General features: G+C 44.6%; 117 protein-coding genes and 1 tRNA gene (2 of these 118 running past the window's edge). 73 read left to right on the top strand and 45 right to left on the bottom strand.

Going from position 1 to position 114734, the window contains the following annotated elements; all coding sequences use genetic code 11:
- The 3 genes from AZI87_RS12285 to AZI87_RS12275 all read left to right on the top strand — a co-directional run.
- On the top strand, nt 1-1104 hold the 3' portion of the coding sequence (locus AZI87_RS12285; protein WP_063207451.1) for a hypothetical protein. Its footprint begins 156 nt before the window's first position; only the last 1104 of its 1260 coding nucleotides appear in the window; its start codon lies off the left edge, out of view; its stop codon occupies nt 1102-1104.
- Between the two features lie 137 nt (nt 1105-1241).
- Nucleotides 1242-3746: a DNA mismatch repair protein MutS gene (gene mutS / locus AZI87_RS12280; protein WP_253696777.1), complete on the top strand. Its 2505-nt coding sequence runs from the start codon at nt 1242-1244 to the stop codon at nt 3744-3746.
- A 5-nt stretch (nt 3747-3751) separates the two neighbouring features.
- Nucleotides 3752-6064, top strand: a complete 2313-nt coding sequence (locus AZI87_RS12275; protein WP_063207445.1) for an HD domain-containing protein — start codon at nt 3752-3754, stop codon at nt 6062-6064.
- Here the strand turns inward: AZI87_RS12275 and AZI87_RS12270 are convergent.
- Nucleotides 6061-6258 (bottom strand): hypothetical protein, encoded by a 198-nt coding sequence (locus AZI87_RS12270; protein WP_063207442.1) that lies wholly within the window; start codon nt 6256-6258, stop codon nt 6061-6063. The two genes, AZI87_RS12275 and AZI87_RS12270, sit on opposite strands and share 4 nt — an antisense overlap.
- A 93-nt stretch (nt 6259-6351) precedes the next feature.
- Nucleotides 6352-6615: a hypothetical protein gene (locus AZI87_RS12265; RefSeq protein ID WP_063207439.1), complete on the bottom strand. Its 264-nt coding sequence runs from the start codon at nt 6613-6615 to the stop codon at nt 6352-6354.
- Nucleotides 6616-6830: 215 nt separating this feature from the next.
- Between AZI87_RS12265 and AZI87_RS12260 the strand changes: the two genes are divergently transcribed.
- The 5 genes from AZI87_RS12260 (at nt 6831) to AZI87_RS12240 (ending at nt 10314) form a co-directional block, all read left to right on the top strand.
- Entirely contained in the window at nt 6831-7301 is a 471-nt protein-coding gene (locus AZI87_RS12260) for a hypothetical protein (RefSeq protein WP_063207436.1), read from the top strand.
- A gap of 11 nt (nt 7302-7312) precedes the next feature.
- Complete coding sequence (locus AZI87_RS12255) at nt 7313-8116, top strand: phosphatase domain-containing protein (RefSeq protein ID WP_063207434.1); 804 nt, start codon at nt 7313-7315, stop codon at nt 8114-8116.
- Between the two features lie 3 nt (nt 8117-8119).
- Nucleotides 8120-8932 carry a hypothetical protein gene (locus tag AZI87_RS12250; protein WP_063207431.1) on the top strand — a complete coding sequence of 271 codons (813 nt, stop codon included), beginning with the start codon at nt 8120-8122 and terminating at the stop codon, nt 8930-8932.
- A 2-nt stretch (nt 8933-8934) separates the two neighbouring features.
- A complete protein-coding gene (locus AZI87_RS12245; RefSeq protein WP_063207428.1) occupies nt 8935-9369 on the top strand; it encodes a SufE family protein in 435 nt (144 codons plus the stop codon).
- A gap of 75 nt (nt 9370-9444) precedes the next feature.
- Complete coding sequence (locus tag AZI87_RS12240; RefSeq protein WP_063207425.1) at nt 9445-10314, top strand: trypsin-like serine peptidase; 870 nt, start codon at nt 9445-9447, stop codon at nt 10312-10314.
- A 63-nt stretch (nt 10315-10377) separates the two neighbouring features.
- On the opposite strand, the gene AZI87_RS12235 is transcribed toward AZI87_RS12240, so the two are convergent.
- The 3 genes from AZI87_RS12235 to AZI87_RS12225 form a co-directional block, all read right to left on the bottom strand.
- Nucleotides 10378-10734 (bottom strand): hypothetical protein, encoded by a 357-nt coding sequence (locus AZI87_RS12235; RefSeq protein ID WP_063207422.1) that lies wholly within the window; start codon nt 10732-10734, stop codon nt 10378-10380.
- A 159-nt stretch (nt 10735-10893) separates the two neighbouring features.
- Entirely contained in the window at nt 10894-11571 is a 678-nt protein-coding gene (locus AZI87_RS12230; RefSeq protein WP_063207419.1) for a response regulator transcription factor, read from the bottom strand.
- 140 nt (nt 11572-11711) lie between these two features.
- A tRNA-Val gene (locus tag AZI87_RS12225) sits at nt 11712-11787 on the bottom strand.
- Between the two features lie 111 nt (nt 11788-11898).
- Here AZI87_RS12225 and AZI87_RS12220 point away from each other — a divergent pair.
- Nucleotides 11899-12513: a glutathione S-transferase family protein gene (locus tag AZI87_RS12220; protein ID WP_063207416.1), complete on the top strand. Its 615-nt coding sequence runs from the start codon at nt 11899-11901 to the stop codon at nt 12511-12513.
- On the opposite strand, the gene ttcA is transcribed toward AZI87_RS12220, so the two are convergent.
- Both ttcA and AZI87_RS12210 read right to left on the bottom strand, forming a co-directional pair.
- The gene (ttcA, locus tag AZI87_RS12215) at nt 12443-13279 is read right to left on the bottom strand and encodes a tRNA 2-thiocytidine(32) synthetase TtcA (protein ID WP_063207413.1); all 837 of its coding nucleotides are present in this window, start codon (nt 13277-13279) and stop codon (nt 12443-12445) included. The genes AZI87_RS12220 and ttcA overlap by 71 nt on opposite strands.
- Entirely contained in the window at nt 13260-14318 is a 1059-nt protein-coding gene (locus tag AZI87_RS12210) for a mechanosensitive ion channel family protein (RefSeq protein ID WP_063207410.1), read from the bottom strand. The genes ttcA and AZI87_RS12210 overlap by 20 nt, the downstream gene beginning before the upstream one ends.
- 111 nt (nt 14319-14429) lie before the next feature.
- Here AZI87_RS12210 and AZI87_RS12205 point away from each other — a divergent pair, with 111 nt between their 5' ends.
- A complete protein-coding gene (locus AZI87_RS12205; protein ID WP_063207407.1) occupies nt 14430-15992 on the top strand; it encodes a hypothetical protein in 1563 nt (520 codons plus the stop codon).
- Nucleotides 15993-16097: 105 nt separating this feature from the next.
- Here AZI87_RS12205 and AZI87_RS12200 read toward each other — a convergent pair whose 3' ends face one another.
- On the bottom strand, nt 16098-16820 hold the full coding sequence (locus tag AZI87_RS12200; protein WP_155722561.1) for a DUF222 domain-containing protein: 723 nt from the start codon (nt 16818-16820) through the stop codon (nt 16098-16100).
- A gap of 371 nt (nt 16821-17191) precedes the next feature.
- Here AZI87_RS12200 and AZI87_RS12195 point away from each other — a divergent pair, with 371 nt between their 5' ends.
- The 4 genes from AZI87_RS12195 (at nt 17192) to AZI87_RS12180 (ending at nt 21308) form a co-directional block, all read left to right on the top strand.
- Nucleotides 17192-17899, top strand: coding sequence for a L,D-transpeptidase family protein (locus AZI87_RS12195; protein ID WP_063207402.1), 708 nt, complete (start codon nt 17192-17194; stop codon nt 17897-17899).
- 136 nt (nt 17900-18035) lie between these two features.
- A complete protein-coding gene (locus AZI87_RS12190; protein ID WP_063207399.1) occupies nt 18036-18779 on the top strand; it encodes a PilZ domain-containing protein in 744 nt (247 codons plus the stop codon).
- Between the two features lie 63 nt (nt 18780-18842).
- On the top strand, nt 18843-20648 hold the full coding sequence (locus tag AZI87_RS12185; protein ID WP_063207396.1) for a hypothetical protein: 1806 nt from the start codon (nt 18843-18845) through the stop codon (nt 20646-20648).
- Nucleotides 20649-20672: 24 nt separating this feature from the next.
- Nucleotides 20673-21308 (top strand): RDD family protein, encoded by a 636-nt coding sequence (locus AZI87_RS12180; protein ID WP_063207393.1) that lies wholly within the window; start codon nt 20673-20675, stop codon nt 21306-21308.
- On the opposite strand, the gene AZI87_RS12175 is transcribed toward AZI87_RS12180, so the two are convergent.
- A complete protein-coding gene (locus AZI87_RS12175) occupies nt 21285-22451 on the bottom strand; it encodes a class I SAM-dependent RNA methyltransferase (RefSeq protein WP_063207390.1) in 1167 nt (388 codons plus the stop codon). The genes AZI87_RS12180 and AZI87_RS12175 overlap by 24 nt on opposite strands.
- A 67-nt stretch (nt 22452-22518) precedes the next feature.
- On the opposite strand from AZI87_RS12175, the gene AZI87_RS12170 reads away from it, so the two are divergent.
- Complete coding sequence (locus AZI87_RS12170) at nt 22519-22953, top strand: hypothetical protein (protein ID WP_063207387.1); 435 nt, start codon at nt 22519-22521, stop codon at nt 22951-22953.
- On the opposite strand, the gene AZI87_RS12165 is transcribed toward AZI87_RS12170, so the two are convergent.
- Nucleotides 22950-23597 (bottom strand): hypothetical protein, encoded by a 648-nt coding sequence (locus AZI87_RS12165; protein WP_253696773.1) that lies wholly within the window; start codon nt 23595-23597, stop codon nt 22950-22952. The two genes, AZI87_RS12170 and AZI87_RS12165, sit on opposite strands and share 4 nt — an antisense overlap.
- 55 nt (nt 23598-23652) lie before the next feature.
- Here AZI87_RS12165 and AZI87_RS12160 point away from each other — a divergent pair, with 55 nt between their 5' ends.
- On the top strand, nt 23653-26571 hold the full coding sequence (locus tag AZI87_RS12160) for a M28 family peptidase (protein ID WP_063207382.1): 2919 nt from the start codon (nt 23653-23655) through the stop codon (nt 26569-26571).
- Between the two features lie 33 nt (nt 26572-26604).
- On the opposite strand, the gene AZI87_RS12155 is transcribed toward AZI87_RS12160, so the two are convergent.
- Complete coding sequence (locus AZI87_RS12155) at nt 26605-27300, bottom strand: hypothetical protein (RefSeq protein ID WP_063207379.1); 696 nt, start codon at nt 27298-27300, stop codon at nt 26605-26607.
- 163 nt (nt 27301-27463) lie between these two features.
- Here AZI87_RS12155 and AZI87_RS12150 point away from each other — a divergent pair, with 163 nt between their 5' ends.
- The 4 genes from AZI87_RS12150 (at nt 27464) to AZI87_RS12135 (ending at nt 29883) form a co-directional block, all read left to right on the top strand.
- Entirely contained in the window at nt 27464-27862 is a 399-nt protein-coding gene (locus AZI87_RS12150) for a hypothetical protein (protein WP_063207376.1), read from the top strand.
- 44 nt (nt 27863-27906) lie between these two features.
- Entirely contained in the window at nt 27907-28788 is an 882-nt protein-coding gene (locus tag AZI87_RS12145) for an alpha/beta fold hydrolase (RefSeq protein WP_063207373.1), read from the top strand.
- Between the two features lie 5 nt (nt 28789-28793).
- The gene (locus AZI87_RS12140) at nt 28794-29111 is read left to right on the top strand and encodes a KH domain-containing protein (protein WP_063207370.1); all 318 of its coding nucleotides are present in this window, start codon (nt 28794-28796) and stop codon (nt 29109-29111) included.
- Between the two features lie 142 nt (nt 29112-29253).
- Entirely contained in the window at nt 29254-29883 is a 630-nt protein-coding gene (locus tag AZI87_RS12135) for a GNAT family N-acetyltransferase (RefSeq protein ID WP_063207369.1), read from the top strand.
- Nucleotides 29884-29938: 55 nt separating this feature from the next.
- Here the strand turns inward: AZI87_RS12135 and AZI87_RS12130 are convergent, their stop codons facing one another.
- A complete protein-coding gene (locus tag AZI87_RS12130; RefSeq protein WP_155722560.1) occupies nt 29939-30607 on the bottom strand; it encodes a hypothetical protein in 669 nt (222 codons plus the stop codon).
- A 175-nt stretch (nt 30608-30782) separates the two neighbouring features.
- Nucleotides 30783-31136, bottom strand: a complete 354-nt coding sequence (locus AZI87_RS12125) for a hypothetical protein (RefSeq protein WP_063207363.1) — start codon at nt 31134-31136, stop codon at nt 30783-30785.
- A gap of 211 nt (nt 31137-31347) precedes the next feature.
- On the opposite strand from AZI87_RS12125, the gene AZI87_RS12120 reads away from it, so the two are divergent.
- Nucleotides 31348-31605 carry a hypothetical protein gene (locus AZI87_RS12120; protein ID WP_063207360.1) on the top strand — a complete coding sequence of 86 codons (258 nt, stop codon included), beginning with the start codon at nt 31348-31350 and terminating at the stop codon, nt 31603-31605.
- A gap of 40 nt (nt 31606-31645) precedes the next feature.
- Here AZI87_RS12120 and AZI87_RS12115 read toward each other — a convergent pair whose 3' ends face one another.
- A complete protein-coding gene (locus AZI87_RS12115) occupies nt 31646-32107 on the bottom strand; it encodes a hypothetical protein (RefSeq protein ID WP_063207357.1) in 462 nt (153 codons plus the stop codon).
- A gap of 120 nt (nt 32108-32227) precedes the next feature.
- Nucleotides 32228-32680 carry a hypothetical protein gene (locus tag AZI87_RS12110; protein ID WP_063207354.1) on the bottom strand — a complete coding sequence of 151 codons (453 nt, stop codon included), beginning with the start codon at nt 32678-32680 and terminating at the stop codon, nt 32228-32230.
- 208 nt (nt 32681-32888) lie between these two features.
- Between AZI87_RS12110 and AZI87_RS12105 the strand changes: the two genes are divergently transcribed.
- Nucleotides 32889-33239, top strand: a complete 351-nt coding sequence (locus AZI87_RS12105) for a glyoxalase superfamily protein (RefSeq protein WP_063207352.1) — start codon at nt 32889-32891, stop codon at nt 33237-33239.
- Between the two features lie 85 nt (nt 33240-33324).
- A complete protein-coding gene (locus tag AZI87_RS12100) occupies nt 33325-33618 on the top strand; it encodes a hypothetical protein (protein WP_063207349.1) in 294 nt (97 codons plus the stop codon).
- Between the two features lie 97 nt (nt 33619-33715).
- Here the strand turns inward: AZI87_RS12100 and AZI87_RS12095 are convergent, their stop codons facing one another.
- The 9 genes from AZI87_RS12095 to AZI87_RS12055 all read right to left on the bottom strand — a co-directional run bounded on the left by AZI87_RS12095 (nt 33716) and on the right by AZI87_RS12055 (nt 45520).
- Nucleotides 33716-35071 carry an MBL fold metallo-hydrolase gene (locus AZI87_RS12095; RefSeq protein WP_063207346.1) on the bottom strand — a complete coding sequence of 452 codons (1356 nt, stop codon included), beginning with the start codon at nt 35069-35071 and terminating at the stop codon, nt 33716-33718.
- A 59-nt stretch (nt 35072-35130) separates the two neighbouring features.
- Complete coding sequence (locus AZI87_RS12090; RefSeq protein WP_063207343.1) at nt 35131-36858, bottom strand: hypothetical protein; 1728 nt, start codon at nt 36856-36858, stop codon at nt 35131-35133.
- The gene (locus AZI87_RS12085) at nt 36837-39176 is read right to left on the bottom strand and encodes a hypothetical protein (RefSeq protein WP_063207340.1); all 2340 of its coding nucleotides are present in this window, start codon (nt 39174-39176) and stop codon (nt 36837-36839) included. The genes AZI87_RS12090 and AZI87_RS12085 overlap by 22 nt, the downstream gene beginning before the upstream one ends.
- Before the next feature lie 166 nt (nt 39177-39342).
- A complete protein-coding gene (locus AZI87_RS12080) occupies nt 39343-39741 on the bottom strand; it encodes a hypothetical protein (RefSeq protein WP_063207337.1) in 399 nt (132 codons plus the stop codon).
- Nucleotides 39742-39744: 3 nt separating this feature from the next.
- Nucleotides 39745-40899 carry an outer membrane protein assembly factor BamB family protein gene (locus AZI87_RS12075; RefSeq protein ID WP_063207334.1) on the bottom strand — a complete coding sequence of 385 codons (1155 nt, stop codon included), beginning with the start codon at nt 40897-40899 and terminating at the stop codon, nt 39745-39747.
- 12 nt (nt 40900-40911) lie between these two features.
- Nucleotides 40912-41718: a tetratricopeptide repeat protein gene (locus AZI87_RS12070; protein ID WP_063207331.1), complete on the bottom strand. Its 807-nt coding sequence runs from the start codon at nt 41716-41718 to the stop codon at nt 40912-40914.
- 211 nt (nt 41719-41929) lie between these two features.
- Nucleotides 41930-43060 (bottom strand): Glu/Leu/Phe/Val family dehydrogenase, encoded by a 1131-nt coding sequence (locus tag AZI87_RS12065; RefSeq protein WP_063207328.1) that lies wholly within the window; start codon nt 43058-43060, stop codon nt 41930-41932.
- Between the two features lie 127 nt (nt 43061-43187).
- Nucleotides 43188-44933: an arginine--tRNA ligase gene (gene argS / locus AZI87_RS12060; protein ID WP_063207325.1), complete on the bottom strand. Its 1746-nt coding sequence runs from the start codon at nt 44931-44933 to the stop codon at nt 43188-43190.
- A complete protein-coding gene (locus AZI87_RS12055; RefSeq protein WP_063207322.1) occupies nt 44930-45520 on the bottom strand; it encodes a hypothetical protein in 591 nt (196 codons plus the stop codon). Before AZI87_RS12055 ends, argS begins: the two co-directional genes overlap by 4 nt.
- Before the next feature lie 402 nt (nt 45521-45922).
- On the opposite strand from AZI87_RS12055, the gene AZI87_RS12050 reads away from it, so the two are divergent.
- From AZI87_RS12050 to AZI87_RS11990, 14 genes are all read left to right on the top strand, one after another.
- Nucleotides 45923-46141 (top strand): hypothetical protein, encoded by a 219-nt coding sequence (locus AZI87_RS12050; RefSeq protein ID WP_063207313.1) that lies wholly within the window; start codon nt 45923-45925, stop codon nt 46139-46141.
- A 104-nt stretch (nt 46142-46245) separates the two neighbouring features.
- A complete protein-coding gene (locus AZI87_RS12045) occupies nt 46246-46860 on the top strand; it encodes a hypothetical protein (RefSeq protein WP_063207310.1) in 615 nt (204 codons plus the stop codon).
- A gap of 256 nt (nt 46861-47116) precedes the next feature.
- Nucleotides 47117-47740 carry an AAA family ATPase gene (locus AZI87_RS12040; protein ID WP_063207307.1) on the top strand — a complete coding sequence of 208 codons (624 nt, stop codon included), beginning with the start codon at nt 47117-47119 and terminating at the stop codon, nt 47738-47740.
- A gap of 228 nt (nt 47741-47968) precedes the next feature.
- A complete protein-coding gene (locus tag AZI87_RS12035; RefSeq protein WP_063207304.1) occupies nt 47969-49060 on the top strand; it encodes a hypothetical protein in 1092 nt (363 codons plus the stop codon).
- A gap of 43 nt (nt 49061-49103) precedes the next feature.
- Complete coding sequence (locus tag AZI87_RS12030; RefSeq protein WP_063207302.1) at nt 49104-49433, top strand: GNAT family N-acetyltransferase; 330 nt, start codon at nt 49104-49106, stop codon at nt 49431-49433.
- Nucleotides 49433-50215, top strand: a complete 783-nt coding sequence (locus tag AZI87_RS12025; protein WP_063207299.1) for a hypothetical protein — start codon at nt 49433-49435, stop codon at nt 50213-50215. The genes AZI87_RS12030 and AZI87_RS12025 overlap by 1 nt, the downstream gene beginning before the upstream one ends.
- Nucleotides 50216-50217: 2 nt before the next feature.
- Nucleotides 50218-50463: a hypothetical protein gene (locus tag AZI87_RS12020; RefSeq protein ID WP_063207296.1), complete on the top strand. Its 246-nt coding sequence runs from the start codon at nt 50218-50220 to the stop codon at nt 50461-50463.
- Nucleotides 50463-51158: a hypothetical protein gene (locus AZI87_RS12015; protein WP_063207293.1), complete on the top strand. Its 696-nt coding sequence runs from the start codon at nt 50463-50465 to the stop codon at nt 51156-51158. The genes AZI87_RS12020 and AZI87_RS12015 overlap by 1 nt, the downstream gene beginning before the upstream one ends.
- A 1-nt stretch (nt 51159) precedes the next feature.
- Nucleotides 51160-51639 carry a tail fiber protein gene (locus AZI87_RS12010; RefSeq protein WP_063207290.1) on the top strand — a complete coding sequence of 160 codons (480 nt, stop codon included), beginning with the start codon at nt 51160-51162 and terminating at the stop codon, nt 51637-51639.
- Between the two features lie 132 nt (nt 51640-51771).
- Nucleotides 51772-52326 (top strand): hypothetical protein, encoded by a 555-nt coding sequence (locus AZI87_RS12005; protein ID WP_063207287.1) that lies wholly within the window; start codon nt 51772-51774, stop codon nt 52324-52326.
- Nucleotides 52323-52871: a transglycosylase SLT domain-containing protein gene (locus tag AZI87_RS12000; RefSeq protein WP_063207284.1), complete on the top strand. Its 549-nt coding sequence runs from the start codon at nt 52323-52325 to the stop codon at nt 52869-52871. The genes AZI87_RS12005 and AZI87_RS12000 overlap by 4 nt, the downstream gene beginning before the upstream one ends.
- Nucleotides 52868-53044 (top strand): hypothetical protein, encoded by a 177-nt coding sequence (locus AZI87_RS18140; RefSeq protein ID WP_155722559.1) that lies wholly within the window; start codon nt 52868-52870, stop codon nt 53042-53044. Before AZI87_RS12000 ends, AZI87_RS18140 begins: the two co-directional genes overlap by 4 nt.
- Nucleotides 53044-53259 carry a hypothetical protein gene (locus tag AZI87_RS11995; protein WP_063207281.1) on the top strand — a complete coding sequence of 72 codons (216 nt, stop codon included), beginning with the start codon at nt 53044-53046 and terminating at the stop codon, nt 53257-53259. The genes AZI87_RS18140 and AZI87_RS11995 overlap by 1 nt, the downstream gene beginning before the upstream one ends.
- Before the next feature lies 1 nt (nt 53260).
- On the top strand, nt 53261-53641 hold the full coding sequence (locus AZI87_RS11990; protein ID WP_063207278.1) for a hypothetical protein: 381 nt from the start codon (nt 53261-53263) through the stop codon (nt 53639-53641).
- Between the two features lie 215 nt (nt 53642-53856).
- Here AZI87_RS11990 and AZI87_RS11985 read toward each other — a convergent pair whose 3' ends face one another.
- Complete coding sequence (locus tag AZI87_RS11985; RefSeq protein WP_063207275.1) at nt 53857-54330, bottom strand: site-specific integrase; 474 nt, start codon at nt 54328-54330, stop codon at nt 53857-53859.
- A gap of 1036 nt (nt 54331-55366) precedes the next feature.
- On the opposite strand from AZI87_RS11985, the gene AZI87_RS11980 reads away from it, so the two are divergent.
- Nucleotides 55367-55903, top strand: a complete 537-nt coding sequence (locus AZI87_RS11980; protein WP_081112215.1) for a tyrosine-type recombinase/integrase — start codon at nt 55367-55369, stop codon at nt 55901-55903.
- A 154-nt stretch (nt 55904-56057) separates the two neighbouring features.
- Here the strand turns inward: AZI87_RS11980 and AZI87_RS11975 are convergent, their stop codons facing one another.
- Complete coding sequence (locus AZI87_RS11975; RefSeq protein ID WP_063207272.1) at nt 56058-56387, bottom strand: hypothetical protein; 330 nt, start codon at nt 56385-56387, stop codon at nt 56058-56060.
- A gap of 192 nt (nt 56388-56579) precedes the next feature.
- On the opposite strand from AZI87_RS11975, the gene AZI87_RS11970 reads away from it, so the two are divergent.
- From AZI87_RS11970 to AZI87_RS11955, 4 genes are read left to right on the top strand one after another with little or no spacing between them, the layout of a single operon-like run.
- Nucleotides 56580-57194 carry a 2OG-Fe(II) oxygenase family protein gene (locus tag AZI87_RS11970; RefSeq protein WP_063207269.1) on the top strand — a complete coding sequence of 205 codons (615 nt, stop codon included), beginning with the start codon at nt 56580-56582 and terminating at the stop codon, nt 57192-57194.
- Between the two features lie 2 nt (nt 57195-57196).
- The gene (locus AZI87_RS11965) at nt 57197-57946 is read left to right on the top strand and encodes an ABC transporter ATP-binding protein (RefSeq protein ID WP_063207266.1); all 750 of its coding nucleotides are present in this window, start codon (nt 57197-57199) and stop codon (nt 57944-57946) included.
- Nucleotides 57943-58698 carry an ABC transporter permease gene (locus tag AZI87_RS11960; protein WP_063207263.1) on the top strand — a complete coding sequence of 252 codons (756 nt, stop codon included), beginning with the start codon at nt 57943-57945 and terminating at the stop codon, nt 58696-58698. Before AZI87_RS11965 ends, AZI87_RS11960 begins: the two co-directional genes overlap by 4 nt.
- A gap of 11 nt (nt 58699-58709) precedes the next feature.
- Complete coding sequence (locus AZI87_RS11955) at nt 58710-59642, top strand: ABC transporter substrate-binding protein (RefSeq protein WP_063207260.1); 933 nt, start codon at nt 58710-58712, stop codon at nt 59640-59642.
- On the opposite strand, the gene AZI87_RS11950 is transcribed toward AZI87_RS11955, so the two are convergent.
- Nucleotides 59643-60188 carry a hypothetical protein gene (locus AZI87_RS11950; protein ID WP_063207258.1) on the bottom strand — a complete coding sequence of 182 codons (546 nt, stop codon included), beginning with the start codon at nt 60186-60188 and terminating at the stop codon, nt 59643-59645.
- A gap of 251 nt (nt 60189-60439) precedes the next feature.
- On the opposite strand from AZI87_RS11950, the gene AZI87_RS11945 reads away from it, so the two are divergent.
- The 10 genes from AZI87_RS11945 to AZI87_RS11900 all read left to right on the top strand — a co-directional run bounded on the left by AZI87_RS11945 (nt 60440) and on the right by AZI87_RS11900 (nt 68254).
- Nucleotides 60440-60994, top strand: a complete 555-nt coding sequence (locus AZI87_RS11945) for a DUF177 domain-containing protein (protein ID WP_063207255.1) — start codon at nt 60440-60442, stop codon at nt 60992-60994.
- Nucleotides 60995-61066: 72 nt separating this feature from the next.
- Nucleotides 61067-61252: a 50S ribosomal protein L32 gene (gene rpmF / locus AZI87_RS11940; protein ID WP_063207251.1), complete on the top strand. Its 186-nt coding sequence runs from the start codon at nt 61067-61069 to the stop codon at nt 61250-61252.
- A gap of 23 nt (nt 61253-61275) precedes the next feature.
- On the top strand, nt 61276-62271 hold the full coding sequence (locus AZI87_RS11935; RefSeq protein WP_063207248.1) for a beta-ketoacyl-ACP synthase III: 996 nt from the start codon (nt 61276-61278) through the stop codon (nt 62269-62271).
- Between the two features lie 2 nt (nt 62272-62273).
- Nucleotides 62274-63248 (top strand): ACP S-malonyltransferase, encoded by a 975-nt coding sequence (gene fabD / locus AZI87_RS11930; protein WP_063207245.1) that lies wholly within the window; start codon nt 62274-62276, stop codon nt 63246-63248.
- A gap of 55 nt (nt 63249-63303) precedes the next feature.
- A complete protein-coding gene (gene fabG / locus AZI87_RS11925; RefSeq protein ID WP_063207242.1) occupies nt 63304-64053 on the top strand; it encodes a 3-oxoacyl-[acyl-carrier-protein] reductase in 750 nt (249 codons plus the stop codon).
- Between the two features lie 128 nt (nt 64054-64181).
- Entirely contained in the window at nt 64182-64418 is a 237-nt protein-coding gene (gene acpP, locus AZI87_RS11920; protein ID WP_041871683.1) for an acyl carrier protein, read from the top strand.
- A gap of 6 nt (nt 64419-64424) precedes the next feature.
- Nucleotides 64425-65693, top strand: a complete 1269-nt coding sequence (gene fabF, locus AZI87_RS11915; RefSeq protein WP_063207239.1) for a beta-ketoacyl-ACP synthase II — start codon at nt 64425-64427, stop codon at nt 65691-65693.
- An 8-nt stretch (nt 65694-65701) separates the two neighbouring features.
- Nucleotides 65702-66172 carry an RpiB/LacA/LacB family sugar-phosphate isomerase gene (locus AZI87_RS11910; RefSeq protein WP_063207236.1) on the top strand — a complete coding sequence of 157 codons (471 nt, stop codon included), beginning with the start codon at nt 65702-65704 and terminating at the stop codon, nt 66170-66172.
- A gap of 177 nt (nt 66173-66349) precedes the next feature.
- The gene (gene glyA, locus AZI87_RS11905) at nt 66350-67597 is read left to right on the top strand and encodes a serine hydroxymethyltransferase (RefSeq protein WP_063207233.1); all 1248 of its coding nucleotides are present in this window, start codon (nt 66350-66352) and stop codon (nt 67595-67597) included.
- Between the two features lie 90 nt (nt 67598-67687).
- A complete protein-coding gene (locus tag AZI87_RS11900; protein ID WP_253696771.1) occupies nt 67688-68254 on the top strand; it encodes a M23 family metallopeptidase in 567 nt (188 codons plus the stop codon).
- 212 nt (nt 68255-68466) lie between these two features.
- Here the strand turns inward: AZI87_RS11900 and AZI87_RS11895 are convergent, their stop codons facing one another.
- The gene (locus tag AZI87_RS11895; RefSeq protein WP_081112214.1) at nt 68467-69444 is read right to left on the bottom strand and encodes a hypothetical protein; all 978 of its coding nucleotides are present in this window, start codon (nt 69442-69444) and stop codon (nt 68467-68469) included.
- Nucleotides 69445-69859: 415 nt separating this feature from the next.
- Between AZI87_RS11895 and AZI87_RS11890 the strand changes: the two genes are divergently transcribed.
- Nucleotides 69860-70159, top strand: a complete 300-nt coding sequence (locus AZI87_RS11890) for a hypothetical protein (protein WP_063207230.1) — start codon at nt 69860-69862, stop codon at nt 70157-70159.
- Between the two features lie 14 nt (nt 70160-70173).
- Here AZI87_RS11890 and AZI87_RS11885 read toward each other — a convergent pair whose 3' ends face one another.
- Nucleotides 70174-70827, bottom strand: coding sequence for a hypothetical protein (locus AZI87_RS11885; RefSeq protein ID WP_253696768.1), 654 nt, complete (start codon nt 70825-70827; stop codon nt 70174-70176).
- 179 nt (nt 70828-71006) lie between these two features.
- Here AZI87_RS11885 and AZI87_RS11880 point away from each other — a divergent pair, with 179 nt between their 5' ends.
- Entirely contained in the window at nt 71007-71642 is a 636-nt protein-coding gene (locus tag AZI87_RS11880) for a phosphatase PAP2-related protein (protein ID WP_063207227.1), read from the top strand.
- Here the strand turns inward: AZI87_RS11880 and AZI87_RS11875 are convergent.
- Nucleotides 71639-72391: an alpha/beta fold hydrolase gene (locus AZI87_RS11875; RefSeq protein WP_063207224.1), complete on the bottom strand. Its 753-nt coding sequence runs from the start codon at nt 72389-72391 to the stop codon at nt 71639-71641. The genes AZI87_RS11880 and AZI87_RS11875 overlap by 4 nt on opposite strands.
- Before the next feature lie 10 nt (nt 72392-72401).
- The gene (locus AZI87_RS11870) at nt 72402-76394 is read right to left on the bottom strand and encodes an alkaline phosphatase family protein (RefSeq protein WP_155722558.1); all 3993 of its coding nucleotides are present in this window, start codon (nt 76392-76394) and stop codon (nt 72402-72404) included.
- Nucleotides 76395-76586: 192 nt separating this feature from the next.
- On the opposite strand from AZI87_RS11870, the gene AZI87_RS11865 reads away from it, so the two are divergent.
- Nucleotides 76587-77807, top strand: coding sequence for an MFS transporter (locus AZI87_RS11865; protein ID WP_063207221.1), 1221 nt, complete (start codon nt 76587-76589; stop codon nt 77805-77807).
- A gap of 109 nt (nt 77808-77916) precedes the next feature.
- Here the strand turns inward: AZI87_RS11865 and AZI87_RS11860 are convergent, their stop codons facing one another.
- Nucleotides 77917-78504, bottom strand: a complete 588-nt coding sequence (locus AZI87_RS11860) for a YceI family protein (protein ID WP_063207218.1) — start codon at nt 78502-78504, stop codon at nt 77917-77919.
- Between the two features lie 831 nt (nt 78505-79335).
- On the opposite strand from AZI87_RS11860, the gene AZI87_RS11855 reads away from it, so the two are divergent.
- Nucleotides 79336-80469, top strand: a complete 1134-nt coding sequence (locus AZI87_RS11855) for a patatin-like phospholipase family protein (RefSeq protein WP_063207215.1) — start codon at nt 79336-79338, stop codon at nt 80467-80469.
- On the opposite strand, the gene AZI87_RS11850 is transcribed toward AZI87_RS11855, so the two are convergent.
- Both AZI87_RS11850 and AZI87_RS11845 read right to left on the bottom strand, forming a co-directional pair.
- Nucleotides 80470-82341 (bottom strand): potassium transporter Kup, encoded by a 1872-nt coding sequence (locus AZI87_RS11850; protein ID WP_216635264.1) that lies wholly within the window; start codon nt 82339-82341, stop codon nt 80470-80472.
- A 269-nt stretch (nt 82342-82610) separates the two neighbouring features.
- A complete protein-coding gene (locus AZI87_RS11845) occupies nt 82611-83192 on the bottom strand; it encodes an NADPH-dependent FMN reductase (RefSeq protein WP_063207213.1) in 582 nt (193 codons plus the stop codon).
- 74 nt (nt 83193-83266) lie between these two features.
- Here AZI87_RS11845 and AZI87_RS11840 point away from each other — a divergent pair, with 74 nt between their 5' ends.
- Together AZI87_RS11840 and AZI87_RS11835 are read left to right on the top strand one after the other, a co-directional pair.
- Nucleotides 83267-83962 carry a PilZ domain-containing protein gene (locus AZI87_RS11840; RefSeq protein WP_063207210.1) on the top strand — a complete coding sequence of 232 codons (696 nt, stop codon included), beginning with the start codon at nt 83267-83269 and terminating at the stop codon, nt 83960-83962.
- Between the two features lie 64 nt (nt 83963-84026).
- Nucleotides 84027-85334, top strand: a complete 1308-nt coding sequence (locus AZI87_RS11835; RefSeq protein WP_063207207.1) for a hypothetical protein — start codon at nt 84027-84029, stop codon at nt 85332-85334.
- Here AZI87_RS11835 and AZI87_RS11830 read toward each other — a convergent pair.
- Nucleotides 85331-86683, bottom strand: coding sequence for a hypothetical protein (locus AZI87_RS11830; RefSeq protein WP_253696765.1), 1353 nt, complete (start codon nt 86681-86683; stop codon nt 85331-85333). The two genes, AZI87_RS11835 and AZI87_RS11830, sit on opposite strands and share 4 nt — an antisense overlap.
- Nucleotides 86684-86942: 259 nt before the next feature.
- Here AZI87_RS11830 and AZI87_RS11825 point away from each other — a divergent pair, with 259 nt between their 5' ends.
- Complete coding sequence (locus AZI87_RS11825; protein WP_063207205.1) at nt 86943-89999, top strand: outer membrane lipoprotein-sorting protein; 3057 nt, start codon at nt 86943-86945, stop codon at nt 89997-89999.
- On the opposite strand, the gene AZI87_RS11820 is transcribed toward AZI87_RS11825, so the two are convergent.
- Nucleotides 89996-90499: a TetR/AcrR family transcriptional regulator gene (locus AZI87_RS11820; protein WP_063207202.1), complete on the bottom strand. Its 504-nt coding sequence runs from the start codon at nt 90497-90499 to the stop codon at nt 89996-89998. The genes AZI87_RS11825 and AZI87_RS11820 overlap by 4 nt on opposite strands.
- Before the next feature lie 144 nt (nt 90500-90643).
- On the opposite strand from AZI87_RS11820, the gene AZI87_RS11815 reads away from it, so the two are divergent.
- From AZI87_RS11815 to AZI87_RS11805, 3 genes are read left to right on the top strand one after another with little or no spacing between them, the layout of a single operon-like run.
- A complete protein-coding gene (locus AZI87_RS11815; protein WP_063207199.1) occupies nt 90644-92158 on the top strand; it encodes a GH3 family domain-containing protein in 1515 nt (504 codons plus the stop codon).
- Nucleotides 92155-92742, top strand: a complete 588-nt coding sequence (locus tag AZI87_RS11810) for a LysE family transporter (RefSeq protein ID WP_063207196.1) — start codon at nt 92155-92157, stop codon at nt 92740-92742. Before AZI87_RS11815 ends, AZI87_RS11810 begins: the two co-directional genes overlap by 4 nt.
- Nucleotides 92739-94718 carry a C45 family autoproteolytic acyltransferase/hydolase gene (locus AZI87_RS11805; RefSeq protein WP_063207193.1) on the top strand — a complete coding sequence of 660 codons (1980 nt, stop codon included), beginning with the start codon at nt 92739-92741 and terminating at the stop codon, nt 94716-94718. Before AZI87_RS11810 ends, AZI87_RS11805 begins: the two co-directional genes overlap by 4 nt.
- Nucleotides 94719-94763: 45 nt before the next feature.
- On the opposite strand, the gene AZI87_RS11800 is transcribed toward AZI87_RS11805, so the two are convergent.
- Nucleotides 94764-95468, bottom strand: a complete 705-nt coding sequence (locus AZI87_RS11800; protein ID WP_063207190.1) for a substrate-binding periplasmic protein — start codon at nt 95466-95468, stop codon at nt 94764-94766.
- A 68-nt stretch (nt 95469-95536) separates the two neighbouring features.
- Nucleotides 95537-96292: an MnmC family methyltransferase gene (locus AZI87_RS11795; protein ID WP_063207187.1), complete on the bottom strand. Its 756-nt coding sequence runs from the start codon at nt 96290-96292 to the stop codon at nt 95537-95539.
- A 34-nt stretch (nt 96293-96326) separates the two neighbouring features.
- Here AZI87_RS11795 and AZI87_RS11790 point away from each other — a divergent pair, with 34 nt between their 5' ends.
- The 4 genes from AZI87_RS11790 to AZI87_RS11775 all read left to right on the top strand — a co-directional run bounded on the left by AZI87_RS11790 (nt 96327) and on the right by AZI87_RS11775 (nt 102413).
- Nucleotides 96327-97334 carry a TIGR01212 family radical SAM protein gene (locus AZI87_RS11790; RefSeq protein WP_063207184.1) on the top strand — a complete coding sequence of 336 codons (1008 nt, stop codon included), beginning with the start codon at nt 96327-96329 and terminating at the stop codon, nt 97332-97334.
- A gap of 507 nt (nt 97335-97841) precedes the next feature.
- Entirely contained in the window at nt 97842-100262 is a 2421-nt protein-coding gene (locus tag AZI87_RS11785; protein ID WP_063207183.1) for a ribonucleoside-diphosphate reductase subunit alpha, read from the top strand.
- A 135-nt stretch (nt 100263-100397) separates the two neighbouring features.
- Complete coding sequence (locus AZI87_RS11780) at nt 100398-101396, top strand: ribonucleotide-diphosphate reductase subunit beta (protein ID WP_063207180.1); 999 nt, start codon at nt 100398-100400, stop codon at nt 101394-101396.
- Nucleotides 101397-101489: 93 nt separating this feature from the next.
- Nucleotides 101490-102413, top strand: a complete 924-nt coding sequence (locus tag AZI87_RS11775) for a hypothetical protein (protein ID WP_063207177.1) — start codon at nt 101490-101492, stop codon at nt 102411-102413.
- Here the strand turns inward: AZI87_RS11775 and AZI87_RS11770 are convergent.
- The 7 genes from AZI87_RS11770 to AZI87_RS11740 form a co-directional block, all read right to left on the bottom strand.
- The gene (locus AZI87_RS11770) at nt 102410-102880 is read right to left on the bottom strand and encodes a hypothetical protein (protein WP_063207175.1); all 471 of its coding nucleotides are present in this window, start codon (nt 102878-102880) and stop codon (nt 102410-102412) included. The two genes, AZI87_RS11775 and AZI87_RS11770, sit on opposite strands and share 4 nt — an antisense overlap.
- A gap of 63 nt (nt 102881-102943) precedes the next feature.
- Nucleotides 102944-103861, bottom strand: coding sequence for an HTTM domain-containing protein (locus AZI87_RS11765; RefSeq protein ID WP_063207172.1), 918 nt, complete (start codon nt 103859-103861; stop codon nt 102944-102946).
- A complete protein-coding gene (locus tag AZI87_RS11760) occupies nt 103858-104424 on the bottom strand; it encodes a hypothetical protein (protein ID WP_253696758.1) in 567 nt (188 codons plus the stop codon). The genes AZI87_RS11765 and AZI87_RS11760 overlap by 4 nt, the downstream gene beginning before the upstream one ends.
- Nucleotides 104390-105919, bottom strand: a complete 1530-nt coding sequence (gene scpB / locus AZI87_RS11755) for an SMC-Scp complex subunit ScpB (protein ID WP_253696755.1) — start codon at nt 105917-105919, stop codon at nt 104390-104392. The genes AZI87_RS11760 and scpB overlap by 35 nt, the downstream gene beginning before the upstream one ends.
- Before the next feature lie 2 nt (nt 105920-105921).
- Nucleotides 105922-106920 (bottom strand): segregation and condensation protein A, encoded by a 999-nt coding sequence (locus tag AZI87_RS11750; RefSeq protein WP_063207166.1) that lies wholly within the window; start codon nt 106918-106920, stop codon nt 105922-105924.
- A 15-nt stretch (nt 106921-106935) separates the two neighbouring features.
- Nucleotides 106936-107961, bottom strand: a complete 1026-nt coding sequence (gene trpS, locus AZI87_RS11745; protein WP_063207163.1) for a tryptophan--tRNA ligase — start codon at nt 107959-107961, stop codon at nt 106936-106938.
- Nucleotides 107958-108620: a site-2 protease family protein gene (locus AZI87_RS11740; RefSeq protein WP_063207160.1), complete on the bottom strand. Its 663-nt coding sequence runs from the start codon at nt 108618-108620 to the stop codon at nt 107958-107960. The genes trpS and AZI87_RS11740 overlap by 4 nt, the downstream gene beginning before the upstream one ends.
- 186 nt (nt 108621-108806) lie before the next feature.
- On the opposite strand from AZI87_RS11740, the gene AZI87_RS11735 reads away from it, so the two are divergent.
- The 7 genes from AZI87_RS11735 to AZI87_RS11705 form a co-directional block, all read left to right on the top strand.
- Nucleotides 108807-109973, top strand: a complete 1167-nt coding sequence (locus AZI87_RS11735; RefSeq protein ID WP_063207157.1) for an acyl-CoA dehydrogenase — start codon at nt 108807-108809, stop codon at nt 109971-109973.
- Nucleotides 109974-110047: 74 nt separating this feature from the next.
- Entirely contained in the window at nt 110048-111505 is a 1458-nt protein-coding gene (locus AZI87_RS11730) for a peptide ABC transporter substrate-binding protein (protein WP_063207154.1), read from the top strand.
- A 19-nt stretch (nt 111506-111524) separates the two neighbouring features.
- Nucleotides 111525-112727, top strand: coding sequence for an EAL domain-containing protein (locus AZI87_RS11725; RefSeq protein ID WP_063207151.1), 1203 nt, complete (start codon nt 111525-111527; stop codon nt 112725-112727).
- Nucleotides 112728-112870: 143 nt separating this feature from the next.
- Nucleotides 112871-113092 carry a hypothetical protein gene (locus AZI87_RS11720; protein WP_063207148.1) on the top strand — a complete coding sequence of 74 codons (222 nt, stop codon included), beginning with the start codon at nt 112871-112873 and terminating at the stop codon, nt 113090-113092.
- 218 nt (nt 113093-113310) lie between these two features.
- Entirely contained in the window at nt 113311-114057 is a 747-nt protein-coding gene (locus AZI87_RS11715; protein WP_063207145.1) for an SDR family NAD(P)-dependent oxidoreductase, read from the top strand.
- The gene (locus tag AZI87_RS11710) at nt 114054-114443 is read left to right on the top strand and encodes a 6-carboxytetrahydropterin synthase (protein ID WP_063207142.1); all 390 of its coding nucleotides are present in this window, start codon (nt 114054-114056) and stop codon (nt 114441-114443) included. Before AZI87_RS11715 ends, AZI87_RS11710 begins: the two co-directional genes overlap by 4 nt.
- Nucleotides 114440-114734: the 5' end (the start) of a pseudouridine synthase gene (locus AZI87_RS11705; protein ID WP_063207140.1), read on the top strand. Its footprint extends 440 nt past the window's final position; the window shows 295 of its 735 coding nt (coding positions 1-295); the start codon lies at nt 114440-114442; its stop codon lies off the right edge, out of view. Before AZI87_RS11710 ends, AZI87_RS11705 begins: the two co-directional genes overlap by 4 nt.

Raw genomic sequence — 114734 nt, 5'->3', positions numbered from 1 at the left:
GATTCCTTAATCGATGACGAAACTTCGGAAGAACAAAGCACGGGCGATATCTGTGAGGACCAGCTTTACGCGAAATTCGGCGCGGGTTACTACGTGTTTTTAAAGAACAACTGCGCAGGTTGCCACAATGGAGAGCACGAAGCGCCTGCTTTTGCCTCTAAAAATTCTTTATCGTCTTATCAGGTTTTCCGCGACAAAGGTTATCTAGCGGTTTCCGCAAATGCCATCAGTGCCAATCACAATCCTCCTTCAACGGGAGCTCATCACAACGGGACCATTAGTAGTTTAAAAGCGGATTGGGAAAATGCCGTAACGGCCTGGGCTCAGTGTAAGGGGAGTGATGTTGAAGATAAGTCTGTCGTGACTGGTAATAAGACCGACGCAAATATTGTAAATAAAAAATCAGAATCAACATATTGGTCCAAACTTTCTTGGAACATGAATACGGCTGGCGATATGCCAACTAATGCCGCGAAACTGCCTTTGACTATTTCAGTGGAAGTTCAAGTAGCGAAAGTCGGGGGCACTGAAGTTGGATACGCGATTAAAAATCCGACGATGGGTATTGCTTCCGGAAGTGCGAAATATCGAGTGAAAGGTTTGTTCTTTTACGTTAATAACGTCTTGAATGATGCGGCGACGGTCTATCGTGGGATTGATGCCGTTATATGCCCGAATGTATCCTTAAATCTCGCGCCGGTTGGAAATGCGCAGTTGATTGTTACGGCGTCTCGCAAAACCACGGATAAGTTTGCTTTGCAGTTTAGCTCCATCGAAAAAGTCGATGCCTCTGCAAAATGCGGCACGGGCTCCAACGTCACGGTGCCAGTGGATACGACTCCAGAGAAAGTCACTTTTGCCCAGTTGACTTCCACAGACGCAAACTTAGGTGTCTTCCGAAGTCAGTGTTTTTCCTGCCATCAAGGGGCCAGCAGTCAGGGTGGTTTGGACTTAAGCAGTTATTCTCAATCAAAATCGAAGGCCGCGAAGATTCTATTGCGTATTAACGACGCCAATGCCCCCATGCCACGAAGTGGATTGATGTCATCAAAAATGCGGGCCATCGTCGAAAAATGGGTGAATACGAACACTCCAGAGAAGTAGCTAACGCGCCGCACTCTTTATGAGTGCGGTTTTCGTTTTTAAAGCCCTATTTTCCCTCACAGATGCGATGCGTTTTTGAGTGAATTGCCGCCCCGCCTTCGTTAACTTTTTGGGCTATGTCAAATCTTACTCCGCTCATGAAACAGTTCTGGGACATCAAGTCCGTTCACCAAGATAAAATTCTTCTATTCCGCATGGGGGACTTCTTTGAGATGTTCTTCGATGATGCTGTGAAAGCGGCACCGGTCTTGGGAATCGCTCTTACGCAAAGAAATAAAAAATCGGCTGATGAAACTCCGATGTGTGGCGTACCTCATCATTCTATCGCAGGTCCGATAAATAAACTTTTAGCGGCCGGCTTCAAGGTTGCAATCTGTGATCAGCTAGAAGATCCCAAGATGGCAAAGGGTATTGTCAAAAGAGGTGTCACGCGAGTTCTGACTCCGGGCATGGTCTATGACTCTGATACTTTGGACGGAACAAAGCCTCATTATCTTGTGAGTTTAGATAATGAGTCTATCAGCTTCTTAGATACAACAACGGGCGAAGCATTTTTCTTTAGGTCGCAAAAAACGACAGAGCTTTTGCGTTTCTTACAAATTCTTCCCGTTGCTGAGATTGTGATTTCTAAAGACGACGAGGCCTTGCTGAAAGGTCTTGATGGCGTACTTATTAGCTTCCATGAAGATGTCGCAGAGGCTCTTCACGATTTATTAAAAAACAGCGCGCCTTTGTCGGCTGCCCGGCTGGTTTCTTATGTCACGCAGCTGTCAGGGGAAGAGTCTATCAAGACACTTTCACCGTTTGTAGAAAGGGATCTTGAGCATCGTCTTGAAATTTCTGGAACAGTTCTTCGTCACCTTGAGGTGTTTTCGACTTACAAAGGTGAAGGCCTGGGAAGTCTTTTTCATGCGATCAACCGCACGCAAACGTCTGCGGGAAGTCGTCTTCTTCGTCAGTGGTTGAGTTTTCCACTGCGTGATACAAAGGCCATTGAACAGCGTCTTACTTCGGTTGAGTTCTGGCGCAGCCATGTCCTTGAGTTAAAACGCGTTCGTCAAATCCTAGGGCAAATGGGCGATATCGAAAGACGTCTTGGAAAAATCTCTCAACCTCAATGCAATGGTCGTGATCTTTTGGCTTTGGCAGGAAGTGTTCATGCTGGTATCAGCGCGCTTGAAGTTCTAGTGCATGCTTCCGGGGGAACGGCGAACTTTGAACCTTTGCGCGATCTTGCTTACAAGATTGAGCGCACGTTGGTTGAAGATCCTCCTTTGGCAACAAAGCAAGGTTATTTGATTCGTCAGGGCGTTTCTGCAGAGCTTGATGAGTTGATTGAACTTTCGACTCATTCGCAAGCTTTGGTGGCACGCATGGAGGCTGAGGAAAAAGAGAAGACCGGTATTTCTAGTCTTAAAATCCGCTACAACAATGTTTTCGGTTATTATATTGAAATCACTAATACACACAAAGACAAGGCGCCAGCGCACTATCAAAGAAAACAAACTTTGACTAATGCGGAACGCTACTGCACCGACGAGCTTGTTGAATTAGAAAGAAAAGTTCTGAGTGCCAATACGAAGCGCGCAGATTTGGAATTTGAATTCTTCGAAGCCTTGAGAAAAGAGATTCTGGCTCAATGCCCCGCTTTACTGACGCTGGCTCATGAATGTAGTGAGGTCGACGTGGTTTCAGGCTTGGCATGGTTGAGTTTGGAAGAAAAATACGTACGTCCGCAATTCACGACAGATGGTTCTTTAAAATTGAGAGCCAGCCGTCACCCGGTGGTTGAGCAAACCGTGAAAAAGAACTTCGTTGCGAACGACATTGAACTTCGCCCTCACTCTTGCCTGTTATTAACGGGCCCGAATATGGCTGGTAAGTCGACGTTGATGAGACAAGTGGCTTTGATCGCTATTATGGCGCAAATGGGTTCTTTCGTCCCGGCAGATGAGGCTTCAATCCCGGTCTTTGATGCGATCTTCACACGTATTGGTGCGAGTGATCAGTTGTCGGAAGGTCTTTCAACATTCATGGTTGAAATGACGGAAACTTCCGCGATGCTAAAAAATGCGACGAAAGATTCTTTGGTGATCCTAGATGAAGTCGGTCGTGGTACGAGCACGTTTGATGGCATGTGCTTGGCGCAATCCATTCTTGAACATTTATTAAGTGAAACAAAAGCCCTTACTTTCTTTGCGACTCACTACCATGAGCTGACGTCGTTAGATCAAAGTTTTGGTCAGATCACAAACGCTCACATGACGGTGGCCGAACGAAACGGTGAAATCCGTTTCCTGCACACCTTGGTGAAAGGCCCGGCATTAAAATCTTACGGGGTGCAAGTGGCAGAATTAGCGGGACTTCCTGCCTCTGTGACAAAAAGGGCCAAAGGTCTTTTGCGTGATATTGAATCAAAACGTGTTCAAGCTTCCAGTCAGCTTTCACTTTTAGATCAATTGCATAGTGATGTTCCGGCGATGGATATAGATCCGATCACGACCTTCACTTTGCCAGAAGAAATCAAAAGTTTGATGGCAGAAGTGGAAAAATACCCGTTGATGCAGATGAGTCCGCTGGATGCGATGAACCAGATCGCGAAGTGGAAAGAAATCGTTGCTCGTAACGGACAGGAAGTGTAGCCACGATGGCAACAAGATCTTTTTTGTCTTCAACTCAGTGGGAGCAAGCGCAAGAGGTTTTAACACCACCACTTATGACACCTGACGGAGATGTTCGTCAGGTGTTTTGTTTTTCAGCCGAAAACTTTTCGGGTTGGTTGTCGGCGCGTCTGGAAGAGCTTTTTAAAAGCTCCCCGGAATGGGAAAAGTGTCATCCCATTATTTTAGGATCTTGGGCTCGAGGTGAATTAAGTCCGAAGTCGGATATCGATGTTCTGTTCTGTGGTGATGAAGAAAAGGTAAAACTCTTTGTCGATAAAGCCAACGAACAGGGTCTTAAACTTCGCTACCGTATGCCTCACAATCCTTCCGATTGGACTGAAAACGTCGAGGCCTTTGATATTCTCGCGTTATTAAAAGCTCGTCCCTGGACACCTGAAGGCGCACAAAAACTTTTTGAACAGCAAAAAAAGATCTGGTCAAAAAAGAACTATTATCGCCGCATTCTTTTAAAGGCTGTGAAAGAAGAACGGAAGAACCGCGCAAAGCGCTTTGATTCCATCACGAATTATCTTGAGCCCAATATTAAATTTGGACCCGGTGGACTTCGCGATCTTGAACAAGGTTTGCAGATTTACGAGCTCTTCGCCGAAAAGTTCACTCACCCTGGGCATGCGCTGAATGTTCTTCATTACTATCGCAATTATTTTTTAAATATTCGTCAGAAGCTGCACTTGGAAGGTCATGGCGATATTCTGTCCAACGCAGTACAGTTTGATCTTGCGAAATGGATGGGATTTAAAACGCATAAAGATTTTATGCGCGATTTACAGCGCGGTCTTTCGCGCGTGCATTTTTATTCAGACTGGATTGTGGAAGTTGCCGAGTCTTCAGAGAAAGAACTAAAAAAACTAGAGCAATTCGAGTTTAAAAAGTTCGAGGATCTTTCGCTTGCGTTACATAAGAACTCGAGCGTTTTAGTGCAGAAAAAAGTGCGTGAAAACCTGGACAGTCTTTTACCCGATGCCAAAGTGAAGTCCTTGGCGAAACGACGTGGGCAAGTTCTAGAATCTATTCTTGATATTAAAGCGACAGATGAGTTTTTGGTAAGTATTTTTCGCTCGCGTTTGATTGATAAGCTCGTGCCTGAAATCCGCCGCTTAGTGGGCTATGTTCAGCACGATCAGTATCATCGTTTTACGGCGGACTCGCACATCATGCAGGCGTGTCGCGAAGTAAAGCGTATCTATAAAAAATCCTCTCAGCTAGGACCATTAAAGTCTTTGCACCAAAAACTCACGAAAGAGGACTGGCGCATTCTTTCCTGGAGCTGTTTGTATCATGATTTAGCAAAGGGCCTTGAAAGTGGAGACCACCATTCGGATCTCGGCGTGACCATCGTGGAACGAGATTTTAAATCTTATGGTTTTTCAAAGTCTTTCACGGACGAAGTGAAGTGGATGGTGAAAAATCATCTGGAAATTTCTCAGGCCGCTTTTAGAAAAAATCCGAAAGATCCTAAAGTGTGGCAGGATTTGCGAGATAAGGGTGTGGAAGGCGCAAGACTTTATCGTCTGGCCTTATTCACGGCCATCGATATTCGTGCAACAAATCCAGAGGCCTGGAATGAGTGGAAAGCAAAACTGTTGCGCGATTTAGTCGTCAGCCTTGAATCTAAAAAAGCGCAAGACTATTTCGATTTCCAAACTCTGCGTTTACGCAAGAAGTTGCAACTTTCTTCAGAAGTGATCGAGGAATTGGGCCCTGTTTTATTAGACAGTCTGGCTATTAAAGATCTCGTCAACGATCTCAAAAAAGCAGAACACGCTGAAAGCTCTTTGGCGCCTTTGGTTTACAAAACGCGCAAAGGGGAAGTGTGGATACGCTTCCACGAGAAAAAAGACCGTAAAGGGCTTTTAAGCGATTATGTGGGGCAGTTGTATTCCCTGGGCTTGGGCATTCGCCATGCCTCGATTCACACACTTTCTAAAGTCGGCGTGTATGACTGGTTTCAAGTATCGACAACTCGAAACATTCAACAACTGACAAAGATTTTAGAAAACACACAAGTGCAGTCGAAAAATATTCCGGCCGTGAAGTTTGAGTCGATTCAACTTGTTAGTGCGGATGAAAAAGAATGGGTGATCAGCTTTAAAGGACCAGATCAGTCAGGGCTCTTGGCCTCAGCCGCGAAGTCTTTAAGTGAATTGGGTGTGAGCATTAAGAGTGCCCGCGTTCATACTTGGGGCCGTCAGGTCGATGATATTTTTACCGTGAAGTCTTTAGGAAGCGAGCCTCAAGAGCTGATCGCGAACTTGAGGCAGAAGTATCAGCTTTAGTTGCTGTTTTTCTTTTTAGTCGCACCGGTGATGCCGGTGTGATTACGCCAATTGTACTGTGGATCTGTTTTTGTACGATTGTGCCAAGCTTCCCATTTCTTTTTAGGAAGTTTGTGTGAAACATTTCCTTTTTCGTCGAAGATATCAGGATCTTTACCAAATAAAAAATCGCCGATGGCTTTTAGAACTCCCATGAAAACCGCTCCTTAGATAAGGCTCTAATATAAGCGAGGAGCGGCCAGAAGGGAAAGACGGAATCGAAGAACTTATGCTGCTTGTCAAAAGTCTTAAGAGCGTGGGTTTGCGCAAACGTCGATAATATCCAGTCCGCGTTCTTCAGCCACAGGGCCACGACCTTTATAGAAATTAAAGCATTGTTGAGCCGCTTGTTCATAAGCGTCCTCATAACTTGCGGCCGCGCGCTTGATCTCCAGCGACTGACCCGCCAGTTTGTACTTAAAGACATATTCTTTCGAAGGTGCTTCAGAGCTTTTCCAAGCAAACGAAGTGCAAGAGAAAGCCAAGATGGCGATAGTTAGAAGCGTTTTCATAAGTCCCTCCTGTTTAAGGATTTCCGTCTTGCCTTGTAGAAGAGCAAGCGATGGGCCACGGTATAGCATGGCGCCCCATGATGAGACGGTATAAGTGTTGAATATTACAATGGAATATAGTCTCATTTTGGGAGTTCCAGATAGGGCGTCTTCCAGGCCTGACAGTGACAGTCTGAGGAAGGCGAATGAATAAACTTTAGACAAGGAATGTGTCGATGAGAATTCTTCTATTTTTGATTTTGAGCTTTGGAGTTTCTAGTTCCTGGGCTGTGACCAGCGGTCGATATCTAGGCATGCAGATGATCATCAATATTGCTTCAAACAGCGTGGACGGAACTGTCGACGGCACCCCTCAAGAGCTTTACCTGGCCATGGATCGTCCTGAACAGGATTCGATGTTGGGACGTGGGAAATCCTTAGAAGCTCCCAAAAAAGTTCTGAATTTCATCTGCGCAAAAAAAGCGGAGAACAATTACCACTGCGCGATCTACATCCATAAATCCAACGTCGCGCGTATTGGTCCGGGTAAAGCCCACTTTGAAGTTCGCGGAGCTGAAGCGAAAGCCTTGTTTGAGCAGTTTCACTCTGAAAATGGACTTTTTGCTTTCAAAGATGAGGCGCAAACCTTCGCAATTCACGCAACACCGGAGCGCTTTGTGATGTGGTTTGATGAGCAAGGTATTTAAAAGGGATGGATATGAAAAACTTTATCGCGTTCTTAATATTCTTTGTTTCATTATCCTCTCAGGCTCAGACATTGTTCGTAAGCGACGTCGATGACACCATCAAGCTTGCGAATGTGAAGGATCTAAGTGAAGCCGCCCGCTACGCCTTTGATGATAAAAGTCGTTTCTTGGGAATGAATGCGCTTTATCACCACATCGTGAAAGAAAACTCAGACATCCGGGTGGTTTATCTTTCAAAAGCACCTGAATGGTTCATGGGTCGCACGCACCGCAATTTCCTCAAAAACGGAAATTACCCGGCGGGGACCTATATTGGAAAAACCGAATATGATAGCGATGTTCATAAAATCACGAACTTGCGCAAACTCATGGAAGAACACCGTCCGCGCAAGGTGATTCTTATTGGCGATAACGGCGAACAAGACGCCGATATTTACGCGCAACTGGCGCAAGAATACGCCAACCAGGGCATCGAGTTTCATCAGTTCATCCGTATCGTTTATAACCGCAATTCGTTCGTAGAATGGGGCGCAGCTCTGCATAATGGACAGACAGGCTTTGTAACTCCTTTAGAGATTTCTTTTGAGCTGGAAAAAGCTCACATCTTGAGTTATTCCGCTGTTGAAACTTTGGTAAAGACCCTGGTCCCTGATTTCGTCTATGCGAGCAGCTATGCGGCGGAAGGTGATGTGGCTTTTCCTTATTTCGTGAATTGCCAAACCTTCGTATGGAAGTGGGACGACAGTCTGCAAAGGTTTGATACAATGAAGCAGTTGAAGCTTAAATTGACCGACCGCTGTCGCCTGAAAATGTAAAGAATGTTATTGAAATACCAATTACCACGAGTCTACGAAAATCTCTTACCTCGAGAGATTCTGGAGTTTTCTCCTGAAGAAAATAAAGCGACCTGCGACTCGTGTGCGATGTCTCGTCCTCGCCATAAAGGCAAAGTTCATTATCGCGAGGATTTGAAGTGCTGCACCTTTCATCCGTTCCTCGCAAATTTCATGATCGGGGCTTTGTTGAAGGAAGAGTCTTCTACGGAAGCTCATCGCATCTTCCGCGATAAAATCGCTCGCCGTGAATACGCTCTTCCTATCGGGATGGTGGCCCCGGTAAAATATCAGGTTGAGTTTAATAACCGCACGGAAGGGGAGTTCGGTCAGCGCGAAGACTGGCTGTGCCCTTACTACAATAAAGAAAAACAAAACTGCAATGTGTGGCGCAATCGCGGTGTTGTTTGTACGACCTTCTTCTGCAAAAGCTCTTACGGAAAACCTGGAATTAAGTTCTGGGAAAAAATGAGCAACTATCTTTGGTACGTAGAGTTGGCGCTTTTAGAAGAAGCCTTGGTGATGTTGGATTTTTCGCCTCGTCAAATCATGGATCTTTTGGATTATCACAATCGCTACGATGGCACGGCCGCAGAAAAAAAATCCTGGGTGCTTCCTGAAGCCAAAGCCAAAGATTTGTGGAACGGGTATTACGACGATCAAGAAGGTTTCTATAAGAAATGCCACGATGTCGTGATGAATATGAACAAGAAGTCCTTTCACGAACTCATTGGTGAGCAAGGACAAATGCTGGAAGAAGATATTTTCACTCTCTTGCCGAATTTGAAAGTGGTTTAGTTATGAACATCCAAGAAAGACAACAAAAGATAATCCAAGATTTCTCCACGATGAATCAGTGGGAAGACCGCTATAAAAAAATCATCGAGATGGGGAAAGCTCTTCCTGAAATGCCCGAGAATTTAAAAACAGAGCAAAACGCTGTGAAAGGCTGCCAGTCGCAAGTCTGGCTCTCTGCAAATTTAAACGAGCAAGGTCAAATACAACTTCAAGGCGATAGCGATGCTTTGATCGTGAAGGGTTTGGTTGGACTTTTGTTGTATGTTTATTCTGGAGCGACTCCCAGCGAGATTTTATCGACACCTCCCGAGTTTTTGAAAGCTTTGGGCTTCGAAGGAAACCTTTCTCCTAGCCGCGCCAATGGTCTGCATTCCATGCTTAAGCAAATCAAACTTTATGCGACGGCATTTGATTATCTTCTGAAAACGAAAAAATAAAGTTTGTCTTTCATTCTCACTTTTCTCAGACTTTTATGAGAGGGATGTTCAGGAAGAACATTCAGAGGGGAAAAAGTGAAAAGGAATTCATTCGTAGCGACAATGACTGTCGCGCTTGCAGCAACGTTCTCAGTTGGATTTGTTAACATCACGCCCAAAGTTATTTATGGCGACGACAACCGTGTCGACGTCTATCAAGTAACCAGAGCCGACATTCGTGAAATTGCGGATTCCACAGTGGCTTTGATTCCAACACGCGATATTCAAAATCAAGGAAACGGTTTGGTAAAGATTTTGGCGTCAAGCTATGGCTCTAGTATGAATCTTTGCTCCGATGAGCCTTTCTTTGATCAACCTTCAGCAGCAAATTGCTCGGGTTCTTTAGTTGGTGAGGATTTGATTGCAACTGCTGGTCACTGCATCAGCTCTTCGGACTGCTCTCGGTATGCTTTCGTTTTTGGTTATAAAATGACGGACGCTAAAACAGCTCCAGAGACTTTGCCTGAAGGTGAAGTTTATGGTTGTAAGGAAATCGTGGCTCGTGAATACACGAGTGCTCAAGATTACGCTCTAGTGCGTTTGGATCGCCCTGTCCGTGGTCACCGCGTTTTGAGTTTGGCACAGTCAGCAGCACAGCCCGGTGACGCAATTTACGTCGTTGGTCATCCCTCAGGTCTTCCGACGAAAGTGGCTGACGGTGCGCAGGTGCGTGCTCAACAGGGAGCTTATTTCACTTCGAACTTAGATACTTACGGAGGAAATTCTGGATCTGCGGTTTTCAATGCAAGAACTCATGAAGTGGTGGGTATTCTTGTTCGTGGAGCCCAAGATTTCACGTATGACCGAGCTAAGCAATGTACTGTTTCAAATAGATGTACAGAAACGGGTTGCCGCGGTGAAGATGTTACGAACATCTCTTATATCGTGAATGCTTTAAAAAAATAATTAAGGCTAAAGATATTAAAAAATAAAAAAGGGAGCTTAAGATAGCTCCCTTTTTTATTTTAACTACTCAAGATGAATGGGAGAGCCAGATTGGTTTTGTTCAGCATCGGGAAGTTGCTGATCAGGATTGGGATTTTGTTGAATAGCTCCTTCTTCAGGTTGGCAGTTGGTGCTGTGATTTTCTAGATGGGCTAACTCATCTTTCTGTCCTTCATAACTGACTTGGGGGCACGGGACGAGGGAAGGATCTTGCTCTGTTGCCGTGGGCTGTCGATCTACGCGATCGGCAAGATCACGTTGAGTTTCGATCTTCATCGCATCTGTTGCGGATCCATTTAACGGAACCGTGGGATCTTCAGGGGCCCCTTGAACAAATTGTGGAAGGATAAGGAGAGCTGCCACGATGATAGCTTGTCTCATAACCACCTCCGTATTAACTGCTTTCAAAGTTATTTTAACATAGGTGATTGGGAGTAAATGCACTTCTGTGCTTTAACGTAAGGACGTTTTGCAGCGAAATTTTCGGAAAAATAATTTAAGGCTTGCTCCACGACAGAGTGAAACTGAGTATTTTCTTAATTATCCGTGTTTTTCGAAGCGGTAACCAGAACCATAAACGGATTTGATTTCCCACGGCGTGCCTTCAAGCTTTTTGCGAAGCTTTGACATATGAGTGTCGATGGCGCGATCGACCACACTTGTATTTCCACCCCAGACTTGGTCTAAAAGCTGCTGGCGGGTGATAACTTGATCTTTGTGCTTTGCTAGGTACAAAAGAATTTTGAACTCAATTGACGTTGTTTCAATGGGCTTTTTTTCACCTTTGATGTCGCAGGAAATTCTTTGCACCGTTAGGTCGAAATGCAAACTGTCGACCTTTAATATTGCGGTGTCATGATGTTTTGTTTTCTTGCGAAGCTTGGCCTCAATGCGAGCCCGCAGCTCGACGGGCTCAAAAGGCTTTGTGACATAGTCTTCAGCTCCTAGAGAAAAACCTACGACTTTATCTGTGACTTCATTCTGAGAAGTTAAGATCACTACCGGAATGTCTTGGAGTTGAGTGTGGTGATGCATGTAAAAATCAAAACCACTTCCATCTGGCAATTGGACGTCCAAGATGACAAGATCAAAAGGGGAGGTGATGTGCACCGTTGCTTCTTTCAGCGTATTCGCGCATGTCACGTCATGAGCCGAAAGAGTTTCCTTCACCACGATTTGATTCGTTAAATTATCTTCGATAAGCAGAATCTTAGCCATACTTGTGTTTTAAGGATGTCATGGGCTCGCAAGCAAAGCAAGACTTTGGCATAAACTAAAGAGTATTTAGTCTAGGAGATCTGAGCAAACGTTGCACTTTTGCAGAGCCAGCTCGGTTTGAAATTGAGAGGGGAAAAAAATGGTGCGAATAACTGGACTTGAACCAGTGACCTCTTCCATGTCAAGGAAGCGCGCTACCAACTACGCTATATCCGCACAAGAGCATTCAAGCTAACATTCGGACCTTCAGGCGGCAATCATGGATGCAGCTGGTCAGGGGTAACCTTTTATCACAACAGGCGTATGCTGAGTGTTTAGAGGTGAATCATGATTGAATTCTACACAGCCCAAACGCCCAATGGCCGCAAAGTGGCCTTGATGCTTGAGGAATTGGCAATTCCCTACAACCAACACAACATTGATCTTGGAAAGCAAGAGCAGAAGTCCGCAGAGTTTATTGCAAGAAACCCGAACGGAAAAATCCCCGTGATTATTGATACGGAGGGCTCTTATGGCCATAAAACGACTGTGTTTGAAAGCGGTGCTATTCTTTATTATCTCGCAGAAAAGCATCAAGCTTTCTTTGGACATAGCCTTGAAGAGAAAGCACAAGTCATGCAATGGCTGATGTTTCAAATGTCTGCCATCGGACCTATTTTTGGAAATTATCACTATGGAAAGCACACTCTAAAACCTGAAAATCCAGGCTTTATCGAACGTTTCGAAAAAGAGGCTCTTCGTCTTTTGGGAGTGATGGAAATTCAGTTAGAAAAAAATCACTATCTTGCCGGCGAGACATATACTATCGCCGACATTGCGACTTATCCTTGGTTGATTAATTTCATCAAGTCGAAACCAGAATGGTTTGAGTCTAAACCTTCAGTTCGTCGCTGGGCTCAAGTTGTGGGTGAGCGTCCTGCGGTGAAGAAGGTGATGCCTTAAGGTTTTTGAAGTCCCAAAGCTCTTGATCCATCAGTTGGCTTGGCTTGATATTGCCAAGCGCTGTTTGGATCGAGGCATAGACGTTTGGAATTTCTTTTTCCAAATCACGCACGAGTTTTTTAATACGCTGGCGTTTCAATCCATCCTGAGACCCACACAGATTGCAAGGAATGATCGGGAAGTTCCAAACCGCAGCCAATTCTTCAATGTCGCGCTCTGAAACATAAGTCAGAGGTCGAACCAGAATATTTCTTTCGTCGTCCGATTTCAATTTTGCGGGCATTGCTGCCATAGTGCCGACATAAAACAGGTTCAACAACGCTGTGTGAACTACGTCATCGCGGTGATGTCCTAAGGCGAGTTTTGTGAAGCCTTGAGCATGAGCATAATCATACAAAATCGCACGACGAAGACGGGAGCATAAAGAACAATAAGTGGCTCCTTGAACCTTTTCTTTAACAATTGAATAGGTGTCTTTTTCAACAACGTGAAGCTTCACGCCAATACTTTCGACCCAGGCCTTAAAAGCCGTCGCATCAAAACCCGGTTGCTTTTGATCTAGGATCGCGGCTTCAACTTGAAATTTTCTTTCCGAACGACGTTGGATCTCAGTCAATAAAGCCAAAAGAACACTTGAGTCCTTGCCGCCAGAAACGCAAACCATCACCTTGTCGCCATCTTCAATCATATTGAAGTCATTCAAGGCTTGAGTGATTTGTTTGCGAATTTTAATGGCTAAGGGATGCTCAAAGTTTACCGTGCTCATGGTTCAGGGTTCTATCTGAAAACTCGATCACTTGTCGAGCTAATTTCAAGTTCGCCGCTCTGAGGGCTTCAATTCCACGGATGAGAACCTTATCCCCAACATTGAATTGAGAACCGTAATTATCCAGGAAGTAGATAATTTTAATTTGAATCCAGTTTTCATTAGATTCATTCACATACGCCCAAGGCGCTGGAATGCCGCGAATTTCACCAATACCGGCCACGGTGCGCTCCAAAACCTGTTTTGCCAGCTCCACGTTTTCTCCGTAAGCCAAGCGGAAGACTTGGCTGCGGACGATCGGTGTTTCCGGTGGAGAGAAGTTCGAGATCGTGGCATTTGCCATAAAACGGTTCGGTAGCGTGATGAGTTCATCGGAAAAACCCACAAGAGTTGTGGAGCGCCACGTGATCTCTCGCACCTGACCTGTTGTCTTTTGGATCCCGCTGACGATTTCTAACCAGTCACCAATTTCAAAGTTTCTATCAAGCTGTAAAGAAATCCCGGCGAAAAGATTTCCTAGGGTGTCTTGCAAAGCCAAACCCAGAATGACCGAGGCCGCGGCGGAAGTCGCCAGCAAAGGACCGACTTGCAAACCGAAGACGTGAGTCACTCCCCAGAACAAAAGGACGATAGAAAGAATCAAAGAGAAAATATTCACCAGAAGCAAAGGCACGCCATGCTTCATAGAGCCTAAGAAAAGATATTGGAGAACAATCAGTCGGCTGGTTTTAACAAAGACCACGTTCCCCCAAAGGAAGGTGACGATGGCGATGTAGGGGGTGACTTTAGCTATAGTTCCAATTTGTGGTTCTGAAGTTTGCAAAAAGATGAAAACCAAAAATAAAAAACTCAAAACAATGTAATGACGAACCAAAGTTCTGAAGTGATTACGAATGCTGCGATGTCTTTCTTCAGAGGCCTCTTTCAAGAAGAACTTATAAAACACCCAGGTGATGGCGATTAAGCAGCCCAAAAGAATGAAGGGCTCAAGTTCAAGAAGTCCGTAAAGTGCCTGAATTTTGATAAACTTTTCTGCCATAATTGCGGGGTCCCTCGTAAGTCTGATTATAGTGGCTATTTTTTAGTCTAGTCGAGTCTAAAATTTGTGAGGAAGGTAATCTGTGTCGTAACCGCTGCCGATAAGTAAGGCATGAGAAAACACAGTTTATACTTCGCCTTAGGGATGATGATGACAGCCTGCGCACCACAGGGATTTGATGCGGTTCAAAACATCGCGTCGGACACTGTGCAGGACATCGCTTGTAAAGATCAACAGCTTGAAACAAAACTCTGGGATGGACTCAAAACTTATTTGATTGAGCAAAAGTCCATTCCGACGGCCGACGTCATGAAGCAGGCCTTTCATGATCAGGTCGAAAAGCTTTCTGAACAGAATCCTCAATTGACTTCTGCGGAAGTGAAGCGTTTGAACGCCGATCTGGATGCTTTGGTGGATTCGTTGCTCAGTGAAGCCCCGGAAGGAGAAAGAGTTGAGACTCCAGAACAACTTTTGATGCTTCTTTCGGCTATTGATGTCGGGGATCGCACAACAGTCTTCCGTTCATACATGCAAGACAAAGTACGTGGAAACTTCACGCAGTTGCAAAAAACAGTGCAAGCTTTGGATGTGAATTGTTCTAACGACAATGCTTCTTCAGGCACACCATCCCCAGGTGGTGAGGAAGAAATAGAGACTCCGACCACACCGACGGAGCCTTCAGCTCCTGTTGTTGAAGAGCCCAACCGTGACTACGAATGGCACAAACAGCAAGCTTTAGATTCCGGCACTCCATTGTCGGTGTTTGGCGGCCGCTGGGCCTTCGCAACGACTTATCAAAGCTGTCAAAGCGTGCAGCTTCCTTCTTTGAATGCTCAAGTTCCGAATATTCAAGGGATTAGCATCGTGGGGAAACATTCCGACGGAGTGGGCAGCAAACGTCAGATCGCAAGTCTTTCTAAAGTTCAAAACACGCACTATTACATCAAGGATATGACTTCTTACGGTCAAGGTTGCTTCAATGTGCGCTCAAATCCTTTGATCTATGACTACGGTGGAAAGCCTTACGCCACAACGGCGACGAATGCCGAAATCGACATGTTTAAAAATAACGGTGATGGCACCAGTGTTCTTGGTATCGACTGCTCAGGTTATGTCTTTACATCAATGGCGACGGCGGGCCTTCGTCTGAAGTCCGGTCGCGCGTTGAAGGCCTCGGATGCTTGGGCGTGGGGATCTTCTTCTTACGTAGAACCTCAAAACAACGGTCTTACTTGTTTAAATAAGATCTCTGTTTCCCCAACGACCACGATGAAGGCAGGCGATATCGTCGCGGTTTATGGCCACGTTCTTTTGATTGATAAAGTGGGTGCAGATCCATTCGGTATCAATAGCGTGAAATCGGAAAGCGAATGCTCAAAATTAACTTCCGACCGCTTTGATTTCGTAGTAGCGCAAAGCTCCCCGAATAAAGAAGGTATCGGAATCAACTACTACCAAGCTCGTGATTATCTTCCAACTAGCAGCAAGATGAAAACAGGCTTAGAGAAGTACGCTTATTACACGTGTCTTTCTAAATTCAACGGTAAGACCTACACTCCAAACGTAGGCACCTTGTCGGTGGTTCGCCACAAAGGCACCGCCGATTGCATGGCCCCAAGGGTAAAAATGGCCCGCGAAAGCTGCATCCAGTCTTGTTCTTCTTTACAGCGGTAAGAAGTCACCGAAGATGAGTTTCGCGGTTTGGCCTGAAACTCATCTTCGTCAAATAGTCTTATGCTTAAATTCTTAACGCCGTAGCGGCGAAGCTCCGCGTTGATTTTACCGCGGCTGAATCGTTATGCTTTCAGCACTCTTGCTGATCTTAGTCTTATTAAATTTTTTGGCTAACGTAATGATGACATCGCTCCAAGTTCCTTCAGGACAAACATGGGATAAAAGGTCTCGAGCTCTCTTTAATTCATTAAAATCATTTTCATCGACGGTAAGTTCCAGACGAACAGTTTTATTGGATTGAGGTTTCACTATCTCATATGGTTGAGGCGGTTGATTAAATTCTACGGCCAAAACTTTACTGGTTTCAAAGCCGTTTTTGAATTCGATGGATTCCAGAATTTTTTGAGTCTTTTCTGCGGGTACGATATTACCAGTGGTAATTTCGGTCTTAATGCACTTTTGAAGTTGAGTCAGTTGTGAAAGATTCAGAGCGCCTGATTCAAGTTTATCAGCTACTGACGGAATGTTCTTTAGAACACGAGCTGATTGTATTCGTCGGTAGGCGGCTGATTCGGAATATCCTAATCCCTTCGTAAGATAGGAAAACATACTATCAAAGCCTAGCTCGGCATAAAGCTTTCGAGATTCGATTTCGTTAATATAGTGAAGGATTAGATGAGTTATTTTTCTTTCTGAACGGACTAGTTTTTCAAACTGTAAAGTAATTTCTGCGCTCGAAGAGTTTTTAAAGTTCATGGAGTTCCCTTTCCTGTCTGGTAGGACATAAATACCACGTCTTTTGAAAACCCATTTTTTCAGTTTTTCCAAAATCGAACACCTCTCCGTCACTGAGATTATAAATGATTTTATAGTCGATCATAGCCCCTGTAGGAGGAGAAATGTTATAGAAAGAGATCCTCCGCATTTTTCACAAGAAGAGTGCGCAAATGAAATCTTATGGCTATAGAAAACATGGCAAGAAGAAAGTTGTCAAACTTCCAACTCGCAGCGGCTTTTTTCATGGGAAATGATCTTATGAACAGGCTGTCTTCGATTTTCTTGTTCGAAAGAAGTGCCAAAAAGGGCCCCTGTTTAAACTATAGACAGCTCTAAGGCAGTACGTTTTATCCGTAGAGGGTCTTGAAATTGCTGGTTTTAGCCTTGATGGTTTATACATATCCGAGCGATGAGAGGTCCCAATGAAACATTTTATTATAGCTTTATCAGTCTTTGGAGTTGCGCAAGGAGCCTTTGCGGGAAAGTACAACTGCAAGAACATTGACTCCATCGTTGAAGATTCGAGTTTAGTAGACTTGACAGGTGAAAGCCTTGAGGCGCTACAAAGTAGAAAAATTCATGGCAATAAGATTATCGTTTCGAAAGAAGGAAAGCGACTTTTCTTGTTTAACGGAGATAATCTTTTGAGAGTCTATAACGTTGCTTTAGGAAGATCGCCATACGGACATAAAACTCAAGAGGGTGATAACAAAACTCCGGAAGGAGTTTATCAGATTGATTTCAAAAAGAAGGATAGTGAATATCATAAAGCTTTGCACGTAAACTATCCGAGCAAAGCAGATATCGAGAGGACTAAAAAAATATCGCTGAAGAAAGGTGTGGAGTTGAGCCCTGGTGGCGACATTATGATTCATGGTCTGCCGAATGACGACACGTCTCGTTTCTTTGTTGATAAAGCTCATCCGGTTATTAACTGGACGCGCGGATGTATTGCCGTGACGAACGAAGAGATCGAGGAGTTATATCAATTAGTTCCGGTAAAAACAGAACTTGAAATCTGTCCGGCTAATGAGCGCGGAGCTCCGAATAGTGCTTTGAGAATCGCAGAAGATATTGGGAAGGAAGAGCAAGACTTAAAATCAATCGCCATCCCAGGTAAAGCACAATAGATTCTTCTAAAAGTTGATTATCAAGAGGCCACCCAGAGCAGGTGGCCTTTTTTTTCACCCACCAAAGTCCAGTTGAACTCAAAGAATTCGTGCCCCCTGAAGTGCGTTTCGTTTAGCATATTTCTGGGGGAATTTCATGACAGAAGCGGAACTTAAAAGGCCAACCGGGATTTATTTGCTGGCGGTTCTTTTTATGCTCGCTCCTTTGGGGAATCTCGCGATCAGCTTTGCAGGTAGTGGCGTTCCTCATTGGTATTTACCTTCCACATTGATTGAATTTTTAAAAGCGGTCTCCCTTCTTGATTGGTCTTGGTTGGGATTTCTTTTCCTCTCTGGGATTCTTCTTTTTAAAGCCCATAAAACCTCTTGGACCATCGCCATTCTTTCCTTGGTGTTCGTCTTAGGATTGAACATCTATCGCTTTAGCACTCATGCCTTAGAGGGTGATGGTCTGTTCGTGCAAACCCAACTGGTTCTTTCAAGCTTCGTCACAGTCGGAGTTCTTCTTTTAGCGTTTTATTTCCGCTTCCCTTATCTGGATCGTCGTGCGCAATGGCTTTTCCCGACAGCGCATCGCTATGATTTCGTCACGCCGGTGGACGTGGTTGCTCAAGATATCTTTGAGGGCGTCACCGAATCCATTTCTGTTTCGGGAGCCCGCATTCGCCTCAAAAGAGATCTTGAGGGGAGTTCGCGGGATTTGCGTTTTGTGGACGTGATTTTCCCTGCCATTCGCAATTTGAAGGTGAAGTGTAAAGTCGTGGAATATCACGAAAACGTGCTTCGTTTGAAATTTAAAGACTTAAGCCGGGGAGATCGAGGGTATCTGCATGACTGGTTTCGGTCTCAGATTGAGACGAATCAGAAATCCGAAGGTTAAGTCTAGGTTCTCGTTAAGTATTTTAAAAAGTGTACCGAAAAGACTCAAAAGCATGAGGTCGATATGATTGGGAAGTTTAAGCCAAGTTCGTTGCTAAAAAATCTCGCAGCAGGAATTTCTGTTGTGACTATGTGTATTGCGCCGGTCGCTGAGGGTGCTGCAGCATCGAACCAAAAGAAGTTGATCAATCAATACCTGAAAGAAACGGGTTTAACGACAAAGAAAATGACTGTCGGTGAATACTGGCGCATGGTTCGTCACGTTTACCCAGATCATCTTCAATCACAAATGGATCAATGGGTGGCATTAAACCGCAACCAGATGATGCCGTCGATTGAAGCCAGCACATTCAAAGACTCTAACGGCAATGAACAAGTTCGTTTGACGCTGACGAAAGATGGTCAAACAATGAATTTGAATTTCACGGGTGATGAAGAAAATCCGTTGAAAGTAAATGGCGTTCCTGTTCAGAAAAAAGAACTCCTCAACTATAACAGCTTTAATGCTTTAGCTGGTAAGTTGGCAAAACAAGATCCCATGATCAATAAATCCCTGAAAACCGGCAAACAAAAGCCGTTGGGGAATGACTTCGTTCTTTCTTACAAAGAATACGTAAAACTTTCTGCACGTCAAAAAGCGGAATACATGATTCGTATGCGTCGTGCGATGGAAGCGGCTCAACGTGTTTACACCGCGATCTACGGCGCACAAGCGATGAACGAGTTCAATAGCAGCAATAAGTACGAATTCGTTTTAAATTTCCTATTCGGAGAAGAAGCTCAAGCCGCAGGCCTTACGGGTAAAAACTGTATCGTAGCTGGTTACTTGTCAGTTTACGGTGAAAACGGTTCTTGCGGTGGTAACAAGCAAGGTGCTGATGACCTAAAACGTAAGATGGCAGCAAGTGGCGCTTCTTGTGCGAGCAACGGTGTTGCTTGTAATCCGATGGTTTATGGTTTCAATTCTTCTGGTCAAGCGTTCTGTGTAAGCCGCGCTGACGTGAAGTATGCGACTCGTACTTGTAACTCAATGTCTCCACTGAATGGTGGTGATGAAAAATCAACGGCTTTAAATAAGAAACGTATCATCGAGTCTTACTTGAAAAGCAAAGGTCAAAACATTGATCTTCAGTTGAATGATGAAAACAAAATTCCTGAAGAACAATACAAGCAGATTTCTACTTATCTGACTGATTTAAAAGCTTATATCTCTTCAGCGATTGGCGCTTGTGATACAGCTCCTTTGAAAGATATCCAAAAGCAGCGTGAAGACCAAGTCAACGCTTGCCAAGAGATCAAAGACCGCGCGTTTGAATTGCAAGCTTTTGCTGTGAACCCAACGCCTCCAACGCCACTTCCTAATCCAGATCCAGGTGTAAATAACTGTACGGATCAAGGCCGTGGTCAAGCAGGTCCTGATGGTCAATGTAAATGTCCAGAAGGTCAAAAAGAAGGCGAAGGCGGCATCTGTATGATCGTTGAGACCGGCGGTGGCGGCGATCTTCCAGGTGGTAAAGAAGTCACGAAAAAAGAAGACAGCTGTGGTTTCTGGTGCCGTAATAAAAACTGGATCATTCCAGTGGGTGTTGGTTTGTTAGCTCTAGGTGCTTTCTGGTGGTTGTTCAAAAAAGACAGCAAAGCTAAGAGCACAGATCCTGTATATGTGCCACCAGCTCCAGTGCCAGAACCGACGGCAACAGCTACGGCGACTCCACCAGTTGTTGAGCCGCCTCCTCCAGCACCATGTCCAGCACCAAATACATTGGTGAATGGAGTTTGTGTGCCACCGGTTGTTGTGCCTCCTCCGACCACCACCACAGAAGGTGGAACGAAGACGGATGATGGAATCAAAGCGGGCGGGGTTCGATAACCCGGGCCCCTTGCAAGGAAGCAAATGTTTATTGATAAAAATCACGATAAGACACATCCACAGCGGGCTCCTCTGAAAAGAGAAGCCCCTGTGCCGTTAATAGGGCCTGGAATTCGCCGTCGTCGCGCTCCCGGGACGCCTCCCACTTCGAAAGTGAATGAGATCTTTAAAGATCGCAAGGCTCTTAATTTTGATCAAAACACAGGATTTCATGGGGGAGCTTCGCGCCGTAAAGGCTATCGTTTGGCCCTGTGGTCGTGGCTGGCTTCGTTCATTGATGCTTTGATTTTGATTTCAGCAAGCTGTGCTTTTATTGCGTCGTTCTCGCTCATTATGCGCACTTCGGTGGGGGCTCTTTTAGGAACTCTCACTCACAGTCAGCATCAGCTTTTATTCTTTGCTGAAGTGTTTTTTATTTTCGGTTGGATTTATATGATTTCCATCCGTACTCTGATGGGATCGACAATAGGTGAATGGGCTTGTGATTTAAGATTAGGTCAGCCTCACGAGCGCATGCAGTCGGGTTATATTTTCCGAGTCGCTTTGCGCAGCACTTTGATTTTACTCACAGGTGTGGTGACTTTGCCGGTGCTTTCTTTGCTTTCAGGAAAAGATCTTGCCGGAGTGCTTTCTGGCTTAAGACTGTTTTCTTTGAAGTAATCCTAAAACTTCATAATGATTTGTCTGCGGGAACTGATCGACGATGAAAGTTTCCCGCAACTCATAGCCGTATTCCTGAAGACGTTCTAAATCCGTCACCATGGATTCCGGAAAACAAGACATGTAAATAAAAAACGGCGGACGCTTTTCTAAAGAAAGTTCACCCAAGGGGTTTAGAAAATTCATCAATCCCGATCGCGGTGGGTTTGCTAAAACGCCATCGAACTGAGAAAAATCTTCGGTGAGTTTTTTCTGAAAATCTCCCCGGTGGATTTCAATCTTCGATTTAAGATGCTGAAGATCCGAAGGTAAATGATCTAAAGTCATTCGCAAGCCATTTAAGGAAAGCTCATCGATTTCGCAGGCTAAAACACTTTCAGCCGCAGCTAAAGTAGGCAAAGTTAAATTGCCGATCCCCGAGCCAAACTCGATAATGCGGCTGCGGGGAAACGAAGCGATCCAGGTATTGATCACGTCACAGATAACTTTATTAGCGCGAAGACTGGGTTGAGTGAAGCTTGCGACTTGGCAGTACAAATCCACCGGTCGATCCTTCATCCAGGTTTGAAACCAAACGTGAAGTTCAGGGTCTCGCAGTTTGTATTCTTGTCCATTCCAAAAAGGAACTTTGCGTCTTTGGCCGATTTCGACGAAGGCTTTTTCTTGAAGGCGACGTAAAAGATTTTTTTCGTCTAATAGAGCTTTAATATCGACATTGGCAAAATCAAGCCACGCCCCCTTTTGTCCTTGGGGGCCGACACGCAGACGAATGGAGCCTTTTTTAAAGGGCCATTGCAGCTCACGGAATTCAGTCAACCAGGCCGAAAGCTGTGGTGAAAGTTGAGAGCACGTGGCCAAGTCTACGATCTCTCTTTTGCCTTTATGGTAAAGGCCTAATCGACCGTCTTCGAGGCTGAAATCAAGGCGGTCACGTAAGAACCCCGGCCCGGCAGAAAGAGCTTGGACGGGCGAGGGTGAAAGAATGTTTGAGGCGCTAAATAGTTGCTTTAGTTGTTCTTTTTTAAAGGCTATTTGGGCCCCATAAGGTACGCCCAAGGATTGACATCCTGAGCAATCGGCTTGGTATGAGCAAGGCACCACGGCTTGGTGGTCAAAGTTTTCTTTTTCTAACAGGTTTGCCATTGAGTGCTTGCCCCGACCTTTTCGGTGATATATTTCTGAACACCTATTTTAGCAGGTATTGGAGGGGATGATGAAGGTTTTCTTGCTTTCCATCACAATGATTTTCACAGGACTGACAGCACAGGCTGCTAATAATCCTTGGATGCGCACATGTCGTATCGATCAAGGCCAATTCTGGACGATTAAAGTAGGCAGTGACGAACAGGCTCTGTGTTTGTTTGGCGATGCCTCTATCGGAGCTGAGACTTTCTTTCTTTTTAAAACCAATGCCGGCGTAGGTGACGCTATCGACGCTTATAAGCATCGCAAATCCTCATCACCTCGCGGTGGTGTCTGTGGCGCCTTCGATGCGGAACTTATCGAAGGAAAAGACACTTCGGGTCGCACGTTCAATATATGCCGCTTTGATGATGGTTCTTTGATTGAAGAGACCACATTGTGGTTGGGCGCAGGCTCCGGTTCAAACGAAGCCTTGGATCGCGCCCTTTCAAAAACTTACTAGTTCTTGGCCGTTTCTTCGGGGCGCAGTGAGTAGATACATGAGCTTGCGTCCTTCGTGATTCCATCTTCTAAGTGAAGATCTCTTTTTGTAAAACCCAATGTGACATGCGGATAGAAAGCTTCGGGATTAAAATCCTGGGCTTTTCCACCTTTAGACGTATATAGCATTTGCACCGCTTTTCTAATCTGGAAAAGACGGTCGGATTCTACGACCACGTAGTAGGTAGATTCCTTCTGCCCGCGATCTTCTAGGGACCCCTGGCCAACGCACAAAAGTTTGTAGGGCGCTTTTTTAAGATCCATCTTTTCAGCCAAAGCCTGAATCTCTTTCATAGAAACTTTTTTCTGAATCTTTTTAAACTCCGGTGGAGTGATCACCGTGATGTGAGCTTCTCCCCGGTGTTGCAAAGACACGTGTTGAGACTTTTCCAGCTCTCCGCGCAATTTTTCAAAGGCCGTATAGGGCAGATCCAATGAAAGATAGTTCGAAGTGCTTTTGCGGTCGACTGACGCGATAGAACGGCTGGAAGCTTTAAGGTCTGACTCGTTGTAGTGAAGTGAAGAGAGCTTGTAAGGAGACGAGCTTGCACAGGCAGTCAGTGAAAGTGAAATGATAAATCCGTGAAACGTGCGCATCATATTCATTCTTTTCCTTCCGGCGGTTGACATAAAACTGTCGTACTTTTAGGCTACACGCACTATGAAAAAAGTGAAAGTTCTTCTTACAAGTGCCTGCATTTTCTCTGCTATTTCCTGCCAGTACAAGGAAGCAAAACCCACCCAGTCCAAGTCTGAGACTGTGGCAGCCACAAGTGGTTCTTTTATCAATGAACCCAATCAATTGATGGCTGAATCGCGCCAAATGACCTTTGTTGGACCTAAGTCAGGAGAAGGCTATTTCAGTCCGGATGGAAAGAAGATGATCTTTCAAAGTGAAAGAGAGCCAGGAAATCCCTTCTATCAAATGTATGTGATGGATTTAATCAGTGGCGAAACGGTGCGAGTTTCTCCGGGGCAAGGTAAAACGACTTGCGGGTGGATTCATCCTTCGATGAAGAAGGTGCTTTATTCTTCCACGCATTTAGACCCCGCAACAAAAAAGAAGACCGAAGAGGAGATCGACAATCGTAAAAAAGCTGTCAAAGCCCGTTACTCATGGAGCTTTGATGATAGCTACGACATCTTTGATTCAAGTCTTCAAGGAGGCAGCATTCATCGCCTGACGAAAGAAAAAGGCTATGATGCAGAGGCCTCTTACTCTCCAGATGGTCAGTGGATTGCATTTGCTTCAAATCGCGCTGGTTACACAGAAAAACTAGAAGGCGAAGACAAAAAGCTTTTTGAGCAAGACCCTTCTTATATGATGGACATCTACATCATGAAATCCGACGGCTCTCAAGTGAAGCGTCTGACAGACTCAAAAGGTTATGATGGCGGTCCGTTCTTTAGCGCTGATGGTAAAAAGATCACTTGGCGTCGTTTTGCTCCGAATGGATCAACGGCAGAAATCTATACGATGAATGTGGATGGTTCTGACCAAAAACAAATCACGCGTTTAAAGTCCATGTCGTGGGCGCCGTTCTTTCATCCTTCGGGAGATTACATAATATTTGGTTCGAGTGTTCTAGGTTACTCTAACTTTGAACTTTTCATCGTGGATGCTGAAGGCAAACAGGCTCCAGTTCGTGTCACTTTTGATGATGGTTTTGATGGTCTTCCTGTTTTCACTCCCGATGGCAACAACCTTTCCTGGACCCATAGAAACGAAAAAGGGGAGTCGCAAATCCTGATTGCCAAGTGGGACGATGTCTTAGCAAGAAAACTTCTAGGGCTTCCTGCGCAAGATCCTGCGGCGGGTTCTCTTTCTCCTGAAGTGAAGGTCGAGGACATCAAGAAGTGGGTTTACTATTTGGCCTCGCCTGAATTTCAAGGGCGCGGAACAGGGTCTGTTCAAGAAAAGGTTTACACAGAAAAGTTAGCGCAACTCTTTAAGTCTTGGGGTTTGCAAGGTGCCGGACCTAAGGGCTCATACTTTGATACCTTCGAATTCACTTCAGGTGTTCAATTAGGATCTCAGAACTTACTTGAAGTTGTGGGTTCTTATAAAAAGAAATACGAAGTTTCTAAAGACTTCGAGCCGATTTCGTTCTCTAAAATTGGCGACTTCCGCGAAGCCCCGATCGTTTTTGTCGGGTACGGAATTAAAGCTCCAGCCAGTGATAAAGAGCCTGAATACAATTCTTATAAGGGTCTCGACGTTAAAGGTAAGTGGGTTTTGGCATTGACGGATCTGCCAGCGGATATCACATCCCAAAGACGTCACTATCTAAATCTGTATTCTCGTCTGCATCATAAGGTGACGGTAGCAAAGAACGAAGGAGCATTAGGTATCATTATTGCGAATGGTCCAGTCAGCGGCTTGCCTGAAAAGTTTGGCAAGATCAAATTTGAAGGTTCTTTGTCAGAGGGGACGCTTGCAGTATTAAGAATGTCTGAGGCCGCAGCTACAGATCTATTGAAGTATGCAGGTCAAGACCTGGGAGCTTTGCAAAAACGCTTAGATAAGGGCGAGATTGTCGACGCTGTCGTTATTCCATCGGCTTACATCAAAGCCAAAGTCGATTTGCAATTCCAAAAATCAACGGGCGTTAATGTTGTCGCGAAACTTCCAGCTCCGGGCGCAAAGAGTTCTGTCATGATTGGGGCTCACGGTGATCATCTGGGTCATGGACAATTCGGTAGCACACTCGCTCGTGGTGATGAAATCGGTAAATCACATTACGGCGCTGACGATAATGCTTCGGGTGTTTCTGGCGTGATGGAGCTAGCTCATTACTATGCCCATCTAGCCAAGGTTTCTCCGAATAAGATTAAGAAGAATCTTTACTTCGGGGTGTGGTCCGGGGAGGAACTGGGAAATCTGGGTTCTTCTCACTTCACTAAAAATATTGCGAAACATAACATCGCCGCTTATCTAAACATGGATATGGTCGGTCGTTTGAAAGACCGCCTGTTTGTGCAAGGCTTGGGTTCCGGAGATCACTGGGTTCCGTTAGCCGAGGAAGTTGGAATCCGCTCGGCAGTTCCAATGGTGGTGCAAGAAGATCCTTATCTTCCCACGGATTCTTTGGCGTTCTATATGGCTGGAGTGCCCACGGCCAACTTTTTCACGGGTTCGCACAGTGAGTATCACACTCCTCGCGATACGGCCGATCTTGTGAATTACGAAGGTGTCGTTAAAGTCCTTAAAGTCGTTCAAGGCTTTAGTGATGTCCTGGCGGACTCATCTTTACCAATGGTGAAATATGTCAAAGTTGCGGGTTCTCAAAATAAACTAGAGGGTCGCAGCTTCCGCGTATATCTAGGAACGATTCCTGATTACTCACAAGAAGGCGTGAAGGGTGTTCGTATCACGGGTGCTTCTAAAGACAGTCCTGCAGAAGCTGCGGGGGTGAAAGAAAAAGACATCATCGTGGAGTTTGATAACACCAAGATCGAAAATCTTTATGACTATGTTTACACTTTACAGGCCGTGAAACCGAATAAAGAAACCATCATGAAAGTTCTGCGTGATGGAAAAGTGATCGATCTCAAGATCACACCAAGATTAAAAGAATAAAAAAAAGCCCTCTTCGCGAGGGCTTTTTAATTTTTAAGGAGTGAATGTCAATTGAGGACAGCGGCTTTTTAGCAAACTTGCGAAGGCCTTATCGGAATGTTTAAAGTAAACATCCCCATCCGAAGTTTTGGCAAAGACTTCGCTGTTTTTAATCTTACAAATTTTGCCTTTTTCATCTGTCAGTAGGGAGGAAGCAGACAGAACCTCTGTAGGAGCTCTTCCTTTAGTGAATCCAGCGTCTAGCAATAGACCCTTGTAGTTTGTGATTTCAACACCACCACGGTTGTTTCTAGAGATTTCAGAAGCCACTTTTACGGAGGCATTAGAAATTGTTACGACGTCGGCCGTTTCATAATCAAAATAAAAGATATTGCCAGCAACTGAGGTCACCTCAAGTTGGCGCGTTTCCACATTCCACTTATACTGTGGAATGACAGTTTTACGTGGGAACAAATAGAATTCTCTCGCGCCCGTATCTTCAGAATTTGAACCCTGGCCGAAGGAATTAAAGACCATAAAGTCGCCACCTTTAGTGAACATATAGTCTCTGTAAATCAGGTTCTGAGCTTTATAGTTGCGCACAGACAAGAAGCATTCTCCGCTTGAGAATGTATTCATTTGAATCTGAATGCTGCCACCGCGTTCTACAACGTTCTTACAAACGGGATCACTAGCAAATGCTGACGAGATCAAAAAATATGTTAAGAAAAACAAACAATGTGGTTTCATAAACACCTCTTTATTAAGCAGAACCTAACGGAAATCCGCTGTCAGTAAGTAAAGCGTGGCGACATTAAAAAAATGACAAAATCTGGACTCGAAGGTCCGCAAGCTTCGTGGTTCTATAGGGACATCCCCCTACAATCTAAACTGCAAAGACCCGTGAGGATTTATGTCATCTTTCGTGAAAGAATTTAAGAAATATCAAAAACAAGAAAGACTTCTAACTGGAGCCTTGGTTTTGGTGTCGGTGCTGGCGCCGATTTCTTTCACGCTGATGTTGAATCAAAAAATCCAGTGGCCTTTGTGTAGCGCGGTTGGTTTTGTGTTGGGTGTTGTGGCTTTGTGGTTGCACGCCCTTCGCAGCAATATCAGCGAAAAACTCGTTAGAAAGTATGAAAAGCTTGAAGTGGGCGATGTGCTTTGCCGTAAAGTCACGCCGACAAACCCGGGTCGCTTCGTGGTGACTAACAGAGCTTACAATCATTTGTTTTTAAAGTGCATGTACACAGGTGAAACTGTGCAGGTGTCCAAGGACAGAGTTCGCGAAGATTTCGACATTGCAAATTGATTTTCTTATAGCCTCCACCAGAATTAATTTTCAAGGGGGAGGCTATGAAAAGCGTATCCGTATTCTTGCTCCTTCTGTACGTTTCAGTAACTTCGTGGGCACAATCTGAAGAAGAAATCCAAAACGAAATAGAAATCGAAAGTTTCAACTATCAGTGTGGAACTGATTCTGCGCGCGGTATTGAATTTAAATACTGTTATCGGAAATCCTCGGCCACGAACAACGACGACATTGTCTATTTCTTTCACGGTCTTTATGGATCTGAAAAAAGTTGGCATCGTCAATTTTGGGGAACCTGGTTTATCCAAAAATGGTGGTACTTCCGCGGATATCAACCGCGAGTCGTGTCGATCTCTTTTGGTCCGAAGTGGCTTTTAGTAAATAATAAAAAATATCCGCTGCTTCCACTCTTCACGCAAGAAATCATGCCGATGATGGAAAAGCGTATGGGAGGATTAAGACGCGGGAAACGTCACGTGATCGGTCAGTCTATGGGCGGCTTTAATGCGACCCAAATCGCGTTACGGAATCCCGGAATGTTTTCGCGGGTGGCTTTACTGTGTCCCGCGATCACTCACATAGGGCCTTATGATTCAGAAAAAGACATCCACAAATATGTCGCTCGCACGGGCGCGAAACTTCGACTTGTTAAAAAGATGTTGAATATTTCGCGGTCTATTTTTCTTAACAAACAGGACTGGGATCTTCACAATCCCTTTAATTTGTTAAAAAAATACAACTCTTCTAAACGGGCAAAATTCTATCTGTCTACCGGCATGATCGACGGATATGGCTTCCAAGAAGGATCGAAAGATTTTTATGATATGGCTCACGGGAAGTCCTTCTTATCCAGATGGGTCCCGGTTCCGGGTGGTCACTGCAATTTTAATAGAAAAAACACGGCTTACTTCATCATGGGAGATTAACTTTTATGACTGAGATGGAATCCTATAAATTTGATGAATCCAATAATCCTAAAGGTCTGACTTTGGAAGCCCAGGAGGCTTATCGTGAAGAGATTCGCTCTTTGGTAGAGCATATCACTCGCTTATTGGTGGATCAGCCCGAGACCGTGACGGTGACGACTTATGTGGGACCGAAGACGACGGTGTATCGTGTGAACTGTGCGAAAGAAAACCTCGGTCAGGTGATTGGAAGTCAGGGTAAGACCATCATGGGTCTTCGTGCGGTCGTGCATGCAATGACAGCGCGAACGGGGATTCGTTCTATTGTTGAAATACCTGTATAAGACGGAAACGTTCTAGCTCTGGTGTTCCTGCGGATTCCATTTGCAATAAGCTTTCATTTGAAACTCAGTTCCTTTTCACTTAAAGGCCATTTCAGACCGGGGGTTGCCCCTGTCAGAAAGGCCTTTTAAAACTTTAGATCCTATGTTGGGTCCTGAGTTCGAAGTCTACAATCATCGAAATAACAGCTACTACGCGTTTCGTCCTCTCTCTTTTGATAAAGATATCGATCTCTATTGTAAATGGATGCAACAACCTTATGTTGCTCAATGGTGGGGACGTGGACAGACGCGCGAAGATCTGACGCGAAAGCTGATTACTGAGCTTGAAGACAGTCATCAGCATCTTTATATCGGCCTTATTGATGGGGTTCCCGCTAGTTATTGGGAGCGATACTGGATTTCAGAAGACGTTCTTGGAAATCATATTCAACATGAAACCTTTGACCAGGGTCTGCATTTTCTGATCGGTGAACCTGAGTTTTTGGGGAGAAGTCATACATCATCGGCGACAGCCGCTTTTATGAAGCTCATCTTTAGTGATTCGCGAACACAAAATATTATTGGCGAACCGGACATTCGCAATAAGGCTGTGCTGACTTACGCCGAAGCGACTTGTTTTGTGCAAAGAGAAACCATCCAGCTCCCCGAACGAACTTCAGCCATTATGGTTTGTGAGCGAGAAAGATTTTTTAGCAAATACTCTCGAGATCCACGCCAGCTTTATCGAGCTTCGTCTGTCACTCAAGAGTCAGTTCTGCAAGCATCTTTATAAAAAGAAAAGCGCGAAGTTTCCTTCGCGCCGCTAAAGTTAAAATTGTAAGTTCGAATTATTGCGCTTCTTCAACGAAGTTAGAAGCACGAACGATGTCAAACTCGTAGCGTTGTTGCAAATCTTCCAAGCTCTTCGCGCGGTAAGCGCCGAAGATTTCACCTACATAGTATGGCATCAAGACTTTAGGCATTTGGAAGAAAGCATTTTGCATCATAGACACTTGGATGGATGGGTAAGAAACAACCTGACGGCCGTTTTTACCATCGATCACAAATTGTGCACGATAGCCCGCTTTTTTCAACAAGGCTTCTTCATGATTGCGGTTCATGTAACAGTGACCGATCTCATGAATCAACAAGTTGTAAAGTGGCGAAGCATATCCCGTCTCTTTGTCGTACACACGTGCAGAGAAGAACTTCTTGTTCAGAACGATTTTCGTTCCAACACCGTTTGCATCTCTCACACAAGAAGAAGATTCACGTTGCAAGTGAGTCTTCGATACGACAACAGGGATTTTGTTCCAATCCACGTTGATAGAAAACTGAGCGGCATAATCACGGATTAGCGCCATGTTTTCGTCGACAATGTTTCTTTCTTCAGCGGAAGCCTCATCAACCACAGACTCTGTTCCTTGAAGAACTTCTCCACCTGGAGAATCGTCTGAAGAGTTAGCACAACCGATGAACGCCAATAATGTTAGGGGTAGTAGTATGAGTTTTTTCATGAGCTAAGTAAGCCATGCTTTGGTAGAGGAATGGAATTCTTAAATGGTCCGTTTGGTAACAATCAAAACGCCGCATTTCTTCTGTGTGAGTTGTCGATGGAGCGAAGGGAATCGCTAAGTTTTGACAAAAAAAAGAGGAGTTTCTGAACTCCTCTTACAGAATAAGTTTTGCAAATCAGTAACAGTAGTAAACCCAGTAGCGTGTGTAGCCGCTTCGAGATGTGGCACTACAGTAAACTCGGTAACCCGGCGTCACTGAAGAGTAACAACGATACCCTTGAGACCAACAAGAAATCCTTCCACCGTTCGGGCATGTTGTCCAGGCTCTGCAGGTGTAGGTTTTATTTTCCACGTCTCCTTGGGGCGTCTGAAGTCGTTCTGCAAAGTCGGGTAAGCTCATAGCTTCTTCCGAGAGTGGAAATACGTTCTCCAGCGCTCCTTGTCCTCCTGTATTCTCCGGTGAAGCGATGGCTGCTTCGGTAAACATACTCAAAGATAAAAAGGCGATGAGTGAAAGCAGTGATTTCATAAATCCTCCTGGTCTGATTTTAAGAGGGGACGGGGTGAAGTAAAGAATCGGCGAGGACTGGTGGCAAAATAAACTCTGGTCAAGGACCTCAGTCTCTGTCTTCGTACCTTGTCGGACGCGGGAATTATGAAATATGGCAGTGACTCTTCTTTGTCATAGTCAAAATAAATTAGGGGCCTCTATTCTTTGCTTTCTCAACAACGGAGGACATATGAAGAAATGGATTGCAGTTTTATTCGCAAGTGTTTGTTTGGCTGGCATTAATGCTCACGCAGAAGAGTTTCGCACCGAAGCCGAAATGCCGGCTGATGCAGTGATTGAACCGATGTTACGAGGTTGCCCTTCAGGCACTCGTCCTGTCGCAAAGTACTGCTGGAATGAGTACCGCGGGTGCTTTGTGAAATGTGGAGTTCTTTGTCAGAAGGTTCCAACACCACCACCAACAGGCGGCACACCGGATCCTGAATAAGAAATAAAAAAGGCGCAGGATTGTTTCTGCGCCTTTCATGTTATTGAGATTTAAGAAGTCTTTCTAGATAGTACGGATCGTAACTTTCTAAAATAAGTTCTGAATCATGGGGGCTTCGCCCTTCGTTCAAGGTCTCTAGCACTTCATGTATCATAAGAACATCCATCACGTAAGCCTTGGTATTTAACAAAAATCCACCCAAATTTTCGCGACCTAGTGGTTCAAAGAACTCTGGATAACATTTCAGATTATTTCCCACATAATCTACGAACTCCGCAACTGTTGTATCTGGATTTTGAACCGCTGTAGCGATAAGAGCGATCTGTTCGTCATTGAGTTTTTCACAGTAAAGACGTTTTCCTTCAGAGGCTCTTTCGTCATTGATGTATTTCAACGTTCTTTCGGTCTGTTCAGAAAAATCACGAACAAACTGTTCGGCCGTCACAGCATGAGCTGTAGATGTGATTAATAAAGCAATAATTGTAAGGACTGCGTTTTTCATAAGTCATTTCCTGCGAATAATTCTGCACTTTTACTGCTAGCAACGACCTTCGTCAAAGTTCACAAACTTTGTATGCCGAAGGCCGTGAAGCTTTTCTAGGACTGACCAAACATTGACCAATTAAAGGCTGCGAAGGGTGCTTAAACCTCTGGATTCACACGTCACCGCGATGCAATCATTGTCCGTCAGTCTGACACCGCCCACATTTGAATTCTTCTGTGGACCGCAGAACTCGCCGGTATACTTTTGGGAAGCAACTTTTTTAAGGTTTAAAAAGGCTTCGCCACCTTCGATATAAAGATCTCTATTGAGACCATAAGCGGGATCTTCAACTTTTCCTCGGCGGCCGACGGCATAAGCATCAGATGAGATAAGACCTAAACCATCAATTGTCACAGCTTGCAATCTGCCGACGCCATAACCATCGACGTCCTTGGCGATATTGACCATTTGAATAAGAACATTTCGACCTGTTCCATCTCGACCTGCACATTCGATTTGGGCCGCTTGAGAAACCGAAGAAAAACAAAGAACGACCGCACATAAAAAAGAAGCATTTTTGAGGGTATTCATAAGAACTCCTTGAATATTGAAACTGAGGTATAATCCCATAAAGAAAGTGGTCGTTGGGGAGAAATCTATTTTCTCTACAAAAATTTCGCTTCTTTTACAAATTTCGTCAGTGTGTTCTATACATTAAAAGCTCTTTTACCAAGACTCTCTGGAATATTTTAAGTGGCGGCGGGATGACAGAGGTTCCGTTACATGGTTTGATTTGTATATGAAGGTCAAACGCATCGTCGCAAATATCGAGACAAAAAAGATTTCCGCCGCGCGCCGGTTTTATGAAAAGGCTTTAGGATTAGAGGTCCTTATGGATCACGGCTGGCTAAAAACATACGGTTCTAATTCTAAAATGACAGTTCAAATAAGCTTTGCCTCTCAGGGTGGTTCAAACACCCCGGTGCCTGATCTGTCGATCGAGGTGGATGATGTTGATGAGGCTTACCGCCGCATAAAAAAAGCCCGGTTTAAGATTGTCTATCCCTTGACGGAAGAACCTTGGAATGTGCGCCGGTTCTTTGTTCTAGATCCATTTGGACGGACTGTGAATATTTTAGAGCATTTGTAATAGGAAGAAATTCTTCAATAATTGATTTTATCGTGACAACTTCGCGGTTCAGAAATAAATCAATTTGAGAATTGACGGGGATTGAATGAGAAATATTTTTTCTATTATCGCGTTAGTAATATTCGTTTCATCAACGGCGCAGGCCTTCAGCTGCGGCGACCGATTTGTAGATTTCGCGAAAGATCAGATCATAAACCATATCAATAAAATACCTCATGACGCGGATACGGTTGAAGGAATTCATTATTATTGGATTGATTGGGGTGGCTTGCCAGAACATATTTCCATCACGCAAGCTTCGCTAAATTGTTTGAAAGACCATGGAGTCATGGAACCATTCAAAGCTGGAAACAACATACTTTGGCGAAAAGCGCGTTGATTTCTAGGGATCTCAAAGCTCGGGAAGGTCTAGATATATTCTTCTGATAAGTTATATTATGTAACGATATATGTGTATCAGCTTTGATTTAAACGCTTTAAAGCCTGATTATTTGGTTCATTTCTGGAATTTCGACATTCCAATTTAAAGACGTTTTAATGCGTTTTTCGAGTTCTTCCGACGCTGACCTTTCCCCATGCACTAAAAACACTTTCTGCGGGGTTTTAGGAGCTTGTTTTAACCAGTTCATTAGATCACTGCGATCTGCATGTGCTGAAAATGAATCTGAAGGTACCACTTTGCATGCGATATCTACATACATTCCATGCAATTTGATTTCTTTTTCTCCATCTAAAATTCTACGGCCGCGAGTTCCAGCGCTTTGAAAGCCTGCCAATAACAGGATATTTCGTGGGTTTGGTGCGAAGGCTTTTAAATGATGTAAAACTCGGCCGCCAGTTAACATTCCGCTGGCAGCGATAATAATCATGGGTCCGGAACGTTCATTTAAAACCTTCGAATCTTCGGCGGTTTTAACGGTGTGAATTTCAGACATAATTTCTGCAAATTGACCTGGACCTAGACGGTGAAAAAACGGGTAGAGCTCATAGAAATTAGAGATCTCTTGTCCCATCGGAGTATTTAGATAAACGGGGATTTGCGAGGGGACTTCCCCTGCCCTTTTTAACTCGGTAATTTCGTACATCAAGTTCTGCGCACGACCGACGGCAAAGCTCGGAATAAGAAGAACTCCTTTTGATTTCGCTATCTCTAGAATGCATTGTTTTAAGACTTCTTTAGAGGGAATTTCCGAATGATCACGATTTCCATAGGTGGATTCCATCACGATATAATCGGCCTCTTGCGGAGGTTCTGGTGGCCACATTAAAGGATCGTTATTGCGACCTAGATCTCCTGAAAAATAAACCTTCTTTTCGCCATTAGAAACTAACACCGAAGACGCACCCAGGATGTGTCCTGAATTGAACAACTCAATGGATAAAGATCCAATTTGAAATTCTTCATGGACTTTGTGCGTTCTAAATAAAGGTAAAGTTTTAGTGACATCGTCAATCGTGTATAAAGCAAGTGCTGGATGATGTTTTGAAAAGCCTTTTTTATTGGCGTACTCAGCGTCTTCTTCCTGGATTTTGGCTGAGTCCAGTAAAATGATCTTGGTTAATTCTAAAGTCGCTTCTGTGCAATGAATCTCCCCTTTAAATCCCTTACGTACTAACAAAGGTAAAGCGCCGCAATGATCTAAATGGGCATGAGTTAAAACAACGGCATCGATATTTTTCGGATCAATAGGAAAATCAGACCAGTTCAATTCGCGAAGCTCTTTAAGGCCTTGAAACATTCCGCAGTCGACAAGAATGCGGGTTCCATCGTTATGAACTAAAAATTTAGAGCCGGTAACGGTGCTCGCACCACCAAGAAAGCCGATTTCCATAGAGTGATCCTCGTTATTAAGAATCACTCTATAGATTGGCTGTGAGTTTGGCTAGATTATTAAAAGACTTTCGAACAAGACATGGCTTTTAAGTACTTCGTATCGATCATTTGTTTTAAGAACTCATGACCGTCACGGTTGTAACGTTCTTTAAGACTTTCATCGTTACCATCTTTGGCCGTATTCCATTGAGCAAAATTCACGCCCGTTTTTTCGGAGATTTCTTTCACAAATGTCGCGTACTCACCAGATTTGAATGAACCTTCTTTGTATTTTACAACTTCATCCGGGAATACAATAAGTGGAGCTAAAAGCTCAATCTCAGTGCCATACATCGACGGAACATTTGGAATCATACGGCGAGCGTCCATTTTCACCACTAATATCCCACCGTAAGGAACTGTGACACTCTCCCCTTTTATTTGTTTCGTTACGTCATTACCCATGAAACGATAAGCAACGTTTGGATCATAAGTAAAAGAGATAAAGCTAGATGCTTTGGGATCTCTTGCATGTGATGTCATTTGATCCGTAATACGAATCGATCTAACGTCGCTAGATTTTTCCTGAGACAGCCTATTGAAAGAGACGTCACCGTTCTTTTCGCGATTTGTTGAAAGCGAACGCAAGCGGCGCGTATAACTTCCTTGGTTTTTGGTTAAAACAGTCGACATAAATCCAAACACTTCGCCTTGCGCTGTTTGTTTGCGCTGGATTTTATCGGTATCGTATTTTAAACCTCGGAACGCAATCACGGATTTTTCGTGATTTGGATTTTCAATTGCTTCAAGCCAAATTTTCCACGTGTTGGCTTCTACCGGCTCCATGACGGCCCATGGAAGATAGGCTTCAAGCATCTTACGAACGCCTTTACGATCGTTCTTTAAAATCAAGTCATCCAGTTTCTCATTCATTGCTTCAAGTTTATCCAAAGCTCCCGTATCAGACTTCCAAGCATCCAAGGCCTTTTGTTGTTTTCTTTGATGTTTTGCTGCCAGTTCATCAAGGGCCGCTTGACGGTCTTTCAATTGATTCGCTTGATCTTTGAGAACATCTTGAGTCAGTCCCATGTCAGTGACCATCGATTGAGACAAACGCAATTGTTCTAATATTTTAGAGAATAGAAGGTTCAAACGCGCTTGCGCTGTCGGACTTCCTTCGCGTGCATTGGTCATAAGCTCGGCGATAGAGTGAGGAGATTCGATTTCTGCAGAAACCGAAGTATTCATATACACACTTTCAAATATTCCGTAGCCACCATTTTTAGTCAAAGCTGTGATCAAGGCCACATCACGAATCAAAGAGTCTTTGTTTTGAAGGGCCTTTTCATCGTAGCGCAAGCGGAAAACCAGACCGTCTTTAGTATACTCAGGAATGATTTCCGTATGTGTAGCTGTAGAAACGGACTCCGCTTTTTCTAACAAACCCGTAGCACTACGACGAAGATCTGAAGAATTCCAAGCTTTCTTATTCGTCGCTTCCATTGCTTTTACAACGAAGTCTTTTTCAAAAGAAAACGGCTGTTTTTCTTCGGCTACAGAATCCAAAGAGGCATCCATCGACATGTAGGCATTTTTCTGTGCCGTCGGCGCATCTTGCTTCGTTTCTGGCTGAACAACCTTGGTTGGACCACCTGGTTTGGTCGCCGCGTTTATAAAGTGAGTTGCCGCACTTTTAAGTTTCCCAAAAAAACCATCTTTCGCCGCATAGGCTGGAGAGGTCGAGCTCAAGGCAACAATCACTGCCAAGCAAGGAAGAGTTCTTTTTACAAAAGGATGGCTTCGCATCTCATACCTCCAGAAGTTTCGATGATCTCGCGGAAGCGAACTCCGCCGTTTTTATCGATTTCTTTTGTTAATCCTAATTTCTTTAAAATTTTGCCTTCATAGTGTTGAACCAGAACTTTGCGTGAATTTGAGTTGAAGAAAATCGCATTGCGCGTTTTTTCTGCATCGTAATTCACAAGCTCAAGCTGCAATTCAGATCCCATTGTTGCTTGAATCTTCAAAAGCTCTGCTTGGTAGACGGACGTCGCTTTTTCAGCCGTCGTATTTCCAACCATCACTTGAAGTTTCAAAGCCTTTTTAGGGTTCCAAGTTCCATTTAAAAGTTCTTCGCCACCCACGATCGCGAAAGAAACTCCAGAAAACTTTTTAGACAGAAGCTCTAAACCGCCAGAAAATTTCTCAAGCTTATCCATCAAAAGCTGGCGATCAAATGAAGCTTCTTTCTTAATTAAAGCATCCAATTCTGCGTCGGTAGTCAAACCTTGACGAAGAGCCAATTGAGTCAGTTGTAATTTTGAAGTCACGTCACGAGACGGTCTTAGCGTATCAATTTTATGATACATTTTTTGCACTGCAGACTCTGCCGAGATCATTTGGAAATTTGAAATCGGAGATTTAATTCCGTTATTGATGAAAAGACTTTCTAAAAGCTTTAACTGACCGTTCTTACGCTTTCCAGAGTCCGCAGCTGCCACAGCCAAGCTTTCATGTTCAGAACCAACCACATCAGAAATAAGCAGATATGGTTGAAAGCTGACTTTAGAACCTAGATTTTCTTTAAGATATCCAGTCTCTAACTCAACAACATCAATCTTTGCTTCCCATTTAGCGAACCATTTTTTCGTTTCATCAAACGGAGATGTCACTTGACCTAAGGTCTGACCCATTTTTACAAAGTCCGTACCGTAAGTCGGTTTTTCTAACGGCAATAGTTTGCCGTCTTGAGTGTAAGTGTAAGCAGGAGCTACCACATCCCCGACTTTGAGTCCTTTACCGATGATGCCGCCGGCAGTTCCGATGTAAACCACTTTGTCGTGGCCCGAGTTTTTAAGCGCGCGAGCCACTGGCACAACTTCATCTCCCCACATGTTAGAGATAAATCTCCAGCGCACAATACGACCGTCTTTAGTTTCTAAAAGAACGTCTGAAACATCATGGCTCGGCTGTTCGGAGTTGAAGATTTCAAAACTTGAAGCCATGGGGTTAGTCATCTTCTCAAACTCCGTTTTTACAACAGAGGCTTTCGTGGTCACAGAAAAGTAGGATCCTGTTTCCTTTACACGCTCAGACAGTTTTTGAATCTGTGATTTTGCAGGACCAACCGGCTCTTGCATGTTCGGTTGAACTTGAGACATCATGCCAGCCATAGTGATCACGTTGGCAATCGCAGACTTTTGACCAATCACAACCATGTCGGCTTTAGGAAGAGTTTTAAACATATCCAACAAACGTTTTTCTTGATCACGGTGAACTTCATTGGCATTTCCGTACACGCGAACAAACTCATCCTTCAAAGCGACTTTGTTATCGTATTTCAAGATGCGCAGTTGAGCGATCAAGTGTTTCACACGGTCATCGCCCGAAATACGCGTAAAGGCGTAAGAATATTCTTTTGAACGAGGATCAAATACCAGATAGATTTTGTTGTAATTCGCCGCGCGGGTTTTTACTTCCGCAACGACTTCACGCTCTTCTCGAGAGATTCTTTGACGGAAATCACGCTCTGTTCCTAAGTGAAACTCAACAGATTTATCCGTTAAAGCCGCATCCCAGAAAAGGGCGCGTGTTGTTTTCTCAGAGATATATCTTTCCGCATCTAACAAAATGCTTTTGCCATCCAATTTAGGAATGGATCTTTTATTGTAAGCAACAGGACCTTTGTTTAAATCGGAAACCGAAGCTTCACGCTTTAAAGCAATTGGATCTGCCTTAAAACCTTCCATCAACTTTTTACGGAAGAAGTTATAATTCCACTCGATATCTTTTAAAGTCAGGTGCTTAAATTCTGGGAATTTTTTATGTAACACGGAAAGAATAAGTTCATTCCACTTATCAGGATTATTGAGATCACGAGAATTGAATTGTTCTTTTGCAAGATCTTCAGGCTCAATGCGACGAATAGCTTCTGCCGCAAGCTTTTGTTCGTGATCCATCAAATAGTCTGCTAGACCATCAGAATAGAAATCCAAACGATCTACAGCTAATAGATATTCAAGCTGTGAAAGCTGTACTTTGTGTTCCGCTGTTAGTTCCGCGCGCGCATTAAGGCTGCCTTGGAACATCAAGAACGCTAAAAGCAGAGTATAGATCTTACGCATAGAAAACACCTCAAAGGGTATCTATGCAAGCTCTGTGGCATTACTTAAGTGGCGATAATACTTGAGATTCTCAAGATGAGAAGGGGAGGCTTTTCAAGCTTTGTCACTCCCCTGTCAACGGGGAAGACGTCTCAGAATGAGATCATCTCCCCTGCTCGAAGAGGACTTATTCTAAAGTCCATTCCTTAAAGCCCAATTTTAAAGCAGCTTCAAGGTCCTTGCGATCGATTTCATAAACGTTCGACATGCCTGTCGGGCTTCCGCACACCTGAATGCGCATCATACCGTCGTTCTGATTTGAAGAAGAATAGACTTTAATGCCTTTAAGCTGCTTTTGCATTTCCGCGACAGGAATGGCTTTTCCCTGACCGCATTGCAAAGAACCATCAGGTTTATGAACTTTCACGCGATCTGTAGCTGCTGACTTTGTCACGGGAGCCTCGCTTGTTGTTGCGTTGGTCGCAGTCGCGGCTGCCTTATCGGGCTGCTTTTGCGTGCGACAATTACCATGTGTGCATGCACCTAAAACAAAAACAAACGGAATAACTGCCAAAAGCTGTTTCATCTCTTACTCCTTAAAATAAGGTGTTTTAATCCAACCTGCTTGAATCGCAAAAAGATTGGCTTCGCCTGAAATGAAATACACACGGCCGGCTTTTTCATCTACTTGGGGAGATGAAAGAATACCACGTCCTGGCTCGATACTTCCCAAGTCAGAACCTGTATTTGGATCTAAGAAACGAAGACTTCCTTGAGATTCTCCAAACACCAATGTTCCTTTATAAGTCTTTACCTGAGAAGCGATGCCGTCTTTTAATTTATAATTCCACACTTTGTCGCCGTTGGACTTTTTTAAAGCCCAGACTTCGCCGTTCGTCGTAGGGTAAAAGATTTTATCTCCGGCCATAGTCACAGCACTGTAACCACCGCCATCAATACGCCACAACACTTCGCCTTTATCGATAAAAACACAGTACAGCTTGTCGTCATAGCCTGCGATATAAAGCTGATTGCCATCAATAACAGGAGTGGCATCGATATCACGGAAGCGTTTGTTGCGATTTAATTGAAGTTCCCAAACAACCGCACCCGTTTGCGCGTTCAACGCGACTAAAGAACCATCCGAGAATCCGACATACAAGGTTCCGTTCTTAAATGCGGCCTGACTGCCACCACGGATAGAAAACTGAGACGTATCCTGACGGGAGTAAAGCCAGATCTGTCTTCCTGTAGCGGCATCTAACGCGTAAAAAACGTTATTTCCAGCTAAGAAGTAAACAACCCCTTCTTCAAGTAAAGGTGCTGAAAGATTTTCGGCTTTTGTTGCAAAAGACCACTGAATTTCGCCAGTACTGGCAGAAATAGAATAGAAATTTCCGTCACTCGCGCCGACGAAAAGGCGATCGCGAATGATCGTAGCGCTGGGCTCAATACCGTTTTGAATCGGCAAGCGCCATTTTAACTGACCACTTTCTTTTTCATAAGCGACCAAGCCATCAAGACCATTTCCTTGAATGACTAAATCGCCAGCAAGAACTGGAGTCATGCGATTGATTTTACGAAAGCCTAGGTTGTCTTTTTCAGTCGTTTGACGAACCCAAGCCGTTTTAACTTCGTATTCTCTTTTATTGTTATTTTTAGAACTCCACTGCTCAAGTGTACGATCCAATGTCGTACACCCCGCAAGACACAATAAAAGAGATCCTAGAAGCAAATTCTTCATTAAAGCCCCAGATTAAAGGTTCTTCTTAGCTTTCAAAAGACGAAGATATTTTTGAGCTTCACGTGCGGCTGCAAAGTCTGTCGTATTTTGATCTTCTTTTTTCGCGATCTCAGTGTAAATCTCTTCAGCCTTAGTCAGGTCATTCATAGATTCAAAGCAAAGGCCCATACGAAGTTTGGCTTCGTCATGCGCAAACGCCAAAGACTTCTGGCTAGACAAAGCTTGCCATTTTTCAATCGCACCTTTGCAGTCGTTTTTAGCAGCAAGGACATTACCCATTTGCATCCATACCAAAGCCGTTAGCATATCGTCTTTATCAAGACCTGCTTCTACTTTTTGTAGAGTCGACAAAGCTTCATCTTGCTTACCGTAGTTCGCATAGATTTCGCTGACATTCAAAGCCGCCATTTGCGCGGCTTTTGTTTTAGGAGCTTCAGAAATGAAAGATTCAAAACCCGCGATCACAGTGCCGTAATCTTTTTGCAAATCACCAGACGCTTTTTTAGCTGGATCAAACGCGGGAACGTTCTTTTTATCTTTTGTTTGAGCTGCCATGATCTCTGCACGAGCCGCTTCTTCAAAGCCTGCTTTCTTTTCGTTATAAGCTTTTTCAAGAAGGAAGTACTTTTCCTGTTGAGACACTTCTTTCTTTTGCGACAAATAACCCGCAATAGAAGCACCTAGACCAACAACAACGAAAGCAATCACGGCGATGATCACCATTTTGGAGTGAGTTGTTGTCCAAATAAAACCCTTTCTCAAAGTTTGTGTAACCTGATCTGGGGACTTCAAATCTTCTTTAGAAATCTTTGTGCTCAAGATAATTCCTCGCTGTTAATAAATACTTACGAGGAAAGATTGTTCTTTGGTCGAGGAGGCTTGTCAAGAAATGGGACCTGGGAGATTCCGTATCACTCGGCGCATAAAAAAAGGGGCTTTGTGGCCCCCATTTGCTTGGAAACTCGTTAAACGCAGATGCTGCTTCAGCCTGCGCGCCCGAAGGCGCTTCGACTCTGCCCGCTGCCGCGGCCTAACGATTATAAACTTCTTTAAGCGTTGTGAATGAACGAGAAGACTTACCTGGGTGACGTTGTTTCAAGCGACCAATAGTGTTGATGCGCTCTTCAGCCAAACGGTCTGCCGCCGTGTGAGTTCCGATATTGTCACGTTTTGCAATTTCGTAAACTTTAAGGATGTTGTCATAAACGCGTTTTGTTTTTTCAAACGCGCGATCTGGGGAGTAACCCTCTAGCTCAACGAAGACGTTCATCAAACCACCGGCATTGATCACGTAATCTGGAGCATAAAGGATGCCCAATTCCTTCAACTGGTCACCGTGGCGTGCTTCAGCAAGAACATTGTTCGCACCGCCCGCAATAACTTTAGTTTTGAACTTCGTGATAGTTTGATCATTAACGATCGCTCCCAACGCACATGGCGCCAAGATATCACATTCAACAGAAAGAATTTCGTCAGGAGAAACGGCTTTTGAACCTGAAGCTTCAGCAACTTTTTTAGTGCGGCCCATATCGATATCAGCAACCGTGATTTCCGCGCCTTCTTCTTTCAAGTACTTCACAAGGTTGGAACCCACGTTACCAAGACCTTGGACAGCTACTCGCAAACCTTTCAAAGAATCCGTACCGAATTTTTCTTTCGCAGAAGCTTTGATCCCCATCAAAACACCGTGTGCTGTGTAAGGAGATGGGTCACCAGATCCACCGAAATCCTTAGGGATACCTGTCACCCAAGGTGTTTCCATGTAGATGTGTTCCATATCTTGAACTGAAGTTCCTACGTCCTCAGCTGTGATATATTTACCGTTCAAAGAGTTTACGAACTGACCAAAAGCTCTGAATAGACCTTCTGATTTTTGAGTTTTTGGATCGCCGATGATAACCGCTTTACCGCCACCTAAGTTCAAACCTGAAGCAGCTGCTTTGTAAGTCATACCTTTAGACAAACGAAGAACGTCTACCAAAGCCTCATCTTCATTCTTGTAGTTCCACATACGTGTACCACCAAGAGCAGGCCCCAAAGAAGTATTGTGAATAGCGATGATGGCTTTAAGACCAACGTGAGGGTCGTTACAGAAAACAACTTGCTCATGGTCTCCATGCTTAGAAATAAGCTCAAAAGTTCCCAAAGTAGGCTCCTTCATTTATTTAGTGCGAGGAGATCATGTGTCCATTTGAGTAAAAAGACTAGCGTTAATGCGGCGAACATATTCGCCGCATTATTTGCATAAAAAGAGAGCGAAAATCCCTCTACCAAGAGGGACTTTCTCATTACATTTTCTCTGGTGCCGGCATTCCCAGAACAGAAAGGCCGTTTTTAAGAGTGACACCCACTGCGGACGCCAAAGCAAGACGTGCTTCACGAGTGGCTTCATCTTTCTCTGTGCCGATCGGGCACTCATGATAGAAGACGTTAAACTTTTTTGCTGTCTCATACAAATAGGTGCAGATCGCAGCGGGTTTAAAATTTTCTGCAGCCTGAGCCACTGCCGAGTTAAATCCAAATAGCGCCTGCATCAACTGGCGTTCTGAAGAATGAGTCAACTTAGACCAGTCGACATTCTTTTGGGTGCGCGGGAATTTGCGTCCCAGACTTGCAATACGCGCATAAGAGTACTGAACAAAAGGCCCAGACTCCCCATCCAACTTCAACCATTCATTCATATCAAAGACGATTTTTTTATTCGTATCCATACGAAGCATTCCATAGAAGATCGCTCCTTTGGCCACCTGTTCAGCGGTGCGGACGATGTCTTCTTTGCTCCACTCGTTTTCATAACGGTGTAGGTACGTCGTCTTAACGTGTTCTTCCATACGATGAACAAGCTCAGTTAAAGGAACGATATTTCCTTTGCGAGAACTCATGGCGCCATCGGGAAGTTCGACATAGTTGTATTGAAGATGGAAACAGTTTTTAGCTTGCTCAAAGCCCAGCATTTCAAGAACGCGGAAAACTTGTTTAAAATGCAAAGCCTGGCGCATATCTACGACATAGACGCTTTTTTCAATGTGCACATCTTCAAACTTATGTTTTGCCAGCAACAAATCTTTCGTCGCGTAAAGCCCAGTGCCGTCGGATTTCAAAAGCATGCAGAAGCCTAAGTTTTCAGCTTCTAAATTCTTACCGATCGCACCTTCTGATTTTTCAAGCTTTCCTTGCGCGTAAAGGTCTTTCACCCACGCCACAGACGGAGAATCCATTTCAGATTCAAAATACCATTCGTCGAAGTGAACTCCCGCCCAGTCATAGACTTTCTTCATCAAGGCGATAGACCATTCACGGGTCTCTTTCCAAAGTTCAAAGTAAGGACCGGATTTAGATTCCAACTGATGAAGAATATCCGTCAGTTCCTGTCTATTAATAGCTTCTTGAGGCGTGCCGTTTTGATCTTCTAAAAGAAGATTGGCTTTTGAGTACATGCGCCCTAACCACTCACCCTTGCTCGTTTCAGGAACAGGCTCTTGGTTGTGCTTTTTCATGTACCAAAGACATTTGGCGACGTGCGTACCCATATCGCCCGGAAAAGTGGAAGCGACGATATCGCGACCCGAATAGCGAAGCATGCGAACGATCGCATCTCCCAAGCACAGATTTCTCATATGACCCACATGAAGTTCTTTGTGAGTGTTTGGCTGAGAATATTCGATCATTGTTTTGGGTGATTTTTCGACCAAAGGCTTCTTAAAGAAACTTCCATCCAGGATCGTCTCTAAAACTTGAGTTCCATGGCAAACGGGAGAAAAAGTGATATTTAAATAAGGGCCTGCCGCCTGAGCCTTTTCAATGAAAGGATCCGCTGAAAAACTCTGCGCGATTTCTCCCGCAATTTGGGGAGGACCTTTTTTTAAAGCCTTTGCCAACGTAAAACAGCCGAAAGCCAAATCACCCATATCCGATTGGGGAGGCTCAACAAGAGCTTTATAGATTTCATCTTCCGAAAGGCTTTGACCCATCTTTTGAATGGCTTCAGAGATCTTTTTCGTAGCTAAAAGTCGAATTGAGTCGTGCTTAATCATAGGCCTTTCCAAAACCACAAAACGGCGAACCAGGATAAACTAATTAAAAGGATGACTATACTCATCTTCTTATGAAAATTCAGGTCTTTTTTCAGCGAAGAAATCTCCGAACGAAGAGCGTCGCGTTCATAGGCAATTCCCTCAAGTTTTGCCGACAACTGAGCCATGTCTTCCATGCGCTGCTGACGTTCTAAATCGACTTCTTTCAAGGCCTTTTGATGCAAAACCTGGGGATTTGTACTGATAAAATACTGAGGAGTTAAACCCGGAATCTTCTCTCGAAGAGCCATATACCATTGCAAAGCCCTCCAAATATGTGGGGGTGCTTCATCATTCTGTTTCGTCCAACGCGTCCAACTGGACGGATCGACCAAAAGAAGCTGGGCCATTTTGCGTTGAGAAAGGCCTAAAATCCCGCGAATTTCTTCCAAATTCCCGATCTGTTTTTGAATGACTGATACCTGAGCCTCGTAATGGATTCGAAGCGATGTCTTTGAGCGGGGCCCTACATCCCCCTCCAAAAAGCCCTCGTTTAAAGTGGCCTTTTCATCCATTTCCTGACCTAGACCCAGAACGTCTATTTCCATTTAAACCCCTTCAGGACTATTGCATTTCACAATATTTATATTGTTATTCACAATAAATAGCGTTGTATAATACATATATGATTGTTTGAAGGCCTTTGGGGAGTCAAGCTAAGTCATTGAAACCACAAAAGAATCCTTCAAAGGGTATCCCAGCATGCCCTTTTTCAAATTCGCCTAAAGCTTATAGTTATATGTTTTAGATCTAAGTGCGCAGAATCACTGATGTTTTCAGACAGGTAAATTTTACAACGCTTTGCAAAATTTAGATTGCTGCTTAAACAAACCATGTACGATTTACATTTTTACAGCTCTTTTTGTTTGCCATGAACCATGATTTGGATGCAATCATTTTCTCACCACAAGTTTTTTAAAAAAATTTCAGAACATTTAAGGAATTAAAAAATGCCTGAAAATGATGCCCAAAAAGTAAGCACAGCAAAAAATCACCAAGATGATTTAAAAACCGCTTTTTTGAACGCGCATGAATGCTTCGATAGACTCGAAACTATTCTCATGGATTTTTTCCCGATAAATCGCGCGCGAGTTACCACTATCAAAGATGAGCTTTGGGATATTCGAAAAGAATATTTCGCGCAGCTCCGCGACCTTATTCAAAACTAAAAATTAAATAGCGCGTTAATTCGACCGCCGTTTTGAGTTGCATCTTTCGGCGGTCGGATTTTCGCCACCAATTTTCTTTTTAAAATTCAGGGAAGGAATTTTTTATGGAAACGGAAAAGCTAGCGGAAGGCACTCAACCGCTGAATTTCGACAAAATTATTCAGCAGTCGGAAAATAATATTGCTGAAAATACCGCACCAAAGCGCGGTCGTGGCCGTCCTCCAAAACCAAAACCAGCAGAACAAACCAAAAGCGAACAACAAGAGCCTTCAATGAGCTTTAACGACGATTTTAAAGACGTCGAAGCTGCGGAGGTAATCAAGCCAAATGAAGTTGAACCGCTCGCCCTGGAGCTTGTGAAGGCACCTTTTGATATCGTAGGCCTTCAAACTGGTATCGACGTAGTTCCCGACGATACGGAAGCGAAACTTCCGTCGTATTATTTAGCAAAATTAATTCACTCTTATTTGCCTGATCTTGATTTAAAAGATCCACGCAAATTTAATTTAGTGGCGTTCGTAATTTCCTATGCCCTTTTGGGAATTAAGAAAATGCGCCTCTTTGCTGCGAAAAAGCGTGAAATTATCGCAGCACGATTTAAATCCCCATCGGCAGATACCGAGACCGACTCGCAGCCTTCCCCTCAAGGTCGAGAGCCCTTCCCTACGGCGTCGGTATCTGCTGCGTCCTATTTAAGCAGGGTGAGCCGTGACAATTAAGATCGCGCTTTCCTTTTTATTTATCTGGACTCTCGGCGGTGTGGCTGTCGCGGCCGTGCCGACGGGAATTATTTATTTATCGGAATTATTTTTTCTGAAAATAAAAAAATCAATTATGGGAAATAAGTATGAAAAAATCGTGGATGAGGAAAATAGCTGACGCCTGGTTTGATTTAATCGGCGGTCTTTTATTAATTGTAATTTCCCTGATTTTTTTCTCAATGGGAATTTTCATAATTAATTTCTGGACCGGGTTATGAAATTCCAGACGGCCGACTGCATTTGTATTTTCGGAAAACGAAAATCAGGAAAATCGTATCTAGCACGCAAAATTAACGAGATTTATCCTCGGCAGGTAATCATTGATCCCGTGGCGGACTGGACCGACGGCGAAATCGTTTCAAGCTTTCGCGGTTTTGCAAATAAATTAAGGGAAAAATTAAAAACCGGCGCAAAAAAATATAAAATCATTTTTCGATTTTCGCCTGACGAAAAAAATACGCCGGAAATATTCAATGAAATTCTTCGTCTCTGCTATTACGCCGGTGATCTCCAGGTCGTGATCGATGAAGTTCAAATGTTCTGTAATCCACATTGGATGCCACCATGGCTAAAGAATCTTGCATTTATCGGCCGACATCAAAAAGTCGGTCTCTGTAATATTACGCAAAGACCGGCGCAAATAAATAAAGGACTTCTTTCGCAAGCGGAACATATATTTTGTGGGCAGCTTCACGATAAAAATGATTTACGAGCGGTTGCTGATTTTATTGGTGACGATACAGATCAATTAATTAATTTACCCGCGCGGAATTTTATTTATTTTTCTCCGACTTACGGAAAAAAAAGAATTTCCACCGAAAATAATTCCGAAAAATAAAAATAAATCCAAAAAATAAACAGGCCTTGTGTTCCCTCAAGGTTGCTCCGAGTCTTAAAACTGCTAGCTCATGAAGAGCGAAAACAAAACAACAACAACAACAGGAGTTGAAAATGCCAAAGTTTGATAAATCGACCGTTATTACGGCGCTTGTGGTGATCGTAGCTTTTATGTTCGCCTACAACAAAAATATCTTGGGTATTAAGCAAAAACTTGGTGGTTCATAATATGGCCGACAAGAAAATTGCCCTAGATCAGGGCCCAAAACGTCGAATTTTCGATGTGAAATGGGAAGAGGGACAAGTTGTCACTCATAAAGTTTCGAATGATACTTGTCTCGTTGGTATTCATATCAACATCAAGGGTTCATTCGTTCACAACTTCACAGGCACGCCGTCTTTCAGAGCTGAAGGCGCGATGGATTCTCTGATCAATTACATTGAATTTGTCGACGATCGCCAGGGCCAAGTGAAATACTTGCGTCCTCACTTCTTGCACATGCAACAAATCAGCGCGATGGGCACACCGTCACGTCGTTTGTTCTCTGTAGGCGCAACGGAAAACCTGTTCCCGACGACAGAGGGCGCACCTCAACCGGGCACTACTGGTCAAGTCGTATCAATCGACGAATCAGTATATCTGCCTTTTGAGCACGTTTACTGTGAACCGGGCGGTTTCGGCCGTGAAACAACATACTTCAATACTCGCCGTTCTACGTCGACAGTGTTGAAGTTCCATTGCGGCAACATGGCAAGACTTGTTGCAAATGCCGGTGGCGGTATCACTTTCGCGAATCAAAAATTCACGATTCAAGTTTCTTACGTCGAAAGAACTGATTTCCCTGAAAACGTTGTGTTCGATCTTTGGAGACAAATCCAAAAATCAGAACCGTTTTCCGGTCAAGTCTTCGATAAAGAAATCGAAGTCAATACAGGCACGAAGCTTTCAGGCCTTGCGCTTTACACGGTTGACGGATCCGCTGCGAAAGCTGCGACGAACAAGCTTATCCGCAAGCTTGCTTTGCAAAAAAATTCGCGCGGTGCCGAGCAAGAGATTGGCTTTAATACTCTACAAGATGCGAACCGCATCGAATACGGTATCGAGCCGAAATGGGTTAACGGTGCAAACCGTATGGACGGCTTTGCGCACTTAACACAGATCTCTCGCAGAGATATGGCAACGGCTTTGGACACTTCTAAGGAAGGTGGAACAAGCACGCTGAAACTCAAAATTGATACTAACGATTCTTCGTTGGTTGACTACACGAGCCCAGCGACTTTGTACATCGTAACTGAAGAAGTTGTGCCGCCGAAAGTGTAATCAAAAGGGGCTCTTTTGAGCCCCTTTTCTTCGAGGTTCTAGAATGAAACTTTATCATTCATATATAAACGAACGACTTAATCAGGAACTATTTTTAATTCCTGAGGTGGGTTTTGCCGTTTATAGAATCATTAAGAATGATTGTTTTCTTGTAGATATCTTCGTCGCAAAAGAATATCGGCGCACGGGCTATGGCCTTGTGATTGCCGATGAAGTTGTGAAAATCGCGAAGGCGCAAGGTTGCACCAAGCTATATGGAACCGTATTGACTACGGCAAATGGCTTTGAAAACTCGAAGGGGGCACTGGAGTTTTACGGCATGAAACAAATCGGTGCCGATGGCGACCTTCTGATCTACTGGAAGGACATCTAATGGGTGGTAGTGATCCAATTTCATCTGCTGTAAAATCAGCGACGAGTGTCGTAAACAACGTCGTTAAAGAGACTGGAAACGCTCTCGAAAGTGGCCGTAAGTTTGTTGAGGGCGGAGATATCGGGAAAATCGTAAAAACGGCGACACAACCGATTGTAGCGCCGATTGAAGCTACTGCACATCTTGCGCGCGGAAATGTAAAGGGTGCCGTTGGAACCGTGGCATCGGCCGCCGTAAATAACAACCCGGTGTCACAAGTGATAAACTCCAGTGACACTGTAAAAAAATTCGCTGAGAGCGACACAGCAAATAATCTCACACTTGGTTGGTCTCGTGATGCCGTTCGGAACGTCAACGCTTCTGAAAGAATTAAATCGGGCAACGTCACCGACACCGATCTTTCGGATATGGTTCGCTATAACGTAAGATCCGCAGCTTACGCCGCCGGTGGTGGTTATCTTTTAAACAAGGGCTACGTCTCTAAGGCCGTTGATTATGCCGTCGCGAACCCTACAGACGCTTTAGTCGTCGGGAAGCTCGCTTCTGAAGGAAAGTACGAGGATATCGGCAAAGGTGTTCTTGATACTTACATTCCTGGCGCGAGTGACGTGATCGATTCAATTTTCAATCCGGCACCGGCACCTCAACAACAAGGGCCTTATGAACAAGGCACTATCTCCACGCCTGGTGGTGCTTTTGGTAGCTCCACACTTCTTTGGGTTACTGTCGCGGCAACGGCCGCTTTCATATTCACACTTTTACTTAAGAAAATGAGGAAATAAAAATGGCTGAATTTTTTGACGAAATCAAAAAGAACCTAAGCGACACCGGTCTTACGCTTGCAAAAGATTGGATTGCAAGTGTCGCAGATGCAAATCGCCCACAAACTCAAACGGCACCGGCACCGACGGCGACACTTGCGCCGGACGTGGTGGCAGCTCAAAAGCAAAATCAAACCGTTCTCTATGTCGTTCTCGGACTTGCGGCGGCAGGAATTTTATTTCTATTCCTTGGGAAAGGTAAAAAATAATGCCTGAATTTTCACAAGACCTTTTAGACATGCTTGTTAGCGACATGAAGGCGCGTAAAGCTGCTGCTGTCTCTGATAACGAGTTGAATCGACAGAATCAGGGCTTTCGCGTAAAGATAGATCTTTCGGCAGCACGCGCAGAAAATAATCCGCTGGCAGTTGATTTTCCTTTTAAAAGCGTTTTTGTCGAGAATGCCACGGATGCAAGTGTTCAAGTTTACCTAAGAGCGACGTCGAAAGAAGATCATCAAACGGCGTTCCTATTTAAGATGCGTGACTCTTGGACTATCGAATATCAAGTACCTAGAGCATATTTGCATTGGGCCGCACAGCCAGGGAAAACGGCAACGCTAGTTTTCTTCCCTGATTCTGAATTTAGATCGGGCTCGCAGCTTTCTGTAACGAGTGGCGGTGTTTCCGTTAGTGACGGGTCGGTCGTGAACACGCCGGTTTCGGTTACGCTAGCGGCAGGTGTTGCGGCAGTGATCGTGCCTCAAAATTTAGATCGGAAAGTCGCTCTCATCGAAAATAAAACTGGTTCAGATATTTGGATCGGCGGCCCTGCTGTTTCAAACGCCGGTGCGAATGAAGGGATCCGCATAGCTTCGGGCGAACGCCTTGAGTACCGAAACACCGGCGACCTTTATGGATACAGTGTGGGCGGCGGCAAGGTGACTCGCGTGGAGGAAACATAGGATGAAACCGATTCCAATTTCCCTACCCGCCGGAACTATTTTGCCTTTCGCAGGTATCAATATTCCCGACGGTTTTATGCTTTGTGACGGCCGTGCTTTGAGTCGCGCAGCTTACGCCGGTTTATTTCAAGCCATTGGAACCGCACACGGCGCGCCCGATGTGAATCAATTCAATATTCCAGATTATCGCGGCCGCTTTTTGCGTGGCGTGGATTTCACTGCGGGACTGGATCCAGATAAAGCTACGCGAACTGCCATGAAGCCAGGCGGCGCCACCGGTAACGCACTTGGATCCGTTCAAGGCGATCAGATCCGCGCGCATAATCACACGTATCAGTTCAATCAAACCGCTGTCGGTTCGCGAACTGAGCCCGCCTTACAGACGAGCGGCAACGGTGGAAACTCTCAAACGACGAATAATACTGGTGGCAATGAAACTCGCCCAGTGAATGCTTACGTGAACTTCATCATCAAAACTTAGGAGGAGTGATGGGATTGTTAGAAGCTTTAGTTTTAGTAGCGATTGGTTTTGGTTCCGGCTACGGCGCAAAAGAACAAGAGTGTCTTAAAGCGCAGCAAGCTTGCGTAACTTGCGACCAGGCGGAGTAATTTTATGGCAACTGATTTAGAGTTGGGCAAGCAAGCCCTTAAATATTTTCACAACCGATCAACTAGGTATTCTGCCTACGGCAATCGTACCTATGAAGAGTTGTATGCCGTCTATGGAAAGAAGGCAGATATTTACGCCGATGGAATTGGCCTCGCGATCAGTGCCAACAACATGTCCCAGGGCGACGTTATAAAAGCCATGGAAGGCCTCGCTGACGTCGCCCAGGGACGCATTCCAAAGGACCACCAGGAGTACATCAAGGCTCTTGGAAACAAAGCCTCGCAGATTAACTACCTTGATCTAACTACAACGGTAGCGAAAGACGTTGGAACGACCGTCTTGGATGGAACTGTGACCTTTGGAAACAGCGTTATCACTTCGATGTCCTGGCTTACTTCCCTGCTCCCGTTTTTGTTGATCGGTGGCGTGATCTTTTACATTTATTCGTTCGGAAAAAATAATTCCACTGTTTCAAAAGAAACAATGGATTCGATCAAGAAAAAAGTAAAAGAAGGCACGGCCGCTGTAAAAGCGAGAGTGAAAAAGGCAACGAAATGATCGAGTGGGTTATCATCGGAGGAATTTTATATATGGGCAGCGGTGACAAAAAAACGGCCGTAACAAACAAAGATTTCAAGCGATTCGATCCGCTTCTAAAAAAGTATGCCTCTCAATTCGGTTTAGATTTTCATCTCATGCGTGCAATTTGCATGAAAGAAAGTACGTTCGGCTATCACCCACGCGTGGCGCGCGGTCTCGCGGCACCTTCCGACGTTGAGGGCTCGAAATCGGAGGACGGGAAATCTTGGGGCGTAATGCAAGTCACTGTTCCCACGGCTCGCGATTACGACACAAGTGCGACGGCCGAAAAACTCAACAACCCAGAGTATTGCATTCGCATCGCTGCTCAGTATCTCGCATGGCTTAGCTTGCGTTTCCCGGTTACGGATCCACGTCGCACCGAGTGGATGATTAAGGCTTACAATCAAGGCCTGGGAAACACAAATAAAGAGCGTAACGGAACGATCTCTAAAGGTTTCGCCAACGACTACTTCAATTTGGTTGTTGGATTTTACAAACAAAGCAAGGAAGGCACAATATGATCGAAGTTATTAAGCGCGTAGGCGCGATGTTCATTTCAAAAAAGAGACTCGTTTCTTGGGGATCCGCGATCGCGATCGCATTAGGTGCGGCGGCCGTTGGAATGCAAACGAGTGAGTTCAAAGAAGCGGTGTGTGGCGCACCGACTCTCGCACCTATCACACAGGAGAAGTAATGGAATCCGTAAGAGCCGTGATCGGCGATCAAAATTTAGTATCAGCATTTTGGATGGTGATCGGCTCTGTCGTGCTTTCAAATATCGGCCTCCTGGTGGGCGCGGCCGTCTCCCATTTCCGCAAGATCCAAAAGATGCGGAAAGATATCAATGAAGCCCACCGCTTGATTAGAATTTTAAGAAACCAAAACAACGACTCAAACGAAGGAGAGTAAAATGTTATCGTCATACGTGGTTCACTACAAAAATAAATATCCAAACGGCAAGGTCGATGCTTCAGACGACAGACTCGATGTGTATTGCGCAGACGGCGTTCATCGCGTTGCGCTTCGCAAAGGCGGCGACGGCGTGATTCGCGACAAGAGCAATGAGCTTGGTGCGATTGATAAGCACGACTTGTCACCTATTCCAAAGAACACTCGTGTGTATAAGCTTCACGCTGACGGCCGTATCGGTCTTGATGAAGAAGCTAGCGCGCGTATCGAAGCTTCACGCGAGTTGGTGCAAGCCGACAACCGTATTCTTTCAATCGAAGAATACAAGAAAATGGCAGGGTACACAGTTGACCAGATCGGAAACGTGCAAGCCCCAAAGTAATCGAGCCGGAACCTGCGCCACCGGCGCCAGAACCTCCGGCCGAACCAAACCCGCCAGCGGCACCCGAGCCTCAAGCTCCACCGGCGGATCAAAATGCGGATGCTCAGAATGCAAACGCACCTACGACAGAGAATCAAAGTTCGGACTCCCAAGAGAGCCCAGAACAACAGAGTGCTACCTAGTAGACTCTCAGGCGCGGAAACACCGCGCCTTTTTTATCCGTTCCCGTACATCAACGCGCGCATCGAATCTTGCGCATAGACGAAATCAACATACACTTGGGTATTAAGAATGTTCTTGTGGCCGAGCGCGATCTGCACAAGCTTGATATCTTTTGTTTTGCGATAAAGATTCGTCGCAAAAGTGTGGCGCAAGCAGTGCATCGTTTTTTCTTTATTCGGAGTGTAGAACTGCCAGATCTGGTAAGCCCGGTCGTAACTCAGATTAAAAATTTTCGCGTCTGGATCCAGGAGATGCCAGTCTTTCACGCCAAACCAGTCTAGAACGAATTTTCTTACGGCCCTGGCTAGTCCGATAGCCATTGGAATTTCGCGATCCCTAGAGCCTTTTAGCGCGCGAATAAAGATCGTCGCCTGGAACGGATTAAAATCGCGGATCTTCGCATTCAAGAGTTCTTGCACGCGAGGGCCTAAATCGAGCAGGCATTGGAATAGCAGCGCGTTACGCACGTCCTCAAGGGTACGGAGGCCCCTGCGCAGTGAAGCGCGTAAATGGCCTTCCTCTTCGATCGTAAGCACTTTTGCGGATGTGATGGTGTGTTGTCGCTTCATCGCTACGCAATATAAACCAATATCGACTTACTGCGTTAGGGAATTTTTTTTTAAAGGTGTAGGGTTTCTGGGGGTGAGCCCCCTTGCGCGGTGGTCAACACGCAATGAAGTTCCCCTAGATGGAACCCGTGCTCTTCCCACAACGAATAAAATTCGAGAAGTTGTGAAAAAGTCACGGATTGACTCTTAATCGAGGCGGCGGCGCACTGTTATCAATTCACAAAATCACTCTGAGGAAAATATCGTGAATATCCTCTCACCCCTCAGACGCCCTAGTTCAAAAAGTCCCCTACAAACCCTTTTTGAAACCGTTTGTTATCCCCTTTTAAGAGCTTGGTCCTCTGCGGACACATTTCTCGAGCCTTAGACAGCATGGAACCTTTTTGCAATTTCACTTGATGTAAGAAGTGCATTGCTTTAGTTTTCCTTTCGGGTGCTGTCGTCGGAAGTTCGCGGGACTGTTCTTCTGGCGCCGCTGTAGCCTCATCCGTGAGTCTGCTAGCGCGTCCTTAAATGTTTGATTTTCTTGCTGAAAATCGCTGAAATTAAATTTAAAAAACGTGTGGTAACGATCTAACTTTAATTCCAGAACATTTCGCGAAACTTCCGATGACTCTCCCTATTCTCGCGCCTCCGCGCGTGATATGAACCCAGTTTAGTCCCGTCTTTTTGGTCACTCCGCCGACGTCCCGCATAAACAAAAAATTCTCTAGAACAACGTCCTAACGCGCACCGTCTAGTTATATTCTTTAGTATTAAGTTATTGATATTATTATATATTTTATTGGTGGTTTTTAATGGTGGCATTCATGACGCTATGCATCTATTTATTATTCACTGCGTCTAAACAAATATTTTCTACATGTCGCCACTTTGAATGCAAGGCGTTATGAATATCGGTTGTCAAAGCCACCTGGACTCTTGATGATGAGTTATGGCATCGGCAGCACCTCGGTATCAGCTCAATAAAAACAAATATCTTCTCGCGCCCGAATCAGAACGTTTGCGAAAAATTCTCACAGATTTTGAAGATCGAGATCCCCGCAATTGTTTGATGATTTGGGTGGGATTAAGAACCGGAGCCCGAGCTCAGGAAATTTTGAATATCCAGCGCAGTGATTTGAATCCCTATGATGAAACGGTTTTCATCCGGGGTTTAAAGAGCTCGAATGACCGGGAAATCCCCCTTCATTCGCAGCTTTTTTCTAAACTTCATCGCTTTGCGGAAAACCAAGGCGGAACGAAGGTTTTTCCCATCACCTATGATCGTCTCTATCAGGTCTGGCAATTGTATCGCCCCGTCCCAAAGAAGTTTCACGCTTTGAGGCATACTTTTGCGATCGAGCTCTATCAAAAGACGAAAGATTTGCGCTTAGTTCAGGTGGCTTTAGGACACAGAAATATCACAAACACCATGGTTTACGCGGACTACGTGTACTCCCAACAGGAGCTTCGCAAACTCATCCTTTAATTTCATAAACAGACCCGGATACTCTGAACCTTTTGACCGAAGCCCCTGGGGCAAATGGCTTCTTTCTGCTTGAGAGCTTCGAAAAATAAAAAACGCCTTCTGTTAGGAAGGCGTTGGTGGTTCGTATTTTCGTATTTAAAATCTGTATCTAAAATTACTCTGCAGAGCTGATTTCAGATGCAAGGCGCTCGAATTGTTTTGATTCAGAAGCACGGTGAGATCTTTTTTCCTTTTTAAAAGCCAAAAGATCTTTCTTAGTCGGAGAATTATAAGATACACCCGAGTTTTCAACGACAACGATGCGTTCACGAACTTGAGCCGCAGCAGCTTGATCGCGAGCTTCATCGATATTGCCTTTCACTGTAGAGTGCAACTCACCTTGAGCTTTGACGTTCTCAGAAATAAGAGCGTTAAAGTCCGAGATTTTAGCGAAGCTCACAGCCGGAATCATTGCGATGATTGTTACAAGAACTTGCTTTTTCATAGTTTCACTCCTTGTGGATACGGATTACTAAAGCAAGTGCGGTGCCACGCGGAACCCCGATATTTTGGCTTTGATATGGGGGGCGCCGAAAAAGCGCCTAACACATGTCTAACTAGTAGTGAACTTCTTGAAATGAGACAGGATTCGCCCTATCTTGAAAGCTAATAAAGCGACTATAAAAGGCGTCTCAAAATGATCAAAACTTTGTTCCCCACATTCGTTTATTACTCCCCTTTAGCTGTGAAGGGGCAGCCAAAACTTCTTAAAGAACTTAAAGACGAGGCGTATAAATTTGCCGAAATCGACGAGGAGGGACAGGCTTGGTCTAAAAAGAATTATAAGGGCGGTTACACTTCTTATGGTTCTTTAGCGCAATTGCATCGCTACTCTTCGACATTTGAAACACTGGAAAAAGAAATCAACAAACACGTTCGCAAATTCGTAAAGCATCTTGAGATGGATATTGACCCAAAAGAATTAAGAATGAGCTCCTGCTGGGTGAATATCATGCCGACGGATGTGATTCATACCATGCACATCCATCCGCTTTCAGTGATCAGCGGCACTTATTATGTTCAAACGCCGAAAAACTGTTCTTCAATTAAGTTTGAAGACCCACGTCTGGATTCATTCATGGCGTCCCCGCCACGCAAGCACAATGCGAAAGACCATAACCAACGCCATTATTCTTTAGCACCTCAAGAAGGTCATGTGGTGTTGTTTGAAAGCTGGCTCCGTCATGAAGTTCCTAAAAACGACGCCCACAAAGAACGCATCAGCATCAGCTTTAATTACGACTGGGTGTAAAGATGAGCGAAGGCTTGGGTATTGAAATCAAAGAACTTCACAAAAGCTTTCAAAAGCGTGAAGTGATTCATAATCTCGATCTGAAGATTGAACCCGGCTCCTTTGTTTCCCTCGTCGGCCCTTCGGGTTGTGGCAAATCCACCCTGCTGAGACTGATCGCAGGTCTAGAAAAACCAACAAAAGGGGAGGTGAGCCTCTCCCCGTCTGGCAAAAATATTTTTAGCTTCGTCTTTCAAGAGGCCAACCTGCTTCCTTGGCGCAGTGTTTTTGAAAACGTCGCTCTGCCGTTTGAGCTTAGTGATGATTTAAAAAAAATCTCTGCCGACGAAAAATCAAATTGCATCCGTGCGGCACTTAAAAAAGTTCACCTGGAAGACAGCGAAAATCTTTTTCCTCATGAATTGTCTGGCGGAATGAAAATGCGTGTTTCGTTAGCGCGGGCTTTAGTCAACCAACCTCGACTTTTGTTGATGGATGAACCTTTTGCCGCCCTGGATGAAAACACGCGCTTTGAAATGCAAAATCAGCTTCTAGAATTGTGGAAGAAAGAAAAAATGACGATCGTGTTTGTCACTCATTCTTTGTTTGAATCCACTTATCTTTCTGAGCGAATTATTATGTTAAAAGGACCTGGTGCAAAAAAAGTCGTCGATCAAAAAGTGGAACTTCCTGCCAATCGCACTGAAGAGCTTCGCACGTCGGAAAACTTAAACCATATTGTTAGAAGTATTTCGGCGAGGTTTAAAGAATGAAACGCTTTCTTCCTGCAGTGATAAGCTTCATTGTTCTTACTTTGCTTTTAGAACTGGCCGTTCAAAAAGGTCTTATAAGTGATACTTTAATTCCTGCACCAACATCTGTTTTAAAAACACTTCAAGAAATGCATGAGGACTTTGCAACCGCATTTCAAGAAACTCTTTTCAATGTTCTTGCTGGACTCGCCTTGAGTATTCTTATCGGCAACTTGATTGCGTTTGTGTTCTCACTTTCAGATCTCTTAAAACGCGCCATTTTACCGTTTGCCGTGTTTTTTCAAACTGTCCCTATTATCGCCATTGCTCCGTTATTGGTGATCTATTTCGGCTTTGGAGCACCGACAGTAATAGCGTCGAGCTTTATCGTCTCGTTGTTTCCGATTATCGCAAACACACTGATGGGTCTAGAAAGCGCCAGTGAATCTCAAAAAGATCTCTTTCGCATTTATCATGCGTCTCGTTTGCAAATGCTTTTAAAACTTCGTATCCCCTCGGCCTATTCTTATATTTATTCTGGACTAAAAATCTCGACTGGTCTTTCCATCATTGGAGCCATCGCGGGGGAGTTTGTCGGCGGTGGCGGCTTAGGTGCTTTGATTGATTCAGCACGCACGCAACAAAGAGTAGACATCGTCTTTGCTGCATTATTATTGTTATCACTCATGGGACTATTATTTATGGGCACGCTGACGGCCGCTCACAAACTCATCGTGTTACGCCGGCCTTTTGCCTCTTCATCACAAGAATAAGGACTTACGAAATGAAATCTTGGCTTTTAAGTTTAACTTTTCTTTTAGTCTCCCCGGCTTTTGCGCAAACACCGACTTCAGTCACACTGGCGTTGAATTGGAAAGCAGAACCTGAATTCGGTGGGTTTTACGCGGCCGCCCTTCAAGGGATTTACAAAAAGCATGGTTTAGATGTGAAGATTCTCGAAGGTGGATCTGGCACGCCCACGGTGCAAATGCTTGCAAACGGCAAAGTGGAATTCGCTATTGTCAGTGCTGATGAAATCATTCTTTCTCAAGATCGCAATTCAAAGAACAAAGTCAAAGGTCTGTTTGCTGTCTATCAAACATCACCTTATATCGTGATGAGCCACGCGGAAAAAAATTATAAAAACTTGAAAGATGTTTTTATGAGTGAAGGCATTCTTTCGATGCAGTCGGGTCTACCTTACTATCAATATTTAGTTCAAAAGTTTGGAAAACCCAAAGTCAAAGTAGTTCCCTACGCAGGAGGCGTTAGCAACTTTTTGAACGACAAGAATTTCTCTCAGCAGGGCTTCATCACAACAGAGCCTTTAAGCGCAGAAAAAGCCGGAGCCAAAGTAAAGACATTCTTAATTGCCGAAGAGGGTTTTAATCCCTACCTGGTGGTGATTGGCGCCACCGAAGAAACGCTATCTAAAAAGCCAGATTTAGTTAAAAAGTTTGTCGCAGCTTCGCGTGAAGGATGGATCGCCTATCTGAAAGATCCTAAAGACACAAACAAACACATGGCTACATTGAATAAGGCCTTCGACCTAGAAACATTCAACAAAGCGGCGGATGTTCAAAAACCTTTGATTGAAACAAAGGAAACCTTGGGCTCCATGAGTTCCACTCGCTGGAGCACCTTGGTTCAACAGTTAAAGGAATTAAAGCTTATTAAGACTTCGCCTAAAGCTGAAGATCTTTATATGAATTACTGATTATTTTTTAACTGACTCAACAGAGACAGCCATGGCTTCTGTGTAAGAGGCCTGGATCTGATCTCCAACTTTGATACTTTTCAAAACATCAGCCTTAGGAACTTGAAGGACAATAGTTCTTTCCGGTCCTTTCACTGTGATGGCCTGAGCTTTTGAGTTTACTTTGATCACTGTGCCTGTTGCCGTCACTTGATTCACCATGCGAGCGGCAGGTTTTTGTCCGGGTTGAGACTCATCCACTTCAGTCGACTCACTCATAGCCACCGGAGCACCACCGCCTTTTTTGATATCCCAAGCGAGGGACTCTTGATAGTCGACTTTTAGCACATCCCCTTTTTTAATCTGGGCAAAATTTCTGACTTCGTCGCCAGCAACTACAGCCACCTCTTCACCAGAATCTGTTTTTAGAACAATCTTGCGGCTTTTCTGATCAACAGAAACCACGGTCGCCTGAACCTGAATAATGTTGGCGGTGTTGATCGCGGCGTGAGCCGGCACGGATTGGAACATAAATACCGCTGCTAAAGCTAAAACCAAACGTTTCATGGGTCTCTCCTTGTGATTTCTATAAAAATAAACAAGTTGCCGTGGGATTCCAAAAACCGCCGCGCCTTTATGTTAACAATCTTAAAAAGGCCTATTTTGAGCCCGCCTAGAATTCGCAGCCTCTGCACCCGCTTAATTCCAGCTGGAAAAAGAGGGCAAAACAGGGCTTGACCTAGCGCTTCCAAATGTCTTAAAACATCCTGCTTGCCACTAGTTAAAGTGTTGATTTTGGCCGCACTTAAGGAGTTCTTATGAAAATTAAACTGACCGAAGTTCCTGAAGAGGGACGCTCTTATTCTTGGTCCACAGAAACAGGCGAGGCCAATGCCGTTCTGAAGGATATCGTCGGTAAGAATCATTATCAGACTGAGTTTTTCATTAAACCCTTAAATTCTCGCGACTTCGAACTTACGGGCCGTATTGTGACGAAGTCCCCTGAAGTGTGCTCTCGCTGCGGTATCGACATTGATTATCCAGTGAATGAGAAGTTTCACGAGATTCTGATCCCTAAACAAGATCAGCCTCGCAATAGCAAGTATTCAAAGGTGAACCACGTCAGCGATCTTCCAACGGAAGGCCCTGAGTTCTCTGAATACGAAAATATGGTGTTTGATATGGGGGAATTCCTTCATGAGATCGTGGCTCTTGCTGCGCCTTTTAATCCAGCATGCCCCGAAACCGTGGATGGAAAGCCTTCGGATTGCAGAATTCCCGAGGAAGGACAGCTCTTTAGCTACAATGAAGAGATGCCTACAGAAAAGCCTCAGAACCCTTTTGCGGTTCTAAAGAATATCAAACTCAATTAAAGTGTTGATTTTTATTGTTCTTTGGTTAAATTAACGTGCTTCAATTATAAATGACTCAAAAAGAGGTTTGAAATGCCAACTCCTAAGAAGAAAACGTCTCGCTCTCGCCGTGACATGCGCCGCTCTCATGACGGTCTATCTGCTCCTGCAGTAGCTGTTGAAAAGAAAACTGGCGAGCTAGTACGCCCTCACCGTGCATCTAAAGGTGCTGACGGTGCATTGTACTACAAAGGCAAACAAATCAGCGCAGCTAAGTAATCACTTACAGCAAGGTTGACTCCATGGCAGGAATGTATCGATCTCGAGTTTCAGGGATAGGCTCGTATCTACCAGAAAAGATTCTTTCTAATAAAGATCTTGAAAAGATGGTGGAGACAAACGACCAATGGATCGTTGAAAGAACAGGGATCGAACGCCGCCATATCGCATCGGAAGATCAGGCTACATCTGATCTTTCCGTGATCGCCGCTAAAAGAGCTCTTGAAGACGCCAATTTAAAAATCGAAGACATCGACATGATTCTAGTGGGCACCGTGACTGGCGACCATCAGATGCCGTCCACGGCTGCTTATGTTCAAGCAAAGTTGGGCGCTAAAAACATCATGGCGGTGGATTTGAATGCCGCTTGTTCTGGCTTTCTTTATGGTGTCTCTATCGCCGACCAATTCATCCGTACAGGAATGTACAAAAACGTTCTGGTGATCGGTGCTGAAGTTCTTTCTCGCTACATGAATTACAAGGACCGTGAAACTTGCATCCTCTTCGGAGATGGTGCGGGGGCATGGGTTGTCTCTCGTGCTGCGGAAGGCGATAAAAACGTCATCGAAAGTTCTCATCTTCATGCAGATGGAACTTTAGCTGAGCTTTTGATTCTGCCTGCCGGCGGAAGCCGCATCCCTCAATCTCATGAGGCGATTGATAAAGGCCTGAACTTCATGACAATGAAGGGCCGTGAAATCTTCAAAAATGCCGTTCGTACAATGGCGTTGTGCTGTCAAGAAGCTCTAGAGCACAATAAAGTTTCCCCTGAACAAGTTGACTGGATCGTGCCTCACCAGGCCAATAAGCGCATCATCGAAGCTGTTGCGGACCAGTTCAAGTTCCCTATGGAGCGCGTGATTGTTTACCTTCAAGAAACAGGTAACACCTCTGCAGCCTCCATCCCTCTTGCCTTTGATTGGGCAGTTAAAAATGGAAAAATCAAACGGGGTCAGACGATTCTGCTTACCGCTTTCGGTGCAGGTCTTACTTCCGGCAGTATTCTATTGAGGTACTAAAAATGTTTACATTAGCATTTCCTGGACAAGGCAGCCAACAACCTGGCATGGGCCGTTTTTTGTTTGATAACTTCAAAATCGCTCAAGAGACTTTCGAAGAAGGCTCTGAAGCTTTGAAGCAAGACATGAAAAAACTGTGCTTTGAAGGCAGTGAAGCAGATCTTGCTTTGACGGAAAACACTCAACCCGCTTTGCTTTTGGTATCAACAGCTACGCAAAGAGTTTTGCGTAATGAATTTAATTTGAAAGTTTCTGCAGCAGCTGGTCACTCTATTGGTGAATACGCGGCTTTAGTTGCGGCTGATGTGATTCGTTTTGATCAAGGCATGCGCGCCGTTCGCACTCGTGGACAAGCTATGCAATCGGCTGTTCCTGTTGGTAAGGGCGGCATGGTTGCCGTTCTTGGCTTAGAGCCCGATCAAGTTGAAACACTTTGCAATTACGTCGTGAAAAATTCCGGGGTGGGTCCACTTTCTCCAGCAAATTTCAACTCTCCGGGACAGATCGTGATCTCAGGATCGCAGGCCGCTATCAATTGGTTGAAAGACAACTTCAAACCAGAAGTTATTTTTGCTGATGCTCCCAAAAGAGCCAAACTTATTCCATTGACGGTGTCAGCCCCATTTCACTGTGAAATGATGAAGCCCGCAGAAGATAAAATGCGCGAAGTGCTGACCGCGATGGAATTCAACAAGGCCGCATTCCCTATTATTCAAAACTTCCATGCTAAATCTGAAACAGAAGGTTCTGTTCTTCGCGAAAATTTGATTCGCCAAGTTTCTGCACCTGTTCGTTGGACTCAAAGCATGGAGACTTTAAAAGCCATGGGTCACTCTCAAATCATCGAATGTGGCGCAGGTAAAGTCCTTCAAGGTCTTCTAAAAAAGATTGATGGTGATTACTTCAAAGTGATGACCACAACAAGCATGGAAGATATTAAAAATATTGAGGATTTTTTGAAAGCTTCGAGTCATTGAAATTTCTTGAGCTTTACTCTGAGTTCGGCCAAAGTGTGCTGAAAAGGACTTGCACATGAGTGGAAAATCTCTTCAAGGAAAGAAAATCGTTGTAACTGGCGGTAGCCGCGGCATTGGAGCTGCTATCGTAAAACTTCTTGCGGAAGAAGGCGCTCAAGTGGCGTTCACTTATTCTTCGCGCGAAGAAGCCGCTCAACAAGTTGCTCACACTCTTCCGGGTGAAGGTCATTTCTACATCAAAATGGATATCGCAAACGAAACTTCCGTGAACGAAGCCGTTGAACACATTTTGGAAAAATGGCCTGAAGTCGATGGCGTGGTAAATAACGCTGGCATCACTAAAGACCAACTTCTTCTGCGTATGAAAGCGGAAGATTTTGACTCTGTTATCAATACAAATCTTCGTGGCACTTTCCTAGTTACGAAAGCTTTCACTAAACCGATGATGAAATCCCGCAAAGGTTCCATCGTAAATATCACTTCGATCATTGGTGAAATTGGAAATGCCGGACAGGCCAACTACGCCGCTTCTAAAGCCGGAACTATCGCGTTTGCGAAATCCGTGGCTCAAGAGCTTGCCTCACGCAATATCCGCGTGAACAACGTAGCTCCTGGATTTATTGGAACCGAAATGACAGAAGTTCTTTCTGAAGACGTTAAAGCCAAAATGATGGAGAAAATCCCTCTGGCTAAAATCGGCGAAGGAACAGACGTTGCCCAAGCCGTTCGATTCCTTCTCAGTGACGAATCGAAATACATCACAGGGCACACTCTGGATGTAAACGGTGGAATGCATATGAATTAATTTTTTTTGCTGAATAGAACTCTGTTTTCAGAGGACTATTCGCAAAAATAAAAAGTCATCTGCAATTAAAAGGCAGATGACGACTAGACTTGTGAATTAAATTAGATGAACGCATATTAGGAGGACAAATGGCAATTCATCCAAAAGTAAAAGACATCATCGTTGAGCAATTAGGCGTAGATCCAGATAAAGTGAAGCCTGAAGCTTCTTTCATCGACGACCTAGGTGCAGACAGCCTTGATATCGTTGAACTTGTGATGGCTATGGAAGAAGAATTCGATCTTGAAATTCCAGACGAAGACGCTGAGAAGTTGAAAACTGTTCAAGACGTAGCTTCTTACCTTGAGAAAAAAGGAAAAGCTTAATTTTTTATGAACTCCCGATTTGAACGTCCATCAAAACCGCAAAGAAGAGTCGTCGTCACTGGCGTGGGCGCAGTCACTCCCCTTGGTAACACCATTGAGGACAGCTGGTCTGCCGCAAAACGTGGGCAATCTGGTATTGCTAAGATCACTAAATTCGATACAACGGGTTTCGATGTTACTTTTGCCGGCGAAGTGAAGGGTTTTAATCCTGATCTTTACGTCGAGAAAAAAGAACAGAAGAAAATGGACGAGTTCATTCACTATTCAATCGCAGCTTCCAAGATGGCTCTTGAAATGGCCAAATTGGAGCTGACTCAAGATGTGAAAGATCAAACGGGAGTCATTATCGGTGTGGGTATCGGTGGTCTTCATACCATCGAAGAAACATCGATCAAGATGAAGGAAAAAGGACCGGGTCGCATCAGTCCTTTCTTCATCCCTGCTGTCATCACCAACTTGGCAGCTGGACAAGTATCTATCGCTTTAGGACTGAAAGGTCCTAACTACTCTATCACTTCAGCCTGTGCTTCTGGCGTTCACTCTATTGGTGATGCTGTTCGCTACATCCGTGATGGAAATACAGAAGTGATGCTTGCGGGCGGAGCGGAAAGCACAATCTGCGGACTTGCTGTCGGCGGTTTTGCTTCTATGAGAGCTCTTTCCACTCGCAATGATGCTCCTGAAAAAGCCAGCCGTCCTTGGGACAAAGACCGTGATGGTTTTGTTCTAGCAGAAGGTGCTGCGGTTCTTTGCCTTGAATCTTTAGAGCACGCTGAAAAACGTGGCGCTAAAATTCTTTGCGAGATCACAGGCTATGGAGTTTCTTCCGACGCTTATCACATGACGTCTCCTGCTCCTGAAGGAGAAGGCGGCTACCGTGCGATGAAAATGGCCTTAGAAGATTCAGGTCTGAACGCTTCTGACATTCAGTATGTAAACGCGCACGGCACAAGCACTCCTATGGGTGATGGTCTTGAGTCGGCCGCGATCAAACGCCTTTTGGGCGATCACGCGAAGAAGGTCTGGGTTTCTTCTACGAAATCTATGACAGGTCACGCGTTGGGTGCAGCAGGTGCGATTGAATCTGCTTTCTGCGTGATGGCGATTCGCGATCAAGTGGCTCCACCGACGATCAATTTAGAAAACCCAAGCGAAGACTGTGATTTGGACTATGTTCCTAATAAAGCTCGTGAAGGTAAGATTGATAATGTTATCAACAATAGCTTCGGTTTCGGCGGAACAAACGCGTCGATTATATTCTCAAAACTAAAATAGGGTGAAACATGGTTGTGTACATAGGTTGTGATCACGCAGGGTTGGATTTAAAACTGAAAGTGATGGCAGCCTTCCCCGACCTTCAATGGAAGGACTTAGGGACACACACGCCCGATTCTATCGATTATCCCGATTACGCTGACAAAGTTTGCAAAAACATTGTTGAAGTAGAACTTCAAAACAAGAAAAACGGAGTTCAAGATTCACTTGAAGGTCCTGCTCTGGGTATTTTGATCTGCGGATCAGGCCAAGGCATGGCGATTCGTGCGAATCGTTACCCGCAAGTGCGTGCAGCCCTCTGCTGGGACGAAGATGTTGCTCGTCTTTCAAGGGAACATAATAACGCGAACATTCTTTGTATGGGGGCTCGTTTCATTGCGCCTAATTTGGCCGTGAAAATGATCAAGGCTTTCTTAGAAACTAAGTTTGCTGGCGGCCGACATCAAAACCGCGTCAATAAACTCGAACTTCCCTGCTAATAAAATTAAATCTGCATTTTAGAAATTAAAGGTTCATGATCAAAAACCTGGGGCAAATCCGCGTTTTCTTATCAAGAGCTTTGAATCATCCCATCAGCGACACTGGTTGTTGAGGCTTTTCATTAAGTCCCATTCACGCAATAATTCCTCTAATCAGAAGCCATGAAGGAGCTTTTTATGCATTCAACGTCTCAATCATTAGCCCAAGTTGATCCAGAAATTTTAGCGGCGATTAACAAAGAATCAGATCGTCAGCAATTCGGATTAGAGATGATTGCTTCTGAAAACTACACTTCGCGCGCGGTGATGGAAGCTCAAGGTTCTATCCTGACAAATAAGTATGCGGAAGGTTACCCGGGCAAACGCTACTACGGTGGTTGCGTCAACGTCGACACTGTAGAAAGTCTTGCGATCGAAAGAGCCAAAAAACTTTTCGGTGTAGGCTTTGCGAACGTGCAACCGCACTCGGGCTCACAAGCAAATATGGCTGTTTACTTGGCGGCTTGTAAAGCGGGCGACACTATTTTAGGAATGGATCTTTCTCACGGTGGACACTTAACACATGGTTCACCAGTCAACTTCAGTGGTCTTTTGTTTAAAGCCGCTTCGTACAAGTTGGACGCTGAAACAGGTCGCATCAATTATGATACAATCCGCGCAACAGCAAAAGAAACTCAACCGAAGCTCATCATCGCGGGTTACAGTGCGTATCCTCGCCTTCTAGATTTTGCGAAATTCAAAGAGATCGCTGATGAAGTGGGCGCACAGTTGCTTGTCGACATGGCACACTTTGCAGGTCTAGTAGCTACAGGTCACCATCCTTCACCGGCTCCTTATGCAGATTATATCACGACGACAACGCACAAAACTTTGCGCGGTCCTCGTGGCGGCATGATCCTGACAAACTCGGAAGAAAAAGCAAAGACCATGAACTCACGCATCTTCCCGGGTATTCAAGGTGGACCGCTTGAGCATATTATCGCAGGAAAAGCCGTTGCTTTCGGCGAAGCTTTAAAGCCCGAGTTTAAGCAATACAGTGAGAAGGTCATCCAAAACGCGAAAGCTTTGGCTGATGAAATGCTTTCGTTGGGCTTCAAGCTTGTGACTGGTGGCACAGACAATCACTTGATTCTTGTGGATTTAAGCGATCGTGAAATTACAGGTAAAGTGGCGGAACATTCTTTGGATGAGGCCGGTATCACTGTGAATAAAAACACTGTACCAAATGAAAAACGCTCGCCGTTTGTCACAAGTGGTGTTCGTATTGGAACCCCTGCTTTAACTACTCGGGGCATGGGCCCTTCCGAGATGAAGCAGATTGCTAAATGGATTGCGCAAGTTCTGAATAATCCAGAAGATGTCGCAATGAAGTCCAAAATTCACGAAGATGTGAAGCAACTTTGCAAACAGTTCCCCATTTATTAGTATTAAAAGACCTGTGTCGTTTTGGAATTATCATCCGGTAATTCCAAAATAATGCTTTGGATCCGCAGGGTTATTAAGTATACTCAAAGCATGACACCAGGATGGAATCAGCTAGTTAAAATTGCAGGATGCATTTTCTTTGTAGGAGCGTTGGGCTCTTGCACCACTTTTCACACTCCCCTTTCACGCGAGTATTTCAAACCGGGCGGCGCGTCTGACGCTCGCAGCACGGCTTCTGACCACAGCCCTTCGATACAACAACAGTTGACGTTTGATTGGCCCGTGGATCGCGCTCGTATGACACGTGGTTTTTTACCTAAGAAAAAACGCCCTCATTTGGGTATTGATTTGGCCGCTCCTAAAGGAACACCGATTTTGGCTTCCCAATCAGGAACTGTGATCTACGCAGGTCGTGAGTTCCGTGGTTATGGAAAGATGGTATTGATCGAGTCTGGTGACGGCTGGGCAACGCTTTACGCTCACTTTGACAAGATCCTAGTGTCGGAAGGCCAAAGAGTTCACCAAGGCGAAGTGATTGGCGCCATGGGGCGTACAGGACGCGCTACGGGGGTTCATCTACACTTTGAGATCCGCAAAGATCGTGGCCCGATTGACCCGCTACCGCTGCTGCCGATGTCAGCAACTGCAAAACTTTAAACAACTACAAAGTAAACTTAGAAACCCACTGCAAAGTGGGTTTTTTATTTCCTGTCCATGCACAGCGCGAGCAATTGGCTGAGCTTGGGGGATGATGATGATAAGCCCCGCCCGTTGAACTCAATCCCGAGAAAATAGAAGAGACATAGACATAAAAAAACCCACAGCTTTTAGCCGTGGGTTTCTATTTCACTCAAATGAGCAAGTTCAAATTAGAACAAGTTCAAGTTAGCAGATACTGCAACGTTTGTGCGGTCGTCGCGGATATCTTTAGGAGTGAATTGTACGTTTGGATAAACGTAGATATCACGAGTAACAGAGATACCGATACCAACTGATTGGTATGGCTCAAGTTGGTAAAGACCTTCTTCAGTGTAGTCTTCGTATCTAGCAAATTGGAAGTAACCGAAAACTGTTCTGAAAGAGAATGTATCGTTGAAAGTGTATTCCGCGAATGGGAACAAACCTACACCGTAGTCATAACGAGCATCAACTTGGTCCATTGCACCTTTAGCGATGTCTTTATCGATAGAGATAGAAGCACCACCAGACCAGTTAGAAGAACCGAAATCAGCAAGCACAGTTTGGCTTACAGATACGTTACCCAAAAGGTTGTAGTAATCAGTAGAATCTTCTTCAGTGTAGTGAGAGTAAGTCACGCTAGAGATCATTTGCATGTCGAAAGCGCGGTAACCGTGACTGTAATCAAGGTACGGAGTAGAAACTTGAGAACGGCGTACTTTACGGTTTGAGTTACGAGGATCTTGGAAATCCTTCGTGATGTCACCGTGAAGAGGATCCATTACAACGATACCAGTACCGAAAGAAAGGTTACCACCTTTAGAAACACGGTAGTTAACACCTACGTTACCAGACAATTGAGTCAAAGACTCGATTGAAGCAGACGCACGGTAGTTAGGACGGATAGCATCGAATGGTCTTTGTAGAGATCCACCGTTGTAGCCAAGGCTAGATTTGAAAGACCATTGAGATTTCGAACCAAGCTCAGAACGCATACGAGCATTCGTGATCTCTTCGTCGATATCTTTCTTCTGTTCTTCTTTGTTTTGAACGTCAGTCACTTTAACAGTGCTTGTGTTCGCTGTTTGGTTTTGTGCTTGCTCTTCTGCATGAGCAGCAACAGTAACCATAGTTCCCAAAATCAGTGACATCAAAATTTGTTTTTTCACTGGTTTCCCTTTCCTTAATGGTTTTTTGTTCTTGTTAAACTTCCCAAAAACTTAAAATCAAAAATCAAATTCACGTTCTTTCGGCTCCCAAAACAAATGGGGCTGAAAAAAGGATTCAAACTGGTCCCAAATTGGAGCCACCGAGCCTTAATGAGCAAGTAAGGTGCCACGACTTCAGTCCCGTTTCAACACCATTTCTTAACTAAAACCTAAAATAAAACCCCTTTAATTTTGATTTGGTGGAAATTGCTGGGTTCAAAATGGCATTAGACACAGATGGCCAAGTCTTAAGAGTGAGTAATTAACAAACTCCACTGAAAAATATTCAGCTTTCAAGACCCTTCCAATTCACTTGCAAAGCTACAAGTTGCCCACTGCGTAAGAGGTTTTGATACTGAGAAGAACAGGAGGTCTCATGGACGAGTCGCAACGCCAACTCTATCTCGAACGCGATTATCTTCATCAGATTGGTATTTCTTTAAATGCAGCGCTATTTATCGTGGATCGCCTGACAGAAGAAATTAAAGAAGAAGAAGGGCGCTTAGAAACCGACTCCGAGATTGAACGGCTGTTTCATCATCTTGCAGATTATCTCCTTAAAATAGACTCTCTGGTAAAAACCCGAAACACCCATCTGTCAGAGATACTAAATGAAGAGCTTGAAAAAGGAAAAACGGAGAGATCCCGTAAGAACTCTCCGTCGGCGCTCACCTAAATTGAATGAAGAAATTATTTAATACGACTCGATCCAACCACGGCTTGAGTCGTATTGAAGTACCCGACCATTCCTCTTGGATCACCCACGCCACCGGGGCCTACCAGTGGTAATGACTCTTCGGGCTTAAACCATTGGTAACGATCTTCATCAGCAGGAGTTTGTTTGTCGAAGAAAACACGCACACCTTCTTGAATAATCATGCGGTTGTTTTGATAAACTTCCATCGTGGCATAATAAGGATTGCAGGTCGCGTTTCCGCACATCGCATGGAAGGCCACAACGTAGCCCGCGATATCGACTCGGCCATTGACTTGTTCTGTGCCGGAGTGAACCGTCGTCACGGGGACTTCTTGATTATTCACTAAGATCGTTGAAATCACAACACGAGGACCGGGCTGACCTTCTGGTGTCCAATGACGAGTGACGTTGACAACGTCAGCCTCTAAACCTTGTGCAGCGGCTTGTTCGCCAGCAGCTTGTGTTTTAGCGCCATCCACGACAGTCGCACCCATTTTATTTCTTTGATAACGAGCCGCAAATTCAGAATCCTTTTTTGCACATGCACTGAGGGACATCGCCGCTACTGCAAGAAGAGTGATGATTAAAAATTTAGCGTCTTTCATATACACCTCGATCTCTTCTTTATTGTGCAAGGAAAAAGCCATCAGAAGATTCTTCTAATAGCCTGATATTTCACGTGAATCTCATTCTGAGACGAAGCCCCTAATTCGCACAGAAGCGGCGAAGACAGATTTTGTCGAGAGCCGCTTAACGCGTTGACAAGTTCTTCTTTTCTGAGAAGCGACGATGAGCTATGTTAGGTCCTTAATGCAAGGTGTGGACTATGAGTTTGGTTATTAAAAGTTTGATCGCGGCAGGAGCTGTTGTCTTTTGGTTGTTCTCTCAAAAACTCTTGGGACAAAGAAATCAGAAACATGCCGGTGGAATTTATGATTCAGTTCATAAATTGACGGATAAGATCAATGCGATTTTACAACACCATCCCTGGGGGTCCCGCGCGCTTTTAATTTCAAGCTCTTTGATCGTTGATGCGTTAGGGATCTTCTTAATTACCTCAGCTTTATTCGGGCCATCGATTCGTCCTTTATTTGGACTCTTTTTCCTATTCGCCCTTCGTCAAATCAATCAAGCCATCACCGTGCTTCCAACTCCTGAGGGAATGATTTGGAAGGATCCAGGCTTCCCGTCTTTGTTTGTGACTTACGCGGTGTCGAATGATTTGTTTTTCTCTGGGCATACCGCGCTCGCGGTCTTTGGCGCTTTGGAATTAGCCTCTTTGGGTGGGCCCTTATTTATCACTCTTGCGATCTTCATTGTTATCTATGAGGTGATCACTGTTCTTTTATTAAGAGCTCATTGGACTATGGATGTTTTTGCAGGTGCCGTCACCGCCCTTTGGATGTTCACGGTGGCAGAGAAATTTTCTCCGGCCATTGATCAATGGCTTCTGCAATTTTAGATCTTTTCTTTTTCTAACCAGTTTTGCAGCTGATTCAGGATCCAGTGTGGGTCGTCCAAGAAAAGGTCATGCCCTGCTTCGGGGTGCGTGATCAAAGGAAGATCCCATTTCTTCGCAATTCGCTCTGAGCAAGAGGGATGCACGACTTTATCTTTACCCGACGATAATACTAAGACCGGAATCTTGGGTTTTTCCCTTTGGGGAATCTGCGATGCCAAGGCCAATTGCCATAGGAAGTTTGTAGGACGCAGTGGATACTTCTGGCTTCGTTCTCCCCAGACAGGAGCCATGCTTTTGATTCGCTCTTCAGGAAGGAAACTTGTCATCTTTAAGACGCGTTCTTCCTTTACGACGTGGTCTTTCACAGCCGCGAGCTTTGCGATATTCAAAAAAGCTCCTGGAGTCATGCGACGATAAAAAGGAGAATTGTTAAGACTCGAGTTCACAAGAACGACCGCCCTCACCTCTTCCGGGTAGGTATGCGCCCATTCCAGCGAAAGCATTCCTCCTAAAGAAAATCCAAAAAGAATTTTTTTATTATCTGTGGGGACTTGAGAACGAAGACCTTCGATATTTGGCTTCACTCTCCAAGGAGTGGTCTTTTTAAAAAACTTTCCATTACCGATGATGTCCGGAGTATGCAGAAGGTCTTGTGGGAAGCGGGTCTTCATTTCGGGCAGAAAATCCCACCAGTGAAATTCTTCACTGACGATGCCACGAATTAAGACCCACTCTCTAGAACCCGACATGAACTTCCTTTTATGGTTGGAAGCTCAATCCTTTGAAATAAGCTTCCGAAGAATCTTTCGCGTCGTTAGAGTCGTGTTGGATAGTGATCGCTGCGATCTCCATGTCATCAACTGAAACGCCCGGGAAAGCTTTTGCTAAGTCTTCAGCCAAGTTGCGCTGGTAGTTTTGTGCTTTACCCAGCATATCTTGATTGTTCAGCAAAAGTTGTTTTGCTTCTGGCAAAGTCGCTACGACAATATTTTTGTTAGAGTACCAGTTTTCAAAAATCTGTCCGGCTTGTCTTGTTTCACCAGAAACTTCATCACCCCAGTAGTAACCGAAAAGAACAACCTTGTCATTCTTTGGATCTACTAAAGTGCGATCTCCGTTCGCTTTACCAATACGAACTGTGAACCAAACCTGGAAAGCCGAGTCGTCTATGCCCGTTTTGCCTTTTACCGGGTCAGCGCCTTTAACACCTTTAGTTACAGCCAGCTTCAAGTTCATTTTTGAAAACTCGACCGGTGAAAATCTGTAGGCCAAAGTAGTCATGCGCATAGAGTTATTAACACTCTTCATCAAAGCCCATGGCTCGCCATTGTATTCCGCCGTAATGTAACCAAAGTCTTTGTTATCATCCAAACCACCCGGAGAGCGCGACTCGTAATTGAACTGGTGATCCATACGGAAGTGCACCATGTTCTTGTGATTGTACTCAATGTTAATGCCGTTTGGCATGTTCGCGCGAGTTGCGGGGCTGACTTTTTTCACTGCCATGATGTCTGGAAGCTTTTGTACATCCAACACCGCATACGGGTCATAGCTCAACTGTGAGCTTGGCAGCTTTGTTTTCACTTCATAGCTTGATGCCGGATCATTCACTGCCGGGATCAATTGACGGTTCAACTCATGAGAGTTTCCGTACGGAAGGAAATCCACCAAGTGCTCAGCCTTCAACGAGTACACTTTCGCTAGACCGTCTTTTCCAAGGCGAGCGTAGCTTTGAGTTTTGAAAGGATGACGATTCGCTTCAGCTAAGATCACTTGCGTGTTCCAGCGAAGATTTTCTTTATCATCAGTCACATTCAATTCTGCCATCGATTGAACCAAACCTTTCATAAAGGCTTTTTGGTTAAAGCGCGAAGACAAGATACCTGCCAAGTGATCGGCTTTAATAGTTCCCATATCCAAAGCCATCAGCTTTTTCGGGAATTTCGAAGAAGACACCGTCACAACACCGTCATTGCTTTCATCAAACTGACCGATGATTTTCGTCGCTTTCATGAAGATGTGTGAATCTTCAGGATCACTTTCAAACGTCACAGAGAAGTAACGAGTCAGACCAATGAGTGATGTCTCATTTTTTCTCCAGAAAGCTTCCATTGCTGTTGGCGTGATAGATTTAGAAGCTGTCTTTTCTGTTTTACAAACTTCAGGACCTTCATTTTCAGAAAGAGCTGAAACCAACGCGAAAGGAACGTCTGTCGTATTTAGGATGCTAGAGCCATGCAAAGGAGCCGCGACTGCCACGAAACCTTTCACGTACGTCGACACAAAAGAACCTGCTTTAGTAAAGGCATGAAGAGTATCTACAGCACCTTTAGAGTAACCCACGATCAAGTAGCGAGGAGCTTTGTGACCGCGCGCTTGACGGGCCTTAAAGTCTTCACGAAGGTATTTTAGAATGATCTCTGCATTGTAATCACTAGAGCATGTTGCTTCTACTGGCGGCGTAATCACGCGTACACCCATTTCATCGCTGACAGCATTGAGACCTAGACTGAAGATCTCGCGGTCAAAGATGCTGTTATAGATGCCGGGAACATAAACTAGAGTCACGTCATCAAGCTTTTCATTATAGACTTTAGAAAGAGCCGTCGGGTAAACGCGTTCCTCCAACTCTGCTTCTTTGATGGCTTCTTTTAACAGAGATTGAACTTGTGCTACCTGCTTATTGCTTGCAGCGTTTAAAGCTTTATAACTCTTAACCAAGTCAGACTTATTAGAAGTCCACGTGCGAGCAAATTGCAGGTCGCGAGTTTCAGGGATGTAGGGCTTTTCCTGAACCACGATGGATTTTTCTAAAAGATACGGCATTTGGTACATCTTCATCACCGCGCGTTTTGCCGGAAGGATGTATTGCTTAAATTTATTCAAAGTAGAATCTAGGCCGGTAGCACCCTCTTCTTGTTTCCACTCGATGCCTGCACCTTTAGAGTCCTGTAATAGACCTACTTTTTCTTTTACTTTTTGCACGCGTGGGTCATTCATCAAGTTATCAACTGAACCTGAAGTTAGAACTGCGTCTGTCACTGCACCGATATCTTCAGGGCTGATCATTGTTGTCACGTCGAACTTGCTGATATCAAAACTCATTGGTGTCAGAGCTTGAGACGGCGACTTCTGGAATGGATCGAATTTGAAAGCATCCATGAAGCTTTTCATTTCAGACACTAAGAAGTAAGGCCGCGTGTCAGAAACGAATCTTGAAATATGTTGGAAGATGCGTTTTTGCGAAAGATTCTTTGCTTCTGTCTCTACACCACGAGTGGCGTTTTTCACGACGTCTTCAAGAGCTTGCTGAGCTGAAAACTCCGCGCGGCGAGACGTCTCTCCAAAAAGAGATTTCGGCTCAATACCTAGGTAAGGAAGAATGTCTTTAGAACGAATTTGACCTGGGATCGCTCTTTTATTTGAAGCCATCAATCCGTAAGAAGATGATGCCGTTAATGAACCGTGTGTGCGGTACATTTTTGTAAATGCGCCTAATGAAGAGTTGATATAGTAACCGTCTTTCAAAGTCAGGATGAAATCTGGGAAGTCGAAATTTCTTTCGGAAGCTGATTCCACCAGACGATAGATGGCGTCTGGGTATAAGGAGTTTTCAGAAGCTTTGACTAGATCTTTAGGCTGGATCGCTTTGGGAGCCGCCTTTGTAGAAATATAAGCCTTGTCGATACGAAGAGCATTTCCAGTCTCTGCATAGTAGTAATAAAGTTTGTTCTTTTTATCGTACTGAATGACGGCGCTTCCTTGTTGGGAAGTCACGGCCATCAAAGTTTCGCTTTCGTTATTACGATTGATAGTCACTGCAAGATCGAACCAGTTTTCTTTACGGAACTCCCCGATCAAGTTTTGCATGTTTTTGCGGTCTTTTAGATAAACTGGGGCCCATGTTCCCAAGGCCATAAGAGGGACGGCAACGTCTTTTGAATCTTTCAGTTGTTGAACATTATTAAGACCAGCTCTTTTAATAACGTCACCGATATTTACACCTTCAAGCTCTTGCTCTGGCGTACCTTCTTGGAATCGTCCGATATTACCGTGATCTGAAACTAGAACCACTTCAACATCTTGGCCTTTGTCTTTATAAGATTTTAATAGACGTTTTAATTCTGCATCTAGAATACGCATGACCGGGAATAAACGGTCTTTTTGCGTGTGAGCTGTCGAATCGATCGCTCCAATATAACCCGTGAGGAATTGTTTTGGTTTTGCAGCGATCAAATCATCAACCACAGTCTTGATTTCAAGTTTTGGAACTTCTTCTGTAGGGAAGTACATCAAGGCTTCAACATACGGATTAAAGAAAAACTCAAAAGCGCCCATGTAATACTTAGGGAAAGAAAGGCGACGATAGTAATCGCGGGGATCACCTTGTACGGATTGAGTGGCGTCATCGAAATAAGTTGCTTCCACAGATTTGATACGACCGGCATTACCGAAGATGTCGGCGGTATGAGTCACAGAAGCCCAAGAAAGATCTGTCATGGAAGGAAATGGAGCTACGTGAGCACCCGATTGTGAGAACTCTTTGAATAAACCTTCACGTTGTGCGGCTTTGAAAGCGTAATAACTAAGACCATCTACACCGATCACAATTGTTTGTACCTTTTGCGGAGCTGCTTCGGCCTTTTTCCAAGGCATCGTGAAAGCGTGGGCCTGCGAAACCGGTGCTGCCATGCCTACGATAAAAGTGCTCGCCATCGCCACTGTTAAAGCTTTAAAGGTACGGATCTTCATAGAACCCTCCTGAACAAAAAAAATTCGTCTCAACATGAATAAAGGCAAGGAGAGTGCCACGGAAGCTCCTGTATACGTGAGCTGATATGTCTCGGTCTGAGATAGCGACAATTTAGGACTGCTATTGAAAGGAAATCAGACGTCACAAAATGAGAACTTGCCAAAGAAGAAATCCAGGCGCAGATAAAGAGCATGCCCTTGGATTTTAAGAAACTCGTCAGTGCCCGCTTCTTCTTTACTTTCGCCGTGCAAATGCAAGCCGTTATTCTTGGATGGCGTATTTATGATCTCTTGAAAGATCCTTTGTATTTGGGATTTATCGGTTTAACCGAAGCGATTCCTGCGATCGGGTTTGCTTTGTATGCGGGATACCTTGTGGATCGCTTACGTCCCTTAATGGTGTATCGACGAGTTATTTACGTGAGCTTGCTTTCAGGTCTCGTCGTACTAACGGAGCATCTTTTCGCACACGACATGAATGTTTCAACTCAGGTGGGGCTTTTATATTTCGCCGCTTTCTTAACGGGTCTTGCCCGTGCGTTTTCTCAACCGGCGATCTTTGCAATTGTTCCAAGACTGGTAGAGCGTGGACTTCTTATGCGTGCCAGCGCTGTTTCAAGCTCTGTGATGCAAGTAGCTCGCATCGGGGGACCTGCAGTTGGTGGATTGATCTTTGGCTTCTGGGGTCCTGTCGCCTCTTCAAGTATTGTTTGCATCTTGTTGGTGATAGCTTCAGTTTCTCTGATGTTAATTCGTAAGGACCTACCCGCACCGGAACAAACAGTGCAGCATGCTTCGATTAAAGATGAACTTCTCTCCGGTGGAAAATTCGTTTTCAAACACCCGATTCTTCTGCCTGCCTTGTCTTTAGATATGATCTCGGTTCTTTTTGGAGGCGTAACCGCCCTTCTGCCTATCTTCGCGAATGAAATTCTTTTTGTAGGCCCCAAGGGACTAGGCATATTAAGAGCGGCACCAGCTATCGGTGCAACCATGATGAGTCTTTACTTATCTAGAACAAATGGAATGCGCACGGGTCGATGGCTTTTAAGTGCAGTTACGGGCTTTGGTTTTTGTATCTTGGTGTTTGGCTTAAGTACGAATTTTTATTTATCTGTAGCCGCCCTCGCGCTCAGTGGAAGCTTCGATAGCATCAGCATGGTGATTCGCTCGGCCGCCGTCCAATTATCATCCCCAGATCATATGCGTGGAAAGATCTCAGCCGTGAATTCAATCTTTATCGGCTCATCAAACGAAATTGGCGAACTTGAATCTGGGGTAGCCGCAAAGCTTTTAGGAACTGTACCGGCTGTTTATTTTGGTGGAATCATGTGCATTCTGACGGTCGGATTGATCGGCTATCTATCGCCTTCTTTGCGAAAACTCGATCTTGAAAAGCTTCAGGCGACTTAATGTTTTTCTTTAAACTCATCGTTAGACATTAAAAACTTACATCGTTAAATAAAAAAAGCCCCGCATATTTGGCGAGGCTTTTTATTAGAATTCAATTTTCTGGAACCAATTACTTCTTAGCAACAAGGTTCAAGTTCAATTCGAACTCATCGCTGATGATTTTATCGCCAGCAAGTTCTTTAAAGAAGTTGCCTGAACCGTATTTGATACCCCATTTAGTACGGTCTACTTTAACAACCGCAGTACCTGTCACAGTGTCTTTACCAACAACAACTTTTGCTGGGAACTCGATAGGTTGAGTCACACCTTTGATCGTCAAGTCGCCTTTTACAGTCACTTCGTCTTTTGATTTCGGAGTCACTTTAGTAAGTTTGAAAGTTGAAGTCGGGAATTTTGGAACGTTGAAGAAGTCATCGTTAGAAAGGTGACCAACAAGTTTCTTGTTGTACTCAGCATCTTTCACATCGTTATTTGTGATAGAAGCCATATCAATAACGATATTCGCAGATTTCAACTGTCCTTTATCAACAGTCACATCGCCTTCTTTAACCGCGATAGCGCCATCATGCGCACTTCCTACTTTCTTAGTGCCTTTCCAAGCAACTGTCGAAGCCTTCGTATCAATTTTATAAACATCAGCCGCCTGAGCAGAAACAGCTGAAAGAACCAACAATGCACTCAATACTAGTTTCATCATTTTCTCCTTAAAAGATGTCGTTCAATGTTGTTGAACAAACAAACTATTTCGTAATTAAATAAAGAGATCAACCTTCGACAAGAAGAATAAAACTAAGATCCATAAACCACTCTCAACACCCTTTCAAATACCCAACCCAAAGTCGCTACAAAGAGCGGCCATTCACATTCCCCTAGACCAAAAAAACAAAATGAGTCCCATCCAAAAACAATCTTCAAAAATAAAAACATTCCCTAATTGAATTAAAGATTAAGAAAAATCACCATCCACACAAAGAACCAAAAGCCCCCTGGCACCTTTTGGTATAAGTCCTCGCAGACGCCAACATAAATGAAGCAAAGCAGTACAAAAAAGAACCAGGCACTTTAAAAATTAACGCAGCATAGACCCAAAAAAGAAGCAGGCACCCAAACGCGGGCGCGGCCACAAAAGCCTTGCCCTATATTCCCCTCCACCCTTAAACGCCGTGCAACTTTTTGAAGAAGGTATTTAGGTGTTATCGCGGAGTCGGACCTCCGGCCCCGCAGGATGCGGTATTCCAGGCCGGCGAGCGCTGGATGCGCGCGTCCGACGGAGTGATAGCACCTAAATACCTTCTTCAAAAAGTTGATCCGATGATAAAGCAGAGAGAGAGGGGGAAAATAGAAAGGACTCCGCTCGGGAGTCCTTTTACGAGGTATTATTTCCTTCAATGGAACCGATAAATCGATTGATGATTGTATCGTGCCTCGTTCATTCACAGTATCTGACGGTGTGTATTTTTCTTCAAGTCTAGAAATACCCTTAAACTTCAAATGTAAAAATATTATTTTTAGTAAAGAGGTTGAAGCTATGTCGGTAGGTCTAGTGCTTTCAGGTGGCGGCGCCCGAGCTGCATATCAGGCTGGTGTGATTGCTGCTATCGCCGAAATAGCAGAAAAAAATGGCGTTCAACAACTCTTTAACTACTATACCGGAGTCAGTGCCGGCGCGATCAATGCAACAATGCTAGCTTCCACCCCTGAATGTCGAATTACAAATGGAACAAAAAAACTCTTAGATCTCTGGAGTCATGTCACCGCAGAACAAGTCTATGTGACGGATCCCTTTCATCTCTCTTTTGGTGGCATAAAATGGATCACGGATCTTTCCATGGGCGGCATGAAGCCGACATCTCACCGCCGTGCCCTTTTAGATACGTCGCCGTTAAAATCTTTAATTCGCAAGCATTGTGATTTTTCAAACATACAAAAGAATATCGACGCCAAAAAGTTCTCGGCGCTGGCGGTGTCTGCACTTGATTACTTTAGCACCTCCACTGTCACCTTTGTTCAAGGAACTCAAGAAATACCTTCGTGGCAGAGGGTCCGTCGTCAGTCAGAAGCCAGTAAAATCACATCGGATCATCTTTTAGCCTCTGCAGCCATTCCGCTGCTCTTCCCACCCGTCACTATCGGACACCGACACTACGGAGATGGCTGCATTCGCAATCAGTCTCCGTGTGGGCCGGCCATCTACATGGGGGCTAGAAAATTGATCGCTATTGGCGTAAGAAAAAAACAGGATCTTTGTTACACTTCTCATCACGTTCAAGATGTGAAACCTCCGACGGTGGGACGTGTCGTCAGTGTGCTTCTGCATGCCGTGATGATGGATGGTCTTGAGGTCGACATTGAAAGAATAGAAAGAATCAATTCAAATATCCTGAAGCTTTCCGAAAAGGAACAATCGTCTCTGTCTGTTCGTCCCATTCAATATGTGTGGATTTCTCCCTCACGCGACCTTTCACAGATCGCCTCGAATAAAGTTGAGAGACTGCCAAGAATGATTCGCTACTTACTGCGCGGCTTAGGATCTCTTCAGGATGCCAGCGAAATAGCGAGCTTCCTTTTATTTGATCAGGAATACTGTAAAACACTGACAGAGATTGGATATGAAGATGGACTTCAACAAAAAGAGCAGATCGAACGTCTGCTCTTAGAGTGATTAGATTTCAACCTGTATCCCCACTTCGATCACTTGATTCGGCGGAATTCTAAAGAAGGCTGTGGGTCTTTGGGCATTCTTCGACATGATTGCAAACAGACGTTCACGCCAGTGTGGCATCCCTGGTTCATCAGGACGGTTTGCGCTCTTATCGGCGATAATTGTTTCTCGACCTAAAACAAATGTCGTGTCCGTAACATTGAAGTGAATATCTTTTGAGCGGCAAGCCTCCAAGATATGCTTCATCTTAGGAATTTCCATAAATCCGTAGTAGGCCAGAATACGGTACATGTTTGGAATGACTTCCTGAATAGAAACCCGGTCTTTTTTAGAAACAAAAGGCACTTCTCGCGTTTGAATTGTTAAAATCGCCACGCGCTGATGTAAAACTTTATTGTGTTTCAAATTATGCAATAGTGGAACAGGAACGCCCCATGGATCTCCGGACATGTAGATCGCCGTTCCGGGAGCACGCAAAGGAGGTTCTCTTAAAAGTTTTTGGCAGAACTCCTCAATCGGCATGGATCTTTCTTTCAAACGACGGAAGAGCACCTGACGCCCTTTTTGCCATGTCGTCATCAAAAGATAAATCACAAGGCCAATCACCAACGGCACCCAGCCACCATGCGTGACTTTACGGATATTTGCCGCAAAGAAAGCCATGTCGACGACAAAGAAGGATCCAAAGATCGCCGAAGCTTTGAGCAAACTCCAATGCCATTTTTGTCGAGCCACTTCAAAGGCCAAGATCGTCGTAATAACCATCGTACCGGTCACAGCGATACCATAGGCGGCTGCCAAGTGACTCGAAGATCTAAATGTAAGAACCAGCCACACGACCCCCAAGAAGAGCGTCCAGTTCACAGAAGGAACATAGATCTGACCAATCTCTTGGCTGGAAGTATGGACGATCGAAATACGAGGACAGAAGCCCAACTGAATGGCCTGACGAGTGATCGAAAAAATTCCCGAGATCAAAGCTTGTGAAGCGATCACAGTGGCTGTCGTCGCTAAAATAACCAACGGTAACAAAGCCCACTTCGGCGCCATAAGATAGAATGGATTTGAAACGGCCTCGGCGTTATTCAGAAGCAAAGCACCTTGACCGAAGTAATTGAGAGTCAAAGCCGGAAGGGCGACAAAGAACCACGCCAGACGAATCGGACGTTTTCCAAAGTGTCCCATGTCAGCATAAAGTGCCTCACCGCCTGTAACAACTAGAACGACAGAGCCCAGAACGATGAAACCATGCCAACCATTGCGCAGGAAAAACTCCAACGCATGATGCGGCAGTAGAGCTTCAAAGATGTGCGTGTTTTCCGCCATGGAGTGAATACCCAAAACGGCCAAAGTCGTAAACCACAACATTAAGATCGGACCAAAGATGACTCCGATTTTTCCCGTACCGTATTTTTGCATTAAGAAAAGAGCATTGATAACGAAGATAGTTAAAGGAACGATGTAGGGTTCAAAGCTAGGAGCTACGTAAGTTAAACCCTCCATCGCAGAAAGAACCGAAATCGCCGGAGTGATCATTCCATCACCATACAAAAGGGCCGCACCAAAAAGACCCAAGATGGTCATTAGCCAACGACGACGAGTCAGATCTTTATGTTGCTGGCTGCGCACTGCAAGCGCCATCAAGGAAAGAATTCCACCTTCACCTTTATTATCTGCGCGCATGACGAAAGCCATGTACTTCACGCAAATCATGATGATCATTGTCCAAAAAATAAGAGACAAAATACCGATGATATTTTCAGGTGTCGGATGCAATCCGTATTCACCACCAAAGCATTCACGAAGAGCGTAAAGAGGGCTTGTACCAATGTCCCCAAAGACCACGCCAAGCGCGCTCAATGAGACCATCATAATATTTGCGTTCGATTTATGGGGGTGACCTGTATTATCCACAGATCGTAAGTGTAGAGAAGATCTATTGTATTGTCAGCTCAGCAAAAAATGACGCAGACAGGCTAATTACATGAACTTTAGTTGCTTCCGAAATAGGCTCTTTGAGATCATAGAGTCTATGGCACCTAGTTCGATATTTCGTTCTAAATGGTTACTTGCAGCCCTCTTGATCTTAGGTTTGATCTATTTTGAGGGCCGCATTCACAGCAAACTGATCGAGAATGAAGCTACTTCTGCTTCTTTTGCTCGATAAGAGCATTGGCATCGATTTTAAAAGCACCTAAGGCTTCGGTGAACTTTTTAAATCCTTTTGCCTGTTTTTCTAAAAGCTGCTTAATCAGCTCGTCTTGAACCTGACCATCAGCAGTTAAAATTTTATGCACATTCATAATAAAAACACGCTCGGGATAGACGTAAGCATTGCGATACCCAAAGACCTGCTGCAGATGCTCTACCGGGCGAAGTGCCCCGAACATTCCACCCAATCCGACAAAACACACCGGACGGAACTCGAAAGAATCTGGAAACTTCAAGTGATCGATGAAGTATTTAAGAATACCGGGCATGGAGCCATTGTACTCTGGACACACCACAATCAAACCTTCACTGGAAAGAACTTTATCCAAATAGGGTTTCATTGCATCGCTGGTTTTTCCATAATGAATGTCATCGTGCAGATGTTTTTTAAGTTCTTTCAAATCGATGATTTCCACCTGCTCACCCAATGAATGATAGACAGATTGAATGTGTTTTGAAATTTTAAGAGTGTTGGAGTCAGGACGATCAGTGCCTGAGATAATGTACTTCATGAATTAAATCTCCTAGACAAAGTGATATACCTTTCGTTGTAATAAAGCACAAGCGACAACTGAGGAGAACATCGGTGGCGAACTCGAAGATTTGGTTTATTCTCTCAGAGGGACAAGTAAACGGGCCTTTTGATCACGAAGAAATAGAAACTCGCCTGGCTTCAGCGAAAGAACCTCAAATCTGGGGTCGAGGCCAAAGCGAATGGATGAACCCGATCCGTTGGCGCCAATCCCTGAAAGAATCCTTTCAGACTTTGCCGTCTGCGTCTGCGCCGTCAGAACCACAAGGCTTTTGGAAAGTTCGCATCGAGGGGAAAGAAAAATCCCCCATGAAATACTCAGAACTCATTGCTTATCTAAAAACATTGAACGACTTTTCAGCCGTGGATATCTGTGCCGACAGCACGGGGCTTTGGCGTGAGGTCTACGCGGTTCCTCGAGTTGTGGAAGACCTGGGAATCAGTCGCCGCTCCCACCCTCGCGTACCGATCGTCGGCACCTTGAATTGCGAAGGCCCCAAAGGAAGCTTCTCTTGCCGGGTTATTTCTATCAGTGAAGGCGGTTTAGGAATCAATGATGCCCGCGATCTCCAAATCGGAGAGCGCTTTGAAGGTTCACTCACTAGCCCCAATCTTTATGTTACAGTTAATGCCACCTGCGAAGTGGTCTACGTTGGAAACGATGGTTATGCGGGTCTTCGCTTTGTGGGGCTACCGGATGAGTTTAAAAGTTCCATCATAGAATACGTGAACAAATTTGCCACCGTTTGATGATGGCATTACACAAGTAATGCCTTGGTGAGAAAACGGGAAAGCTGTGATTACCTCAAGAGTCATGAAGATAGCGTGCTTGCTTCTTATTTTAATTTTTCACTCTTTGGCGCAGGCCAAACGCAAAACAGAGTGGAGTCTTCACATCGACACCAAGTTCGACGCCACTTACTTTGCGCAAGCATACGGCACCGACACGAATCAAGATCTTTATAAACTGGAACTCGATCCCATCTATGACTGGCGCTATTTAGACAGTGTTCGTTTTTACGTTAAACCCACATTTATCGCCAACCCCAATAACAAATCCGACGAAGAAAAATACTTCTTTGATCCGACAGAAACTTATCTGCGCTACCAAAGTGACAGCTATTCTTTGCAGGCCGGATACAATGTTTTTACCTGGGGAGTGACAGATGGTTACAATCCTTTGGACGTTATAAATTCGAAGCAATACTTCGATCCGCTTCACAGCCGCAAACTGGGGGCTCCTTCCGTCGTGTTTTCTCAGACCTTAGATATATGGGACTATGAACTTATTTATATACCCGAAAATCGTGGCGCTACTTTACCTGGCGAACAAAGCCGATGGTTGCCACGCGAAGTTTTTGTTCCTCAGACGCCGGAGAATGATTTAGTTCTATTGCTACCCGAAAGCCTGCACTACAATTACGGCACTAAAGAAGATCTTGATGATGCTAGAAAAAATAACTATGCCCTGCGCCTTCAAAGACATGGCAGCGCCTTTGACGTCGGCCTGACTTACTTCGAAGGGGTTGCTTCTTTCCCTTTAATTCAACCTGTGGTTACAGGAACCGTGGTGGCGGTGTCACCTAAAACCATTGTGCAAGTTGATCCCGACGTGACTTTAAACGTCAAGAACTACCGGATACGCCAAGGTGGACTTTCCATGACGGCAAGCTCTTGGGAAACTTTGTTTAAACTTGCTAGCAGCTACACCTCAAGCCTGACTGATGATCCTTACATACAAAAATGGACTTTTGAAAATGTGCTGGCCGTTGAAAGGACTTTCAACCTCGGCGAAAGCGGACTGCTGATAGCAGTGCTACAAAAATCTATCATTCAAACTGAAAAGGAAAATGATTCCAACCTTTCGATGACCGAAATTTTTCGCGATGCCTGGATGCTAGGAGGACGCATGTCCTGGAAAGAGGTTTGGAATTTTTCAGTATTGGCGCTTTACGACGGGATTCATGGCAGTAATTATGGAGAGCTCACACTCACCCGCCGCTTTTGGGATGCCTGGAATTTGAGTTTCACCGCAAGCCTTATACAAGGCTCTAGCGAAACCCCACTGGGAGTGTACGAAAAGAATGACTCGTACACTCTGACGCTTTCTCGCTCGTTTTAAGGTGCCAGTTGCAGTGTGATATCCTGATTGTTGGGCGCGAGGACCTTTTTCACCTTCAAGTTCACACCTTCCATTAATGGAATTTTCGGGATTTCCATCGTCATCGTTTGGCCCCAGATACCGCTAATAATTTTATCGCGGATAGTGCCATACAAGATACGACGGTTCGGCGAATACTTAGCGACATAAGATGCATCATAATAAGGGGTCATACCTAATGACGGATTCACTAATGTCGCTGAAGCCTTGCCGTTTTCAACCTTCAAATTGATTTTCGAGTTGAACGGCACAGACCAATTCACAAATGGGACGTATTGACCCGAGCGAGGTGCTTGCATGCGAGAATAAAAATTAGCTTTAGCCTGGTATTGCAAGCCACTGCCTTGAATCTGCATATCTTTATCTGAATACACTTCAAAAAGGAACTTCGTGGACTTTGAATAATCTCTTAATGCCGGCCACACGAAGAACTGCATAAAGCGCGAACTCATTAAACCGTTAAAGCCTGGCAACTTATCTGAAGTGATCTTATGTAACCACGCGTTCGCCGAATAAGCCTTTAAAAGAACTTCTTTTATAAAATCCTTCGGCAAAAGAATTTGGGCTTCACCCGTCGAAGCCGGCGTCACACCCGGAGTCAGCACAAGGTTTTTTACATCACTGTCTTTGGTATTTAAAAAATCAATCTGCAAGTGACCTTTTATTAAAGCGCCCGCAGTCCCCAGATCTTTATATTCATCCACCTTCATTAACACACTGATATCAGGACGAGACACAATCAACTGGCGTGGACTAGAAAAGTCCAACTTGATATCCTGAAGATAGTCCTGCACATACTTCTTAATAAGATCCTTCTTAGGCTCTATAAAGCTCACAGAATCATTGGCGATCTTGTCGATCTCTGTTTTTAATAAATCGGCAAATCCTTCGACACCGTCGCACTGAATACCCGTTGAGGACCAGCTGCCAGGAGCCCAAGCAACATCTACATTTTGCACGAGGGCCGCAGCATTCGTAGAGCCTACTGCCGGGGCCACTGCCATCGACATAGATCCTTTACCGGGAATCATTGTCATTACGACATTTTTACAAGAGGCCTGAATACGGAAGCGGCCCACGATACCACCGACTACTCTTTCGACAATATGATCAACACTGACTTCACCAATCGTCAATTGAGCTTCCAGGTTTTTAGAAGTGAGCTGCAACACCGTCTGTTGATTTTGCAATGATGGTTTTTCCAGATGTGTCTTAACTTTCAAAGAAATGCTTTTGATTTTGACAGGCACATCTTGAGTTGTGATTTCTTGATCAGGAAATTGCCAGTTCCCTTGAAACTCTTGATTCACGAGGGTTTCCCATTTTTTAGAAATTAAATTTTCCTGAAACTGTCTAGGAAGTGCCAATTGAAATTCTGAGTTTATTTGCGAAACTGAAAGAGCTTCATAGGAGAAAAAAAATGTAAACAGCGAAGCAACTAGGCCCTTTGTCGTTATCAAGCTTGAATTGGATTTTCTCATCGTGTTTCCCATCATCATGTTTGTAGAATACGGCTTATACAAAAATTTCTAAAGCACTTGTTAAAAAAGAATCGAAAGAAGACATCTGATGAAGAAAACGAAACTGGAAAAATCGAACTTTCCTGAATCCGTCAAAAGAATCTCCATTTCAACTTTACTTTTAGTTTTTGTAGTCACGTTATTAAGTTTATTTGTTCTTCCTAAATTGCAAACTCAGTACAGCTTGAAGCAGTTTCTTCCTCAGGATAATCCGCTATTGAAGAGGGATGAACACACAAGACAGCTTTTTCAACTTCCAGATTCACAACCGTTCATCATTACAGCAAAGATTTCTCATCCTAGCGAGACCTGGTTTGAAAAAGATAAAATTCAAAGCTTAGAAAGACTCACAGATTTACTGGCTCATTTTCCGGGTGTTAAAAACACGTTAAGCTTGGCGACAGTTCAAGGTGCCATCAATAGCGACGATGGTCTGAGCGTAGGACCCTTGCTTAAAAATCTTCCGAAAGAAAAATGGGCGACAGAAACTACTAATAACCCTCTTATTTCACCAACACTTGTCTCTAAAGACGGAAGAACCGCTTCGGTGATCGTCAATGTAAAATCCTTGAATACTTCCGAAATTTTACATCTTCGCCAAAACCTGGAAGTGACGGCGAATGCGGCAGTGCCTTTTTCTAAAGTTGAAATTGGCGGGACACCTGCAGTGCAAACAGATGTCGGTGTCCTGTTACAAACTGAAATTCGCAATTTCGTCGTCTTGGGATTTTTAGCCTGCTTCTTGGTGCTGGGACTTATTTTTTCAAATTGGTCACCGCTGATTATTTCTTTCGTCGTGATTCTTTGTGCGAATATTATCGTATTGGCGATCATGGCTTTGGCGGGATATCCCTTTTCAATTCTTTCTAGCACAATCCCTATTCTGACAACGGTGGATGTGGTCTCACTCTGTATTCATACGCTGCTTCGCTATTCTGAAGAGCGAAAGAATCAGCCCCATGCTTCCCATCATGAACTTGTCACTTATACCTTTAAAACTCTTCTCGGGCCTAACTTCATAGCGTCAATGACGACCATGATAGGATTTCTAGCGCTCTTGACAGTGAAGGTTCCTTTGATCCGTGACTACGGAATTACAGCGGCCATTTCAATCACGACAGGTTGGGTTGTAACGACTTTATTGTTATTTCCGATGCTGTACTTCCTGCCTGGACCTAAAGCTCGTTTGTGGGCGTGGAGCAAGGCGCGTTGGGGGCTTTATCTTTTCCGACGCTCCGGCGTCTGGGCCTTTTTAATCATTCTTGTTTCTTCCGCATTAGCGATCAAAGGCCAGAGTCTTTCTTGGTCTGCGCGCCTTTTTGATGACTTACCTGCAAACCATCAAGTGCGACTTTCTACTGAGCGCATAGATAAAGAGTTGGGTGGAATGATTCCTATTGATATTGAATTAAGTGGAAAGCCGGATGCCTGGAATGATCCAAAACTTTTAGCGCGTCTTGATCAGCATCTTGCGGAAATCCGCGGCCTGAAAGGCGTTGGAAGCGTTGTTGGTCTTCCGGATCTTGTGGCTGCAGCCAATATTCATCATTCGCGCCTACCCGCCAGCCGATCTTCAACAGCAGAAGTTTTCTTTTTGTATTCGCTTTCTTCAAACAGCCCGTTAAAGAATTTCTTAAATACGGATTCATCCAACACTCGGGTGTCAGTAAGAACTCAAGATCTCCCGGGAAATGAGCTTCATTCTTTGGTTTTAAATATTAAACAACTCACGGAACAAAAGTTTCCTGAGCTTAAAATAGACATTACGGGCATGGGGTCAACCATTCATCATCTTAACAATGAACTTTCCCATGAACTGATTTTTGGTTTTTGGCAATCCATGGCCGCCATCTGTCTTCTTTTGATCTTTGTATTCCGCTCTGTGCGTTGGGCTTTGGTGGCTTGCATTCCGAACTTAGTCCCGCCAGCGGCTCTTTTAGGTTTCTTGGCTTTATCGGAAACACCGATCAAACCTAGCGTTGCTATTATCTTTTCTATCGCTCTAGGTCTGGCGTTCAATAACACTGTTTATCTACTCGAACGTTTGCGCGCCATTCAGAAAAAGTATCCACGTTCTCGCGAACTCGAGATTGAAAAGACATTATGGAGAGAGGGAAACCCTTGTTTGATTTCCAGCATGACTTTACTGGCAGGGTTTTCGGTTTTTATGGCTTCTTACTTTGCGATGAACCGTATCTTTGGTTTCTATATGCTTTTGTCAATGCTCGCTGGACTCGTGGGTGATTTGATTCTTCTGCCAACGCTGTTGAAAAGTTGCCCGTGGCTTCTAAATTCAGTACCGTGGAAAAAGGAGAAAATCATGGCTACAGCATCTGCGCTTTTTATGGCTCTGTTCATCTCATTCTCACCGACCCCGACCGTTGCGCAAACAGGTGAAGGGACCCCCACGGTTGAGCAGATTGGCGAACAAATGAGTCAGCGCCTTCGTTCAAAAGACGAAGAATTTCAAGTCGCCATGAAAATCATCGAAGCTGATGGCTCCAGCAAAGATCGCGAAATGCATATCTGGCGATTGAGCCCGACTAAAAAAGAACATTACCTCATGGTGCGCATGGAAAAGCCACAGGACTTAAAGGGCACGGCTTTACTAGCCACATTGAAGAATGAAGAAGAAGAAAAATGGATTTACCTTCCCTCCTCGAAGCAAACTCGCCGCTTAACCGGCGAAAGCGGTCAAGGTGGCATTCTGGGCTCCGAACTCAGTACAGAAGATTTTGACTTCAATCGCGAACAAGGCGCAAAGAATGTCCTTAAAAAAACCGTTGAAGTGAAAGGAAAGAAATATTTCCTTATCGAAAGCGACGTCAATTCAACTTCAGCCAATTATTCTAAAATCATCAGTTTCGTTCAGGCGGACGAATACCTGCCGATGAAATCAGAGTGTTATGATAAGCAAGGAAAGCTTTTGAAAATACTCGACGTTGTCGGCTATAAAAAGGTCTCTCCGACAAAGTGGAGAGCGTCTAAGATCAAAATCCGCAACGTACAAAATAAGCGCGGGACAGAGATCACACTTTCAAGAGTGAAACTGGATCAAGGGTTGAAGACATCTCGCTTCACCCCTAAGGCCCTTTCTGAAAACTAACGACTGATATAATCCTCAAAAAGATCAGAGACTTTTTCTGAAGGAAGCTGGAAAGTGATCGCTCCCAGCTCTTTCAGATACACTTCCAGAATCTGGGTCTCACTAAGCTTCGGAAATTCTTTTTTGAGGGCCTGCAAAAGCATGGATTCAGCGTCGCGGATCATTTTGCCGATCTCGCCCTCTTTATTCTTCTCTAAATAATAAAGTACGAACAGAAATGGCATTTTCTTGGTATCTTCAAGAACTTGCTTGAGGCGCTCGCGAATACCCATGGTTTTTGTGCGTTCCATGTTCCAGAAGTTGGAAATCACAAACTTATAGGCCTCTTCTAAAGCTGTTTTCTTTTCTTTTCCGAAGTAATAATAGATCAAGGAACGAGTGACACCCGACTCTCGGGAAATATCAGAAAGTGTCCAGGCAAGATGACCTTTCGCCACCTCCATTTTGAGGATTGCATTGCAGACAGCGAAATAGATATCTTCTTTGGACTGTGTTGCCATACTGCAATTTTGACAAAAACCCGGTAATTCTGTCAACCGAAGTTACCCCGTTCGACAGAATTACCACGATTCTGTCAAGGGAACCGCGCGACAATAAATCTAAACCGAAATAAATTTCCTTCATCAACAAGAAGGAGACTTTTTATGTTTGCGGTGGATTCTGTCGTGCATGGCTTAGGGCAAAAATACTTAAAGACCTATTCTCAGTACATGAGCGTCAGCCAGGCTGATTTGCTGGAAAAGCAAGAAAAGAACTTTAAACAACTCAAACGCTCTTTGAACGGAACACGTATATACAAGGATTTGCGTCTGGCGCACATCCAAAGTTACGAAGAGTTCGTTACTCATGTCCCCGTCTATGTTTACGATGACTACGCGCCCTATGTGGATATGATTGCAGCAGGTCACAAAAACATTCTTTTTAAAGATGACGTCGAATACTGCGGGCTGTCCTCTGGAACCTCGGGTAAAGACAGCAAACGCATTCCTTATAACGAGCGCATGATTCGAATGTTCTTGAAGTCACAAAAGCGCATCGCGAGCAAGTTGAGCACCCTGGAACCCGATATCAATTTTCTTAAAGTCGGTCGTTTAACCTTTGGTTCTGACCCTTATCTTTACACACAGAACAATATCAAATTCGGCTACATCTCTGGAATTCTGAGCACGCGCGTTCCTAAAGCCCTCGCAAAAAACACGTTTCCTTCCAAAGAGGTTCTGGCGATTTCAAACTGGGACCGCAAAATCGACATGCTTATCGAAGAAGCCCTGAAAGAAGACATTCAAGTCGTCAGTGGCATTCCGACTTATATCATCAGTATTTTTGAAGCGATCTTACAAAAAACAGGAAAGAAAAACATCAATGAAATCTGGCCTCGACTGAAGGTTTTTGTTTACGCGGCGACGCCGATTAAGCAGTACACCGAAAGATTAAACCGCCTGGTTGGACATGAATTGAACTATTATGGAGTCTACGCCGCAACCGAAGCGGCCATTGGACTTCCCTACGAAAAATATCAGAACGGACGCCAGAAGTATTTCCTAAATCCAGATCTTCTTTATTCTTTCACCCCCGTTCATGGTGATAAAAAATCCCTGGGTCTTCACGAAATTGAAATGGGTGTTCCTTACTATATCAATGTCGGCACTCCGAATGGCCTTATTCATTACTCAATGAAAGACGTTATTAGTTTTCAACAAAATAACGAGGACCTCGTGTTTGAGTTTGTTGGCAGAAAAAGCACGGGCATGAACTTAGCAGCAGAAAAAGTCAGTGATGATGAAATTTTAGATTGCTACTTGGCGACTAAGAATCTTCGCAACGTGGACCTTCGTCACTTCTTTCTTTCCCCGGTTATGAATGACGGAAAAGCATCTTACCACTGGACACTTTTTGTTCCGGCACACGCTGACGTTAACGTCGAGCAATTAGCCCACACTGTGGATCAAGAAATGCAGCGCCTAAACGGAGACTACAAGGATTGTCGTGAGGTGGGCGTCTTGGGACCCGCCCATGTCTCTATAATGAGTGCCGATTACCTGCAAAAATATTTTGAAAGCAACCGCAGTCGCGGTCAGTTTAAATTAAAAACAACTTTTGAAACGGCTGAAGAATACCTGAACTTCATGCGCTCTCATATCGCCGGAGAAATTCAATGATTCTTGGGTTGATTCTTCTTGGATTTCTTTCCGCTTTTGCTTTGGGGCCTGCGAGCTTCAATATTATTCGCAGTCTGGTGCGGGATCGCACTTGGCCTTGGAGATCCATTGCCGGCTTTCTTTGCGGGGATGTTATGTATATCGTGCTGGCCTTGGTGCTCTTAAAGAGTCCTGTACTTCACGAGGAATGGCTGAAGGCGGTTTTAACAATACTGACTGTTTTATGCTTGGTGTTTTACTCAGTAAAAGTCCTTTTCAGTAAAAACACTCTCAATAGCTCTTCTTTTAACGAAGACTTCTTGATGCGCCCTTCATTTAAAAAGAGCTTTCTTCTGACGATGGCAAACTTTCATCTGGTATTTATTTATGCGGGCCTCTTTGCCAACATCGCCAATGAAAAAGGCCTGACACTTTGGATGGGTGCGCTGGCTTACCTAGTAGCCTTCTTCGTCAGTTTCATTTTACTTCTGTTTACGATCCAACAATTCAAAAATCAGCTTCAGGGTTTTCTTCGCAAAATTGAAGTTGTAGCGGCCTGTGGGTTTTTAACCTTTTCGGCTTATCTTTCATTGGGAATTTTATGAAAAATATCTTTGCCTTATTATTTCTTTTTCCTGCGTTTTCCTATGCCGACTGCACGCTGGTTCGCGAGCTGAACGGACAAAAACATTTTACCTGTGGAGCTGAAGGCGCGAAAAACAAAGTGCATGTTCTAGATTTGCAGGGCGGGTTTTCGGAAACGGCTTATTATCATGGTCTCTTTCTACGCCCTGAAATTGAAAAAGGCGTTTTAGCGGGCGTGCAAACCCAAGTGCAAAGGGCCTTCGCGGAACTTTCACCTAAAGACCGGGAGCAAATTCTTCTGATCAAAAAATGCGTGATAGATAACTACCGCGCCAGCGTATCTGACGAGTTTAAGAGCGGTCTTAAAAATCTTTATCGCGGATTAAAAGACGCTGGTAGCAAGGTGGGCTGGAATGAATTTGAAGAGAGCAACTATATGGTGGAGTTTTCGATCTTCACCGACTCAATGCAAAGATTGCTTGATGAAAGCCCTCGCAAAGGAAAAATGAAGGTGTTTGCTTCCTGCGCACCTTACTTTGTCGGTCACGCTCTTCTAAAACCTTTTAAGAAGCTCGCACAAGGTCTTCGTTCTATAAAAATGGGGTGCACAGGGATAAGTGCATCGGCGACAAGCTCCACGGATGGAGCCCTCGTTCACGGCCGTAATTTTGATACAGGTCTTTTAGGTTTTTATGAAACAAACCAAGTCATTGTGATCAATCGTCAGCGCAACGGCATCACATCCGCAGGTCTTGCTTCCGCAGGACTGCACTACGCCGGGGGTATCAGTGGAATTAATAACTACGGCCTGGCAGTCAGTCTGCATGAACTTCAGACGGAAGGAACACAGATCCGTTATGAGAAGGGTCGCTCCGATGTAGCCCCTTTCCTTCTTCACTCTGTATTAATGAAAGCAAGAAGCTTGAATGAAGCCATTTCTTTGATTCAAACAAGAAAAGGCTTCGGAGCTTGGACCTTCTTTATTTCGGATTCTAAAACTGATGAAGCCGCCTCCATAGAGCTTAGCGGAAATACCGTAGTTGTCGCCCGTCGTTCCAAAGACAGTTATTTAGGTCAGAGCAACCATTTCGTGGGTGCCCCAACAAGCGCTGAAGGTTATGAATACAGTCTGAATAAAACACTAGAAACTCGCGCCCGTCTTTCTCATGTTCATAGAACAATGAAAGAAGATTTTGGTCACATCGATGCACAATGGGTGATCAATCGCTTAAGTGGTCACACCGACGAACTTGTGGGAGCCCGCAGTTTTGGCCGTACTACTACGAAAGTTTATACGGCTGCGACTCATGTGATGATTCCCGAAAGGCAGGAATGGTGGATGAGTGTCGCGGAAACTTATCCGACCCATCGCTCCCCATTTATTGGATTTCGCTTAAGTTCGAACCCCCATTCTCCCGTGGAAGTGTTAGGTATTAAAAGGGCTTGGGAAGATCCAGAGAAACAAGCCTGGTATGATTCCATGAAATATTATGTTCAAGCCTATCTGACAAATGAAGCTGATCATAAAACTTTGAGTGGCTTTGACAGAACGCTGGGTCTTATCCAGCAAGCTTCAGATCAAGCGTTAAGTGCGGGCGTTTATGAATTCCCTTACCACTTCATGTGGGCGCGGATCAAAGTGCAAAGAGCAGCTCAAGCCATTATGGCAGGCAAACGCGACGAAGCATTCATAGATCTTTCCCAAGGACTAGAAAAGCTAGAAGAAATCTCTTCCACCATTGGCCCGACTCTGCATTCCTACGAGCGATTTCAGTTAGATCTGTGGAAGTTTCGTGCGGAAACTCTGAAGCCCCAGACACATAAAAACAAAACGCAGCAACAACGAGCACGCACCGAAGCACAAAATATTCTGACCGGTTTGATTCAGAAATACCCTCGTCAGAGTGAACTTTATGATTTGCAATGGAGTCTTCAGGAAGAGGCTCAGCTGTACATCGTCCTTGATTCAGAAATTCGTTTAGGGACTGTCGAATAGTTCCGGGGGCTTCGTCAGGACCCGACGAGGCCCTTTCCTTTTTTTTTACGGGCTGACCAGGAGGCGTTGCAGACTTCCATCTTTTTTCATCGCCTCAATGGTCTTCGAAAAAAGATCAGCAAGTTCTTTGCCTTCTTCGTTGTTCTGAAATGCGTAAAAAACTTCCTGTTGGGCGATAGGTTTTTCTTTATTAAACAGAATGTCTTTTTCGCCACTTAATTGCAGAGCTTTTAATCCGGAGCGCTCTTCAACGATGAAGGCATCAATCTGTCCTTGCCCGAGCTTGCGCATATTCAAGACGTCATCCGCCGCATATTCAAATTTAATTTTTTTATTTAAGAGAAGTTCTTTTGAATACGGATAGCGAAATGTCAGTCCGACTTTTTTACCTTCAAGATCTTTCACACTTTCTAAAGTCTGACCTTTTTTAAAAAAGATGTGGTCCACCTTCACGTAAAAAGAGCTGGATCTGGGAGCTTTTTTGGGAATAGAGACATCTAAACCCGGAAAGAGACCTTGAACTTTATTTCCACTAAAAATCAACAGCGCTTTGCCGGTGGGATACACACTGATGTGGATTTTTTTATTTGTGCGCTTTGCGATCTCTTTAGTGAGGTTCACAAAAAGTCCTCGCTCAGAATCTTCCACCATTAAAGGTATTGGGAAAGTAGCCAGCTCTACGGTTTTGGCAAAAACCAAGGTCGGCATTAAGAAAAGTGCGGCGAAGAAATACCGTGAACAAGAATTCATATGATTAGTTAAAGTTTATTGTCGTCTTTTATCAAGACATAAATAAACAATTTTAAGTCACAGTTTAGCTAGAAATTTTTCATCGCCAAGGTGGAGTTGCGCTTTCCCTGAAATCCCTCTCGCACAATCACTTCGAAACCATGACTTTTGAGGGCTCTTTTAAGGGAGCCCTTGCACGCATACGTAGATAGAACACACTGAGAAGCTGAAACTTGCTCTAGGAGTGAGTTTAAAAACTCTTCCTCCCAGAGAAACGGAGACGTTTTTGAACTGAAGGCATCGTAGAGAATGCAGTGATATTTCGACACCAGTTTTGCCTCTTTACTAAGAGAGCCCGAAATATCCGAAAGCTTTCGGAAGTGCTCGCACAGAAAGGACTTCACTGTTTCCGGGGAAATCCCCGTTTCACCAATCACACTCTCTAACATTTGTTCGTAAGTATTTATCACTTCCGAATGAAGCGAGTGGGTTTCGCCATGAATCCATTGAAAAAAGAAGTCGCGTAACTCGGGGACACTTTCGTAGCTCGTGATTAAACCCACATCCGCGGCGTTCTTATTTTGCAGAAGTGCTTCACGAGCAATAACTGATTCAATATACCCCAAACCCAAGCCCACAATTAAAAAATGAGGTTTTTCTATTTTCTTGAAGGTTTCCTTGATGGGCTCGCCGTAGATCAGCAAAGTTTCCGCGCAAGCTCCTCCGGAGTGATGCATGGACTCGCCTCGGTCCTTTAAGGGATCTACGGACTGCAAAAGACGCAAGGAAGGGCTATGATCCCCTGTGATTTCGATTTCAAATCCGATATCGCTCCATGCTTTCATTGACTTCCCGCAGTAGAAACTTGTACAAGAACCTATGGAAAAAGGCTGGTTAGGACTTCCCTATCATACAATCAGTGAGCACTACAATAAGCTCTTTGGAGAAAAGGTTTATAAGGTGCCGGTCTCTGTTGTAGATGATTGCCCCAACCGTCGCGGCTTAAAGGGCATGCAAACCTGCGTTTTTTGTGATGTCTGGGGATCTGCTGCCAATGCCGAAAGCCTTTCCATGGAGCTGCGAAATCAGATTGAAACTTATCAATCAAAAATCGGCGCTCGTTACAACGCCAAAGCGTTTTTGATTTATTTCCAAGCCTATACAAATACATTCACGAAAGTCTCAGCTCTTCGTCACAACTTTGATGTGGCTCTTTCATATCCTTGGGTGAAAGGTTTCACACTGGGAACACGCCCGGACTGTCTTTCAAAAGCAGTCTTAGATATGTGGCAAGAGTATCACGAAAAATCCTTCGTCGCGGTTGAATTGGGAGTACAAAGCTTCTTCAACGATCAACTGGAGTTCATGCGACGTGGACATACGGCCGAGGCCTCCTTAGAAGCCGTTCACAAAATTGCTGAGAACACAAAAGTCGATTTGGGAATTCATCTGATCTTTGGAAACCCCGAAGAGACAGATGATCACATCGTGAAGACCGCTGAGATCGTGAACACACTCCCTATCACCAATGTGAAGCTTCACAACTTGCACGTTCTTAAAAATACGCCTTTAGAGGGCATGTACCACGCCGGAGAATTCACTCCGATTGATCGCGACACCTACGCTCACCGGGTTGAACTTTTCTTGCAGCATCTTTCACCGCGCTTTGCGATGCACCGACTGGCAGCGTACTCTTCGCGCTGGGATGAGCTTGTGGCGCCGGAATGGACGAAGGATAAAATGGGTACGCACCAGTACATCATCGACTATTTACGTGCGAGAAAGTCCTATCAATCACAAAAATTCACCGCAGAAACTCCGGGTGATTTGGATTTGCAGTCCGTTTTGCAAAGAAAATCCGTCCCGCTTGCTACAACTCATGCTTAGTTTCTGTACAATTTAAGATCGTGTAAGATCAGTACAGGGAAATTCCCGTTTAAAACAGCTAAAAACAGACTTTTCTAACTAGACCTTGGTTTTACGAGGTAAAATCATCAGCTCTTGCTAATTTTGTTTGCAGCAGTTTTATGTCAAGCGCTTCACCGAATCTGCTTAATTGATGAGCAACGTCACAAAAAAGTTGGCGTTATCCCAAAAAATATTCTTGCAACTTCGAAGAAAGAATTACACAGTTGGAATTGAGATCGATACCCGCCTTATTGATGAGGCACCTGAAAGAGACCCCTAGATATAGGGGTAAGCCGAAAGAAGAACTGACGGCCACTTAAGGGAGGTTGACGAGTAACAACTCTGGACCAACAGCTAAGGATTAGCGATTCAGTCTCTAAAATAACACACATTTATATATTGAGCCACGAGCTGATTTTTTACGAGGGGTGAAAAATCGGTCGGGGATTTTTTTGCCCAAATGGAACGGGGCAGAGGGGATACACCATGTTGGAAACAACAGCTCACATCATGAGAGTTAAAAAAAGAGATGGCACGCTGGAGCCGGTCGACGTTACGAAGATCGTTGAACGCGTGACTCGCAACTGCCAGGGCCTGACTCAAGTGGACCCACTACGTGTTGCTACGAAAGCAATCAGTGGTCTTTATGATGGCGCAACAACAAACGAACTCGACAATCTTTGTATTCAGACAGCTTCCCTATTGATCGGTGAAGAGCCTGAGTATTCTCGTTTGGCTGCTCGTCTTCTTTCTATCTATATCGACGAAGAAGTTCGCTCTCAAAAAATCCAATCTTTTGCAGACTCTGTGGCTTTTGGTCACTCTGTAGGTCTGTTGTCTGAGGCGACTTATAAATTCGTGGAAGCTAATAAAGCCGCTCTTTGCGCAGCGATCGAACCGTACCGCACAGACCGTTTTGAATACTTCGGTCTAAGAACTGTTTACGATCGTTATCTATTGAAAAATCCAACTTCTCGCCAAGTGTTCGAGACTCCTCAATACTTCTTTATGCGCGTGGCTTGTGGCTTGGCTCAATCAGTTGAAGAGGCTATCGAGTTCTATCGTTTGATCTCTTCTCACGACTACATGGCTTCAACGCCAACATTGTTCAACTCTGGAACAACTCGTCCTCAGATGTCTTCTTGCTATCTTTTGGACTCTCCAGCGGACGATCTTAAAGCTATCTACGACAAATATTCAGACATCGCTTTGTTGTCTAAATTTGCCGGCGGTATCGGTGTGGCTTACTCTCGCGTTCGTTCTCGTGGTTCTTTGATCAAAGGAACAAACGGCCACTCTAACGGTATCATTCCTTGGTTGAAAACAATGGATTCTTCCGTTGCGGCGGTAAACCAAGGTGGTAAGCGTAAAGGCGCGGCTTGCGTGTACCTAGAGACATGGCATGCGGACATCGAAGAGTTCCTTGAACTTCGTGACAACACCGGTGATGAAGCAAAGCGTACTCACAACTTGAACTTGGCAAACTGGGTTCCAGATTTGTTCATGAAGCGCGTTGAAGCAGACCAAATGTGGTCTTTGTTCGATCCACGCGTCGTGCCTCATTTCGTAGACACTTACGGTCCTGAGTTTGAAGCCGCTTATGCGGAAGCCGAAGCTAAGAAAATGTACGTAAAACAAATCAAAGCACGTGATTTGTACTCTCGTATGATGAAAACGTTGGCGCAAACTGGTAACGGTTGGATGACGTTTAAAGATGCGGCGAACTTGAAAGCCAACCAAACGGGTGAGGCTGGTAACGTGATCCATCTTTCAAATCTTTGCACAGAGATCTTGGAAGTGACTTCCAACTCTGAAACTGCGGTTTGTAACTTGGGTTCTGTCAACTTGGGTCGCCACGTTGAAAACGGTCAATTCAATTTCGAAAAACTGGCGAAATCTGTTCGCACAGCTGTGAAATACTTGGACCGCGTTGTTGATATCAACTTCTACCCTATCCAAACAGCTCAAGACTCCAACCACAAATGGCGTCCAGTAGGTTTGGGTGTGATGGGTCTTCAGGATGCTTTCTTCCAATTGAAGCTTCCTTTTGACTCGGCTGCGGCTCGTGACTTATCAGCAAAAATCCAAGAAGAAATCTACTACAATGCGCTAGTAACTTCTTGTGAACTTGCAGAACAATTCGGCCCTCACGGTGCTTATGAGCAAACAAAAGCTGCTAAAGGTTTGTTGCAATACGACCTTTGGGGTGTGACTCCGTCTCAACCAGAGCGTTTTGAGAAATTGAAAGAAAAGATCAAAAAGCACGGCTTGAGAAACTCTTTGATGATCGCGATTGCGCCAACAGCGACAATTGCCTCTATCGTGGGTTGCTACGAAGCGATCGAACCACAAGTTTCTAACTTGTTTAAGCGTGAAACACTTTCCGGTGAGTTCATGCAAATCAACAAGTACCTAGTTACTGATTTGAAAACTATGGGCTTGTGGAACGAAGACCTTCGCAATGAAATCAAACTTCAAGATGGTTCTATCCAAGACGTGGCGGCAATCCCTCAGCAATTGAAAGAGTTGTACCGCACTGTATGGGAAATCCCGATGAAGTCTTTGATCGACATGGCGGCTGATCGTGGCGCTTACATCGACCAAGCTCAATCTTTGAACTTGTTCATGGAAAGTCCAACAATCGGTAAAGTTTCTTCTATGTACATGTATGCATGGAAAAGAGGCGTGAAAACGACTTATTACCTTCGCTCTCGTCCAGCAACTAAGATTGCGAAAACGACAGTCAGAACTTCAGGTAATGGTTTAAGCATGACTTCTGAAGCTGCCAACACGATGGACGCGGCTCCAGCACCAGCTGCTGAAGCGGCTCCAAAAAAGACTTACACAGACGCTGAAGTGATCGCTTGCTCTCTGGAAAACCCAGAAGCTTGTGAAGCTTGTCAGTAGACGCGGCGGTAGCCGCTGAGAGTCCGCGGATGCGGAGGATGTCGCGGCACCTCGGTGCTGCGACTGGACTGGTTCGTTAGAACCGAAATTGCTCCCTCCGGACGAGGGAACGTAAATACATCGGAGAACGTTTTTATGATTTTAGATCCAGGTTTTAACCTTACATTACGCCCTATGAAATACCCTGTTATGTACGAAATGTACAAAAACGGGATCAAAAACACTTGGACTGTGGATGAAGTTGATTTCTCTACAGACCTTGTGGACTTGCACACAAAATTGACTCCAGCGGAAAGACATTTGATCTCTCGCTTGGTTGCTTTCTTTGCTACAGGTGACTCTATCGTTGGTAACAACCTGGTATTGAACTTGTACAAACACGTGAACTCTCCCGAGGGCCGTATGTACTTGTCTCGCCAGCTTTATGAAGAAGCTTTGCACGTTCAGTTCTATCTGACGTTGTTGGACACTTACATCCCAAATCCAGACGAGCGCGCGGAAGCTTTCTCGGCGATTGAAAACATTCCTTCTATCAAGAAGAAAGCCGATTTCTGCTTTAAATGGATTGATTCTATCAACGAGTTGAACGAGCTAAAAACCAAAGAAGATCGTCGTCGTTTCTTGATGAACTTGATCTGCTTTGCGACTTGCGTGGAAGGTTTGTTCTTCTATGCAGCTTTTGCTTATGTTTACTTCTTGCGTTCAAAAGGTCTTCTTGCGGGTCTAGCATCTGGTACAAACTGGGTGTTCCGTGACGAATCTATGCACATGGCTTTTGCGATCGAAGTGATCAAAACAGCTCGTAAAGAAGAGCCAGATCTTTTCAATTCACAAATGGAAGACATGGTTGTGCAAATGCTTGAAGATGCTATCGAGTGTGAGATGGACTTCGCTAATGACGTTCTTCACCTGGGTGTTGCAGGTCTTTCTGCAAAAGACATGCGCCAATACCTTGAGTATTGTGCCGATCAACGCCTTGAAAGCTTGAACATTGCTCCACGTTACAACGTGAAAAATCCGTTCTCGTTCATGGAGCTTCAAGACATGCAAGAGCTTGCAAACTTCTTCGAACGCCGTGTGTCTGCTTACCAAGTGGGTGTTAGCGGTGCGGTTGCTTTCGACGAGGCTTTCTAGGCGACAGCCTAGGAGGCTGCAGCGCCGACTGGCGCGGAAGCTGGACTTCATATTAAAAACGCGATTCTTTGGACCTTATTTTTTCTTATCTGTATGGGGGTAGGATTTCTTCACGGAGTTCTACCCCAAGGTCTTTCTAGATCTTACTTTATCAGTCCCACAAAAATTCAAGTTTTCACCACAGACGAAGTTTTCTTTCCTTTAGAAATCAGAAAAGAACTTGAAGACGAACTCAATGTGAAATTTTCAGTCACTATTACTCGAGATTGGGACGCGATTTTAGCCAACACCGTAGCAAGTCCCGCGGTCGATCTTATCTTTCTTCCCTCTTACTGGGCCAATACGCTGGCTCACCAAGATCTTCTTTTAGATATTGCGCAAACTCGTAAGCAGTTACAAAACCGCGTGGCTTCGGATTTCCTTTCCATCAAATCCACGGGGGCTTTTCACTTTTTGCCGTTCTATTGGATGAAGACCGGCATTCAAACTTCTAAGCATGAAAGCTTTACGGAGTTTTTAAAAAACAAGACCGAATCCTTTCTTCTTCTTTTAGCTGATGAAGACCTGCTTCTAAAACATTTCCAGCTTTGGAAAGAACAAGGCTTGCTGGACGAAGTGACGCAAAAGAAAGTTCTGACTTTGCAATTGGATCAGTTAAATCGGGATCTTCCTGAAGAAGGTGCAATGGAAGGACCTTTGACTCAAGAATCGAAAGAGCTCACCACTTCTTTCGTCAGTGCTCTTTTAGTCTGGGGGGCCGCGATCCCCGTGAACTCTCCGAATAAAGAATTGGTCTTAGAGATCTTAGAAACTTTAAGCTCTACTGAGCGTCAGGAACGAACTCTGTTACGAACGCCATTTAACTCTGCGTTTTCAACGGTCACCGCCAATTCGATTCCATTAAACCGTCGTGCTGACTTTATTCGGGATTTAAGATTGAAAGACACAATCATCCTTGAGACCAAGGATCAAGAAGCGAAGAACAAACTTCGTAATGAATTTAATCTGATTCTTTAAGGCTTCACGACACGAAGAGTGGATTGGCCTTGAACTTCATTCACGACCAAGCTTCCGCTAGCATCATAAGCATAGATGATGATCTTCAATGAATACTGACCCGAAGCCATAGCTCCCAGATTCAAAGAAAAATTGAAGCGGCCGTTCTTACAACTCGCGATGTTGCTTCCGGTATTGATGTCGATGATAGGCATCTGCGAACCACCGTTTAATAAATAAATACGGTGTGTCGGATAGGTAGAAACATAACACTCACCAGAGACATCGGCTCTAGTTTGACCGGCGGTCGCACTGATCTGAGGACTGTCGACTTTAAGGAATAACTCTTCCGACTTAGGCTCTTTGCTGACCGCATGCGTGGAGGGATCGTCTTTTTGATCTGTAAGCAAGGAATTGCCTTCAATGGGCGAACAAGCCGCTAGCAAAGTAAGGCTTAATAAAGCTGCTCCCTGAACTATAGATTTCATAGATCCCCCACCTATCCAGGATATATGAGAGATCGGAAGACTTGGACCGGAAATTAAATAAATCTAGTTTTGAGACGCAAAAAGGTGCTTAGGTCCTTTCAGCGCGCGTTCCAAAATGAGAGGGTCCAAGAAAAGGAAGTATGTCGACACCATCGTCGTTGCAAAAGGTCCCAACCCCATAAAAATCCCAATTCCTGCGTGGAAGAACACACCTAAGAGCAACCACAGATTGCGTGTCTTCGGCCAAGCCACCATCGCTGGAAAATAGATCTCAAAAATAATCGTCAAGTAAGCAATGACTGGAATCACCCACGGAATACTTCTTAAGAATGAAAAATCAAAAGTCGTCATTTGAGGATTCGCCATCACACTCCACAGGGCTGTGCCGTCCCACCAGCTTCCGCCTTTGAGCTTTTCCCAACCCGTGTAAGCGTAAAGAACGGCAATCTGCACCTGCATCATGCGAATCATCATTGAGCTGATCGTGTCTGAAGATTTAAACGTGCTTTTCTTACGGATCAAATTGAGCACACTCAATCTTTCGCAGGACTGCGTGAAGGACATATAAAATAAAAACAGAGCCGCGATAATATCCGCCCCGAAGTTCACTGAATAATTGCGCTGAATAAAACCCGCATTAATGATCCAAGCTGCCCACATCAACCAACGTCCCCCGATCCCGAGGGTCAGAAGGATTAAAAAAACCACCAGCAACGAGTGCATGATCATATTCATTGAGTCGGGCCAGAAGGCCCATAAGAACAAAGGACGATACAGATCGGGCATGATCTCTAAAGCCATGGAGCGCGGAATCCATGCATTATCACCATAATAACCCAAGTTAAAAGACCGCACGACATACAGATACACCATCGTTCCGCAAAGAAGAATGCGCATATACGCCAGACCTAAAAGGTTTTGCGGAGCAAACCAGAACTGATCCCATTTCTGCCACAGATTTTTAAAAGATGCTTTAATCATAAAGCCTCCTCATCCGCACCACCGGTGCAAGAATAGTATTCACGCACGTACTGCAGCTCTTGAGAAAGATCCTTCACGGTTTCGTCTTTTCTGAAAACGACTTGATCTAAAGGTGGTACGGTTTCAATCACGTGCTCCATCTCGACAGAGCTGGCCCCAGGGTACTGCTTACACAGCCAAGGGCCATATAAGACGCGCAAACGTTTTGGTTCAATCACCATAAAGCGCATGGCATAGAGTTCACGTTTTCTTGTGGCGCTCGAGATGCCTTTGTTTTTTTCGGCCGGGAAATAACCATCGATAGGCTCTTTGATATCGTTACCTTCTTCATCAGAGTAACGAATCGTATAGCGAACATACATTGTGTGGGCAGGATCTGGGGAAAAGAAATTCCAGCTGGCGTTCAGCCCCACGGTGTTTGCGTAGGGCGTGATAAATTTTGAAGTCACGCGCCCAAAGTAGGCACCTACGTTGGGCATTACGAACATAGTAAAGATGTTATAGACAATCCAAAGGCTTAATAAAACCTTAAACGGAAGCATCCCCTTCTTCGTCAATGTCATCAGCTTCTCCTAGGAATGGCAATTCCTCATCTTCCGCTGACTCTTCATCGCTGTCAGCAAAAAGTTGATCGTCAGAAGCTTCATCTAAATCTTCATCGTTGTCGAAGGACTCTAATGCCTCGGCAAGCTCTTCAGAAACTTCGCCTTCTAGAGTCTCCCCATCAGCGTTCATTTCTTCATTTTCTGCCGCAGCTTCTGCAATCAAGGCTTCCTCAACGCTATCACCTTCCGATACTTCTGTTGAAGCACCTTCTGCTGAGCCTGGGGTTGATTTCATGAAGTTCGCTTTTTTGTCAGCCGCGATGGCTACCAAAGTCGTACCTGCAGCCAAGGCCTCATCGTACTTCTTCAACCAGTTTGCATCGCGAGTGGAAACAGGTTCTCCGAACGCCAAAGCATCACGGATGTTTTGGGCGCGCTCTTGATCACGTTTTTCAGCCTGACGACGTTTTTCTTCTTCGAAGAAGTTTGTCGTCGTCGCGATATCTTCAAGTTGTTCTTGAATCTTCATCAATTCGTCTTCGCCTTGCGAGTAAGCACCCACGAAAGTTTCAGACATGGAATCTGTGATGGATGCCAATGTTGGTTTTTCTTCAGCTTGTTGCTCGTCGATACCTTCAGGCAACAATTCGTCGATTTGCGACAATGTCGGAAGTTCTTTGATCGAACGAAGGCCGAAGATTTCTAGGAATTTTTTTGTAGTTCCGTATTGCATTGGACGACCTGGAAGCTCTGATTTACCTTCAAAGCTCACCAAGTTCTTTTCCATCAAAGCACGCAATAAGTGACCCGATTCCACACCACGGATTTCATCGATCTCGGCCTTAACTGTCGGTTGTTTGTAGGCGACGATAGAAAGCACTTCTAATGCCGGACCTGAAAGCTTGAATTGACGAGCCTTCAAAGTGCGTTTTAGGAATTCCATGTTATCGATTTTAGTGCGCAGTTGGTAACCACCTGGAACTTCTTCCAAAGTCACACCACGACGTCCACCCGCGTATTCCACGGCCAATTGATCCAAGGCTCTGCGAATTTTATCACCGCGGATGTTGGTACCTTTAAAAAGAAGCTTTAAAGAGGCCAAGCTCACCGGACGGTCACTGGCAAAAAGAACGCTTTCTACGATGCTTTCAAGACGCTCTTCTTCAACGAATTCAACTTCTTCAATTTCGGCAGAGTCAAAATTATCAAGTTCAGTTCCTTCAACAGAAACATCTTCTTCTTCAGAAGCTTCCGCTTCCATTTCTGCCACATCATCTTCACTGGCTTCCGGAAGGAAACCTTCAGACTCTTCTTCTTCATTTAAAAAGACCGAAGCATCAGACTCAATACCGTCTAGCTCCATGTCTTCGAACGCATTTTCGTTTTCAGATTCAGAAAGTTCAACTGCTTCGGCTTCAGTTTCAACTTCAGCGGCTTCAACTTCCGCCTCCATCACTGCTGTTTCAGCTTCTGCTTCAACTGGTGCTTCAAGATTTTTCTTTTTTCTCGCCATCTTTATACTTCCGTTGCGTCGTCTTTAAATAGTTCGTTTTCCATTGCTAGGATCTCGTCGTCCGTGGCGATATCTAGACCTGATTCTGTAGCTTCAGCAGAGGATCCATCCTCAATAAAGCCCAATTGCATTTGAGGGTTGGCTTCTTCCAACTTATCTTCTGCATCTGTCAGAAGGAACTCTTCGTCCTCCTGAATTTTCTTGGATTCTTCCATCATCTTTTCAGCGACTTGATCCGCACGCATAGAATCGTATTCTTCCACGCGGGCCAAAACGTCTGTTTCGATTGGTTTCTTCGCATCCACCCAGATATCCGCGTAAGCTTCTGTCTGGTAAAGACCTACAAAACCCATTTTTCCAAGCTCTAACAATGACAAGAAAGTGATCAAAGCTTGGCGGGCGCGATCTTCTGTCGCCGTCACCAATTCCATCATCGTCAGGCGTTGGCCCACGATTAAGCGGTCTTTGATTTCCAAGACACGGCTGGCGATAGACTGCGCCTTCGCCGCCACTTGATGCACTTTCTTTTTAACCGAACGCAAAACTTTACGGTAAGTTGAGATCAAAGAAAACAGGGCGTTTTCTTCTAAAATAATCTCTTCTTCTTTTTGATCTAAAGACTCACGAGTTCCACGCAACCACACGTCACGACCTACCAGTGGGCGCTCGTACAATAGCTTCGCGGCTTCTTGATACTTTTGGTATTCCAAAAGTTTTTGTACCAGTTCTTTACGTGGATCTTCTGCTTCAACAACCTCGCCGTTTTCATCGTACTGAGGAAGAAGCATGCGAGATTTAATTTGAATCAAAGTGGAAGCCATCGCCACGAATTCGCCGGCGACTTCAAGATCCAATTCCTTCATCAATTTGATGTAATCAAGATACTGCTTGGTGATCTCATGGATTTTAATATCCATGATGTCCATTTCTTCTTTACGAATAAGATAAAGAAGAAGCCCCAGCGGTCCTTCGAATTTAGGCAACTGAACTGTAATACTCATGAAATTGGATCCCCTCTACCATTTCATACTGGAACGAACTATCTCTAATGTCTTTTGGGCTTCCTTGCGCGCTTTGTCGCATCCAGCGTCGATGATTGAATCAAGCTGACCTGGATTATTCAACAATTCTTTTTTCTTTTCTCTTGGGCCCACCGAAAGTTTTTCGATGTTGGCAGCCAAGCGACCTTTACAGTCTCCGCAACCGATTCCTGCTGTGCGACATCCTTGTTCCACCCAGGCGATATCATCGGCTGATGAATAGAGTTTATGATAGCCATACACCGAACACTTCGTCGGCTCTCCTGGATCTTCGCGACGAACGCGCGCAGGATCTGTGACCATCAGATTTACTTTTTTCTTCAAATCTTTTTCCGTGTCTTCAGTTAAGAACAATGTGTTCCCGTAAGACTTTGACATCTTACGACCGTCAAGACCCGGCACCAGAGGAATCTCTGTCAATAGCGGATTCATCTCTGGCAATTTCGCTTTATATAAATGATTGAAGCGACGGACCAACTCACGCGCTAATTCTAGGTGCGACACCTGATCGGCCCCCACCGGAACGGCGTTGGCGCGATAGATAGCGATATCTGCCGCTTGCAAAACTGGATAGGCAAAACGACCCAAATTGTGGGTGTCGTTGGCTTTCATTTCTTCAATAGCGTCTTTCCACGTATTCACGCGCTCAAGCCAGCCCATCGGAACCATGTTTGAGAAAATCATGAAAAGTTCCAAGTGCTCGGGAACACGGCTTTGAATAAAGATCGTCGCCTTCTCGGGATTGATTCCCCAAGCCAAGAATTCCGCCACCATTTCACGAGTCCATGGTGTGATTTCTTTGGGCGACTTGTAGGCCGTGGTCATTCCATGCCAATCCATCGCCCCGAAAAAACACTCGTACTCATTCTGCAAAGTCAGCCAGTTTTGGAGCGCACCCCAATAGTGACCGATGTGCAAACGACCGGTGACGCGCATGCCAGACATAACGCGCAGTTTTTTTACAGGTGCAGGTGGTGGGGTTTGAACCACGTCAGAACTCATATACCAAAGCCCCCTAAGGCAAGACCGACAAGATTGTTATAGCTCCAGAAAACAGGGATCGCGAGAATACGCAAAGCTCCTGTTAAAACCAAAGCCATCAAAATCATGCTTGTAATGTGTTCGTTTTGCTCGAGCTTATAATTCAATTGAGCTGGAAGAAAACGAGCCAAAACTTTTCCTCCATCCAGCGGATGTAAAGGAAGAATATTAAAGAACGCCAGGAAAAGATTCGTCACGATAAAGGTTTTTAAGATTTCGATAAGGCCACTTGCATACGAAGCCCCCAAGAAATACTTCGCGACGATCGCGATCAATGTCGAACCCACAATCGCCAAAAGGATATTCGAAAGAGGACCGGCCAATGCAATCCAGAACATATCCACGCGGGGATTTTTTAAATTCCGCTCGTTGACTGGAACCGGTTTTGCCCAACCGAAAAAGATCGGCGTCGCTAAAACGATTGAAATAATCGGAAGCACCAAAGTTCCAATCATATCCATGTGCGCAATCGGGTTCATCGTCAGACGACCCATCATTTCCGCCGTGTTGTCACCACGACGACGCGCAACCCAACCGTGTGCATACTCGTGAAAACAGAGTGCAAAAAGGAACGGGATAAAATAAATACCAATCTTGGCGCCAATCTCGACGAAATCCATATCACCTCACGCTAAATCACACCTAGACCCTTGTCTAGTATGTCGAATCACTTGCTCAATTAAAGTGCAAACAGTGTAACACAGCTTGTTAAGAGAAAAGCTCTCGTCTTTCCAAGGCCTTGAATAAATTCTTTGAAGCGGATACGTTCTTCCCACTGTTTTAACTATATGAATGGAGATTGGACCATGTCTGACGTAACTAATGCTCGTCCCGCTTTGACGATGCTTTCTGAAGACGAAGCAGCGTTCAGAGACGCTGTAAGAGCTTTTGCTGAATCTGAAATCAAACCTCATGTGACACACATGGACGAAAAGGCAGAGATGGATCCTGCTATCGTTAAAAAACTTTTCGAAATGGGTTTGATGGGTATCGAAACACCAGAAAAATTCGGTGGCGCAGGCTCAACATTTACTATGGCTTGTTTGGCGGTTGAAGAGATCGGACGCGTTGACGGTTCTGTATCTGTTCTTGTCGACGTTCAAAATACTTTGACGACAAATGCATTCCTTAAATGGGGAACTCCCGCTCAACAAGAAAAATATTTAAGCAAAATGGCCACGGACTGGGTGGGCGCATACGCATTGTCTGAGTCTTCTTCTGGATCGGATGCTTTCGCATTGAAATTGAAGGCTGAAGACAAAGGTGACAAATGGGTTTTGAACGGTTCAAAACTTTGGATCACAAACGGTAAAGAAGCCAATGTGTTTATCGTGTTTGCGAACATTGATATGGCTAAAGGCTACAAAGGCATCACCGCTTTCATCGTTGAAAAATCTTTCCCAGGTTTCAAAGTCGGTAAAAAAGAAGACAAATTAGGTATTCGTGCGTCTTCAACTTGCGAACTTCTTTTTGAAAACTGCGAAGTACCTAAAGAGAATGTTTTAGGTGAAGTAGGCAAAGGTTATAAAATCGCGATTGAAACATTGAATGAAGGTCGTATCGGTATCGGCGCACAAATGATCGGTATCGCTCAAGGCGCTTACGAAGCCGCTCTTGGCTATGTAAAAGGCCGCGAGCAATTCGGTAAACCAATCGCTCACTTCCAAGGTGTTCAATTCCAACTAGCAGAAATGCGTACTGAACTCGAAGCCGCTCGCTTGATGGTTTACAACGCCGCTCGCTTAAAAGATGCAGGTCAAGACTTCATCGAAGCCGCAGCGATGGCAAAACTTTATGCTTCTCGTGCCGCTGAAAAGATCACATCTAAAGCTATCGACTTGTTCGGTGGTAACGGTTTCACGAAAGAATATCCGGTCGAGAAATTCTGGCGTGATGCTAAGATCGGTCAGATCTACGAAGGAACAACAAACATGCAATTGCAAACAATTGCAAAAATGGAACTAGACAAATAGTTTTCAAGTAAAGGGCTCGAAAGAGCCCTTTTTCTTTTCTTCTTTTTCCAAATAATTGTGGTTAGACTTAAGACATGAACTACTTCTTGGTCTTTCTTCTTCTTTTGAGCGCCCCCTCTTTCGCCGCCGAAAAAGTTTTTCGACTGCACTTAGCTACCGAGCCGGGGGGCCTTGACCCCAACAAGCAGCGCACTTCCTCTTCGAGTTACGTTTTGGGAAATCTGTATCGCAATATCTTTTCTTACGATGATCAGAAAGGTCTTGTTCCAGATTTGGGTACAGGCTGTAAACGCGATAAAAAACGAACGACCCTTACCTGCAATCTGAAAAAAGATTTGCAGTGGAGTGACGGCTCTCCACTGACGTCCGATGATTTTTTAAGAACCTATATTAAAATTCTGACTTCTAAAAATGCAATCCCCCGCGCAGACCTGCTTTTTAAAATCAAGAATGCCGAATCCTTTTACAAAGGAGAACTCGACGCGAAGAAGTTGGGAGTGAGCACTCCGGACAAGCACACTTTGAAATTTGAATTCACCAACCCCGACCCAGACTTTGAATACAATCTTTCAAACCTCTTACTGGCGCCGACAAAAGAAGATCTGACGGCCTACTCCGGCCCTTACAAACTCAAAGAATGGAAAAAGGGGCAAAAGCTCGTTCTTGAACCCAACCGACTTTACAAATTAGGACATGTCCAGCGTCCGGTCGTGGAATTTCTTTTTATCGAAGAAGACACCGTGGCTTTGCAGCTTTACGAAAAGAATGAGTTGCAGTTCTTACGTCGCCTTCCCACGCTTTTCATCCCGACTTATAAAAACCGTAAAGACTTTTACTGGTACCCGGTCACCCGTCTTGACTACTTGGGATTTGGCCCCGAGCTTTCCGGCGATGAAAACACACGCAAGGCTTTCACCTATTCTTTGAACTATTCAGAGTTACAGAAGATTTTCTCATCGGAAGGCAAGCCCGGCTGCATCGGACTTCCGGATTCCTGGTTCCCGGAAAAAGCTCCTTGCTTCGACTATGATCCTAGCAAGATCCCAAAGATCAAAAACTCGAAGACCTACACGCTGATGTTTTCAGCTTTAGGCGGCGAAGATCATAAGCGCGCCACAGAGTGGCTTCAGAATCAGTGGAGTAAAAACGCGCAGTTAAAAACACATCTCGAAGTTAAAGAGAACAAAGTGTTTCTGCAGGTGTTGCAACATAATCCACCAGCCCTCTTCAGAAAAGGCGTGTCTCCGGACCGACCCACTTGTTTGTCGGCGTTAGAAACTTTCGCTCCTTGGAGCCCTGAAAATTATCTGCGCATAAAGTCGGCCGAATACGAAAAGATTTTGTCCTCGCTTTCACAAGCGCAGAAACCCGCAGAACAGAAAAAATGGTGCCTTGCGGGGGCTGATTACCTGATGAAGAACCACTTGATGATTCCTCTAGGCGCGATCCACTTTTCAGTGCTGGTAAAACCGGAATTTAAGGGGTGGAAGCTCAATCAAATGAATCAGCTGGACTTGTCTGACCTTCATTGAAGCCTCTAGAATAAGGTCTATGAATTCAGCAACTCAGTCCGTCGATATACATAAGGATCAGATCATATTTAACGAAGGTGATGCAGGAGACTGCGCCTACATCATCGAAAAAGGCCGAGTGCTGATTTATCTTAGCAAAGACAAAGAAGACATCCCTTTAACTATTTTAGGTGAAGGTGAAATCTTTGGTGAGATGGCCCTGATCGACAATCAAAACCGCTCGGCTTCCGTGCGTGCTCTAGAAGATGTGCGCCTAGCTATCGTCACAAAACAACAAGTTTTAGAACGTGTCTCTACAGCGGATAAAGTTGTCCAACTTCTGATGCGCGTTTTGTTGAAACGCCTTCGTCGTAAAAATATCAACACCCCAGGAGGAACAAAGATCTCTGACGTGGAGTTTGATAATTCAGGAGCTGGTGATGACGGGACTCAGACGGCATTAGACCAAATCAAACTTGAAAATCAAATTTTCCAGGCATTTCAAAACAAAGAATTTGAACTTTTCTATCAGCCCATTGTGAATTTAAAAACGAAACAAATCAATGGGTGCGAGGCGCTACTTCGTTGGAACAGTCCTCAGCATGGACTTGTTTCACCGAATCTATTCATCGATGTCATTGAAAATTCTTCGATGGTAATCCCGATTGGCCACTGGATCATCAATCAGGCTTTAAAAGATCTGCGCACCATCCAAGACCAGCTTCGTCTGAATAAAAAAGACAAGATGGCAGATGACTTCATGATGAGTATTAATATTTCAGGCCGCCAGTTCACACACTCTGATTTCGTGAACAACCTTGAAGACTTGCGCGAAAAACATGATCTTCAGCCTAAGAACATCAAACTTGAAATGACTGAAAGAATTATGATGGATGGAGCCATTGCCCTGGATGCACTGAAGCAGTGCCATGATCAGGGTTACGCGATTTCCATTGATGACTTCGGAACAGGCTTTTCAAGCTTGCAGTATCTTACGCAAATGCCTATCAGCTTTCTAAAGATCGACCGCTGTTTTGTGATGAAGGTTCTAAACGACCCTAAATCTAAAGCTGTCGTTAGTTCGATCATTCACTTGGCTCACGCCATGGATATCGAGATCATTGCTGAAGGCATTGAAAACAATGAAGAGTCCCTGGTTCTAGAGACCTTAGGGGCTCGTTTCGGCCAAGGATATTTGTTCTCAAAGCCCGTGGACCTAGGACGCTTCCTAAAATTAATCTAATGCATTTAAAGTGTCTCGCTCTGAGACTCGCCTAGACCTTCAGAGGGTTTCTAGGAAAGTACTAAAGTCCGTTTAGTGACCTCCGATAAGTCTTATGTCTTAAGACATTCAACCAGCTTAAGATTTCAACTGGAGGTCACAAAATGGCTGACAAAAAATTTGAAAAGCAAATCCCAAATAACGTAGTTTCCCTTGAATCGGCTCGCTGCTGCGGCGAAGGCTGCAAAAAGAAGTCTGAAAAGGCGGGATTTTGCGCTGAGCACTTTGAATGGTTTAAGGCCGGTCTTATCACAAAAGAAGGCATGAAAGCTTCTGACTTTGATAAGAAGTATTACCATTACACAGCGGCTAAAAAAGTCGCTTAACGTTCCTATTTCAAATTTCATCCGTTTAAGACCAGGTCTCCCAACCTGGTCTTTTTTTTATCCCAGATACTAGGGAATTTGCGCCCAAAAGGCTGTGAATAGGATGAGTCCTACAAAGAAGTATTTGATTCCGACACTAAACGCTTCGCGCATCGACATGTCTTCTCTTCGGTCCCCGACTTTGCTAGTATGAGTCCAGTTTAGGAGACCACCCGCCCATGAAAAAGGCAGCACTCATCACTGGAGCCAGCAGCGGCATCGGCGCCGCCACCGCCATCGAATTCTCTCGTAACGGTTATTTCATATATTTGATGGGTCGAAACAAAGAGCGACTGCAAGACGTCGCATTGAAGTGTCGCAGCGGAGCTTCGATTGTGTCTTGTGATATGACCGATGAAGCGGCTTTGCAAAAGCGTCTGAATGAAGTGTTGAATGCGAAAATTCATCGCGTGGAAGTGCTAGTGAATAATGCCGGTATTTTTGAAACTCATAATTTTACCGAAAGCACTGATGAACTTTGGAAGCGTCAGATGGAAATGAATTTTTTCGTCCCCGTTCGTGTGGCTCGCGCCTTCTTCCCCTACTTTAAAGAACTGGGCGGAGGAAGCATTGTGAATGTCTCTTCCACCTTGGGTCTTCGTCCCACTGTCAATACAGGCGCTTATTCCGCTAGCAAGGCAGCTTTGATTAATTGGACACAAAGCCTCGCCCTTGAAGGGGGAGCTCACAATATCCGCGTCAACGCCGTGTGCCCGGGTATTGTCGACACCCCTATTCATAGCTTTCATTCTTTAGAAGAAAGCGCGAAAAAACAGGCTTTAGAAAAAATGAAGCCCCTGCAACCCCTAGGACGTATTGGCACGTCCGAAGATATCGCAAGAACCATTTACTTCTTAGGTTCTGAACAATCCAGTTGGACGACAGGAGCAGTGATGGCGGTTGATGGAGGCATCAATCTTTCATGATTCTTGTATTAAAAAGCCCTTTTAGCAGCGCGCATTTTTATCACCAGCCTTTGTGGTCGAAGGAAGAAAACTCAAAGGCTTTTGGTCGTTGCTTTACCGAATATGGCCACGGTCATAATTATACTTTGGAAGTGGGCTTTCACATCCAAGACGCCAACCTCGCTGAACAAAAGCATGCGCTGCAAGCTCTGCTAAAGTCACTGACGGATGTTTTAGATCACGAGCACTTAAATTTTGTGATCCCTGAATTTAAAGAAAAAATCCCCACGACAGAAAATATTGCTCTGTATTTTCTTGAGAAACTTAAAGAGCATGGACGCGCAAAAGATGTTTCGTTTTTGCGCTTGTATGAAATGGATAATTTGTGGACGGAGATCCGCCAATGAGTGAAGAAAAAGTAAGATTGTCAAAATTAATGGCGGAACGAGGCATTTGTTCTCGACGTGAAGCAGATGAATACATCGCCAAGGGCCTGGTTCTTGTTGATGGAGTTAAAGTCGATCAGTTGGGAACGAAGGTTGACCCTAAAGTTAAAATCACTTTGGAAGCGCAGGCCTTAAAACAACAAAAACGCCTCGCTACGATCATTCTGAATAAACCCATTGGTTGGGTCAGCGCACAACCTGAACCACCCTACCAACCTGCGATTAAATTGATCACACCCGAAAATCAATTTG

It is taken from the genome of Bdellovibrio bacteriovorus (assembly GCF_001592745.1).
GTDB lineage: Bacteria > Bdellovibrionota > Bdellovibrionia > Bdellovibrionales > Bdellovibrionaceae > Bdellovibrio > Bdellovibrio bacteriovorus_B.
The sequence above is the reverse complement of the archived record's forward strand: the minus strand, read 5'-3'. Positions and strand labels throughout refer to the sequence as shown.

Bases quoted from the DNA above. Each gene is read 5' to 3' on its own strand.
- AZI87_RS11955 (WP_063207260.1), top strand. From the start codon at position 58,710: ATGAAATCTTGGCTTTTAAGTTTAACTTTTCTTTTAGTCTCCCCGGCT.
- AZI87_RS11805 (WP_063207193.1), top strand. From the start codon at position 92,739: ATGAAAAATATCTTTGCCTTATTATTTCTTTTTCCTGCGTTTTCCTAT.
- fabD (WP_063207245.1), top strand. From the start codon at position 62,274: ATGTTTACATTAGCATTTCCTGGACAAGGCAGCCAACAACCTGGCATG.
- AZI87_RS11880 (WP_063207227.1), top strand. From the start codon at position 71,007: ATGAGTTTGGTTATTAAAAGTTTGATCGCGGCAGGAGCTGTTGTCTTT.
- AZI87_RS12100 (WP_063207349.1), top strand. From the start codon at position 33,325: ATGAGAAATATTTTTTCTATTATCGCGTTAGTAATATTCGTTTCATCA.
- AZI87_RS12105 (WP_063207352.1), top strand. From the start codon at position 32,889: ATGAAGGTCAAACGCATCGTCGCAAATATCGAGACAAAAAAGATTTCC.
- AZI87_RS12155 (WP_063207379.1), bottom strand. From the start codon at position 27,300: ATGAAACCACATTGTTTGTTTTTCTTAACATATTTTTTGATCTCGTCA.
- AZI87_RS11990 (WP_063207278.1), top strand. From the start codon at position 53,261: ATGTTATCGTCATACGTGGTTCACTACAAAAATAAATATCCAAACGGC.
- AZI87_RS12245 (WP_063207428.1), top strand. From the start codon at position 8,935: ATGAACATCCAAGAAAGACAACAAAAGATAATCCAAGATTTCTCCACG.
- fabF (WP_063207239.1), top strand. From the start codon at position 64,425: ATGAACTCCCGATTTGAACGTCCATCAAAACCGCAAAGAAGAGTCGTC.
- AZI87_RS12250 (WP_063207431.1), top strand. From the start codon at position 8,120: ATGTTATTGAAATACCAATTACCACGAGTCTACGAAAATCTCTTACCT.
- AZI87_RS12185 (WP_063207396.1), top strand. From the start codon at position 18,843: ATGATTGGGAAGTTTAAGCCAAGTTCGTTGCTAAAAAATCTCGCAGCA.
- AZI87_RS11795 (WP_063207187.1), bottom strand. From the start codon at position 96,292: ATGAAAGCATGGAGCGATATCGGATTTGAAATCGAAATCACAGGGGAT.
- AZI87_RS11900 (WP_253696771.1), top strand. From the start codon at position 67,688: ATGACACCAGGATGGAATCAGCTAGTTAAAATTGCAGGATGCATTTTC.
- ttcA (WP_063207413.1), bottom strand. From the start codon at position 13,279: ATGAGCACGGTAAACTTTGAGCATCCCTTAGCCATTAAAATTCGCAAA.
- AZI87_RS12135 (WP_063207369.1), top strand. From the start codon at position 29,254: ATGTTGGGTCCTGAGTTCGAAGTCTACAATCATCGAAATAACAGCTAC.
- AZI87_RS12205 (WP_063207407.1), top strand. From the start codon at position 14,430: ATGAGAAAACACAGTTTATACTTCGCCTTAGGGATGATGATGACAGCC.
- AZI87_RS12065 (WP_063207328.1), bottom strand. From the start codon at position 43,060: ATGAAGGAGCCTACTTTGGGAACTTTTGAGCTTATTTCTAAGCATGGA.
- AZI87_RS12015 (WP_063207293.1), top strand. From the start codon at position 50,463: ATGCCTGAATTTTCACAAGACCTTTTAGACATGCTTGTTAGCGACATG.
- AZI87_RS12125 (WP_063207363.1), bottom strand. From the start codon at position 31,136: ATGAAATCACTGCTTTCACTCATCGCCTTTTTATCTTTGAGTATGTTT.
- AZI87_RS11855 (WP_063207215.1), top strand. From the start codon at position 79,336: ATGTCGGTAGGTCTAGTGCTTTCAGGTGGCGGCGCCCGAGCTGCATAT.
- AZI87_RS11750 (WP_063207166.1), bottom strand. From the start codon at position 106,920: ATGAGTATTACAGTTCAGTTGCCTAAATTCGAAGGACCGCTGGGGCTT.
- AZI87_RS12235 (WP_063207422.1), bottom strand. From the start codon at position 10,734: ATGAGACAAGCTATCATCGTGGCAGCTCTCCTTATCCTTCCACAATTT.
- rpmF (WP_063207251.1), top strand. From the start codon at position 61,067: ATGCCAACTCCTAAGAAGAAAACGTCTCGCTCTCGCCGTGACATGCGC.
- AZI87_RS11780 (WP_063207180.1), top strand. From the start codon at position 100,398: ATGATTTTAGATCCAGGTTTTAACCTTACATTACGCCCTATGAAATAC.
- AZI87_RS11730 (WP_063207154.1), top strand. From the start codon at position 110,048: ATGAACTACTTCTTGGTCTTTCTTCTTCTTTTGAGCGCCCCCTCTTTC.
- AZI87_RS12170 (WP_063207387.1), top strand. From the start codon at position 22,519: ATGATGAAGGTTTTCTTGCTTTCCATCACAATGATTTTCACAGGACTG.
- AZI87_RS11850 (WP_216635264.1), bottom strand. From the start codon at position 82,341: ATGATGGTCTCATTGAGCGCGCTTGGCGTGGTCTTTGGGGACATTGGT.
- AZI87_RS12120 (WP_063207360.1), top strand. From the start codon at position 31,348: ATGAAGAAATGGATTGCAGTTTTATTCGCAAGTGTTTGTTTGGCTGGC.
- AZI87_RS11765 (WP_063207172.1), bottom strand. From the start codon at position 103,861: ATGATTAAAGCATCTTTTAAAAATCTGTGGCAGAAATGGGATCAGTTC.
- AZI87_RS11785 (WP_063207183.1), top strand. From the start codon at position 97,842: ATGTTGGAAACAACAGCTCACATCATGAGAGTTAAAAAAAGAGATGGC.
- scpB (WP_253696755.1), bottom strand. From the start codon at position 105,919: ATGGCGAGAAAAAAGAAAAATCTTGAAGCACCAGTTGAAGCAGAAGCT.
- AZI87_RS12275 (WP_063207445.1), top strand. From the start codon at position 3,752: ATGGCAACAAGATCTTTTTTGTCTTCAACTCAGTGGGAGCAAGCGCAA.
- AZI87_RS12005 (WP_063207287.1), top strand. From the start codon at position 51,772: ATGGCAACTGATTTAGAGTTGGGCAAGCAAGCCCTTAAATATTTTCAC.
- AZI87_RS11710 (WP_063207142.1), top strand. From the start codon at position 114,054: ATGATTCTTGTATTAAAAAGCCCTTTTAGCAGCGCGCATTTTTATCAC.
- AZI87_RS18140 (WP_155722559.1), top strand. From the start codon at position 52,868: ATGATCGAAGTTATTAAGCGCGTAGGCGCGATGTTCATTTCAAAAAAG.
- AZI87_RS12085 (WP_063207340.1), bottom strand. From the start codon at position 39,176: ATGCGTAAGATCTATACTCTGCTTTTAGCGTTCTTGATGTTCCAAGGC.
- AZI87_RS11810 (WP_063207196.1), top strand. From the start codon at position 92,155: ATGATTCTTGGGTTGATTCTTCTTGGATTTCTTTCCGCTTTTGCTTTG.
- AZI87_RS11970 (WP_063207269.1), top strand. From the start codon at position 56,580: ATGATCAAAACTTTGTTCCCCACATTCGTTTATTACTCCCCTTTAGCT.
- AZI87_RS11865 (WP_063207221.1), top strand. From the start codon at position 76,587: ATGCCCTTGGATTTTAAGAAACTCGTCAGTGCCCGCTTCTTCTTTACT.
- AZI87_RS12195 (WP_063207402.1), top strand. From the start codon at position 17,192: ATGAAACATTTTATTATAGCTTTATCAGTCTTTGGAGTTGCGCAAGGA.
- fabG (WP_063207242.1), top strand. From the start codon at position 63,304: ATGAGTGGAAAATCTCTTCAAGGAAAGAAAATCGTTGTAACTGGCGGT.
- AZI87_RS12040 (WP_063207307.1), top strand. From the start codon at position 47,117: ATGAAATTCCAGACGGCCGACTGCATTTGTATTTTCGGAAAACGAAAA.
- AZI87_RS11960 (WP_063207263.1), top strand. From the start codon at position 57,943: ATGAAACGCTTTCTTCCTGCAGTGATAAGCTTCATTGTTCTTACTTTG.
- mutS (WP_253696777.1), top strand. From the start codon at position 1,242: ATGAAACAGTTCTGGGACATCAAGTCCGTTCACCAAGATAAAATTCTT.
- AZI87_RS12080 (WP_063207337.1), bottom strand. From the start codon at position 39,741: ATGAAACAGCTTTTGGCAGTTATTCCGTTTGTTTTTGTTTTAGGTGCA.
- acpP (WP_041871683.1), top strand. From the start codon at position 64,182: ATGGCAATTCATCCAAAAGTAAAAGACATCATCGTTGAGCAATTAGGC.
- AZI87_RS11875 (WP_063207224.1), bottom strand. From the start codon at position 72,391: ATGTCGGGTTCTAGAGAGTGGGTCTTAATTCGTGGCATCGTCAGTGAA.
- AZI87_RS11890 (WP_063207230.1), top strand. From the start codon at position 69,860: ATGGACGAGTCGCAACGCCAACTCTATCTCGAACGCGATTATCTTCAT.
- AZI87_RS11965 (WP_063207266.1), top strand. From the start codon at position 57,197: ATGAGCGAAGGCTTGGGTATTGAAATCAAAGAACTTCACAAAAGCTTT.
- AZI87_RS11975 (WP_063207272.1), bottom strand. From the start codon at position 56,387: ATGAAAAAGCAAGTTCTTGTAACAATCATCGCAATGATTCCGGCTGTG.
- AZI87_RS11995 (WP_063207281.1), top strand. From the start codon at position 53,044: ATGGAATCCGTAAGAGCCGTGATCGGCGATCAAAATTTAGTATCAGCA.
- AZI87_RS12035 (WP_063207304.1), top strand. From the start codon at position 47,969: ATGGCCGACAAGAAAATTGCCCTAGATCAGGGCCCAAAACGTCGAATT.
- AZI87_RS11740 (WP_063207160.1), bottom strand. From the start codon at position 108,620: ATGGATTTCGTCGAGATTGGCGCCAAGATTGGTATTTATTTTATCCCG.
- AZI87_RS11935 (WP_063207248.1), top strand. From the start codon at position 61,276: ATGGCAGGAATGTATCGATCTCGAGTTTCAGGGATAGGCTCGTATCTA.
- AZI87_RS12025 (WP_063207299.1), top strand. From the start codon at position 49,433: ATGGGTGGTAGTGATCCAATTTCATCTGCTGTAAAATCAGCGACGAGT.
- AZI87_RS11825 (WP_063207205.1), top strand. From the start codon at position 86,943: ATGAAGAAAACGAAACTGGAAAAATCGAACTTTCCTGAATCCGTCAAA.
- glyA (WP_063207233.1), top strand. From the start codon at position 66,350: ATGCATTCAACGTCTCAATCATTAGCCCAAGTTGATCCAGAAATTTTA.
- AZI87_RS12050 (WP_063207313.1), top strand. From the start codon at position 45,923: ATGCCTGAAAATGATGCCCAAAAAGTAAGCACAGCAAAAAATCACCAA.
- AZI87_RS11820 (WP_063207202.1), bottom strand. From the start codon at position 90,499: ATGGCAACACAGTCCAAAGAAGATATCTATTTCGCTGTCTGCAATGCA.
- AZI87_RS12130 (WP_155722560.1), bottom strand. From the start codon at position 30,607: ATGAAAAAACTCATACTACTACCCCTAACATTATTGGCGTTCATCGGT.
- AZI87_RS12110 (WP_063207354.1), bottom strand. From the start codon at position 32,680: ATGAATACCCTCAAAAATGCTTCTTTTTTATGTGCGGTCGTTCTTTGT.
- AZI87_RS11885 (WP_253696768.1), bottom strand. From the start codon at position 70,827: ATGGCTTTTTCCTTGCACAATAAAGAAGAGATCGAGGTGTATATGAAA.
- AZI87_RS12020 (WP_063207296.1), top strand. From the start codon at position 50,218: ATGGCTGAATTTTTTGACGAAATCAAAAAGAACCTAAGCGACACCGGT.
- AZI87_RS12145 (WP_063207373.1), top strand. From the start codon at position 27,907: ATGAAAAGCGTATCCGTATTCTTGCTCCTTCTGTACGTTTCAGTAACT.
- AZI87_RS12210 (WP_063207410.1), bottom strand. From the start codon at position 14,318: ATGGCAGAAAAGTTTATCAAAATTCAGGCACTTTACGGACTTCTTGAA.
- AZI87_RS12265 (WP_063207439.1), bottom strand. From the start codon at position 6,615: ATGAAAACGCTTCTAACTATCGCCATCTTGGCTTTCTCTTGCACTTCG.
- AZI87_RS11800 (WP_063207190.1), bottom strand. From the start codon at position 95,468: ATGAATTCTTGTTCACGGTATTTCTTCGCCGCACTTTTCTTAATGCCG.
- AZI87_RS12030 (WP_063207302.1), top strand. From the start codon at position 49,104: ATGAAACTTTATCATTCATATATAAACGAACGACTTAATCAGGAACTA.
- AZI87_RS12010 (WP_063207290.1), top strand. From the start codon at position 51,160: ATGAAACCGATTCCAATTTCCCTACCCGCCGGAACTATTTTGCCTTTC.
- AZI87_RS12190 (WP_063207399.1), top strand. From the start codon at position 18,036: ATGACAGAAGCGGAACTTAAAAGGCCAACCGGGATTTATTTGCTGGCG.
- AZI87_RS12090 (WP_063207343.1), bottom strand. From the start codon at position 36,858: ATGCGAAGCCATCCTTTTGTAAAAAGAACTCTTCCTTGCTTGGCAGTG.
- AZI87_RS12055 (WP_063207322.1), bottom strand. From the start codon at position 45,520: ATGGAAATAGACGTTCTGGGTCTAGGTCAGGAAATGGATGAAAAGGCC.
- AZI87_RS12150 (WP_063207376.1), top strand. From the start codon at position 27,464: ATGTCATCTTTCGTGAAAGAATTTAAGAAATATCAAAAACAAGAAAGA.
- AZI87_RS11770 (WP_063207175.1), bottom strand. From the start codon at position 102,880: ATGAAATCTATAGTTCAGGGAGCAGCTTTATTAAGCCTTACTTTGCTA.
- AZI87_RS12260 (WP_063207436.1), top strand. From the start codon at position 6,831: ATGAGAATTCTTCTATTTTTGATTTTGAGCTTTGGAGTTTCTAGTTCC.
- AZI87_RS11950 (WP_063207258.1), bottom strand. From the start codon at position 60,188: ATGAAACGTTTGGTTTTAGCTTTAGCAGCGGTATTTATGTTCCAATCC.
- AZI87_RS12180 (WP_063207393.1), top strand. From the start codon at position 20,673: ATGTTTATTGATAAAAATCACGATAAGACACATCCACAGCGGGCTCCT.
- AZI87_RS11870 (WP_155722558.1), bottom strand. From the start codon at position 76,394: ATGAAGATCCGTACCTTTAAAGCTTTAACAGTGGCGATGGCGAGCACT.
- AZI87_RS12095 (WP_063207346.1), bottom strand. From the start codon at position 35,071: ATGGAAATCGGCTTTCTTGGTGGTGCGAGCACCGTTACCGGCTCTAAA.
- AZI87_RS12270 (WP_063207442.1), bottom strand. From the start codon at position 6,258: ATGGGAGTTCTAAAAGCCATCGGCGATTTTTTATTTGGTAAAGATCCT.
- AZI87_RS11835 (WP_063207207.1), top strand. From the start codon at position 84,027: ATGAAGATAGCGTGCTTGCTTCTTATTTTAATTTTTCACTCTTTGGCG.
- AZI87_RS12045 (WP_063207310.1), top strand. From the start codon at position 46,246: ATGGAAACGGAAAAGCTAGCGGAAGGCACTCAACCGCTGAATTTCGAC.
- AZI87_RS11790 (WP_063207184.1), top strand. From the start codon at position 96,327: ATGGAAAAAGGCTGGTTAGGACTTCCCTATCATACAATCAGTGAGCAC.
- trpS (WP_063207163.1), bottom strand. From the start codon at position 107,961: ATGAGTTCTGACGTGGTTCAAACCCCACCACCTGCACCTGTAAAAAAA.
- AZI87_RS11725 (WP_063207151.1), top strand. From the start codon at position 111,525: ATGAATTCAGCAACTCAGTCCGTCGATATACATAAGGATCAGATCATA.
- AZI87_RS12115 (WP_063207357.1), bottom strand. From the start codon at position 32,107: ATGAAAAACGCAGTCCTTACAATTATTGCTTTATTAATCACATCTACA.
- AZI87_RS11775 (WP_063207177.1), top strand. From the start codon at position 101,490: ATGGGGGTAGGATTTCTTCACGGAGTTCTACCCCAAGGTCTTTCTAGA.
- AZI87_RS12140 (WP_063207370.1), top strand. From the start codon at position 28,794: ATGACTGAGATGGAATCCTATAAATTTGATGAATCCAATAATCCTAAA.
- AZI87_RS11735 (WP_063207157.1), top strand. From the start codon at position 108,807: ATGTCTGACGTAACTAATGCTCGTCCCGCTTTGACGATGCTTTCTGAA.
- AZI87_RS12000 (WP_063207284.1), top strand. From the start codon at position 52,323: ATGATCGAGTGGGTTATCATCGGAGGAATTTTATATATGGGCAGCGGT.
- AZI87_RS12230 (WP_063207419.1), bottom strand. From the start codon at position 11,571: ATGGCTAAGATTCTGCTTATCGAAGATAATTTAACGAATCAAATCGTG.
- AZI87_RS12255 (WP_063207434.1), top strand. From the start codon at position 7,313: ATGAAAAACTTTATCGCGTTCTTAATATTCTTTGTTTCATTATCCTCT.
- AZI87_RS11910 (WP_063207236.1), top strand. From the start codon at position 65,702: ATGGTTGTGTACATAGGTTGTGATCACGCAGGGTTGGATTTAAAACTG.
- AZI87_RS11815 (WP_063207199.1), top strand. From the start codon at position 90,644: ATGTTTGCGGTGGATTCTGTCGTGCATGGCTTAGGGCAAAAATACTTA.
- AZI87_RS12220 (WP_063207416.1), top strand. From the start codon at position 11,899: ATGATTGAATTCTACACAGCCCAAACGCCCAATGGCCGCAAAGTGGCC.
- AZI87_RS11845 (WP_063207213.1), bottom strand. From the start codon at position 83,192: ATGAAGTACATTATCTCAGGCACTGATCGTCCTGACTCCAACACTCTT.
- AZI87_RS12075 (WP_063207334.1), bottom strand. From the start codon at position 40,899: ATGAAGAATTTGCTTCTAGGATCTCTTTTATTGTGTCTTGCGGGGTGT.
- AZI87_RS12175 (WP_063207390.1), bottom strand. From the start codon at position 22,451: ATGGCAAACCTGTTAGAAAAAGAAAACTTTGACCACCAAGCCGTGGTG.
- AZI87_RS11945 (WP_063207255.1), top strand. From the start codon at position 60,440: ATGAAAATTAAACTGACCGAAGTTCCTGAAGAGGGACGCTCTTATTCT.
- argS (WP_063207325.1), bottom strand. From the start codon at position 44,933: ATGATTAAGCACGACTCAATTCGACTTTTAGCTACGAAAAAGATCTCT.
- AZI87_RS11860 (WP_063207218.1), bottom strand. From the start codon at position 78,504: ATGATGAAACTAGTATTGAGTGCATTGTTGGTTCTTTCAGCTGTTTCT.
- AZI87_RS11720 (WP_063207148.1), top strand. From the start codon at position 112,871: ATGGCTGACAAAAAATTTGAAAAGCAAATCCCAAATAACGTAGTTTCC.
- AZI87_RS11980 (WP_081112215.1), top strand. From the start codon at position 55,367: ATGGCATCGGCAGCACCTCGGTATCAGCTCAATAAAAACAAATATCTT.
- AZI87_RS11715 (WP_063207145.1), top strand. From the start codon at position 113,311: ATGAAAAAGGCAGCACTCATCACTGGAGCCAGCAGCGGCATCGGCGCC.
- AZI87_RS12165 (WP_253696773.1), bottom strand. From the start codon at position 23,597: ATGAATATGATGCGCACGTTTCACGGATTTATCATTTCACTTTCACTG.
- AZI87_RS11760 (WP_253696758.1), bottom strand. From the start codon at position 104,424: ATGACATTGACGAAGAAGGGGATGCTTCCGTTTAAGGTTTTATTAAGC.
- AZI87_RS12160 (WP_063207382.1), top strand. From the start codon at position 23,653: ATGAAAAAAGTGAAAGTTCTTCTTACAAGTGCCTGCATTTTCTCTGCT.